The sequence below is a fragment of the Sphingomonas lycopersici genome, assembly GCF_026130605.1.
In the GTDB taxonomy this organism is placed as follows: domain Bacteria; phylum Pseudomonadota; class Alphaproteobacteria; order Sphingomonadales; family Sphingomonadaceae; genus Sphingomonas; species Sphingomonas lycopersici.
On sequence record NZ_JANFAU010000013.1, the window covers coordinates 1 to 115,343 of the forward strand.

Genomic DNA, 115,343 nt, shown 5'->3' on the forward strand with positions numbered 1-115,343 from the left:
CTCGATCCGAGCCCACTCCGCATCGCTCAACCAGGTCAGTTGGCTCGCCATCACCGCCTCCGCTTCAAGCAGAAGCTTTGAATCAGCCAAATCACTCAACCGCAAGCTGATTGAGTACGGACCCTAGGACCTCGCCTTCGCGAGGACACAGAAAGGGGTGCTCCTTCGCCGACGGTAACCGGCGTGGATCGGCACGCTATCTTGCCTTTACGTAGCTCCCTGGCGCGTCCTCGAGCGCGGCGAGTTTGCCCTTGCCCGGCACCCGCGCGCGCTGCGCCGCAACCTCGGTCGAATCGATCGTGCGGAGCCAATCGACCCAGTCGGGCCACCAGCTTCCCTTGATCTCGGTCGCGCCCGCGACGAATTCGTCGAGCGTCTTCGTTTTCGCCGGGTTGGTCCAATATTGATATTTGTTCGCCGCCGGCGAGTTGACCACCCCGGCGATATGCCCCGAGCCGGCGAGGACGAATTTCAGCGGCCCGCTGAAGATGCCGGTCAGCTTCCACACGCTGTCCGCCGGTGCGATATGATCCTCGCGGCCGGCCTGGATATAGCTCGGCGTCCTGACCTTGGTGAGATCGAGCGGGGTGCCGGCGACCGAGATCGCGCCGGGCTGGGCGAGCCGGTTGTCGCGATAGAGATCGGTCAGATAGGAAAGGTGCCATTTCGCCGGCAGGTTGGTCGTGTCGCCGTTCCAGTGGAGCAGGTCGAACGGCGCATAATCGTTGCCGAGCAGATAGTTATTGGTGACGTAATTCCAGATCAGATCGCGCCCGCGCAGCAGGTTGAAGGTCGCCGCCATATAACGCCCGTCAAGGAAGCCCTGCGGCGAAAGCGAGCGGATCAGCGCGAACTGATCGTCGTCGATGAAATTCTGGAGGTCGCCGGCGCGGGTGAAATCGACCTGCGCGGTGAAAAAGGTCGAACTCGCCACCTTCTCCGCCTCGCCGCGCGCGCTGAGCAGCGCCAGCGTGGCGGCGAGGGTGGTGCCCGCCACGCAATAGCCGATCGTGTGGACCGCGGGGACACCGAGCGCGTCGCGCACCGTGTCGATCGCGTCGATCTGCGCGGCGATATAATCGTCCCACGTCACATCGGCCATCGACGCATCGGCCGATTTCCACGAGACCATGAACACGCTGATCCCCTGATCGACGCACCAGCGGATGAAGCTTTTCTCGGGGGTCAGATCGAGGATGTAGAAGCGGTTGATCCACGGCGGGAAGATCACCAGCGGGATCGACAGCACCTGCTTGGTCGTCGGGCTATATTGGATCAGTTCGTAGAGCGGGGTGCGCTTGACCACCTTGCCGGGGGTCGTGGCGAGATTGCGCCCGACCTCGAAGGCGTCGCCGCTGGTGTGGGTGAGTTGCCCGCGCCCGATATCGGTCAGCATATGCTGCAGACCCTTGAGCAGATTCTCGCCCCCGGTCTCGATCGTCTTGTCGATCACCTCGGGATTGGTGAAGGCGAAATTGGTCGGGCTCATCGCATCGATGAAGCCCTTGGTGGCGAAGCGCAATTGCTCGCGCTGCCTGGCATCGATCCCCTCGATCGCGTCGACGCTGCTCAGCAGATGATCGGAAATCATCAAATAGCTTTCGCGGATCCACGCGAACAGCGGATTGTCGCGCCATGCCTCGGCCTTGAAGCGCTTGTCGCGCGGGGCGGCGTCCTGTTGCTCGGTCGCCTCGCCGGGCTGGAGGAAGCGCTGCCACAAGGTGAGGCTGTTCTGCCAGAAGTCGCTCGCGCGTTGCAGCGTCGCGGGGTCGTTGATGCCGGGCACCACCGGCGCGCCGGTCGCGGGCGCCTGCATCGTCGCCAGCCCCTGTTCCATCATCATCTGCTGCGCCCGCCCCAGTACCCAGGTCCAGCGCTGGAGATCGGCCAGGCCGGGGGCTTGGGTATCGGTCATCAACCTCTCCTCGACGCAACCGCCGGCCGCTGACTCGGGGGCGGCTGCCTAGCCTAGGCCGGATCGGCAATCAGCAGAACCCGGTTTTTGCGCTTTCCCCTTCTCGTCATGCCGGGCTCGACCCGGCATCCAGAGCCTCAGGTGCCGTCGCCCGTAACTCTGGATGGGGGCGAAAGCGGCTTCGGCCAACACAATCACATCGCCACCCGGCTCGGGGCCGGGGTGACGGCGGAGCGTGAATCCGACCCGTTTGCCCCTCGCCAAACCCGCAAGCCCGGCTTTTTGCCGCTTGGCCCTGTCGCCCGCGCGCCGGACACGGTATGACGTGCGAACCGAAAGGAGTTCCAATGTCCGACGAATTCTACCGCATGAAGCGCCTGCCCCCTTATGTCATCGCCGAGGTCAATGCGATGCGGGCAGCGGCGCGCGCGGCAGGGGAGGACATTATCGATCTCGGCATGGGCAATCCCGATCTGCCGCCGCCGGCGCATGTCATCGAGAAATTGTGCGAGGTCGCGCAAAAGCCCTCCGCCCACGGCTATTCGCAGTCAAAGGGGATTCCGGGGCTGCGCCGCGCCCAGGCCAATTATTACGCCCGCCGCTTCGGGGTCGATGTCGATCCCGAAACCGAGGTGGTGGTGACGATGGGATCGAAGGAGGGGCTCGCCAGCCTCGCCACCGCGATCACCGCGCCGGGCGATGTCGTGCTCGCGCCGAATCCCTCCTATCCGATCCACACCTTCGGCTTCATCATCGCAGGCGCGACGATCCGCGCGGTGCCGACCACCCCCGACGAACATTATTTCGAAAGCCTCGAACGCGCGATGGCCTATACCGTCCCGCGCCCCTCGGTGCTGGTGGTCAATTATCCGTCGAACCCGACCGCCGAGACGGTCGATCTCGCTTTCTACGAGCGGCTGGTGGCGTGGGCGCGCGAGAACAAGGTGTGGATCCTCTCCGACCTTGCCTATTCGGAGCTCTATTACGACGGCAATCCGACCCCCTCGATCCTCCAGGTCAAGGGCGCCAAGGACGTCGCGATCGAATTCACCTCGCTCAGCAAGACCTATTCGATGGCGGGCTGGCGGATCGGCTTCGCGGTCGGCAACAAGCAGCTGATCGCGGCGATGACGCGGGTGAAATCCTATCTCGATTACGGCGCCTTCACCCCGATCCAGGCGGCGGCCTGCGCCGCGCTCAACGGGCCGCAGGATATCGTCGAGAAGAACCGCCAACTCTATCACAAGCGCCGCGACGTGATGGTCGAAAGCTTCGCGCGCGCCGGGTGGGAGATCCCGAGCCCGCGCGCCTCGATGTTCGCCTGGGCGCCGCTGCCGCCGGCGCTGGCGCACCTAGGTAGCCTTGAGTTCTCCAAACAATTGCTGACTCACGCCCAGGTCGCGGTTGCGCCAGGGGTCGGCTACGGCGAGAACGGCGAGGGTTATGTGCGCATCGCGATGGTCGAGAACGAGCAACGGCTCCGCCAGGCGGCACGCAACGTGAAACGCTATCTGCAATCGATGGGCGTCAACACCCCCGCGCGCACCGCCGGGTGACGGTGGGCGGCGCAGGCGATCATGCGCGCGCGGTCCGCCACGGATAGGCTGACCGCGGGGCATATGTGATCGTCTATAATCCGTTCTATTCGCTTGCCGGCGTGCTGGTCGGCCTGCTCGTCGGGCTGACCGGCGTCGGCGGCGGATCGCTGATGACGCCGTTGCTCGTGCTGGTGTTCGGTTTCCACCCGGTGACCGCGGTGGGGACCGACCTGCTCTATGCCTCCGCGACCAAGACGGTGGGGACGGCGGTCCATGGCTGGCGCGGGACGGTCGACTGGCGGGTGGTGCGCCGGCTCGCGACCGGCAGCGTGCCGACGACGATCGCGACCCTTGTCGCGCTGAGCTACGCCACGCACCGCTCGGCCGACACCGGGCATCTCGTCGCGACGATCCTCGGCAGCGCGCTGCTGCTCACCGCGGTGGCGATCCTGTTCCGCGCGCGGATCGTCGACAAGCTCGCGCCGCGCTTCGGCCGGTTCGACGAAGGGCGGATCGCGTGGCTGACCGTGCTGCTCGGCGCGATCCTTGGCACGCTCGTCTCGCTCACCTCGGTGGGGGCGGGGGCATTGGGGATGACCGCGCTGCTCGTGCTCTATCCGCGGCTCGAGGTGAAACGGCTGGTCGGCTCGGATATCGCGCATGCCGTGCCGCTCACGCTGATCGCGGGGCTGGGGCATCTTTCGCTCGGCGCGGTCGATCTGTCGCTGCTGGTGTCGCTGCTCGCGGGATCGGTGCCGGGGATCGTGATCGGCAGCCTCGTCGCGACCCGCGTCCCCGATCGCGTGCTGGTGCCGATCCTCGCGGTGACGCTCGCGCTGGTCGGCGCGAAATTGGTGTTCGGTTGACGCGCGCGCCGCATCGCCGCATCGATGCGGCATGACACGCCCCGGCTTCGCTTTTTCCACCCGCTTCAAAGTCCGTTACGCCGAGATCGACGGGCAGCGCGTGGTGTTCAACTCGCGCTATCTCGAATATGCCGATGTCGCCGAGACCGAATATTGGCAATGGACCGGGATCGGCGAAGTGCTCGGCAAGGCCTGGCTCGAAACCGAATTCCACGTCCGCCGCGCGTCGGTCGATTATCTGCGGCCGTTGGTGTGGGGCGATACGATCGAGGCGTCGGTGCGGATCGAGCGGATCGGCTCGACCAGCATCACCAAAAGGATCGACCTCGCCAACCAGCGCGGCGAGCTCTGCACCGAGATCGAGATGGTGACGGTCAACGTCCATTTGCCGACCGGGCGGCCGATCCCGATCGAGGGCGAGGTGCGCCAGTTCCTCGAGGCGCTGATCGCCGCGCAGCCCGATCGGGTGGCGTAGCGCTTTTCTCCTCTCCCTTGAACAAGGGAGGGGGCGGGGGTGGTTGGCCCGGGGGGGGGGGGCCACCGGCCCGCGCGCCTCATACCCACCCCCAGCCCCTCCCTTCACGAGGGAGGGGAGTAGAAGGGGCAAGGAGGGGCGCGCCTTAGCGCCTCACCCTTCGCGCAGCCCGATCCCGATTGCCGCGCGGGCGGCGTCGGCTTCGTTGCTCACCACCGGATAGGCGCAATAATCGGCGGCATAATAAGCGCTCGGGCGGTGGTTGCCCGACCAGCCGACGCCGCCGAACGGCGCGCCCGACGACGCGCCGTTGGTCGGCTTGTTCCAGTTGACGATCCCCGCCCGCGCGCGCGCCCAGAAGCGGTCGAACAATTGCGGAGTCTGGCTGATCAGCGAGGCGGACAGGCCGTAGCGCGTATCGTTCGCCTCGATGATCGCATCGTCGAAATCGTGGCAGCGGACGATTTGGAGGATCGGGCCGAACAATTCGATATCGGGCTTGTCGCGCGCCTCGGTCATGTCGATCAGCCCGGGGAGCAGGAAGGGACGGTCGGCCGCCGGGCGTTCGAGGTGACGGATCGGGCGCCCGCCCTTCATCAGCAGCGCAAGGAAGCTCTCGCTCAGCTGATCCGCGGTGTCATTGTCGATCACCGGCCCCATGAACGGCGCGGGGGTGGCGAAGGGCTCGTCGACGATCAGCCGCCCAAGCACTTTCTCGAGCTCGGCGAGCAAGGGCTCGTACAATTTCTCGTCGACGATCAGCCGCCGCGCGGCGGTGCAGCGCTGCCCCGCGGTGGTGAAGGCCGATTGCACGACGAGCACCGCGGCCTGCCACAGATCGGGGGTGTCCCACACCACGATCGGGTTGTTGCCGCCCATTTCGAGCGCGAGGATCTTCTCGGGCTTCTCGGCGAAGGCGCGGTTCAAGGCGAGCCCGGTGCGCGCCGAGCCGGTGAACAACAGCCCGTCGATCCCGTCGTGCGCGGCGAGCGCCTTGCCCTGATCGGGGCCGCCGATCACGATGCGGATGCACGCTTCGGGCACCCCCGCCTCGCGCAGGCAATCGACCAGGAACGCGCCGCTCGCCGGGGTCTTTTCCGACGGCTTGAACACCACCGCATTGCCCGCGATCAGCGCCGGGACGATATGCCCGTTGGGCAGGTGCGCGGGGAAATTATACGGCCCCAATACCGCGAGCACGCCGTGCGGCTTGTGGCGCAACGCCATCCGGCTGCCCATCGGCGAATCGAGCCGGCGCTGCGCGGTGCGCTCGGCATAAGCGCTGACCGAGATGTCGACCTTGGCGATCACCGAATCGACCTCGGTGCGCGCTTCCCACAGCGGCTTGCCGGTTTCGCGCGCGATCAAATCGGCAAAGGCATCGGCGCGCGCGCGCACGACATTGGCGAAGCGCCGCATCGTTTCGATGCGATAGGTCAGCGCGCGCGCCGCCCAGGTCGCCCAGCCGCCGCGCGCCGCGGCCACTTCCGCATCGACATCGCTGATCGCGCCGCGCCACAGTTCCGCGCTCGTCGCAGGCTCGAACGAGACGAGTTCACCGGTCATCGATCAGCCATCCCGTCCCCCGAAATGCGCGGCCGCCCCCGGCCGCAATCATCGTGTAGAGACAATCACCTGTCTTCGACAAGCCGCAGCGCGTCCGCCATTTCGCGGATCTGTGCCACCTTGACGTCAAGCGCCGACCAATCATCGTTTTCCGCGATCCGCGCCCATATCGCCTCCACCTCGTCGATCAGCATCGAACACGGCGCCTCGCCGCGCCAATAGGCATGCGTGCGCGGGGCACGCGGTGCATATCGATCCAGCGCGGCGCGCGCCTCGTCCCACGGCGCGCCGTAACCTTCGGGCAGCGGCTGGGCGAAGGCATCGAAGAAGAACCGGTCGATGCCGACGCCGCTCGCGCGCAACCCGCGCTCGATCGCCTGCACCAGGGCGCGGTCGCTCGCCGGGTCGATCGGCTTGCGCCCCAGCCGCCACAGCAAGGCGTCGGTGATTGCCGGCTGGTAACGCTCGCCGAAGCTTTCGAGCAGCGCGATGAGCGGTTCGGATTCGGCCAGCGGGCGCAATGCGGCGGCAAGCTGCATCACGTCCCAGTGGATCGCCTCCGGCTGGCGGCCGAAGGCATAGAGCCCGTTCTGGTCGAAATAAGCGGCGGTGAAGGCAGGGTCCCAGGTCGGCGCGAACCGCCACGGGCCGTAATCGAAGCTTTCGCCGGTGATGTTGATATTGTCCGAATTGAGCACGCCGTGGACGAACCCGGCCGCCATATAGCGTGCGGCCAGCGTCGCGGTGCGGGTGAGGACGAGATCGAGCAGGCGCAGCGGATCGTCGCTATCCTCGCCATAGAGTGCGCGTAAGGAATAGCCGACCAGCCGACGCAACGCCTCGTCCTCGCGCAAATAGGCGAGCCGCTGGAAACTGCCGATGCGGATATGGCCGTGGCTCAGCCGTACCAGCACCGCCGAGCGCGTCGGCGAGGGTTCGTCGTTGCGGTAGAGCTGCTCGCCGGTCTCGATCAGCGAGAAGCTGCGCGAGGTGGGGACGCCGAGTGCCTCGACCATCTCGCTCGCGAGGATTTCGCGCACCCCGCCCTTCAGCGTCAGCCGGCCGTCGCCGAAGCGGCTCCACGGCGTCTGCCCCGAGCCCTTGGTGCCGAGGTCCATCAGCCGCCCGTCGCGGTTGCGTAGCTGCGCGAAGGTGAAGCCGCGTCCGTCGCCGATCTCGGGGTTGTACACGCGGAACTGATGGCCGTGATACCGCAGCGCGAGCGGCCCGGGCAATGTGCCCGGCAGCGGCGCGAACCGGCCGAAATGCGCGATCCACTCCTCGTCGGTCAGCGCGTCCAGCCCCACTTCGCGCGCGGCGCGGTCGTTGCGGAAACGCAGCCGGGTTTCGCGGAACGGTGCGGCCTCGACCGGATCGTAAAAGGCGTCGCCCAGCGAAAGGATCGTCTGTTCGGGGCGGTAAGCTTGCGGGTCGAGGGGCATCCGGCGATATGGGGGCTGCGATAGCAAAGGTTCAAGCATGGCCGCCTATCAGGATCTGTTTTGGTGGTCGCGGGACGGCCTGAGGCTCCACGCCCGCGATTATCCGGGCGACGCGGGGGTTTTGCCGGTGCTGTGCCTCCCCGGGCTGACCCGCAACGCGCGCGATTATGCCGGGGTGGCGGCGCGGCTCGCGGGGCCGCGGCGGGTGATCGCGGTTGATTTCCGCGGGCGCGGCGAAAGCGCTTATGCCAAGGATCCGATGAGCTATTCGCCGCTCGTCTATGCGCAGGATATCGCGGCCTTGCTCGAGGCCGCGGGGATCACGCGGTTCGTGTCGATCGGCACTTCGCTCGGCGGGATCGTGACGATGCTGCTCGCCGGGATGCTGCCAGGGCGGATCGCGGGGGCACTGCTCAACGATGTCGGGCCGGAGATCGAGCCGGCGGGGCTGGCGCGAATCCGCAGCTATGTCGGCAAGCCGAGTGTCTTCCCGACCTGGATGCACGCCGCGCGCGCGGTCGCGGAAAGCAATGCCGACGTCTATCCCGATTGGGGCGTCGAGCAATGGCTGGCGATGGCCAAGCGGCTCTATCGCCTCAACAGCGCGGGGCGGATCGTGCTCGATTACGATCTCAAGATCGCCGAGCCGTTCCGCGTTCCGGGGGCGGAGGCGGGGCCGGACATGTGGCGCGCGCTCGCCGGGCTGAACGACGTGCCGGTGCTGATCGTGCGGGGCGGGCGCTCCGACATCCTCTCGGCGGCGACGGCGGAACGGATGGCGGCGAGCCTGCCCGATGCCGAGCTCGTCACCCTGCCGGGAATCGGCCACGCCCCGACGCTCGACGAGCCGGGGGTGCAGGGCGCGATCGACCGGCTGCTGGTGCGCGCCGCGCGGGAACCTGCCGCCGCCTGAGGCGATTGTCATATTGCGCTCGACGGGGGGATCACCTCGCCCGAACGGTCGTAGTCGTGCGCATGATGACCTGATCCCGGAGCCGCGATGACCTTTCCGCTCGATCATCTGATCTTCACCCCGCACGACGTCGATCTCGCGCGATCGCCGCTCGCCGGGCGGATCGACGCCGAGACGATCGTGCTCGGGGCGTTCAATCCCGGGATGACCCGGCTGGCGAACGGCAACCTGCTGCTGATGGTCCGCGTGGCGGAGGCGCTCAAGGAGCCGATCGTCGAGGGGCATGTCCGCGCCGTCCGCTGGGATGCGGGAAGCTGCGTGCTCGATCCCTGGCCGCTGGCGCTGGTCGACACCGCCGATCCGCGAAAGTTCATGATGCGCGGCGGCGGGTGGCGGGTGATGGCGCTCACCTCGCTGTCGTGGCTGCTCCCGGTCGAGCTCGATCCCGAGGGGCGGCGGGTCGAGGCGGTCCATTACGACCGCGCGATCGTTCCCGCCGCGAGCTGGCAATGCTATGGGGTGGAGGATGCGCGGATCAGCCGGGTCGGCGATCGCTTCCTGATGACCACCTGTTCGGTCAGCCCGGAGCGGCATTCGACCACGCTCTACACCAGCGACGATGCCGTGGACTGGACGCTGGAGGGGATCGTCCTCGATCACCAGAACAAGGACATGCTGATCTTCGAAGGGCTGATCGACGGCAAATATTGGGCGCAGACGCGGCCGCTGGGCGACCTCTATTTCGCTTACCCGCCCGATAGCGAATGGCGCGCCGGGCCGTCGATCAACCTCGCCAGCTCGCCCGATGCGCTGCATTGGAAGCCGAGCGAACATCCCGGCATCCGCCCGCATTCGGCGACGATCGCCACCGCGCGGATGGGCGGCGGCTCCCCCCCGATCGCGACCGATAAGGGGTGGCTCACCTTGTGGCACGGGGTGGAGCCGCACGGCGTGGTCGGCATCTATCGCACTTATTGGACGATCCTTGCCCGCGATGCGCCGTGGCGGACGGTGGCGTTCGGCGAGACCCCGTTGATCGAACCGGCGCCGGCGCTCACCGAGCCGCTGCGCGACCTGATGTATCTCGACAGCGTGGTGTTCACCACGGGGATCGCCGACGGCGGCGATTACTGGATCGTCGCAAGCGGCGAGGCCGATCTCGCGTGCCGGATTACGCATGTGCCCAAGCGTTTGATCGGGTGACGGAACCGCGCCTGATCGGCTAGGGCGGAAGCATGGCGCAGCCGATCCGCATCCTCCACCTCCATTCGACCTTCGACCTCGGCGGCAAGGAAGCGCGCGCGGTGCGGCTGATGAATGCGTTCGGCGATCGCGCGCGGCATGTCATCGTCTCGTCGATGGAAGGGCATTACGGCGCGCGCGAGCGGATCGAGAAGGGCATCCGCTACGAGATCGCGCAGGATCCGCCGCCGCTCGCCGGGCGGCCGTCGGTGCGCCGCTACGAGGCGATCGCGCGCTATATGCGCGGGTTCGATCTGGTGCTGAGCTATAATTGGGGCGCGATCGACGGCGCCATGGCGCGGCGCGTGTTCGCCAAGGGCGCGCCGCCGCTGGTCCATCACGAAGACGGCTTCAACGAAGACGAAGCGGCCGGGCTGAAGCGCGAGCGCAACGTCTATCGCCGCGTCGCGCTCGGTGCGGCGCATGCGCTGGCGGTGCCCTCGATGACGCTCGAACGGATCGCGCTCGACACCTGGAAGCAGCCGCGCGGCAAGGTGCATCGCATCGCCAACGGCATTGCGACGATGGCCTATGCGCGCGATCCCGAGCCCAAGGTGCTCCCCGGCTTCGTCCGCAAGCCCAAGGAAGTGGTGATCGGCACCGTTGCCGGCCTGCGCGCGGTGAAGGATCTGCCGGCGCTGGTCCGCGCGGTCGGCGGGCTGGCGGGCAAATACCGTCTCGTCATCGTCGGCGAGGGGCCGGAGCGCGCCGCGATCGAGCGCGCCGCGATGGCAATGGGGATCGACGATCGCGTGGTGCTGACCGGGTTCGTCGATCGGCCCTATCGCTATATGCGGCATTTCGACCTGCTCGCGCTGTCGTCTCGGTCAGAGCAATTCCCGATCTCGGTGGTGGAGGCGATGGCCGCCGGCCTGCCGATCGTCGCCCCGCCGGTGGGGGACGTGGCGCAGATGGTGGCGGCGGAGAATCTGCCCTTCATCACCGAGCTTCCTGGCGAGGTGCGGCTGCGCGACGCGATCCAGCCGTTGCTCGCCGATGCCGGGCTGCGCGCCAGCGTCGGCGCCGCCAATCGGGCCAAGGCGCGCGCGGAATATGACGAAGGGGTGATGATCGCGCGTTACGCCGCACTCTACGAGGCGGCGTTGGGGCGGCCGGGCGTACTGGGCGGTTAGCCGATCGCATCGCGCCGCGGGGCGATGATGTGCTATGAGCGGCCGGTGGTGCTAGGCTGCTGGACACGATCAATTTACTCGCATCCCGCGGCCCTTGCGCTATAGCGGGCCAAATTATGTCCGAAGGATGACCAACTACGTGTTCAAGGGTCTGAAGCCGATCGTCTACAACGGCCGCGAGGTGTGGCCGCTCGTCGAGGGTGGGAAGGGCGTGGCGGCGACCAATCATGCGTCCGCCGGTGCCTGGGCCGCCGCGGGGGGGATCGGCACGGTGTCGGCGGTCAATGCGGACAGCTACGACCCGGAAGGCCGCATCGTCCCGCAGGTCTATAAGGCGCTCACCCGGCGCGAGCGCCACGAAGAGCTGATCGCTTATGCGGTCGAGGGTGCGGTGCAGCAGGTCAAGCGCGCGTTCGACATCGCCGGGGGCAAGGGCGCGATCAACATCAACGTGCTGTGGGAAATGGGCGGCGCGCAGCGCGTGCTCAACGGCGTGCTCGAGCGGACCCGCGGGATGGTCGCGGGCGTCACCTGCGGCGCGGGGATGCCGTACAAGCTCTCCGAGATCGCGGCGTCGTACAATGTCCACTACCTCCCGATCGTCTCCTCGGCGCGCGCCTTTCGCGCCTTGTGGAAGCGCGCTTATTCGAAGGTCGCGCATCTGCTCGGCGCGGTGGTCTATGAGGATCCGTGGCTCGCGGGCGGGCACAACGGCCTGTCCAACGCCGAAGACCCGCTGAAGCCCGAGGATCCCTATCCCCGCGTCAAGGCGCTGCGCGAGACGATGCGCGAGGGCGGCATCCCGGATTCGACCCCGATCGTGATGGCCGGCGGCGTATGGTATCTGCGCGACTGGAACGACTGGATCGACAATCCCGAACTGGGGCAGATCGCCTTCCAATATGGCACCCGCCCGCTGCTGACGCAGGAAAGCCCGATTCCGCAGGGGTGGAAGGAACGGCTGATGACGATCGAGGAGGGCGATGTCCTCCTTCACCGTTTTTCGCCGACCGGTTTCTATTCGTCGGCGGTGCGCAACCCGTTCCTGCGCAATCTAGAGGCGCGCTCGGATCGCCAGATCGCTTTCTCGACGCAGGAAGCCGGGGACCATGTGTTCCAGCTCGACGTGGGCGTGAAGGGCAAGAATTTCTGGGTGACGCGCAACGACCTGCTGCGCGCGCGCGCCTGGTATGGCGAGGGCTTCACCGACGCGCTCAAGACCCCCGACAATACGCTGGTGTTCGTCACCCCGGCCGAGAAGATCGAGATCCGCAAGGATCAGGCCGATTGCATGGGCTGCCTCAGCCAGTGCCTGTTCTCGAGCTGGGCGGATACCGAGACCAATTCGACCGGCCGGCTCGCCGATCCGCGCAGCTTCTGCATCCAGAAGACGCTGCAGGAGATCGCGCACGGCGGCGATACCGAGCAGAATCTGATGTTCGCCGGGCATGCCGCGTTCAACTTCAAGCGCGATCCCTTCTATTCGAACGGCTTCGTGCCGACGGTGAAGCAGCTCGTCGACCGCATCCTGACCGGCGACTGAGCGCTTTTCTCCCCTCCCTTGAGCGAGGGAGGGGAGCAAGATATGCGACGGGCGGAGGCATAGATCTCCGCCGCGCAACATTGCTGACACGCGGCTGACACGGTGAGGGGCTATCAAGCCCTCGTACCGGAAAGGAGCCCCGTGCGATGCGTACCGATCGCGATCTGGCCTATCACGCCCGCCGCGCCCATGACGAAGCGATCCAGGCGATCCGCTCGCTGAGCAACAGCGCCTCGGTCCGGCATGAGGAATTGTGCCGGCTGCACTGCCACCGCGTGCTCGAGGGGCTGCGCGACAATGAGGTGCGCGAGGCGGCCTGATAAGCTACCCGTTCGCCCTGAGCTTGTCGAAGGGCTGCACTTCTTCTTCGGAAGAAAAGGACAGGGCTTCGACAAGCTCAGCCCGAACGGGGAGTGGGAATCCTGCCTTAACGAGGCGGTGGTTAAGCCCAGCCCTCCAGCACCTGATCGGGCGGCCGGTGGCCGTCGGACCACATGCGGATATTGGCGATCACCTTCTCGCCGGTGGCGATGCGCCCCTCATAGGTCGCCGATCCCATATGCGGGATCATCACCACATTGGGCAGCGCGAGGAGCCGCGGGTCGATCTCCGGCTCGTGGCGCCATACGTCGAGCCCGGCGCCGGCGAGCCGGCCCTGTTCGAGCGCGGCGACCATCGCATCCTCGTCGACGATCCCGCCGCGGCTCGAATTGATCAGGAAGACATGCGGGCGCAGCAAGGCGATGCGGCGCGCGTCGATCAGGTCGCGGCTGTCGTCGTTGAGCGGGGTGTGGATCGTCAGGATGTCGATCGCGCCGAGCATCTCGTCGAGATTGGGATGCCATTGCGCGCCGAATTCGGCCTCGACCACCTTCGGCAGCCGGTGGCGGTTGTGATAGTGGATCGCGAGCCCGAACGCGCGCGCGCGCCGCGCGACCGCCTGCCCGATCCGCCCCATGCCGATGATGCCCAAAGCCTTGCCGCCGATGCGGTGGCCGAGCATCCCGCCAGGGCTCCACCCGGTCCACTGCCCCGAGCGCACGAGTTTCTCGCCCTCGGCCAGCCGGCGCGGGACGGAGAGGATCAGCGCCATCGTCATGTCGGCGGTATCCTCGGTCAGCACGCCCGGCGTGTTGGTGACGATGATACCGCGCGCGCGCGCCGCCTTCAGATCGATATGGTTCACCCCCGCGCCGAAATTGGCGATCAGTTTCAGCCGTTCGCCCGCGCCGGCGATCAGCTCGGCATCGATCGAGTCGGTCACGGTGGGGACGAGCACATCGCAATTGGCCATCGCCTCGGCGAGCTCGGCGCGGGTCATCGCGCGGTCGGTGCGGTTGTTGCGGGTATCGAACAACGCCTCCAGCCGATCCATCACCTCGTCCGGCAGCTCGCGGGTGACGATCACCCTGGGATTGGCGCAGCGTCGCGTATCAACCATGAAAAGGGCTTGGCGAACGGCTCGGCTGGCGTCAACGGTCGTTTGACGCGCGACACCTTCCGATCGCGCCGGCAATTGAGGGTTGAGATGCGGGCAGCATCGAAATGGATGATGGTAGCGATCGCCGGCGGCGTGATCGCCAGCGACGCGTTCGCCGCCGATCCGCCGCCACGCAAGGATCCGTATTTCGCGTCGATCGCGCCGGCGCGCGCGCGGATGCGCAGCGGGCCGGGGCGCAATTATCCCGCGACCTGGCTTTATGTCCGCGCCGATCTGCCGGTGCGGGTGGTCGATACGTTCAAGGAGTGGCGCAAGGTGGAGGATCCGGCCGGGGTGCAGGGCTGGATGCAGGGCAATATGATCAGCCAGCGCCGCACCGCGATCATCCAGGGCACGATCGCCGAGCTGCGCGAAAAGCCCGCGGCCGACGCCAAGATCGTATGGCGCGCCGAGCCGGGGGTGGTCGGGCGGCTGAGCCAGTGCGGCGGCGGCTGGTGCCGCTTCGACGTCCACGGGCAGGCGGGCTATGTCGAGATGTCGCGCTTGTGGGGCGTCGCCGCCGGGGAGGTATTGCCATGACGTTCGCGCTCGACGGATTCGATCTCGACGGCTTCGTCCGCGCGACGCTGGCCGAGGATCTCGGCGACAAGGGCGATGTCACCTCCGCGGCGGTGATCCCGGCCGAGGCGCGGTTCCGCGCGGTGATGGATACGCGCGACGCGATCACCGTCGCCGGGCTGGAGATTGCCGCCGCTTTCTTCCGCGCGCTCGACGCCGATGTGTCGATCGAATTGCTGGTCGAGGACGGTGCGACCGTCCCGCGCGGCACCGATCTGATGCGGCTGGAGGGGAGCGCGCGCGCGATGCTCACCGCCGAGCGCTCGGCGCTCAACACCGTGCAGCATCTGTCGGGGATCGCGACGCTGACCCGCGCCTATGTCGATCGCATCCGCGGCACCGGCGCGACCCTGCTCGATACGCGCAAGACGATTCCCGGCCTCCGCCGGCTGGAGAAATACGCCACCCGCATGGGCGGGGCGAAGAACCACCGCATGGGCTTGTGGGATGCGGCGATGATCAAGGACAATCACGTCGCGGTCGCCGGCGGAGTGGCGGAGGCCGCGGCGCGCGCCAAGGCGGCGGGGATCGCCGAGATCATCGTCGAGGTCGACCGCATCGACCAGATCGAGCCCGCGCTCGCCGCCGGGGCGACCTGGCTGCTGCTCGACAATTTCGTGCCGGCCAACCTGCGCGGCGCGGTGACATTGATCGGCGGCCGGGTGCCGACCGAGGCGTCGGGCGGGGTGACCTTGGAGACGATCCGCGCGATCGCCGAAACCGGGGTGACCTATGTCAGCGTCGGGCGGATTACCCAATCGGCGCCCGCGGCGGACATCGGGCTGGATTTCGCGCCGGCCTGAGGGCGCGCGTCCATCTTCTTTCTTCTTCCCTCCCTTCACCAGGGAGGGGAGAAGAAAGAAGGGAGCGGAAAGGCACCCCCGACCGCATTTTCCAACCACGCTCCGCGACCGCCTTGCACGGCGGGGTCGCGGCACTAACCTGCCGGCGGGCGACAAGGGGAACGAATCATGCAACGGCCATCGTCGATCGTCAGGTACGAACAATTGTACCTCGGCTCCTTCATCCTCGGGCTCGTCGCCTCGGCGCTGTCGTGGCAGGGGCGCGCGGCGCAGCTCGGCGCCAATCCGGCGCTGGGCAATCTGCAATGGATCATGCCGGCGGCGCTGGTGGTCGGGATCGTGATCAGCGTCACCCTGTGGTATTTCACCGCGCGCAACCCCAGCATCGCCGCGAAATGGGTGGTGACGGTGTTCGCCGCGCTCTCGCTGCTCGGCGTCGCGCGCAACCTCTATGCGCTGGCGAGCGGCACCGTGCCGCTGTTCGCCACATTGCTCGCGGTGCTTGTGTCGCTGCTTTACGTCGCGGCGGCAGTGATGCTGTTCAAACCGGACGCGAAACTATGGTTCGGCGAGGAGCCGACCAACGGAGATATTGCTTGATCGACCGTTTTGTCCTTGCCGCCGCGACGGTCGCGGCGCTGCCCGGCGTCGCCGCGGCGCAGGCCTATCATTGCGCCGTCCCGCGCGATCTCGCCGCGCCGCATCCCGATCTGCCTAACGAGCGCGAGCCGCAGCGGCTGCTGCCGATCGGCGGTTATACGCTGGCGATCAGCTGGTCGCCGCAATATTGCCGCACCCGGATGCACGATCCGGCGGCGCGGATGCAATGCGGCAAGAACCGCTTCGGCTTCGTGCTCCACGGTCTGTGGCCGGACGGCGAGGGGAAGGACTGGCCGCAATATTGCACCGCGACCGATCTCGTGCCCCCCAAGGTGATCGCCGCCAATCTGTGCGCGACCCCCTCGGTGCAATTGCTCCAGCACGAATGGGCCAAGCACGGCACCTGCATGAAGGGCGAGACCCCGGCGACCTTCTTCCGCCGCTCGACCGCGATGTACGGCAAGTTGCGCTATCCCGATATGAACGCGCTGTCGCGCCGCCCGCTCACCGCCGGCCAGTTCGCCGCCGCGCTGGCGCGCGCCAATCCGGGGATGCGCGCCGATATGATGCGGATCACCGCCAATCGCGAAGGCTGGCTCGACGAGGTGTGGCTGTGCACCGACAAGGGCTTCAACTACACGACCTGCCCCGCGCATCAGGGCGGGCTGGCGCCCGACGCGCGGCTGAAGATCTGGCGCGGGCCACGGTAAACCCTCCGTCATTCCCGCGAAGGCGGGAATCCATTCTCGCTGTCGGTGCGCTTCTATCGCATAGCCCAGCGTTAATGGATTCCCGCCGCCGCGGGGATGACGATTAAGGCGGGTTCAGAGTCCCATCCGCAACGTCACCCGGATATCGCGCCCGGCGAGCGGGGCGAAATCCTTGAGCACGCTTGCGGCGCGCCGCGCGTTGACGTCGAAGATATTGTTCGCCGCGATCATGATGCTGGTCTTCTCGTTGCCGGCGAACGGCCGGAACGAGAAGGATGCGTTGACCATCGTATAAGGCGCCGTCTCGGTCTCGAACGCGGCGATGCGCGTCTGGCGGAAGACATGTTCCAGCTCGACCCGCGCGCTGGTGCGGTCGCCCTGCGCCTCGACCCCGCCGAGCACGCGCAGCGGCGGGATGCGCGGCACCGGGCTCAGGTCCACCACCGACGCGCGGACATAATCGGCGAGGATGTCGGCGTTGATCGCATGTCCGCCGATCCGCGCCAGCCGCTTGGAGACATCGATCTCGAAGCCATAATAGCGCGCCTTGGCCTGCTGATATTGGAAGCAGGGGAATTCCACCTCGCGTCCGGACGGCGCGGCGGCGGCGGCGCAGACCGATTGCGCGGTCTGGTTCTCGTAGATGTAATCGTCGAACCAATTGTAATAGGCCGAGGCATCGAGGCTGAAGCCGTCGCTATGCGCGTGGAGCGTCGCCTCCAGCCCCCAGCTTTTCTCGGTGCGGAAATCGGGGTTGCCGAGCTCATAGGCCTGCGTCCCGGCGTGGGCGCCGTTGGCGAACAATTCCTCGGCCGACGGCGCGCGCTCGGTGCGCGAGGCGTTGAGCCCGATGCGCACCCCGTCGGCGATGCCGTAAGACGCGCCGAGCGAGCCCGAGAAGGTGTCGAACCGGCGTTTGCCGTTGAAATAGCGCAGATCGTCCGCCGGGTTGAGCGCGGCGAGATTGGTATGCTCGTAGCGGACCCCGCCCTCGGCCTTGAACGCGCCATTCTCATATTGCTGGAGCGTGAAGAGCCCGACCTGTTCGGTATTGTTGCGCGGCAGGAAGGCTTCCTCGCCGACGACGTTGAACTGGCGGTTGAAATATTGCGCGCCGCTCGCCCCGCTCCAGCCGCCGCGATTGGCCTGGACGAATTCGAGGCGCCCTTCGAGGCCCTTGTTGTAGAAGCGCGTGCCGATCTCGCCGCTCGGTTCGAGCTCGAAATGGCGGTAATTGGCATAAGCCGCGCGCGCGCGGATGCGATCGAGGAAGCCGCCCCCGGTCTGCACCTCGCCGCGCAGATCGAAGCGGTTCTGGACGACCGAGAGCCGCGGCGCCTCCTGCTCCTGCCCGGGCTCGGTGGCATAGCGGATCGGCACGCCATAGAGGCTGTCATAATGGCTGTACGACACGCCGAGCGACCCGGTGTCGGTGATCAGCGCCGCGCCGAGCCCGGCGGTCCAGGTCTTCGCCGCGGTGTTGGGCAGCCGGCCCTTGAGGCGCGCGGAGGCGGCGAAGTCGATCTCATCGTCGGGCGCCGCCCGCGCCGCGGCCAAAGCGGCGGCGCGCGCGCTGCGCGACAGCACATAGCCGCCGATACGGAGGTCGTCGGCCTTGAGATACGAGCCGTCGGCGTGGAGCACGAGGTTCCTGGTTACCGCGACATCCCCCGCTGCGCCGACCGAGCGCTCGGTCGCCGCGCTGCCGAAGCCGGCGGTGGCGTTGAGGCGATAGCCGTTGCTCGGGACGCTGCGCGGGATGCGCGAATCGATCACATTGACCACGCCGCCCGCCGCCGACGAGCCGTAGAGCAATGCCGCCGGGCCGCGCAGCACCTCGACCCGTTCGGCGAGCAGCGGATCGATCACCACCGCATGATCGACCGAGGTGTTCGACACGTCGACCGAACCGACCCCGTCGGTCAGCACGCGGATACGATCGCCCTGGAAGCCGCGCAGGATCGGCCGCGACGCGCTTGGCCCGAACGAGGTGGCGGAGACGCCGGGAAGCCGCGCGAGCGTCTCGCCGATCGTCGGGCGCAATTCGCGGTCGAGCTTTTCGCCCGAGAGAACGGAGGTGCCTTGCAGCACGTCGGTCTCGCTGCGCGCGACGGGCGCCGTAACGATCACATCGCGCGGCACGGTGTCCTGCGCGACCGGATTATCCTCGGCGACGGCGGGGGTGGCGATCAGTGCGGCAACAATGCCGGCGAGCGGAAGCGACCTATGGGCATATGTTCGGTTCATGAGGACCGGCTAAACGCAATGTTACAACATATCAACATCGCTTCATCGTCGCGAGGGCTCGCTTCGGCGCAGCTCAGCTATTGCGTTCGACCGATTCCAGGATGCGCGCGCCGGCCATGAACACCGCGACGGGGCAAGCGGCGAACAGCAGCCAGCCGCCGTAGCCAGGATATTGCTGCAGATAATGCACCCCGCGCTCTATCGCCCCGGTGCCGAGCGAGAAGATCACGAGGAACGCCTCGAACTTGGTCTTGATGACGAACAGACGGGCGATGCGGGACCACATGCCGGATCAGAAGCAAGCGATATGCCAGCCGCGGAAATCCGCCGATTCTCGCGAGCGGAATATGGTTATCTGTAAGTTAATCCGACACCCAGCCTAAGAAGGCGTCACTTTTAGTTGACGCGGCTGCGGCGTCACCTATATGTGACGCGTGTTCGCGGTTATCCCGACCGCCCGATTCGCCGATTGGATCGAGGGCCTCAAGGATCGCCGTGCGGCGGCGCGGATAGCGATCCGCATCGTTCGTATCGAAGCCGGGAATTTCGGCGACGCCAAATCGGTGGGCGGGAAGGTCAGCGAGCTCCGCATGACCATGGTGCCGGCTATCGCGTCTATTTCACGATCAAGGGGGAGGAGATCATCATCCTGCTTTGCGGCGGCAACAAGAAGAGCCAGCGCCGGGATATCGAGCAGGCGTATCGGATGGCCGAGGAAATCCACCGGGGGACGTGATGGAAGGATCCGAGAGTGACGGCTGAGCTTGGGCTCGCATTCGATGCGGCGAAATATCTGGTCGGCGATGACGAAGCGCAGCGTGAATTGCTTGCCGATGCGCTTGCCAGCGGTGATCGGGCCTATGTCGCGCATGCTCTTGGCACGATCGCCCGCGCGCGGGGCGGCCTCACCAAGCTGGCCGAGGAAACGGGGCTCAAACGGCAGGCGCTGCACCGCGCCTTGAGCAAAGACGGCAACCCAACGCTGGACACCTTACTGAAGGTGCTCACCGCTTTGGGTTTGCGCGCGACGGTCGAGAACAGCGAAGATCACCCAAAAGCGGCCTGAATAGCGCGCTTAAGGCAGCAGCAGCGAAGCGTCACCGTAGGAATAGAAGCGATAGCCGTGCTCGATCGCATGGGCATAGGCCGCCTGCATCCGATCGAGCCCCATCAGCGCCGAGACCAGCATGAACAGGGTCGAGCGCGGCAAATGGAAGTTGGTGACGAGCCCGTCGATCCCGCGGAAGCGATAGCCGGGGGTGATGAAGATCGCGGTATCGCCCTCGAACGGGTGGACGATGCCGTCCGCATCCGCCGCGCTCTCGATCAGCCGCAGCGAGGTGGTGCCGACCGAGATCACCCGACCGCCCGCCGCGCGGGTCGCGTTGAGGCGATCGGCGGTGGCGCGGTCGATGCGGCCCCATTCGGCGTGCATCACGTGATCGTCGGTGTCGTCGGCCTTGACCGGCAGGAAGGTGCCCGCGCCGACATGCAGCGTCAGCGTGACATGCCCGATCCCCGCCATCGCCAGCGCGTCGAGCAGGGCCGGGGTGAAATGCAGCGCCGCGGTAGGGGCGGCGACCGCCCCGGCACGCCGCGCGAACATCGTCTGATAATCATCGGCATCGCGCGCGTCGGTCGGGCGTTTGGCGGCGATATAGGGCGGGAGGGGCATGCGGCCGGCGCGCTCGAGCAGCAGCTCGACCGGTTCGTCGCCCGCGAAATCGAGCGCGATGCTGCCGTCCGCGCCGCGATCGCTCGCCACCGCGCTGACCCCGGCGCCGAAATCGATCGTATCGCCGTCGCGGACGCGCTTGGCGTTGCGGACGAAGGCGCGCCAGCGGCGCGGGCCTTCGCGCTTGTGGAGCGTCGCGCCGACACGTGCGGCGCCGCGCATCCCCTCGAGTTGTGCCGGGATCACGCGGGTATCGTTGAAGACGAGCAGGTCGCCGGCGCGCAACTCGCCCGGCAGATCGCTGACGATCCGGTCGGCGAGCGTGTCGCCGCGCACCACCAGCATCCGCGCCGAATCGCGCGGCGCGGCGGGGCGCAGCGCGATCCGCTCGGGCGGCAGCGTGAAATCGAACAGATCGACGTTCATCGGGGTCGGGCTTCGTCTTTAGCGCAACGTGCGCGAAGTAAATCCGTTCGCCCTGCGCTTGTCGAAGCGCGGCCCCACCTCACGAGCGACGGGACGCGCTTCGACAAGCGCAGGGCGAACGGGAATGGCGGATCCGGTTCGTCTTACGGCTTCTTCTTCGGCGCCGGCTTTGCGGCCGGCGTGGGCGCGGGCTTCGCCCCCGGCAGCGAGACCGGGCCGAGCACCGCGGCCGGATTGACGGCGGGCGGCGGCGCGGCCTGATAAGGCGGGGGGTTGTCGCTCGCGATATAGGCGTGGAGGATGCGCGTCGGGTTGGCGGGCGGCTCGCCGCGCTCGATCGCGTCGACATATTGCATCCCGTCGAGCACCCGGCCGAACACGGTATATTTGTGATCGAGCGCCAGCTTGGGCTGGAGCACGATGTAGAATTGGCTGTTGGCGCTGTCGTCGGCCTGCGCGCGCGCCGCGGCGACCGCGCCGCGGACGTGTGGCAGATAATTGAACTCGGCCTTCACGTCGGGAAGCGTCGAGCCGCCGGTGCCGTCGCCCTTGGGGTCGCCGCCCTGCGCCATGAAGCCGTCGATCACCCGATGGAAGGTGAGGCCGTCATAGAAATGCTGGCGGGTCAGCGTCTTGATCCGCTCGACCATCAGCGGCGCGGCGTCGGGGCGCAGCAGGATCGTCACCCGCCCGCCGTCCGACAGATCGAGCAGCCATTGGTTGGTCGTATCGGTGATCGCCGGTGGCGCGGCGCGCGTCGCGGTCTCGGTGGTCAGCACCACCGTGTTCTTCTTTTCCTTCTTGGCGAAGGCCGGCGGTGCAATCAGCACGCCAAGGATCGCCACTACACCCAAGAAACGCATCAATCCGACTTTCCCGCTCGATTCCATCGCGCCAGCGCCCCGGAACGCTGCTCCGCAGCTAAAGCATAGCGACGCTTGCGCCAATCTGAACCTTCAAACCCCGCTGCCGCGCCGGCCGAGCACCTGGACCCGCGCCGTCACTTCCTCGCGCACCGCGGGGGTGACGAACTTGCCGATCTCCCCGCCGAAGATCGCGATCTCCTTCACCAGCCGCGAGGCGATCGGCTGGAGCGCGACATCGGCCATCAGGAAGACCGTCTCGATCCGGTCGTTGAGCTGCTGGTTCATCCCCGCCATCTGATATTCGTATTCGAAGTCGGCAACGGCGCGCAGCCCGCGCACGATCACCCCGGCGCCTTCGCGCTCGGCGAAATCCATCAGCAGCGAATCGAAACTGACCACGCGGATATCGGCCTCGATCGCCGCCACCTCGCGCTCGACGATCGCCATCCGCTCGGGCAGCGAGAACATCGGCGATTTGGAGGGGTTGGTCGTCACCCCCACCACCAGCCGGTCGACCAGCTTCGCGCCACGCCGGATGATGTCCATATGCCCAAGCGTGATCGGGTCGAACGTGCCGGGATAGACGCCGATGCGGATGCTCATGGGTTTATCGATCCCTTTCCAGCACGAAACGCGCGATATCGCGTAGCAGGTCGGCCTCGCGGCCGTAATGGCGCAAATGCGCGATCGCCTGATCGATCAGCAGCCGCGAGCGTTCGCGCGCCGGTTCGATGCCGAGCAGCGAGACGAAGGTTTCCTTCCCCGCGTCGGCATCCTTGCGTAGCTTCTTGCCCGCCGCCGCCTCGTCGCCCTCGACATCGAGCAGGTCGTCGACGATCTGGAAGGCGAGCCCGATGTCGCGCGCATAGCCGCGCAGCCCGGTGCGCCCTTCCGGCGCGACGCGGCCGAGGATCGCGCCCGCCTCGACCGAGGTGGCGATCAGCGCGCCGGTCTTGAGCGCCTGGAGCCGCCCGACCATCGCAAGATCGAAGCCCGCGCGCGCCGCGCCGAGGTCCATCGCCTGCCCGCCGCACATCCCCGCCGGGCCGGCGGCGCGCGCGAGATCGAGCGTCAGCTCGGCGCGGACGAAGGGATCGGGGTGAGTCGCCGGATCGGCGAGAATCTCGAAGGCGAGCGCCTGCAGGCTGTCCCCGGCGAGGATCGCGGTCGCTTCGTCGAACGCCTTGTGGACGGTCGGCTTGCCGCGGCGCATGTCGTCGTCGTCCATCGCGGGCAGATCGTCGTGGATCAGCGAATAGACGTGGATCGCCTCGATCGCGGTGCCGACCCGCGCGATGCAATCGCGATCGCAGCCGAAAATCTGCGCGGTGGCGTGGACGAGCAGCGGGCGCAGCCGTTTGCCGCCGCCGATCGCGGCGTGGCGCATCGCGCGATAGAGATCGGCGCGGGGATCGTCCGGGACGGCGAGGAACTGGTCGAAACGCGCGTCGATCTCGGTGGCAATCTCGGCCAGCGCCGCCTGAAGCGCGGGGGAGGCGCTCATCCGGCGTTGAACGGCGTGGTGGTGGCGCGGCCTTCCGCGTCGAGCCGGATCGCCTCGATCCGTGCCTGTGCCGCATCGAGCCGCTCGGCGCAGCGCGCGCGCAGCGCATTGCCGCGCTCATACAGGTCGATCGCCTCGGCGAGCGGGGTTTCGCCGGATTCGAGCTTGTGGACGATCGCTTCGAGCTCGCGCAGCGCGGCCTCGAACGTCATCGAAGCGATTGCATTATCCTCGGGGTTTGACGCCATGCGGGCGCTATGCGGCAGGGGCCGTCAAAGGGCAAGCAGGCTGCGGTTAGCGCCCGCGGTTCCAGTGCAGCAGCAGCGACAGCCCGACCACGCCGAGGTTGATCGTCGCCTGCGCCGCGGGCTGGCTGGTTGCGATCGGCGATTCGCCGGCCAGATTCACCGAGATCAGCGGACGCCGCTCCGCCGCGACGGCCAGCGCAAGCACGATGGCAAGGAAGAAGGCGGCGCGGCGGCGTTGCATCGCAGTATATTACCCGATTCCGGGCGCGCTGGAAAGAGTCAGGCGGCGATCGGCGCGATGGCGTGGCGCACGCGATCGCGCCCGGCCGCCTTGGCGGCGAACAATGCCTGATCGGCATGGCGATAGAGCGTCTTCCAATCGTCCTCGCTGGCGATTGGGCCGTGGCAGGTGCCGAGAGAGACCGTGACCGAAATGTCGAACGGCATCCGCTCGGTGCGGACCCGCGCCAGCACGTCGGCGGCGAGATCATGGCCGCGATCGGGGATCAGCAGTGCGAATTCCTCCCCGCCGAGCCGTGCGACCAACGCATCCGGCGGCGCGGCGGCACGCAGCGCGCGAGCGACGATCCGCAGGACTTCGTCGCCGCCGTCATGCCCGAGCGTGTCGTTGACCAGCTTGAAGTGATCGATATCGGCGAGGACCAGCAGATGCGCCCGATCACGCCCGATCGCACTGCGCAGGAAACCGCGCCGGTTGAGCAGCCCGGTCAGCGGATCGGCGTCGGCGAGCAGCCGCGCGGCGATCTCCTGCTCGCGCGCCTCGTCGCGCTCGGCGGTGATCAGCCGGAAGCGATAGGCAATCGCGAGGCTGGAGAGCGTCGCCTCGATCGTCATCGACAGGATCGTCGAATTGTCGAGCAGGAAGCTCCAGCCGAGCAGGTGGAAATTGCCCGCGGCGCGCATCCCCGCCAGCACGACCGGGGCCGCCCAGGAAATCGTGTAGATCCACAGATAGTTGCTGCGATCGCGCCACGCGCGCCAGAGGATGAACGGCACCAGCGCGATCAGCGCGACGAAGCTCATCGCATAGATGTGGTCGAGCAGGGTGATGCGCCACGGTGCCAGAACGACGAGCGCGGTCGCGGCGACCAGCAGCAATGCGGCGACGATATCCGACGCGCGCGCCAGCCAGCCCTTGAAGACATGCGCGCCGAAGAAGCTGCGCGCAAAGGCCAAAGCGCAGACCGCCGCGATCGACAGCATCGCATAATTGATCCGCAGCCGATCGTTGTTCTCCAGCCCCGGAAACACCCAGGCCATCGCTCCCGACGACGAGAAGGCATAGAGCATCAGCCCTGCGACCATCGCGCAATAAGCGAGCTGGAACCCGTGGCGCAGCGCCCCCCACAAAGCGAGATTGTAGATCAGCAGCGCCAGGCACAGCCCGCCGAACGCGCTGTAGAGCGCGCCGAGCAGCATGTCGGACCGGACGCTCTCGCGCGCGGTGGCGAGGTGCGGCGCGAGGACGATGCCGCGCAGATTGGCTGCGCCGCGGACATGCCACATCAGCCGCGTCACCGGCGCTTCACGGGCCGGCAGCGCACGTTCGAAGATCGCGCCGAGCCGGATCGCGCGGGTCGCGTCATGGCCGTTCATCCGCTGGCTGAGCACGACGCCGTCGCCATAGACGATGTAGAGCGTCGCTTCGTCCTGCCACAGGCTGCCGCTGCGCACCGCCCAGGCGCGGGTCGAGAGTGGCGCGGATCGCACCCAGAAGTCGCCCGCGCCGAACGAGGTTTGCGCGCGGGTGCAATCGTAGCGCCGATCGGCGCGCAGCATCGCCGCCGCGGTGTCGCCGGGTCGGGCAGGCGCGATGCAGATCGGGACATCGCGCCCGACCAGCCCGCTTTGCGCCGCTGTCGGGACGGCCGCCAGAGTCGCGATGAGCGCGAACAACGCCCGAAAGACGATCCTGAACGCTGAACGAGCGGGCATGGACGACGCTCTAGCGGCGAGCGGCCAACAGATCGTTAATGCCGGCGAAAGTTATTTCTTACAAAGGCGTAACGACTTGGCCCGGCGGCGCAGTTCCGCCGTTCGCCCTGAGCTTGTCGAAGGGCTGTGCTTCCTCCGCGGAAGACAGGGCAGGGCTTCGACAAGCTCAGGGCGAACGGGGAGAGGGGGGCCGCAAAAAAACCGGCGGCGCCTCGTGTTCGGAGGCACCGCCGGCAATCATTCATTCGCTCGATCGGTCGGCGGATCAGGCCTTGACCGGCTCCGCCTTGCCGCCCTTCTTGCGCGGCTTTTTCGGCGCGGCGGGGACGATCTCGAACGACAAAGCGCCGTCCTTCAATTTCACCGTCACCTCGCCGCCGTGGACGAGCTTGCCGAACAGCAGTTCCTCGGCCAGCGGCTGCTTGATCTTCTCCTGGATCAGCCGGCTCATCGGCCGCGCGCCGTAGAGCTTGTCATAGCCCTTGTCGGTCAGCCACTGGCGCGCCTCGTCGGCGAGCTTGATGTGGACATCGCGGTCGGCGAGCTGGAGTTCGAGCTGGAGGATGAACTTGTCCACCACCCGCGCGACCACCTCGGGCGGGAGGTAGCCGAACGGCACCACCGCATCGAGCCGGTTGCGGAATTCCGGCGTGAACATGCGTTGCACCGCCTGCTCGTCCTCGCCTTCGCGGGTGAGGTTGCCGAAGCCCAGCGTCTCGCGCGCCATGTCGCTCGCCCCGGCATTGGTGGTCATGATCAGGATGACGTTCCTGAAATCGACCGTCTTGCCGTGGTGATCGGTGAGCTTGCCGTTGTCCATCACCTGCAACAGGATGTTGTAAAGATCCGGGTGCGCCTTTTCGATTTCGTCGAGCAGCAGCACGGCATGCGGGTTCTGGTCGACCGCGTCGGTGAGCAGGCCGCCCTGATCATAGCCGACATAGCCCGGGGGGGCGCCGATCAGCCGGCTGACCGAATGCCGCTCCATATATTCCGACATGTCGAAGCGCTGGAGCGGGATGCCGAGGATCGAGGCGAGCTGTTTCGCCACCTCGGTCTTGCCCACGCCGGTCGGGCCGGTGAACAGATAGCAGCCGATCGGCTTTTCGGGATCGCGCAGCCCGGCACGGCTGAGCTTGATCGCCGAGGACAGATTCTCGATCGCCTTATTCTGCCCGAACACCACGCGCTTGAGATCGGTCTCCAGCGTTTCCAGCACCTTCTTGTCGTCGGTGCTGACGGTTTTCGGCGGGATGCGCGCCATCGTCGCGATCACCGCCTCGATTTCCTTCGGGGTGATCGTCTTCTTGCGCTTCGACGGCGGCACCAGCATCTGCATCGCGCCGACCTCGTCGATCACGTCGATCGCCTTGTCGGGCAATTTGCGGTCGTTGATGTAGCGCGCCGACAGCTCGACCGCCGACTTGATCGCATCAGGCGTATATTTCACGCTGTGATGATTCTCGAAGGCGGAGCGCAGCCCGGCGAGGATCTTGATCGTATCCTCGATCGTCGGCTCGTTGACGTCGATCTTCTGGAACCGGCGCAGCAGCGCGCGATCCTTTTCGAAATGGTTGCGGAACTCCTTGTAGGTGGTCGAGCCGATGCAGCGGATCGTCCCGCCCGACAGCGCGGGCTTGAGGAGGTTGGACGCGTCCATCGCCCCGCCGGAGGTGGCCCCGGCGCCGATCACGGTGTGGATCTCGTCGATGAACAGGATCGCGTCGGGGAGCTTCTCAAGCTCGTTGACGACCTGCTTCAGCCGCTCCTCGAAATCGCCGCGATAGCGCGTGCCGGCGAGCAATGCGCCCATATCGAGCGAATAGATCACCGCCGGCTTGAGCACGTCGGGCACGTCGCCCTCAACGATCTTGCGCGCCAGCCCCTCGGCGATCGCGGTCTTGCCGACGCCGGGATCGCCGACATAGAGTGGGTTGTTCTTCGAGCGGCGGCACAGGATCTGCACCGTGCGATCGACCTCCGGCCCGCGGCCGATCAGCGGATCGACCTTGCCGTTCTTCGCCTTCTCGTTGAGATCGACGGTGAACTGCTTGAGCGCGCTTTCGCCCTTCTGCTTGGGCTCGATCTTTTCCTTCTTCTCTTCTTCGGCGCCGCGCGGCGGGGTCGCCTCGGCCGCCGCGGCGCCCTTGCCGACGCCGTGGCTGATGAAGCTCACCGCATCGAGCCGGCTCATGTCCTGCTGCTGGAGGAAATAGACCGCATAGCTCTCGCGCTCCGAGAACAGGGCGACGAGCACATTGGCGCCGGTCACCTCGTCGCGGCCCGAGGACTGGACGTGGAGGATCGCGCGCTGGACGACGCGCTGAAAGCCGCTGGTCGGCGAGGGATCGGTCGCGGCCTCGACCTTGAGCGCACCTAGCTCGGTATCGAGATAATGCGCGACGGTGGACTTGAGCTCGCCCAGATCGACGCCGCAGGCCGCCATCACCTGGCTGGCGTGCTCATCGTCGATCAGCGCGAGGAGCAGATGCTCCAGCGTCGCATATTCGTGCCGGCGGGAGGATGCGGCCTCGAGCGCTTTGTGCAGCGTGGTTTCGAGGGCGCTGGCAAAGGATGGCATTACGTTACTCCTGACGGGCCGCGACACAATGCGTGGCCCCTTGCCTGATATGTCGGGAGGGTGGGGCCCCGCATCAAGCGCTGGGGCCTTCCGCACCGGAAGCAACGCGCCGACCCGGTGCGCCAGCGCTCATCGCTTGAATAGAGCTTCTGCGCTTGCGCGGTGGTTAACGGCGCCGCTGATCTTGGCCCGGCAGCGCGCGATTTCGCCCTCCAATGCGGTGACGCGTGCTTCCAGTTCCGCCACCGAAAGGCGATCGAGGTCCTCGCGCAGCAGCGCGGTCAGCGGATCGTCGGGCCGGGGGCCGAGGATATCGTCTAGGTCCACGGTGCAAACGTTGACCCCCGAAGGGGCGAAGTCAATAAGGAACCCGAACAGGGGATTGATACAGATGAACGAAATTCCGGCGACGATGATCGCGATCGATCCCGCTGCGCCCGGCGGGCCGGAGGTGCTGGTGCCGGTCGAGCGCGCGGTGCCGCGTCCCGGCGCGGGCGAGGTGCTGATCCGCGTCGCCGCGGCGGGGGTCAACCGGCCCGATGTGGTGCAACGGCTCGGCGCCTATCCGCCGCCGCCGGGGGCGCCGTCGATTCCCGGGCTGGAATTGTCGGGCACGGTGGTCGCGCTGGGCGCGGGGGCGGACGAGGCGCTGCTCGGGCAACGCGTCTGCGCGCTCGTCGCGGGGGGCGGCTATGCCCAATATGCCGTCGCCGATGCCGGCCTGTGCCTGCCGGTGCCCGAGGTGGTGACGCTGGTCGAGGCGGCGGCGATCCCCGAGACATTGTTCACCGTGTGGACCAATTTGTTCGAGCGCGCCTTTGCGGTGGAGGGTGATACCGTGCTGGTCCACGGCGGGACCAGCGGGATCGGGACGATGGCGATCGCGCTCGCCAATATCTTCGGGCTGGAGATCATCGTCACCGTCGGGTCGGACGAGAAGGTCGCGGCGGCGAAGAAGCTCGGCGCGGATCATGCGATCAACTATCGCCGCGAGGATTTCGTCGAGCGGGTCGGGGAGATCACCGGCGGCAAGGGCGTCGCGGCGGTGCTCGATATGGTCGGGGGCGATTATGTCCCGCGCAACATGAAGTGCCTGGCGGACGACGGCCGCCACGTCTCGATCGCGATCCAGGCCGGGCCGGTCGCGACGATCCCGATCTTCGAGATCATGCGCCGGCGGCTGACGCTGACCGGATCGACGCTGCGCCCGCGCTCCGTCGGATTCAAGGCGCTGGTCGCGGAGGAATTGCGCCGCACCGTCTGGCCTTATGTCGAGGGCGGGCGGCTGCGCCCGGTGATCGACCGCACCTATCCGCTCGCCGACGCGGCCGAGGCGCACCGCCGGATGGAGGCGGGCGATCATGTCGGCAAGATCGTGCTGACGATGGACGCATAAGCGGGACTTTTCACCCGCGCCGCGGCTTTCGTTTGCGCGCGGCGTCGGCGCGCGGCAGGGTCGCGGCATGAGCGGCCTGATCCTTCACGAATATGCCCCGTCGGGCAATTGCTACAAAATCCGCCTCGTTGCGGCGCATCTCGGCATTCCGCTCGAGCGGCGCGGCTATGACATCCTGCGTGGCGAGACGCGGACCCCGGCGTTCCTGTCGGAGGTGAGCGCCAACGGGCGTATCCCGGTGTTGCAGGCGGGGGACGATTATCTGCCCGAAAGTGGCGCGGCGTGCGTCTATCTCGCATATGGTTCGGCGCTGATCCCGCACGATCGCTTCGATCATGCCGACATGCTGCGCTGGATGTTCTGGGAGCAATATAATCACGAGCCCAATATCGCGACCTTGCGCTTCTGGCGCGCCTTCATCGGCGAGGCGAATTTGAGCGAAGCGCAGCGCGCCGCGCTCCCCGCCAAGGAAGCGGCCGGGCATGACGCGCTGGCGCTGATGGAGGCGCATTTGGCGCGCACCGACTGGTTCGCCGCGGGGCGCTTCACGCTCGCCGATATCGCGCTCTATGCCTATACCCATGTCGCGGGCGAAGGCGGGTTCGATCTGTCGCGCTATCCCGCGGTCGAGGCGTGGCTGGCGCGCGTCGCGGCCTTGCCGCGGCATGTGGCGATGGGCGCGTGAAAGCGGACCGCTCCCCTCCCTGGTGAAGCGAGGGGAGAGGCGTGTCCCTGACTTCAAACCGTCATCGCCGCGAGATACGGGCGTAACACGCGGCGGGCATAGGGGGCCTTGAGGGAGGGCCCCTATGCCGACGACCGTGAAAACGATCGCAACTATCGGTGAGCTCGCCGATTTTACCGACTTCACCAACAGCCGTCCGAACCAGCCCGAGCGCGTGGTGACCGAGCGGCGGCGCTATCGCACGATCTGGATCAGCGACATCCATCTCGGCACGCGCGGCTGCAATGCCGATATGCTGATCGACTTCCTCGATCATGTCGACAGCGAGACGATGTATCTCGTCGGCGACATCATCGACGGCTGGCGGCTCAAGAAGAAATTCTACTGGCCCGCGGCGCATAACGACGTTGTGTGGCGGCTGCTCAAGCGCGCGCGGCGCGGGACGCGGATGATCTACATCCCCGGCAATCACGACGAGGTGTTCCGTCAGTTCTCCGGGCTCGACTTCGGCGGCATCGCGATCCGTCGCAAGGCGATCCACGAAACCGCCGACGGGCGCCGGCTGCTCGTGCTCCACGGCGACGAATTCGACGCGATCACGCTGGCGCACCGCTGGCTCGCGCATGTCGGGGACACCGCCTACACCGCGTTGATGGTGCTGAACCGCTGGGTCAACGCCTTCCGCCGGCGTTTCGGCATGCCCTATTGGTCGCTGTCGAAACACGCCAAGGCGCGGGTCAAGAATGCGGTCGCGTTCATCTCGCATTTCGAGGAAGTCGTCGCACATGCCGCCGGCGCGCGCGGGGTGGACGGGGTGGTGTGCGGGCATATCCACACCGCCGAGATCCGCGAGATCGCCGGGGTGAATTATTATAACGACGGCGATTGGGTGGAGGGCTGCACCGCCTTGGTCGAGCATTTCGACGGGCGGATGGAGGTGCTCCACTGGGCCGACGAGATCGCGGCGCGCGCGCCCGATACAATCGTCGCGCTGGCGGCGTGACGATGCGCGTCGCGATCGTCACCGATGCGTGGGCGCCGCAGGTCAACGGCGTGGTCCGCACGCTTGACGCGGTCACGCAGGAATTGCGCGCGATGGGGCATGATGTGGGGGTGATCGCGCCCGACGCGTTCCGCTCGCTGCCGTGCCCGACCTATCCCGAGATCCGCCTCGCGCTCGCCGGGACGCGTGCGGTGGGCGGGCGGATCGCCGAATTCGGCGCGGAGGCGGTGCATATCGCCACCGAAGGCCCGCTCGGCGTCGCGGCGCGGCGCTGGTGCGTCGCGCGGGGGCGGCCGTTCACCACCGCCTATCACACGCAATTCCCCGATTATGTCGCGGCGCGCACCGGGGCCAACCCCGAATGGGTGTGGCGCTATATCCGCTGGTTCCATTCGCCGGCGCAGAGCATCCTCGCCTCGACCGCGACGATCGAGGCGACGCTGGCGGCGCACGGGCTTACGCAGGCGCGGCGCTGGGGGCGCGGGGTCTCGGCCGAATTCCGCGCGCACGGCCGGCTCGATGCCGCGCTCGCCGCGCTGCCGCGGCCGATCATGCTCTATGTCGGGCGGGTCGCGGTGGAGAAGAACGTCGCCGCCTTCCTCGCCGCCGATCATCCCGGCAGCAAGGTAGTGGTCGGCGACGGGCCGGCGCGCGCCGCGCTCGAAGCGCGCTTCCCGCAGGCGCATTTCCTCGGCAGCCGCTTCGGCGAGGAATTGGCGGCGGCCTATCGCACTGCCGACGTGCTCGTCTTCCCCAGCCGCACCGACACCTTCGGGCTGGTGATGATCGAGGCGCTGGCGTGCGGCACCCCGGTCGCGGCCTATCCGGTGACCGGGCCGGTCGACGTGCTGACCGCGGAGAGCGGGGTGATGCATCACGATCTCGCCGCCGCGATCGCTGGCGCGCTGGCGCTCGACCCGCGGCGCTGCGCCGAACTGGGGGCGAAATTCACCTGGCGGGCGAGCGCCGAGCAGTTTCTGGCCGCTCTGGCGCCGGTTCCGGCGGCATTGGCGGCTTGATGACTTGCCCTAAGGCGCGCGTCGCACTAAGTCGGCGGGCGTGAGGTGGCCGCTCCGGTAAGGGGCGGCCCTATTTGTTTCCGACGGAGTTTTCGCCGTGGCCCAGCCGCTCATGCCCCATGCGACCGCTTCCTGGCTGGTCGATAACACTGCGCTCAGCTTCGAGCAGATCGCCGATTTCTGCGGCCTGCACATCCTTGAGGTGCAGGCGATCGCCGACGATACCGCCGGCACCCGGCTTACCGGGCGCGATCCGGTGCGTGCGCACGAACTGACGATGGACGAGATCGAAAAGGGGCAGGCCAACCCCGATTATCGCCTCAAGATGACCAAGGGGCCGGAGCAGGTGCGCCGCACCAAGGGCCCGCGCTACACCCCGGTGTCCAAGCGGCAGGACAAGCCCGACGGCATCGCCTGGATCATCCGCAACCACCCCGAGATTTCGGACGGCACGATCTCGACGCTGATCGGCACGACGCGCAGCACGATCCAGGCGATCCGCGAGCGGACGCATTGGAACATCGCCAATATCGTCCCCAAGGACCCGGTGACCCTGGGTCTCACCACCCAGCGCGAGCTCGATGCGGCGGTGGCCAAGGCGGCCAAGGCCTCGGGCGTCGAGGCGGCGCCGACCGACCACCGGCTCGAGGGTGACCGCGAGGCGCTGATCGAACAGCTCCGCGCCGAGCGCCAGCAGGCGGCGCGCGATGCCGAAGCGGCGGGCGAGGAAGCGAACGATCTCGGGTTCGAGGATCCGTTCAAGCATTGATTCCACCCCGTCACCCCGGCTCAGGGCCGGGGTGACGGGTGCGATAACTTCTAAGCCGCTCGTTTGAGAAAAGCGCGTGACGCGGATGCGTCGCGGTGGCACGGTCGCGCCGATGCCAGTCAATATCCAGCGCACCCTGATCGGCGACGAAGGGCTGACCCCCACCAGCCACGCCGGCCTGACCTTTCCCTTCGGCGAGCGCGGGCCGCTGCCGGGCGAGCTGCTCACCGTGGCGGAGGGTATCCGCTGGTGGCGCGTGCCGATGTCGGGCCCGCTCAAGCACGTCAACGGGCTGATCCTCGACGATGGCGACGGCGCCGCGATGGCGATCGATACCGGCACCGCCTCGCCGCGTTCGACCGAGGCGTGGAACACGATCCTCGACGGCCCGCTCGCGGGGACGCGGATCTCGCGGGTGCTCGGCACCCACCTTCATCCCGATCATATCGGCCTCGCCGGCTGGCTCTCGCGCCGGTTCGACGACGCGCCGCTGGTGATGACGCGCACCGAATGGCTGATGGCGCGGATGCTGTCCGCCGATGCGCGTCCCGATGTGCCGCAGGAACAGCTCGATTTCTGGCGCGGTGCGGGGTGGGACGAGGCGCAGGTGGCGCGCGGCGCCGGGGCGGGCTGGTCCAATTTCGCCAAGATGATCTCGCGGCTGCCGCTGCGCTACCACCGCATCCGCGACGGCGAGACGCTGCGCATCGGCGGCGCCGACTGGCAGGTCGTCACCGGCACCGGGCACAGCCCCGAACATGCCTGCCTCGTCGATTATGAGCGGCATATCCTCATTTCCGGGGATCAGGTGTTGCCGCGGATCAGCTCGAACGTTTCGATCCACGCCAGCCAGATCAACGACGATCCGCTCGGCGACTGGCTCGAATCGATCGCCAAGTTCAAGCAATTGCCCGATGACCTGCTCGTCCTGCCGGGGCATGGCGACCCGTTCTACGGGCTTCATGCGCGGCTCGATGCGCTCGATCGCGAACATCGCGAGCGGCTCGATGCGCTGGTCGATCTGATGGCCGAAGGGCCGCTGCGCGCGGTCGATTGCTTCGCCACATTGTTCCGCCGGCCGATCGGCCCCGAGGTGATCGGCATGGCGACCGGCGAGGCGCTCGCGCATCTGCGCCGGCTGGAGATCGAGGGGCGCGCGATCTGCGAGACGCGCGACGGCGTGTGGTGGTTCGCCCGGGCCTGAGATCACCCGATCGTCACCCCGGCCTCGATCCGGGGGCGATCCAAGTGCTTCCATATCGGCCCTACCTCATTATGATCCGCCCGCCGCCGGGGGGCGAATCGGAGTGTGGTTATGACCGATCCGTCGCTGCGCGATCGCGCCGTCCGGCTGTATGACGCCTATACCCACGAGCATCGCGATCGCCGCACCCTGCTGCGCGAGATGACCGCGCTGGCCGGGTCGGTCGCGGCGGCCGAGGCGTTGATCGCCGGGATCGGGGCCGCGCCTGCCGCCGCGTCGATCACGCCGCCCGACGATGCCCGGCTGATTACCCGCACGGTTCACGCCACCGCGGCGGGCAAGCCCTCGATCGTCTATCTCGCGCGGCCCAAGACCGGCGGCAAACCGCTCGGCACGGTGATGGTGATCCACGAGAATCGCGGGCTCAACGATCATATCCGCGATGTCGCGCGGCGCGTCGCGCTGGCCGGTTTCCGCGTCGTCGCGCCCGATTTCCTCGGCCCGCAGGGCGGGACCCCCGCCAATGAGGATCGTGCGCGCGACATGATCGCCCACGCCGATTACGATCTGGTCATCGCGCAGGGGCTGGAGATCCTTGCCGAAGCCAAGAAAGGCGCGGCGACCAGCGGGAAGGGCGGTATCGTCGGTTTCTGCTGGGGCGGCGCGCTGGTCGACCGGCTGGCGGTGGCGGGCGGCGCGGCGATCGACGCGGCGGTGGCCTATTACGGCCCGGCGCCGGCCCCGGCGGAGGCGGTGAAGGTCGCGGCACCGATGCTGCTCCATTATGCCGGCAAGGACGCGCGCGTCGCGCAGACCGGCGAGCCGTGGGTCGCCGCGCTCAAGGCGGCGGGGAAGACGGTCGAGGCGTTCACCTATTCCGGGGTCGATCACGCCTTCAACAACGACACCTCGGCGGAGCGCTACAACAAGCCCGCCGCCGATCTCGCCTGGGGGCGCACGATCGCCTTCCTGCACAAATATCTTGACGCCTGATGCTGCAAATGTTCCTAATTTGTTCCATGCGAATCGATAGGAGATGATGGCGTGAGCGACTTGATTTTCTACACCAATCCGATGTCGCGCGGGCGTGTCGCCCGCTGGATGCTGGAGGAGGTGGGCGCACCCTATGAAACGGTGGTGCTCGATTACGGCACGACGATGAAGGGGCCGGATTATCTGGCGATCAACCCGATGGGGAAGGTGCCGGCAATCGTCCACAACGGCCGCGCGGTGACCGAGGGCGCGGCGATCGTCGCCTATCTTGCGGAGGCGTTTCCCGAGGCCGGGCTCGCGCCGACCGCGGCGGAGCGTGCCAACTACTACCGCTGGATGTTCTTCGCCGCCGGTCCGCTCGAGGCGGTGACAGCGGACAAGGCGCTGGGGGTCGCGCCGACCGCCGATCAGCAGCGGATGGTGGGCTATGGCTCGCTCGACCATGTCGTCGACGCGCTCGAAGGGGCGGTGAAGGCCAATCCCTATATCGCGGGCGACCGCTTCACCGCGGCCGACGTGTTCGTCGGCAGCCATATCGCCTGGGGCATGCAGTTCGGCACGTTGCCGCAGCGCGATGCGTTCGACGCCTATGTCGCGCGGATCATGGGGCGCGAAGCCGCGGCGCGCGCGCGAGAGATCGATGATGCGCTGATGCCGCAGCCGGTGAGCTGAGAGGCGGCCGGAAAATGGCGCCCCCCTTTTCCCCGTTCGCCTCGTCGCGCCGGCGCGGGCCGGGACGGCGGGGGAGCGTCATTGCCGGCGTAAAAAGTTGTGAGGCAGTTCGTGCTGCGCTGCGTCATTATCATTGCGCGCGCGGGAAACCCGCGTTGCGCGCCCGTCAGGCTGGGCTGGGGGGCGTTTCGGTCGAGGAGATGACGTGAAAGGGCGAGCGCTCCTTAGTCCGTGCGATCAGCGCATCGAGTTCGCGCTCGATGATCGTGCTCAGTTGCGCGCACAACCGCCGGAAATCGCGCCCCTGTTGCGCGGTGACGACGATCCACTGGCACAGCCCGCCGCCCAAGGTGTTGATCAGATCGGCAAGATCGGCGCGCGCCGTGGCATAGCGGTCGCCCGGGGCGCAGGCGGCGAGCGCGGTGAGCAGGGTATTCTGGATCTGGTCGCTCAGCGTCGCCAGCACCGCGGCGATGCGCGGATTGCGCGCGGATTCGGCCATGATCTCGGGCATCAGCCGATAGCCCTCGAAATCGTCGCTATAGCTGACGAAAGTGAGGATCCACGCGCGGATGCCGGCGATGTCGCCGACGCGGATCGCATGATCGAGCGCGGCCTCGTCGAGAAAGCGCGACAGGTCGCGCGCGGCGATCGCGGCGACAATGTCTTCCTTGGACGCGAAGTCGCGGTAGATCTGGCCGACCTTGACCCCGGAGGCGCTGGCGATCTGCGCCACGCCGGTGCCGTGGAATCCGTTTTCGATGAACAAACGGCGCGATATTTCAAGGATATGCGCGCGCCGTTGCGCGGCTCGGCTGGAACGGTCGTCGATGCTGCAGCGCAAAAATTTTCCTCCGTTCATGGATCTTTCGGGCTTGCTCTCAATTATGGGCGGGCGTATCTGGCGCAAATTGTGAGTGATCGATCACTCACGCATTAGCATAAAAATCGGGGACGTTCATGAGGAAATTCGCGCCTGCCCTTGCGGCCGTGCTGCTGCTTTCCGCCTGCGGCCAGGGTGCCGCACCGCAGCAGCAGGGACCGGCCGAGGTGAGCGTCGTCACCGTGCGGACCCAGCCGGTGACGCTGACCACCGAGCTGCCGGGCCGCACCGTGGCCTATGAAAGCTCGGACGTCCGGCCGCAGGTCAACGGGCTGATCCTCGCGCGATTGTTCGAGGAGGGCGATCAGGTGCGCCAGGGGCAGCCGCTCTACCGCATCGATCCGCAGCCCTATCAGGCCTCGGTGGCCAGCGCGCGCGCCGCGCTGGGCCGCGCGCATGCCGCGATCGCCTCGACCGCCGCGCTCGCGCGGCGCTATGGCGAGCTGGTCAAGATCAACGCGATCGCCCGGCAGGATTATGAGAATGCGGTGACGCAGGCGCAGCAGGCGCGCGCCGATGTTGCCGCGCAGGAAGCCGCGCTGCGCACCGCGCAGATCGATCTGGCGCGGACCACGATCCGCGCGCCGATTTCCGGGCGGATCGGGCGGTCCGATTTCACCACCGGTGCCCTGGTCACCGCGGCGCAGGCCAATGCGCTGACGACGATCCAGCGGCTCGATCCGATCTATGTCGACGTCCAGCAATCGAGCGCCGAGGTGCTCAAGCTCCGGCAGCGGATCATGGCCGGCGAGATCGCGCGCGAGGGCGGCGCGGCGCGCGTCCAGCTCAAGCTTGAGGACGGTTCGGTCTATCCGATCGAGGGCGAGCTGAAGTTCACCGACGTGACGGTCGATCCGACTACCGGCAGCCAGGCGATCCGCATCCGCTTCGCCAATCCGAAGGGGTTGCTGCTGCCCGGCATGTACGTCCGCGCGCAATTGGTCGAAGGGACCAAGGCCGAGGGGATATTGGTGCCGCAGCGCGCCGTCGGGCGCGACGATCGCGGCCATGCGACGGTGATGGTCGTCGGGCAGGGCAACAAGGTCGAACAGCGCCAGCTCGAAACGTCGCGGACGGTGGGCGATTCGTGGCTGGTCACCGGCGGGATCAAGCCGGGCGACCGGGTGATCATCGAGGGCGGCATGATGCTCCAGCCGGGGATGCCGGTGAAGCCGGTGCCTTATTCGCCCAAGGCGGCGTCGGCGGGCAAGCCGGCCGCCGCGCCGGCGCAGGCGAAGTAATCCCCGATGGCACGCTTTTTCATCGACAGACCCATTTTCGCATGGGTCATCGCGATCATCATGATGCTGGCGGGCGCGATCGCGATCCGCTCGCTGCCGGTCGCGCAATTCCCCGAGATCGCGCCGCCCGCGGTGTCGATCAGCGCGGTCTATCCCGGCGCCGACGCCGAGACGCTCGAACGCACCACGACGCAGATCATCGAGCAGCAGCTCAAGGGCATCGATCACCTGCGCTATTTCTCGTCATCCTCCTCCTCGGCGGGGACGGTGACGATCACGCTGACCTTCGAACAGGGCACCAACCCCGATATCGCGCAGGTCCAGGTGCAGAACAAATTGCAGGCCGCGACGCCGCTGTTGCCGCGCGAGGTGCAGCAGCAGGGCCTGCAGGTGCAGAAATCGTCGGCGAACTTCCTCGTCATCGTCGGGCTTTATTCGAAGGACGGCTCGCATAGCGCGACCGACCTCGCCGATATGGTGGTGTCGAAGCTGCAGGATCCGATCAGCCGGGTGAACGGCGTGGGCGAGATCCAGACCTTCGGCTCGCAATATGCGATGCGCATCTGGGTCGATCCGCTCAAGCTCAACGCCTATCAGCTGACGATCGCCGACGTCACCAACGCGGTGCAGGCGCAGAATGCGCAGGTTTCGGCGGGGCAGATCGGCGCGCAGCCGGCGCCCAAGGAGCAGATGCTCAACGCCACCGTCTCGGTCCAGTCGCGGCTGCAGACCCCCGAGCAATTCGGCGCGATCCGGCTCAAGAACGGCGCGGACGGCTCGGTGGTGCGTCTGTCGGATGTCGCGCGGGTCGAGCTGGGCGCGGAAAATTACGGGTTCGATTCGCGGTTCAACGGCCTTCCCGCGGCGGCCTTCGGCGTCAAGCTCGCCTCCGGCGCCAATGCGCTGGCCACCGTCGACGCGGTGAAGACGCGGGTGGCCGAGCTGTCGCGCGGGCTGCCGAGCGACGTCGCGGTCGTCTATCCTTATGACACCACGCCGTTCGTGCGGCTGTCGGTCAAGCAGGTGGTCGAGACCTTGTTCGAGGCGGTCGTCCTCGTCTTCCTCGTCATGTTCCTGTTCCTGCAGAATTTGCGCGCGACCCTGGTGCCGACGATCGCGGTGCCGGTGGTGCTGCTCGGCACCTTCGCGATGATGGCGGTCGCGGGGTTCACGATCAACACGCTGACCTTGTTCGGCATGGTGCTGGCGATCGGCCTGTTGGTCGACGACGCGATCGTCGTGGTGGAGAATGTCGAACGGCTGATCACCACCGAGGGGCTCAGCCCGCGCGATGCGGCGCGCAAGTCGATGGACGAAATCAGCAGCGCGCTGGTCGGCATCGGCATGGTGCTCTCCGCGGTATTCCTGCCGATGGCGTTCTTCGGCGGATCGACCGGGGTGATCTATCGCCAGTTCTCGATCACGATCGTCTCGGCGATGGTGCTGTCGGTGCTGGTCGCGCTGATCCTCACCCCGGCCTTGTGCGCGACGATCCTCAAGCCGCACGATCCGACCAAGCACGAAGGCGATGGCCTGCTCGCGCGCTTCTTCCGCTGGTTCAACGACAAGTTCGAACGCGGCCAGGTGCGCTACGAAAAGGGCGTGCGGACCACCGCGCGCAACTGGAAGCGTTCGTTCGTCCTCTATCTGCTGATCGTGGTCGGGATGGGCTTCCTGTTCTACCGGATGCCGAGCGCCTTCCTGCCCGACGAGGATCAGGGCATCGTGCTCGCGCTGGTGCAGGGGCCGTCGGGCGCGACCAGCGCGCGTACCGACAAGGGGCTCGATCTGGTGCGCAACCATTTCAGGAGCGAGCAGGGCGTCGAATCGGTGTTCACGATCAACGGCTTCAGCTTCTCGGGGCAGGGGCAGAACGCCGGTATCGCCTTCGTCAAGCTGAAGCCGTGGGACGAGCGCCCCGGCACGGCGAACAAGGCGCAGACGATCGCCGGGCGCGCGATGGGGGCATTCTCGCAATATAAGGACGGCATGATCTTCGCGCTGGTGCCGCCGGCGGTGACCGAGCTCGGCAACGCCACCGGGTTCGACCTGCAATTGGTCGATACCGGCAACATCGGGCACGAGAAGCTCGTCCAGGCGCGCAACATGATGCTCGGCATGTCGATGCAGGACAAGCGCGTCGCGCAGGTCCGCCCGGTCAGCCTGGAAGATGCGCCGCAGCTCCGGGTCGATATCGATCAGGACAAGGCGCGCGCGCTGGGGCTCGATCTCGCGGCGGTCAATTCGACCATCTCGACCGCCTGGGGCGGCGCCTATGTCAACGATTTCATCGATCGCGGGCGGGTGAAACGCGTCTATATCCAGGCCGACGGGCCCTATCGTCTGCGCCCCGAGGATATCGGCAGCTTCTACGTGCGCGGCGCGAACGGGCAGATGGTGCCGTTCACCGCCTTCTCGACGCTGAGCTGGGCCAATGCGCCGGTGCAGCTCACCCGCTACAACGGCCTGCCCGCGGTCGAGGTGCAGGGCGGCGCCGGCGCCGGGGTCAGCACCGGCACCGCGATGAAGGCGATGGAGGAGATGCAGGCGAAGCTGCCGCCGGGCACCGCGCTCGAATGGACCGGTCTCTCCTATGAGGAACGGCTGTCGGGCGGGCAGGCGCCGGCGCTCTATGCCCTGTCGCTGCTGATCGTGTTCCTGTGCCTCGCCGCGCTGTACGAAAGCTGGTCGGTGCCGATCTCGGTGCTGCTGGTCGTCCCGCTCGGGGTGATCGGCGCGATCATCGCCGCGACGCTGACCGGGCTCAACAACGACATCTATCTGCAGGTCGGGCTGATCACGACGATCGGCGTGTCGGCGAAGAATGCGATCCTGATCGTCGAATTCGCCGAGGAGCGGATCGCCGACGGGATGCGGCCGTTCGACGCCGCGATCGAGGCGGCGAAGCTGCGGCTGCGGCCGATCCTGATGACCAGCTTCGCCTTCGTGTTCGGCGTGCTGCCGCTGGCGATCTCGGCCGGCGCCGGGGCGGGCGGGCAGCATGCGATCGGCCGCTCGGTGGTCGGCGGGATGCTGTCGGCGACCGCGCTGGGGATCTTCTTCGTCCCGATGTTCTTCGTCGCGGTGCTGCGGATGTTCGGTCACGGCAAGGACGACGACCATAATGATGACGGGGCGCCCGATGCCGCGCCGCAAGGAGTGACCGCGTGACCCGCCGTTTCCGTACCCTCACCGCGCTGACCGCCGCGACCGCGCTGGCGGCGTGCAATTTCGCGCCCAAATATGTCCGGCCGGTCGGCGCGGTGCCGGCCGAGCTGCCGCAGGGCGGGCCCTATCCCGCCGCGGCGAGCGACGCGCCCGACGTCACCAGGATCGGCTGGCGCGATTTCTTCACCGACGCGCGACTGCGCCAGGTGATCGAGACCGGGCTCGCCAACAACCGCGATCTGCGCGTCGCCGCCGCCAACGTGCTCCAGGCGCGCGCGCAATATCATGTCCAGCGCGCCGATCTGGTGCCGTCGACCAGCATCAGCGGCGGCGCGACCTATACCAATAATGCCGCCAGCCTCGGCGGCGGCGCGGCAGCGGGGGCGGGCGGCCCGTCGAACAATCTCGAAATCTATTCGGTCAGCGCCGGTTTCTCCTCGTTCGAGCTCGATCTGTTCGGCCGGGTCCGCAATCTCAGCCGCGCGGCGCAGGAGCGCTTCTTCGCGAGCGAGGAGGCGCAGCGCTCGACGCGGATCAGCCTGATCGCGGAGATCGCGACGGCGTGGCTGACGCTGGCTTCGGATCGCGACCAGCTCGCGCTGGCCGAGGAGACGCTCAAGGCATTCGAGCAGACGCTCGAGCTGACCCGCGCGCAATTCCGCATCGGCGTCGCCTCCGAGCTGGCCGCGCGGCAGGCCGAGACGAGCTATCAGAGCGCGCGCAACGATATCGCGACGCTGCGCACCCGGATCGCGCAGGATCAGAATGCGCTCAACCTGCTCGCCGGGACGACCATCCCCGCGGATCAGCTGCCCGCCGGGCTCGATGCCGGGAAGGTGACGCTCGACGCGCTGCCCGCCGATCTGTCGTCGCAGGTGTTGTTGCGCCGCCCCGATGTGTTGCAGGCCGAGCATCAGCTGATCGCGTCGAACGCCGATATCGGCGCGGCGCGCGCGGCGTTCTTCCCCAAGATTTCGCTGACCGCGACGCTCGGCACGATCTCGACCGCGCTCTCGGGGCTGTTCGCCGGAGGGAGCTTCACCTACACCGGCGCGCCGAGCGCGGCGCTGCCGCTGTTCGACGGCGGGCGCAACGCGGCCAACCTCGCTTATGCCAAGGCGTCGCAGCAGGCGGCGGTCGCGACCTATGAAAAGGCGGTGCAGACCGCGTTCAAGGAGGTCGCCGACGCGCTGGCGACGCGCGGGACGATCGGCGAACAGGTCACCGCGCAAAATGCACGGGTCGAGGCGGCCAATGTCGCGGCGAATCTGTCCGACGCGCGCTATCGCGCCGGGGTCGATTCGTTCCTCACCGCGCTCGATGCACAGCGCACCGCTTATGCCGCACGCCAGCAGCTCCAGACGACGCGGCTTGCCCGCGCGAGCAATCTGGTCGAGCTCTATCGCGCGCTGGGGGGCGGGCTGGAGTAAAAAATACTTCGCTGACTTGCCTTTTCGCGTAACAGGCATATCCTCTCTCTACGCAAAGGAGAGAGATGCGATGAACAGGATCGAGCTGGGCGTAGGCGATTCGGGTGACAAGAGCCTGGTGATCTTACAAAGCCTGCTCTGCCTGCTGCGCGAAAAGAACCTGCTAACCCGCGCAGATATCGAGGAATTGCGCGAGAAGGTGGAAGCGCGCGCGAGCGATCATGCGGGCGATCCGTTGCCCTGCTGCATCGAGGGCGCGGCCGCGGCGGCGAGCGAAATGAATCGGTTGGGCGAATATATCGGCCGTCGGTACGGCGGTAAGCACCGTCGAATCTGAGCGGTCCCGGCGGCGCGTCGGCGCGCCGCTGCACGTATGATAATCGGGGCGCTGGTTCGCCGGCGCTGTGGGCGTGCAACTATTCGCTAGGCAAAACCCGCATTCCCCCCCGGTCTTTGAGCCGCAAGGCAATGATATTTGGCGGCTTGCCCCTTCGTCACGCCGGCCTTGTGCCGGCGTCCACTGCGCCTCCCGCCTTGGAGCAAGAGCCGCTTGTCCTGCCGATGCCTCCCGGTGGACCCCGGCACAAGGCCGGGGTAACGGGGTAGCCGGAAAATGGCGCCGATCTCCCTTAACTCAAGAAACTGAAATAGCGGCTGTTCCTGTCGACGCCGCGCTTGCGTGGCGGGCTTTCGCGCGTCACATTGTTACGCAGCGATGACATTTGCGTGCGGGGCGGATATGGGGCCGCCGAGACGATCTATTCGCAAAGAGACAGGCCATTCGCCAGATTGCCGCTTTACCCTATCGCCTTGATGGCGTCGCGCCGGACGGTGAAATCCGCGTCCTGCTGATCACGTCGCGCGACACCGGCCGCTGGGTCGTGCCGAAGGGCAATATCGGACCGGGAACCTCGCTCCATGTCGCCGCCGCGCAAGAGGCGGAGGAGGAGGCGGGTGTGAGCGGTGCCCTGTGCCCGGTGCCGCTCGGCACTTATCGCTATCGCAAGCGGCGCAGCAGCGGCGCGTCGCTGATGATCGACGTCGACGTCTTTCCGCTCGCGGTGACGCGCGAGCTGACGACGTGGAAGGAGCAGGCGCAACGCGAGCGCCGCTGGTTCACCTTGGCCGATGCGGCGCATGCGGTGGACGAGCCCGATCTGCGCGAATTGATCCGTTCTTTTGCGCCGTCTCAATTCGAGGCGGCGGTGCGGCGACGGTCGTCGCTCGTCACCCAACAACCGATTTCGGGAGTCCGTTCGATGTTCGCCTGGTTCCAGCGCCTGCTGCCCAAGACCGGCAATTTTTTCGAGCTGTTCGAGGCGCATGCCGCGACAGTGTTGGCCGGCGCCGAGGCGACCGCGCGGTTGCTGGAGGGCGGCCCCGCCGCGCGCGAGCATATCCGCGAGATCGTCGAGCGCGAGCATGACGCCGATCAGATCACCCGCGACGTGCTCAAGACGGTGCGCTCGACCTTCCTCACCCCGTTCGATCGCGCCTCGATCACCGCGCTGATCGGCGCGCTCGACGATACGATCGACGAGATGCACGCCGCGGCGATGGCGATCGATCTCTATGAGGTCAACGAATTCGCGCCCGAGATGCGCGACATGGCGGGGATCGTGCTCGATGCCGCGCGCGTCGCGGCGGAGGCGATGCCGCTGCTGCGCGACGTGAGCCGCAACGGCGACCGGCTCCACGAGCTGACCGAGCGGCTGGTGCGGATCGAGGGGCATGCCGACGAGATCCACAGCGCCGGGCTCAAGCGCTCGCTCGAAAATTACGGGAAGCAGGATACGCTGCGCTTCGTCGTCGAGCGCGAGTTGTACAAGCATCTCGAGCGGATCGTCGACGCATTCGAGGATGTCGCCGATGAGATCGACGGCATCGTGATCGATCACGCCTGATCGCGCCGACGATGCACGATCTCGCTTTTCCGTTGCTCGTCGGCCTGATCGCGGTCGCGCTGGCGTTCGACTATCTCAACGGGCTGCATGATGCGGCCAATTCGATCGCCACGGTGGTCGCGACGCGCTTGCTGTCGCCGGTCCAGGCGGTGGCGTTCGCGGCCTTCTTCAACTTCGCCGCCTATTTTCTGACGATCGCCTTTCCCAGCCTCCACGCCGTCGCGGAGACGATCGGCAAGGGGTTGATCAACAAGGATATCGTGACGCCCGCGGTGATCTTCGGCGCGCTCGGCGGGGCGATGTCGTGGAATGTCATCACCTGGCTGCGCGGGATTCCCTCGTCGTCGAGCCACGCGCTGATCGGCGGGCTGATCGGCGCCGGGGTGGCGCATGGCGGCATCGGCACGATCCAATGGGCCGGGCTCAACAAGACGCTGCTCGCGATCGTGCTCTCGCCGATGATCGGCATGATGCTGGCGATGCTGGTGATGCTGCTCAGCAGCTGGGCGCTGCGTCGCGCGACGACCTTCCAGGCCGAGCGTTCGTTCCGCGCGCTGCACCTGCTCTCCTCCGCCACCTACTCGCTGAGCCACGGGCTCAACGATGCGCAGAAGACGATGGGGATCATCACCGTCCTGCTCTATTCGACCGGCTATCTCTCCGGGCCGTTCGCGGTGCCGCATTGGGTGGCGGTGAGCTGCTATATCGCAATCGCGCTCGGCACGATGACCGGCGGGTGGAAGATCATCGAGACGATGGGCTCGCGGATCACCAAATTGTCGCAGCATCAGGGGTTCAGCGCATCGGCCGCAGGGTCGATCGTGCTGTTCGGCGCCTCGGCGCTCGGCATTCCGGTGTCGACGACGCACACCATCACCGGCGCGATCGTCGGCGCGGGCACCGCACGGCGCGCTTCGTCGGTGCGCTGGGGGGTGGCGAGCAACGTGGTGGTGGCGTGGATCATCACCATCCCCGCCTCGGCCGCGGTGGGCGCGGCTTTTTACCTTCTGACGCGGCTGTTCTGAGACTGGCGGTGAGCGTCGTTCCTCCCCTCCCTTCACGAGGGAGGGGAGTAAGACGGGGAGGGGAGCACAATCACATAAAATCCGCCGTCTCGATCATCCGCAGGAAATTGCCGAGCGTCGGCGCCGTATCGTCGCGGCGCCAGACGATCCCGGTTTCGAGCAGCGGCGCCTCGTCTTCGAGCGGCAGGTAGCGCACCCCCGATCGCGCGAGATGGCGCAGCGAGGCGGGGACCAGCGCGATCCCCATCCCGGCCGAGACGAGGCTGATGATCGTCTGCATCTGGATCGCATATTGCGCGACGCGCGGGTTGCTGCCGTGCGCGGCATAATAGCCGGTCACGAGATCGTGGAACGAGGGGGCCACCCGCCGGGGAAAGACGATCAGCGGCGAGGCGATCACCGCCGCGACGGGCAGATGCTCGCCCGCCGCTACGATCCGCCCCTGCGCGAGCCAGCTTTCGGGCACCGCCGCGACCAACGGCTCGGACACCAATTGGCGATAGGCGAGCGGATCGGGCAGCGGCGCGGCGCGATCGGGGATGACGATGCCGATCTGCCCCTTGCCCTCCAGCAAAGCGGCGACCTGCACGTCGCTGGTCGCCTCGGTCAGCACGAGATCGACCTCGGGATAGGCGCGCCTGAACCGCTGCACCAGCGCGGGCAGGATGCTGTAATCGGCGGTGCTGACGAACGACAATTCGAGCCGCCCGGCGTCCCCGCTCAGGATGCCGCGCGCGATTTCGCCCAGCGCATTCACCCCCGCGAGCGCGGCGCGGACATGCGGCAGCCATTGCTCGCCGAACGCGGTCAGCGCGACGCTGCGCCGGGTGCGCGCGAACAAAGGCGCGCCGAGATCCTGCTCCAGCGCGCGGATCGATTGGCTGAGCGGCGGCTGCGTCATCCCCAGCCGCGCCGCGGCTTTCCCGAAATGCAGCGTCTCGGCGAGGGCGACGAAATGGCGGAGCTGGCGCACGTCCATTTCTTATATCTACAATGACCTAATCGGCGTTCAATAATATATTTTACTGGCGGATATGCGCGCGATAAAGTTGCGCGGATTCCACCACGCCGGAAAGATCGTTACATGCCGCATTACCGTTCCCGTACCAGCACGCACGGCCGCAACATGGCCGGCGCCCGCAGCCTGTGGCGCGCGACGGGGATGAAGGACGGCGATTTCGGCAAGCCGATCATCGCGATCGCCAACAGCTTCACGCAATTCGTGCCGGGGCATGTCCATTTGAAGGATCTCGGCCAGCTCGTCGCGCGCGAGATCGAATCCGCCGGCGGTGTCGCCAAGGAGTTCAACACGATCGCGGTCGATGACGGGATCGCGATGGGGCATAGCGGGATGCTCTATTCCTTGCCCTCGCGCGAGCTGATCGCCGATGCGGTGGAATATATGGCCAATGCGCATTGCGCCGACGCGCTGGTGTGCATCTCCAATTGCGACAAGATCACCCCCGGCATGCTGATGGCGGCGATGCGGCTCAACATCCCGGCGATCTTCGTCTCGGGCGGGCCGATGGAGGCGGGCAAGGCCGAGGTGAAGGGCAAGCAGCAGTCGTTCGACCTGATCGACGCGATGGTCGTCGCCGCCGACGATCGCTACACCGACGAGGAAGTCGCGACGATCGAACGCTCGGCCTGCCCGACCTGCGGGTCGTGCTCGGGGATGTTCACCGCCAATTCGATGAATTGCCTCACCGAAGCGCTCGGGCTTGCGCTGCCGGGCAACGGCTCGATCGTCGCGACCCATGCCGATCGCGAGCAATTGTTTCGCCAGGCGGGGCGGCTGATCGTCGACCTCGCGCGGCGCTGGTATGAGGAGGAGGATGCGCGCGCGCTGCCGCGCGGCATCGCGACACGCGCCGCGTTCGAGAATGCGATGAGCCTCGATATCGCGATGGGCGGCTCGACCAACACCGTGCTCCATCTGCTCGCGGCGGCGCAGGAGGGCGAGGTCGATTTCACGATGGCCGATATCGACCGGCTGTCGCGCCGCGTGCCGTGCCTGTGCAAGGTCGCGCCGGCGGTCGCCGACGTCCATCTGGAGGACGTGCATCGCGCCGGCGGGATCATGGCGATCATGGGCGAGCTCGATCGCGCCGGGCTGCTCGATACCAGCCTGCCGACGGTCCATTCGCCGTCGCTGGCGCAGGCGCTGCATCATTGGGACATCACCCGCACCGACGACGAGAAGGTGCTGACGCTCTATCGCGCGGCGCCGGGCAATGTGCCGACGCAGGTCGCGTTCAGCCAGTCGGCGCGGTTCGACGAGCTCGATGCCGATCGCGCGACCGGGGCGATCCGCTCGGCCGAACATGCCTTCAGCAAGGATGGCGGGCTCGCGGTGCTGTTCGGCAATCTCGCGCCCGAGGGATGTATCGTGAAGACCGCGGGGGTCGATCCGTCGATGCTGACCTTCGAGGGCACGGCGATCGTGTTCGAAAGCCAGGATGCCGCGGTGGCGGGGATCCTCGGCGGCAAGGTGACCGAGGGCGATGTGGTGATCGTCCGCTACGAAGGGCCGAAAGGCGGGCCGGGGATGCAGGAGATGCTCTATCCGACCAGCTATCTGAAATCGAAGGGGCTGGCCAAGTCCTGCGCGCTGATCACCGACGGGCGTTTCTCGGGGGGCAGCTCGGGGCTGTCGATCGGGCACGTCTCGCCCGAGGCCGCCGAGGGCGGGCTGATCGGGCTGGTGGAAACTGGCGATAGGATTCGCATCGATATCCCGACCCGCGCGATCGATCTCGTCGTCGCGGAGGAGGTGCTCGCGGCGCGGCGCGCGGCGATGGACGCCAAGGGGCGCGACGCGTGGAAGCCGATCGGGCGCGAGCGGGTCGTTTCGCCCGCGTTGCAGGCCTATGCCGCGCTGACCACTAATGCCGCGCGCGGCGCGGTGCGCGACGTGACGCAGCTTAGCCGGCGGTAGGACCTAAACCGGCCGCTCGGCGCGCCAGATCCGGCCGATCGCGCGGAACCATTGGAGCAACGGGCTCGACGGCCGCGCGTGGATCACCACCACGCCGGTCCGGCGCTGCGCCAGCCGATTCGCCGCGTCGGTATCGGTCGGGGTCGTGAGGTGGAGGCGATAGATCGCCTTGAGCGGCTTCAACGCGCCATCGTCGCGCTGGTTGACCGGGATCGGCCCGCCGTTGGTCGAGGCAAGCGCGGGGAATTCCATCTGCTCGGCCGCCGCGGATGCGATCTCGTCGAGTCGCGCCGGGCGTGATGCGCTGGCGGCGTCGTCCGGGACGAAACGCGCGGCCGCGCCGGGCTTCAGCCGCCACAAATCGGCTTCGTCGACATAGGCCTGGACGTCGTACCTGCGTGGCGAGACCAGCCGCGCGATCGGCTCGTCGCCGCTCAGCCAGCGCCCGGCGGTCATCTGCTCGGAAATATCGGTGATCATCCCGTCGGCGGGCGCAACCAATGTCAATTTCTCGCGTCGCGCAACGAGCCCCGCGAGGTTGAGTCGCTGCCCCGCGAGGTCGGAGCGCAGCACGCGGAAGTTGGCGCGATCCTCGGCATCGGCGGTCGCACGACCGGATCGCGCTTCGAGCTCGGCGATCTGCACCCGGGTGCGCGCGATGTCGCGATCGATATCGGGCGAAACGAGCCGCGCGATCGGCGTGCCCGCCTTCACCTGTTGCCCGTTGGCGACAAGCATCTCGACGAGCAATGCGGGCTCGCCGGTCGTCAGCGGCTGGCTCTGCACCGCGCTCAGCATCGCGGGCGCGCGGATCCGCATATCGGTCGGCAAGACGATCAACAGCAAGACCACGCCGCCGCCGATCGCGAGATAGCGGAAACGCGGCGTTTTGCGGATACGATCGCGCATCGCATGCCATGCCGCGACCTCGCTCGCGATCGGCCGCGCGACGAACACGATGATCTCGACGAGAAAGAGCGCCAGCCCGAGCAGCTTGAAGAACAAGTGATAGACCAGCAGCGCGATGCCAATGAACAGCACGAGGCGGTAGAGCCACGTCGCATAGGCATAGACGATCATCCAGCGCATCGTGCGCCGCGGCAATTCCTCGGGCGGCGCGTCGCCGATGCCGAACAGCGCCTCGCGCAGCCACCAACGGCCAAGCGCGAAGGCGCGCGACTGGAGATTGGGGATGGCGGCGGTGACCGTCAGCGTGGTGTCTTCGGGCGTCGTGGCGGTTTCGTCGTCCGCGACCGGAGGCGCGTTGACGACGGTGATCGTGGTCGTCGCGGCTGCCGAGCTGTTGGCGCCATCGCTGACCTGGACGGTGACCTGCCGCGTGCCGGGCTGGCCGATGCCGGTATTCTCGAAGGCGATGAGCAGCAATGCGGCCTGATAATCGGCCTTGCTGAAGCTGCCCGACAGCTTGACCTCGCTGTTGGTGCGGGTCCAGGCGATCCCGCTGGTGAGCGTGCCCGATGCGGCGGCCGAGCCGTTGACGATCAGCCGGTCGTCGGCGAACGACGACGGCTGGAGCGTGATCGTCGCGCTGGCGATGACATTGCCGTCGTCGGTGATGACGACGTCTCGATCGGCGATCGCCACCGCCGCGTCGGTCCGCACATAGCTGACGCTATAATCGCGTCCGCTCGCCCCCGATGAATTATTGCCGTCAAGATCGACCGCTGGCGGCGATACATTGTCGCGATAATCGAGATCGATCGCGCGGGGCGCGGCGTTCGAGCCGTTGGCATTGGTATCGTCGTCGCTGTCGGCAAGGTTGAAATTGCCTGCGGCGGTGACGTTCTCGTCGTTGGCGTCGAAGCCATCGTTAACGTTGGTGCCTTCGAAGATGTCGAGCAGCCCGTCGCCGTCGGTATCGGTCGTCGCGGTGACGCTGGTCGGCTGGCCGTCGCCGCGCTCGGCGATATCTAGGGTGCCGTCGGCGTCGGAATCGCGGTCGAGATAATCGCGGCTGCCGTCGCCATCGGTGTCGACGGGGCCGAGGCCGAGCGCCTTGAGCGAGATATTGTCGGCGGTAACGTCGATACTGCTGGTCGTCGTCGATATGTCCTTGAACTGGATCGTCGTTTGGGTGCTGGTCGCGACGAACGTGAACGAGTGGACGGTTACGCTGCCCCCGGTGGTCTTGGTGTCCGACTGACTGGCCAGAATCGTCGTCCCGTCGAGCGCCTCGATGTCGAGCCCCACCGTCCCGCTGCCGCTGCCGATCCAGGCGATCTCGTAGCTCAGCGTATAGGCCTGCCCCGGGACGGTGGCGATCGCCTGGGTTGCGATGCCGTTGGGGGTCGTATCCCCGCCGTTGAAGGTTAGCTGCCCTTGAAAATAGCCAACGTTGCCGGTCGTCGTCCATCCGGTGGCCGACGCATCGAAGGTTCCGTTGGTCACCAATTCGGTGGAAGACTGATAGATATCGTCGAGGCCGTTTCGGTCCGCGTCGGTGCCGCTCGGCGCGATATAGCCTTTGGTCTTCTGCGCCTCGACATTGTCGGTGATGCCGTCATTGTCCGAATCGAGATCGAGACGGCTTTCGATGCCGTCGCCGTCAGGGTTGGCAACCGTCGCTATCTGGATCGCGCCGGTCAGAGAGGTCGGCGGACTCGCATTGCTTTGCGAGAGGGTGATGACGGCATCGCCCGCGGGGCTCAGCAGCGGGACGGTGTTCAGCGAACCGTTGAGGAGCTTCATCGGCTCGAGCGCGCCGCCGCTCGTCCGCGAGCCGAACAATGTAACCTGCCCCTGGCGGTCGATGCGGATCTGGACCAGCGGATTGGCCGCGGTGCCCGTCAGGGTCCATACCTTGGATAGTGTCGTATTATCCAGGAAGGCGACATCGGCGCCGGCGCCCGCCGCATAATATTGCAGCTCGTCGGATGCGATGTTGACGCCATTGACCTTCAGCTGGAGCGAATTGTCCAGCGTGTAGATGTTGAGGACGACATTGTCGATCTGCCCCGGCGGCACGATTGTCTGCGTGCCTCCGTCCTTGACGCTGAGCGCGGTGGTTGATGAATTGGCAGATCTATCGGCGATATCGATGATGCCGTCATTGTCATCGTCGATGTCGGTGTTGTTGGCGATGCCGTCGCGATCGGTGTCGAGCGGGGTGATCGTGGCGGTGGCGGTGTTCGAGGCTTTCGGGTCGGTCGAGGAGGTGGCGCTGACGGTGATCGTCCGCGCCGCGGTCGATCCCGATGTGGTGGTGAAGCGCACATTGCCCAGCGCGGTCTGGTAGCTCGCGGGGGTGGCGCTGCCGCTGAGCGTGAGCACCCCGGTCGAGGCGTTATAGCTGGAGGTGATGCCGGTGACCGCGGCGTTCAGCGAGAGGCTGTCTGCCGAAGTGGCGCCCGCCAGCGTCACGGTCATCGAGGCGATATTGTTGTTCTCGGGGTCGGTGACCGAAACCTGTTTGCCGATCGCGACCGCGGTCTGGCCGTAAGAGCCGCTGAAATCGGCCCCGGCGGCGGTGGTGTCGAGATCGATGCGCGGGGCATCCTCGACCGAGCTGATCGAGACGGTGACATTGGCGGTTTCGGTCGCGCCCCCGGCGGTGACGGTATAGCTGAAGGTCGCGTTGCCGTTGTAATCCGCCGCGGGGGTGAAACGCAGCTTCTGCCGGCCGGCCTCCTCGATCAACGTGACGCTGCCGTTGGTGACGGCGACGCTGCCGTTGAGCGCGATCGCCTTGCCGTCGACCGCGGTGATCGGGTGCGCGCTATTCTCGAAACTGTCGTTGGCGAGCACATCGATGACGATCGCGGTATCCTCGCTCGTCGTCGTGCTGTCGGCGGTGATGTCGGTGATCGCGTTGACGATCTGCGACACGGTGTCGGTGGTGCTGGAGAAAGCGGTGGTGCCGCCGGTGCCGCTGGTGGCGATGTTGAAGCGCCCGCCGTTGCTGCCCTGGGTGCGATCCCAGGCGCGGATCGTCAGCGCATCGGCGATCGTGCCGTTGTAATCGGCGTTGGGCTGGAAATAAACCCGCGAGTCCGCGACATTGGTGAGCAACAGCGCGTTGCTTTCGGAAACGCTGCCGAGCTGGGTCCAGGTGGTCCCGCTATTGATCGAATACCACCAGGTGCCGTTGGCGGCATTGGCGCCGACGATCGCGATGCCGGTCTGCGCCCCGCTGTCGACATCCGTCGTGCTCCCCCCGAACGAGGTCACGCTGGTCCCGACCGCGCCGCTCGGGGCGGGCCAGGCGGTGCTGGCGTTATTGTCCTCGTTGATCCCGCTCAGATCGCGACCCACGTCGGTCAGCACCGGCGCGTCGTTCACCGGCGTCACCGTCACCGCGATCGTATCGCTCGCGGTGGAGGTCGATGACGAAACCGGCGTGGTCGTGGTCGATGCCTTGGTGCCGGCGGTGCCGGCGGACTGGTCCCACGCCTTGAAGGTCAGCGCCGTCCCGCCGACCGTGCCGTTGAAATCGGCGGTGGTCGCCTGGAAATAGAGCCGCGTCTGGGGGTTGTCCGCCAGCAGCAGCGCGCTCGTGTTCGAGACCGTCCCGACCTGCTGCCAGGTCGCGCCGCTGTCGGTGGTATACCACCATGTCCCCTGCGTCGGGGCGTTGGCGGTGATCGCGATGCCCTTTTGCGCATTGGCATCGGTATCGCTGATGCCGCCGGTATAGGTCGAGACGGGCACCCCGACCGCGCTGCCGTTGGCCGGCGCGGGCGCATCCTCCGCCGCGGTATAGGTCAGCGCGGGGGCTGTATCGAGCGTCGGCGCGGCGAGCAGCCCGTCCCACTCGGGCGCGGCGAGGGTCGCCGCCTCGATCGTCCCCGCGCGCGCCTCCAGATCCCAGTCGCCACCGCGTTGCGCGCTGCCGGTGTCGTCGGTCGAGGCGGCGACATCGGCGCCGGTCGCATCGGCGAGCAGCGCCAGCGCGGCGCCGTCGTCGCCGAAATCGCACCCGTAGATGAGCAGATCCCCGCTCTCGGTGAGCGCCGCGCCCCAGATGGCGAGCTCGTCGGCATATTCGCCCGCGATCGTCGCGCGGTTTAGCACCGCCGTGCCGAGCCGGACATTGCTGTCGTCGCCGTGCGAGATGATGTGGATCGCGGAAACGCCGCGCCGCTCGGCGAGGATATTGGCGATCTGCTCGACGCCATCGCTATCGCGATCGAGCACGACGATCTCATAATCGCCGTCGATGCCGGCGATCAGGTCCTGATAATTCTTCACCGCGCCGTCGACGAAGACGATCGCGCGCGGCGGCGGGGCGGTGTCGGCGAGCGCGGTATCGCGGGTTTCGTCCTGCGTTGGACGCTCCTCGCTCGGCTGATCGGCGGCGGTCCAGCCTGCGTCGGGGGCGGGCGCCGCCGCCGAGGTCGGCACGAGGCCTTCGGCGCCGGCTGCGGCGGTCGCCACCGCCGCGCCGTCGAACATCATCCGCGGCTCGAGCGCGAGAAAATGCCGCCCGGCCTTGCCGCCGAGCGATTGTCCCGTGCGTTTTGCCTTACTCGCCACCGACCTACTCCTGACATTCGCGCTGTCCGCCGGATAAAATTGTTCTATTTCAATCTTATAGTTACCCTGCTGCAGGCCGGGCGATGATTTGACGCCACCGGCGAAGGTTTGGAGGGATGACCGTCCTTCGCGATCGACAAGGCGGCAACCGGCATCGAGCCATGCTAAGTAATTGAATCGACTACGAACGGAACCTCAATAAACTGGGTACATTATATACCGCAGAAACATTACGCGTTCGATAAAGTTGCTGCTTGAACTCGGTAAACATGAGTAAAGCTATATATCGAATATATACCAATGTCCCGAGTGATCGCGCCTTCGACGGTGCTTATTTGGAAATATAGTCCCTCTTAACCGCATGTCGCCCCGGCGAAAGCGGCAAATCATTTTATAATGGGGCAATTCATGCGTTGAATCAGCGTTAAGCAGACGCTGTAACGGTGTTCGGCCTCTTGCGCCGGCATTGCGAGGCCGGGCCGCAAGCGGATTCGGCGCGCGGGATCGGTCGCTTACAGCAGGTAGCTGGAGCGGGGTCGCCCGATCGACAATGCGTGGAGGGAAGGCTGGTGGGTCCGCCGGGATTCGAACCCGGGACCTCTCGATTAAAAGTCGCTTGCTCTACCGACTGAGCTACGGACCCTCACCAGCGTTTCTGCCGGTTAGGGAGCGCGCGCCGCCGGGTCAACCGTGCATGAAGCTGTCGCGCGCTGAGACCGGTCACCGGATCGCGCCAATCGGCGGCCAAAGCGACCAGCGGCGTGAGTACGAAATCGCGCTCGCGCAGCGCGCGGTGGGGCACGGTCAGCCCCGGCGAGCGCCAGATCCCGCCCGACCAGGCGATGATGTCGAGATCGATCACCCGCGCGCCCCAGCGCCGCCCGCGCCGCCGGCCGAAATCATATTCGATCGCCTTGAGCCGCGCGAGCAGGGCAGGGGGATCGGCCTCGTCCTCGATTCTCGCCACCGCATTGGCATAAGCGCGATTCGACGGCCCGAGCGGCGCGGTCGTCATGATCGGCGAGGCGCGCGTCGCGCCGATCGCCGCGAGCGCGGCGCGTATCTCCGCGCGCGGGCCGCCGTGCCGGCCGGGGCGATTCGAGCCGAGCGCGATGAGGTAGCTTTGCGTCATCCCGCGCGAGCCTCTAGCGATTTATGATGATTTTCGCATCCTCACCCCTGCCCGAAAGCGAGCCGCCGCGCGATTGCCCTTTGTGTCCGCGGCTCGTCGCGCTGCGCGCGGATATGCGCCGCGATCACCCCGATTGGTGGAACGCCCCGGTGCCGGCGTTCGGCGACCCCGCGGCGTGGCTGGCGATCATCGGCCTCGCCCCCGGCATCAACGGCGCGAATCGCAGCGGGCGCCCGTTCACCGGCGACGCGGCGGGGGCGCTGCTTTACCAGACGCTTGCCAAATTCGGGCTGAGCGAGGGGACGTTCGACGGGCGACCCGACGACGGACTGGCGCTGAAGGGGGCGGTCGTGGTCAACGCCGTCCGCTGCCTCCCGCCGGGGAACAAGCCGACCCCGGAGGAGGCGCACACCTGCCGCCGCTATCTCGCCGCGCCGGTGGCGGCATTGCCCGCGGCGCGGGTGTTCGTCGCGCTGGGGCAGGTGGCGCATCAGTCGACGGTGAAGGTGCTGGGCGGCAAATTGCCCAAGGCACGCTTCGCGCATCTTGCCGAGCATCGCATGCCCGACGGCCGGATCGTGATCGATAGCTATCATTGCTCGCGCTACAACCAGAATACCGGGCGGTTGACCGCCGAGATGTTCGAGGCGGTGTTCGCGCGCGCCGTGGCGTTGCGCGGGGCGGCTGTGTAGCGCTCTTCGCCCAGCCGCTGAGCTATCCAAAAAAAATTTCGCCCCACCCGTGCGGGTCGGTGCGCGCCGTGTCGTCATGTCAGTGCGGCGGGCAAGGGGGAAGTCCGCCGCAACCCATGCCGCACGGGAGGGCGAGGCGTGTTTCAGGATTTTCTGCGTCACGACGAACTGGGGCTGAAGATCGGCGAGGCGGCGGCGCAGCGCGACTGGTCGGTGCTTTTGCCCTTCTTCAACGAACGCGATTGCATCGGCGATACCGTAGCGAGCCTCGCGCGGCAGGACGAGCGGCCGCTGGTGATCCTGATCGACAATGCCAGCACCGACGACAGCGCCGATGTGGCGGTCGCGGCGTGCCGCGACCACGATCTGCCCTATGTGCTGGTGCATGAGCGCCGGCCGGGGAAGGTCGCCGCGCTCGCCGCCGGGCTGGCCTGCGTCACCACCCCGTTCGTCGCGACCTGCGACGCCGACACCTGGTATCCCGCGCATTATCTCGCCACCGCGCAGACCTTGCTGGAGCGCACCGGGGTGGCGGCGGCGGGCGCGTATTTCGTCGCGCGCGCCGCCGGCACCGCACGGCGCGTGGCGTCGGCGCTCCACGTCAATATCGCCGCGCGCCTGCTGCCGGCACAATGCCACGCCGGCGGCGCCGGACAGGTGTTCCGCACCGCCGCGTTGCGCGGGGCGGGCGGGTTCGATCCGCAGCGCTGGAATCTGGTGCTCGAGGATCACGAGATCATTCACCGCGTGCTCAAACACGGGGCGATGGATTATAGCACCAGCCTGTGGTGCTCGCCCTCGCCGCGCAAGCGCGACCGCGCCTCGGTGCGTTGGACGCTGGCGGAGCGGCTTTGCTATATCGTCACCGCCGCGACGCAGACGGGCGACTGGTTCTTCTACAATCACCTCGCGGCGCGGCTCGCGAAGCGGCAATTGTCGAGCGACCGGCTGCGCGAGCGGCGCTACCAGCGCGCCACGGCGCCCGCGGCGGTCTTTGCACCGGCGGTCGTGGCATGACCAAGGCCCGGCTGATCCTCTGCGCCGACGATTTCGCGCTTTCCCGCCCGATCAGCGAGACGATCGTCGCGCTCGCGCATGAGGGGCGGCTCAATGCGATCAGCTGCATGTCGGTCTGTCCTGGCTGGACCGCCGATGCGCGGCTGCTCGACGATCTGCCCGCGGGAATCGAGATCGGGCTGCATCTCACGCTGACCGGCGAGGCGCCGCTCACCGACATGCCCGAATATGTCCCCGACGGCGGCGTGATGCCGGAGATCGATCCGCTGACCGTCGCGGCGATGAAAGGCAATTTGCCGCTGGAGGAGATCGAGGGCGAGATCGCGGCGCAATTCCGCGCCTTCCGTCGCGCGACCGGCCGCATGCCCGATTTCGTCGACGCGCATCAGCATGCGCATGTGCTGCCCGGCATCCGCCGGCTGTTCCTCGATGCGGTGGCGATGCATGCGCCGGCGGCGTGGATCCGCGATTGCGGTGACCGGATGAGCGCGATCGCCGCGCGCCCCTATCGCGGCAAGGCGATCGGCAGCGCCTATCATGCGCGCGGGCTGCGCCGGGCGGCGGCGCTGCGCGGGCTGGCGTGCAACAGCAGCTTCGCCGGCCATTATGATTTCAACAGCGACTATGAGCGCGTCTTCCCCCGCTTCCTGCGCCGGCCGGGCGCGGTGCATCTGATCATGTGCCACCCCGGCGCCGGCGAACTGCCGGGCGATACGATCGCGGCGGCGCGGCTGCGCGAGGCCTCGGCCTTGCACCGGATGCAGATCGCGGACATTGCTCGCGCTTATGGGCTGGAATTCGGCGGATGATCGTTCGTGCGCGTCGACACCGCGGAAACGCAGGTAATGGCGGCGCCGGGGCTCGTCGCCGCCTATCGCGAGCAGCGCGCGCAGCTGTTGCGGCTGCTGGCGGCGCGGCTCGGCAGCGCGGCGGACGCGGAGGATGCGCTGCAGGACCTGTGGCTGCGCGTCGCGGCCAATCCGCAGCTCGAGCTGGCCAACCCGGCCGCCTATCTGATGCGCATGGCGAACAATCTGGCGACCGACCGGCGGATCGCGGCGCAGCGCCGCGCGGTGCTGGAAACCGATTGGGCGGCGTCGGGCGACGTGGCGACCGACCGGCCTTCGCCGGAACGCGAATTGCTGGCGCGCGACGCGCTGCGCCACGCCGATCGGGTGATCGCCGCGATGCCGGAACGGATGCGCCTCGCCTATCGGCTGTTTCGCATCGATCAGGTGCCGCAACGCGAGATCGCGACGCGGCTCGACATATCGGTCAGTGCGGTGGAGAAATTGCTCCAGCGTGCCTATCGCCGGCTGCATGCGCTGGCGGATGGAGGGGACGATGACTGACATCGCCACGCACATCGACGAGGCGGTCCTCGACGCCGCGATCGCCTGGCACCTGCGGCAGGAGACGATGGACGCGGCCGACTGGGCAGCGTTCACCGCCTGGCTGGAGGCCGATGCGGCGCACGCCCGCGCTTATGACGCGGTGAGCCTGGCGGATGCCACGCGTCATCCGGCGGCGGTGCCGGCAATCGCGGCGAACGACGATGAGGCGCCGGTGCGCTGGTGGCGGCGCGGTCGTGGCGTCGCGCTCGCGGCGGGGGCGCTGGCGGCGGCGATCGCGGGGGCGGTCGGGCTGCGCGAGGCAGGGCTTCGGTCACCCGCGCCGGTGACGATCGCGGCGACCACGCCGCGAGCGGTGACGCTCGGCGACGGAACGCGTATCGCGCTGGCGGCAGGCGCGCGGGTCGAGGCCGGTGCGCGCAGCGCGACGCTCGAAAGCGGCCGTGCGACCTTCCGCGTCACGCATGATGCCGATCATCCCTTCACCGTCCGTGCCGGCGCGTGGGAGATTCAGGACGTCGGCACCGTCTTCGCCGTGACGCATGACTCGCGCGGCGTCGATGTCAGCGTCACCGAGGGCGCGGTGCTGTTCGATCCGCGTGACAGCCGGATCGCGCTGGCCGCGGGCGATGCGTTGAGCGTATTGCCGGGCAATCGCGTGATCCGTTCGCGGGTCGCGCCGGATCAGACGCGGATTCTGACCTTCACCGGCCAGCCGATCCTGATCGCCGCAGAGACGATCGCGCTGGTTGCCGGGCGCGACGTGCGCGTCGACCAGCGGATCGCGATGACTCCTTTCACCGGCGTGATCCGATTGACGGGCGACACGCCGCGGGACATGGCGCATTTGGCAAGGCTGACGGGAATGCGCGTGTCGAATGAGGGGGTTGGTTGGATCATCGCGCCATCGACCGATCCTGCGCGCTAGCATAGCAGCGGCGGCGCTCTTTGCCGCCGTGCCATCTGCCGGTGCACAGACCGGCGGCGAGATCACGTTGCAGGCGGCGTTGCTCCAGCTTGCCACGCGCAGCGGCGAGGAAATCGTCAGCCTCGAACCGGGTCTGCGCGCGATCCGGGTCCGCCTGCCGCCGCCCGGGCTGCCGCTCGAAACGGCGTTGCGCCGGATGTTGCGCGGCACCGGCTATCGCGCCGAGCGCATCGCGCCGCACGGCTATCGCATCGTGCGCGCTGCGACGAGCCGGCCGGCGCCCGTGGCTCCGCCGCCGCCGTCGCCGGAAGACGCCGCCGATGTGATCGTCACCGCGAGCAAGCAGCATGTGCCGTTGCTGCGCTTTCCCGCCTCGATCACCTCGATCGTGCCGCATGCCGATGCCACCACCGGCGCGACGTCGAGCGTTGCCGATGCGGCGCGCTCGACCCCGGTGCTGCAGGCGACCGCGCTGGGGGTGGGGCGCGACAAGATCTTCATCCGCGGCATCGCCGACAGCAGCTTCGACGGCGCGACCCAGTCGACGACGAGCTATTATCTCGACGACATCCAGATGAACTACGCGACCCCGGAGCCGGGGCTGGCGCTGGTCGACATCCGCGGGGTCGAGGTGATGGAGGGGCCGCAGGGCACGCTCTACGGCGCCGGCGCGATCGGCGGGATCGTGCGAATCATCCCCAATCCCGCGCAGCCCGGCGCCTTCCACGCCGGGATCACCGCCAGCGCCAGCGCGACGGCGGACGGCGGGCCGGGCGGGGACGTGTCTGGCTTCGTCAACTTGCCGCTGGCGGACGACACCGCGGCGGTGCGGCTGGTCGGCTATCGCGCACATGAGGGCGGCTATATCGACGACCGGATGCTCCACCGACACGCGATCAACGACCTCGATCGCGTCGGCGGGCGCGGGGCGGTGCGGGTCGAGGCGGGCGACGGATGGCAGATCGACGCCAGCGTGCTGGGGCAGCGCAATTCCGCCAGCGACGCGCAATATATTGATTCGGGCGGCGATCGCCTTGTGCGCTCGGCGCGGATCGCACAGCCTTATTGGAACAGCATCGTGCTCGGGCGGGTGCATATCCGCAAGCGTTGGGCGAGCGGGCTCGAACTCGTCTCGGTGAGCGGGGTGAGCCAATATGATGCCGACGACTGGTTCGATGCGACCCCCGCGGGATCGCGCGGGACGGTGGCGTATAATACCGTGCGGTCGAACCTGTTGTGGACGCAGGAAGTGCGGCTCAGCCGGTCGCGTGCCGACGGCCAATCCTGGGTGTTCGGCGCGGCGATATTGCGCAATCGCGATTCGCTGAACCGGCAACTCGGCCCGGCGAGCGACCCGATCGAGATCATCGGCGTCACCAACGTCTCGCAGAATCTGTCGCTGTTCAGCGAGTTTACCGAGCCGCTCACGCATCGGCTGTCGATGACGATCGGATTGCGCGCGACGCAGGCGCGGGTCGACGGCTATCCCTCGCTCAAGCCCCGCGCGGGCGATCTGGTGCGCGGGCGGATGACGCGACGCGTCGATCCGACGCTGGCCTTGTCGTGGCAGCTCGCGCCGCGGCTATCGGTCTATGCGCGCTACCAATCGGGGTTCCGCACCGGCGGGCTCGCGGTGGCGCGCGGCATCGGGCGCGTCGCCGAGTTCAAATCGGATTCGATCGGAATGGGCGAGGTGGGGGTGCGGCATTTGCGCGACGGCGCCACCGGGGTCGATTTCGGCGCGGCGCTGTCCTATGCGCGGTGGCACGATATCCAGGCCGATCTGATCGACCGTCGCGGCCAGCCCTATACCGCCAATATCGGCAATGCGAATATCCTGACCGCGGAGGTCAGCGCGAACTGGGTGCCGGTGGCGCCGCTGCGGTTCGATCTGTCGGCGCTCTATACCGTCAACAACGTCGATGGGCCGCTCGCCTCGACCTCGCCGACCGACAACCGGCGATTGCCCAATACGCCGCCGTTCAGCGCGCATGCCGGGGCCAATTACGGCTGGAGCGCGTTCGGCGGGGCGATGCGGCTGGCCGGCGCGATCGACTATATCGGCCGCTCGGTGCTCGGCACCGGCCATTATCTCGATATCGAGCAGGGGCGCTATGCGGTCGTCTCGGCGCGGGCCGAATGGACCCGGCGCGACCTGACCCTGTGGCTGGCGGCGGACAATATCACCGACAGCCGCGGCAATCGCTTCGCGTTCGGCAATCCCTTCACGCTGGCCAACCGCGACCAGCGCACCCCGCTGCGCCCCGCGACCGTCACGCTGGGGATCAAGGTGGAGCGGTAGGGGAGGCGCCGCGCGGGGGCGCCCCCGCGCGGGCCGGATATCAGTAAACGCGCTTCTTCGGCTTGATGTAATCGACGTCGTCGGTGAGCGTGTAATCGTGCACCGGGCGGTAATCGATCGTGGTCGCGCCGCCCTTGCCGCCCCAGCCGTCGAAGGTGGCGATGGTGTGCTTCATCCAATTGGCGTCGTCGCGCTCGGGGAAATCCTCGTGCATATGCGCGCCGCGGCTTTCCTTGCGGTTGTCCGCGCCCTTCATCGTCACGACCGCCTGGCCGATCAGATTGTCGAGCTCGAGCGTCTCGACCAGATCGGTGTTCCAGATCAGCGAGCGATCGGTGATGCCGATATCGGCCATCCCCTTGTTGATCGCGTCGATCTTCTGGACGCCCTCCGCCAGCAGCGCCGAATCCCGGAACACCGCGCAATGCCGCTGCATCGTGCGCTGCATCTCGCTGCGGATCTGCGCGGTCGGCGACCCGCCCTTGGCGTTGCGGAAGTGATCGAGCCGCGCCAGCGACTGCTCTTCCGAGCCCTTGGGCAGCGGATTGTGCGGGGTGTTGGGCTTGAGCGTGTCCTTGAGCCGCAGCCCGGTGGCGCGGCCGAACACCACAAGATCGATCAGCGAGTTGGAGCCGAGCCGGTTGGCGCCGTGGACCGAGACGCACGCCGCCTCGCCGACCGCGAACAGCCCGGGGACGACCGCGTCGGGATCGCCGTCGCGCAGCTGGACGACCTCGCCGTGATAATTGGTCGGGATGCCGCCCATATTATAGTGGACGGTCGGGGTGACCGGCAGCGGCTGGCGGGTGAGATCGACGCCGGCGAAGATCTTGCCCGTCTCGGTGATCCCGGGCAGCCGCTCGTGCAGCACCTTGGGATCGATATGGTCGAGGTGCAGGTAGATATATTCCCCGTCCGGCCCGACGCCGCGGCCCTCGCGCATTTCCATCGCCATCGAGCGCGCCACCACGTCGCGGCTGGCGAGATCCTTGGCGCTGGGCGCATAGCGCTCCATGAAGCGCTCGCCCTGGCTGTTGGTGAGATAGCCGCCTTCGCCGCGCGCGCCCTCGGTGATCAGCACCCCCGCGCCATAGATGCCGGTCGGGTGGAACTGGACGAATTCCATATCCTGCAGCGCGAGCCCGGCGCGCAGCGCCATGCCGTTGCCGTCACCGGTGCAGGTGTGCGCCGAGGTCGCCGACTGATAGACGCGCCCGCCGCCGCCGGTGGCCAGCACCACGGCATGCGCGCGGAAACGGTGGATCGCGCCGGTTTCCATGCACAAGGCGACCACGCCGCGGCACGCGCCGTTTTCCATGATCAGATCGAGCGCAAAATATTCGACGTAAAAGTCCGCGTCATACTTCAGGCTCTGCTGATAGAGCGCGTGGAGCATCGCGTGGCCGGTACGGTCGGCGGCGGCGCAGGTACGCTGCACCGGGGGGCCTTCGCCCATATTCTGCATATGGCCGCCGAACGGGCGCTGGTAGATCGTGCCATTGTCGTTGCGGCTGAACGGCACGCCGGCGTGCTCCAGCTCATAGACCGCGGCGGGCGCCTCGCGCACCATATATTCGATCGCGTCCTGGTCGCCGAGCCAGTCGGAGCCCTTGACGGTATCGAACATGTGCCACGACCAATGGTCGGGCGAATTGTTGCCGAGGCTGGCGGCGATCCCGCCCTGCGCCGCGACGGTGTGGCTACGCGTCGGGAACACCTTGGTGATGCACGCCGTCTTGAGCCCGCTCTCGGCGATGCCCATCGTCGCGCGGAGGCCCGAGCCGCCGGCGCCGACGACGACCGCGTCATAGCTGTGATCGATGATCTGATAAGCGGCAGGCATCAGGCGGCAGCTCCGAAAGCGATCTTGAGGATCGAGAAGATCGCGGTCCCCGCGGTGACCGCGACGAACAGGTTGAGAAGGACGATCAGCACGACGCGATTCTCGGCATGGGCATAATCCTCGATCACCACCTGCAGCCCGAGGCGGAAGTGATAGAAGACCGAGGCGACCAGCAGGATCATCGGCACCGCGACCCACGCCGAGGCGAGCCACGCGTGGATGCTGCCGAAATCATGGCTCGGCATGCGCGCGATCGAGATCATCAGCCACGCCATCAGCAGCAGGTTGCTGCCCGCGGTCAGCTTCTGGTGCCACCAGTGCAGCCGGCCGTGATGCGCGCTGCCAAGCCCGCGGACGCGGCCGAGTTCGGTTCCCGTACCCATTAGATGACCCCCGTGAGAACGAGCCAGAAGGCGATCGTCAGCAGCGTCGAGGCGACGAAGGTGAGGATCGCGAGCAGCCGGTTGGTCTTGAGCTCGAACGCCGCGCCGGTATCGAGCACGAGGTGGCGGATGCCGCTCATCATATGCTGGAACAGCGAGAAGGTGAGGCCGACGCCGACCACCCAGCCGATCGCGTTGAGCCGGCCGTCCGTATAAGTGAAGACGTCGACGAACACGGCATAGGCCTGTTTGCCGGCGGCGAGCGCGGCGAGCCACCAGACGAACAGGGCGGCGCCGACGGTCGCCATGCCGTCGCCGGTGACGCGGTGGAGAATCGAGGCCAGCATGGCCGGGCTCCAGCGATAATGAATCTGGAGCGGGCCGCTGAAGAGATGCGGGCTGCGCGGACGCGCGGGTTTCGAGGCCAAGGGCAAGTTCCTGCGATGAGCCGACGGTTCGGCGCGGTCTATGAGACGCGAAGCGCGGCGATGCAAGCGTGCGCAGGTCGATTGCTACGCGTTCGCTCTATCTAACCCTCGTTTAACCAATGGTTGTTAACGCATCGGCCGACGCGAAGGATGGAGCGCCCACTTGCATACCGATTTGCCTGCCCCCGGATCGATCGCCGCCACGATCGATATCGCCAGCCGCCTCAGGGTGTTCGACGTCGACGGCACGCTGATCGCCGCCAGCGCCGAGGTGTGGGAGGTGATCGAGCCCGAGATTCGCGAGGTTTCGGCGGCTTATTGGGATCAGTGGCAGCGCTGCTTCGCCAATGAGACCGCGTGGCGGACGCTCGACAACCGCATCGAGGTCGGCGTCACCTTCCTGCGCAACCGTTTTCTCGATACCAGCGGGTGGGAGTGGATCGAGGCGATCGAACGCTCGGTGGCGAGTGCCTTCGCAGGCGATGTTTCCAAGACCGCCTTGCTGTCGATGATCAGCGCCAGCGATCGCGCGGCGCTCGATGTGCTGATGCGCCGGCTGTCGCGTGACGATCCGCGACTCGCGCGGATGATCGATACGCTGATGCGGCTCTCGGCGATGGAGTGCGAGGTGACCGTCGCCATCTATTCCGCCTATCTCGAACATGCCGCGAAGGTCGCGCGCGACCGACTGGCGAGTGAATTCCACGACGGCATCGCCGCGACGGTGGAAAATGCCACCTCCGAATGGGGATCGCTGCGCCAGCTCGCCTCGGGCGCCTCCTCCTCGACTCGCGGCGTACTCGGCAAGGCGAGCGAAGTCGCCGCCGCCGCCGAGCAATCCGCGGTCGCGATGCGCGAGGCGGCGCTGACCGCCGCCGGGCTGATCCACGCGATCGAGCAGGCGCGCGGCGAGGTCGAGGTCGCCGCCGATGTCGCCAACCGCGCCAGCGCGCAGGCCGGCGAGGCGGTGGGGGTGTCGCAATTGCTGTCCGATCACGCCCAGTCGATCGAATCGATCCTCGGGCTGATTCGCGACATTGCCGGGCAGACCAATTTGCTCGCGCTCAATGCGACGATCGAGGCGGCGCGCGCGGGGGATGCCGGGCGCGGCTTCGCGGTGGTCGCGCAGGAAGTGAAGAGCCTCGCGCGGCAGACCGCGCGCGCCACCGACGATATCGCCGCCAAGATCGCCGCGATCCAGTCCGCGACGCGCAGCACGGTGGAAACCAATGCCAGCATCCGCGCGACAGTGGCCGAGGTCGAGGATTCGGCGACGCGCATCCGCCACGCGATGGAAGCGCAGGCGCAGACCGTCACCGCGATCACCGCCGCGGTCGACGAAACCGCGCTGGCGGCGGATTCGATGTCAGGCACGATCGCCGCGATCCGCGAGGATACCGAGGCGGTGGCGGTGGAGATCGATGCGTTCGGCACCGGCTTCGCCTCGCTTTCCGCGCGGCTGGCGCTGCTCAAGACCAGCGCGGGCGATTTCGCGCGCAAGGTGGCGGTGTGATCGCGGGCATGGCCTGACGCACGCGTCGCCGCTATGGCGCGGCGATGACGAGCACGCCAACCGAGCCGATTCCGGTCCCCGACAGCTGGAAGGTCACCTTGCCCTGCACCCGCGCCGAGGCCGAGGCGATCGACGCCGCGGGCGATCTGGCGATCGATGCGGTGCTGATGACCACCGAAGAGGTGGAAGACGATGTCGAGCGCTGGCGGCTCGACGCCTATCTCGAAAAAGAGCCCGATCAAGCGATGCTCGCCGCGTTGCGCGCCTTGGTGCCGAGCGCCGCGGGGGTCGCGCCGGTGATCGAGGCGCTCAGCGCCGAAGACTGGGTGGCGATGAGCCAGGCCGGGCTCGAGCCGATTCGCGAGGGGCGGTTCGTCGTCCACACCTCGGCGCATCCCGCGACGGTGGGCGAGGGCGAGCGCGCCTTCCTGATCGACGCCGGGCAGGCGTTCGGCACCGGGCATCATCACACCACCGCGGGCTGCCTGGCGATGATCGACGGGCTGGCGGGGCAGCGGTTCGCCAATGTCATCGATCTCGGCACCGGAACGGGGCTGCTCGCCTTTGCCGCGCGGCATCTGTGGCCCGAAGCGCGGGTGATGGCGACCGATATCGATCCGATCGCGATCGAGGTGACCGCGGAGAATATGGCGGCCAATCACGTCGCGGCGATCGAGCTGGTGGTGGCGGACGGCGCGCAGTCGCCCGGGATCGCTGCGCAGGCGCCCTATGATCTGGTGATCGCCAATATCCTCGCCGGGCCGCTCGTCGCGATGGCGCCCGAGGTGGCGGCGATCGCCGCGCCGCATGCGACGATTGTGCTCGCGGGGCTGCTCACCAATCAGGCCGAGACGGTGATCGAGGCGTATCGCGCGCAGGGCTGCACGGTCGCCGCGCGCGATGTGCGGGGGGATTGGACGATCCTGCGCCTCACCGCGCCGGAGACGCCGCGTCCGGCGGCGAGCAACGGCGATCGCGAGGGGTGGGCGACCGACGGGCGGTAACTATCCACCCGTTCGCCCTGAGCGTGTCGAAGGGCTGTCTTTCTTCCTTGGAAGGAAAGGGCAGGGCTTCGACAAGCTCAGCCCGAACGGGTCGGGCTCGCCTCAGCCCGCCTTGGCGAGCGCATATTGCTGCGTGCCGCGCGTGAACACGATATCCTCCGGCAGCAATGTCGCGATCGGAATGTCGTCCTGCTGCTTGAGTTCGGCGTAGAGCGGCGCGAAATCGGTCTCGACCGTCACGCGCAGCAATTCGTCGAAGCTCGGGATGACGAAATAATTCTGCTGGAAATCGTCGATCCGATAGTCGGTGCGCATCACCCGCGCGAGATCGAAGCCGATGCGGTTGGGCGAGGCATCGTCGAGCGCGAAGCGGCTCTCGGCATAGCTCGAGACGATCCCCGCGCCATAGATGCGCATCCCCTCGGGCTCGGCGATCAGCCCGAACTCGACCGTATACCAGTAGAGCCGCCCGAGATATTTGAGCGCGTCGAGCCCCAGCGCGCGCTGCCCGCCCTTGCCGTAAGCCACCAGATAATCGGCGAATACCGGGTCCGCGAGCATCGGCACATGTCCGAACACGTCATGGAACACATCGGGTTCCTGGAGGTAATCGAGCTGATCGGGCCGGCGGATGAAATTGCCCGCGACGAAGCGGCGGTTGGCCATATGGTCGAAGAATACATCGTCGGGCACCAGCCCGGGCACCGCGACCACCTGCCACCCGGTCAGCTTCATCAGCCGATCGGACAGTTCCTCGAAATCGGGGATGCCGGGGCGCGACAGCTTGAGCACGTCGAGCCCGCGCAGATAGGCGTCGGAGGCGCGGCCGGGGAGCATCTTCGCCTGCCGGGCGAACAGCCGGTCCCAGGTCGCATGTTCCTCGGGCGTATAATGCGCCCAATTCTGCGGCACGGTCCAATCGGCAGCGGCGCCCGGCGGCGGGGTCAGAAGGTTCGCATCGGCCATGGCGGGACTATAGCAAGACGGCGGAGATAGTAACAGATGTAATCATCTCCGCCGTATCAGGCGGGCTATTCCGCGAGGCTGTGGGTCAGCGTGATCTCGGCCTTGATCAGCTTCGATACCGGGCAGCCGGCCTTGGCCTCGTTGGCGATCCGCGCGAAATCCTCGCCCGAAATCCCCGGCACATGGGCGCGCAGATCGAGCGCGGAACGGGTGATCGAAAAGCCGTCGCCGTCGCGATCGAGCGTCACCTTCGCCTCGGTTTCCAGCGTGCCCTTGTTATAGCCGGCGCGGGCCAGCGCGAAGCTCAGCGCCATCGTGAAGCAACTGGCGTGCGCGGCGGCGATCAGCTCCTCGGGGTTGGTGCCGGGGGCGTCCTCGAAGCGCGTGGCGAAGCCATAGGGGCTGTCCGCCAGCACCCCTGACTGGGTGGAGACGAACCCCTTGCCGTCCTTGCCAAAGCCTTCGTAACGCGCCGATCCGCTGTGGGTGGGCATCGATCTTTTCCTTTCGAATAGGAGGTGATGACCATCGCACAACGGGCGCGGCCCCGAAAGGAGCCGCGCCCGATGAAATTAGGATTCGGACGTGATCAGCGGCATCGGCGCTTGCCGGAACGCTCGATCTCGCGCCCGGCCAGCGCGCCGACCGCGGCGCCGCCCAGCGTGCCGAGCGTCCGGTCGCCACGGGTGTCGATCGTGCGGCCGAGCAGCGCGCCCGCCGCACCGCCGACGATCAGCCCGGTCGTCCCGTCGGGGCGGCGGCAGTGCATGCGCCCGTCGCGCCCGCGCCATTCGCGATAGTCGTAATGCTTCTTCTTCGCCTCGGCCTGCGGCGTCGTGATGATCAGCGTCGGCACGATCATCGCCGCGGCGCCCAGCGCCAGCATCAGGGTGCGCATGATTCAAACTCCCGGTGGTTCAATGTCATATAATGATAACGTCAGGATCATAAGCGATGGCCGATGAACCCGCGGCAACCGGCTGTTCATGATCCGCGGCTTTCCACGATATCCACGCTATCCACAGGCATCGGGGCGCACTTAATTGTTGGTGCGACTCGCAATTGGTGACAGCATCAAGGGGTAGCCGGAAAGGGCGGATCGGAAGAAATTCCGAAAAGTTTCAGAAGGTTACCCGATAGGTGGCGATGCTGGTGGCTCACGCAAACCGCAACGCGATCGATCGGTCGGGGTAGCCGGCGACAAAGTTATCCACAGCCTCGGCGTGCGAGCGGCGAGGGGGTGGGGCGCAGGTCCGGCGGCAGCCCGAAGGCATCCGGCGCATTCCCCTGACGGGATGTGCCGGATGCCGGCCGCCGAAGCCGCGGCGGCGCAAGATCGGTCACTACCGATCCCGCCGAAGCGAAAGGATGCGGCCGGAAGCCCGGCGATCGCTTCGGCGGACGGCAGGGTTCGGTCATTGCGAGCAGCATTCGAGCCGTTGCGGCAGGATGCGGGGAGTAGGGACCGGAAAGCGGCGCGGCCGACACCGTTAACGGTGCGGGGCGCGACGCGGGAGCGCGAAGGGATCGGATGCGGGCCATCCTGGCCGGCTTCTTTTTCCCACAGCTTCCATCATGCGGCGCACGTTGCCTTCCCAGGCGCGTGCGGCGCGAGCCGCCGAAACCGGCGCAGCGCGTTCCTGCCGGGATGCGCGCAGCGTGCGGCGCGGCGACAGGGGGATCGGCAGCAATGCCGGTCCCCCGAATGCGTTTTGACGAGCGGGCTGGCGCGGTTGGCGGCGGTGGCAGGGATGGGTGGTTTGGAGACAGGCCACTTTTCTAGGCGCGGTAACAAGGAGTGGCAGCAGGATTAGATCGCCTCGCAACCCGTCGTGGTAAGCCGGAAGTTCCATTTCTGTGGTAATCCAGGCGTAACATATCCGATTGGACACTCGACTTCTCGACCACCGGAATAGATTACCTGAATGCGGCCATGCGCATCTCGTCCGATCCAGCGCGTCGTCGAAAGGCGCTTGCCGTCACGTTCTAACGATTGGTCACTGCCGTCGATTTTCAAAACCGCCGACTTGGCTAAATCGTCAGGATCAATGACCGTAAACGTGTCGGGTTTCCCCGCGCAAGATCCCAACACGGCTAAGCATGTGAGCAAGATTCTCCGCACCAATTCATGCCTCTGCTGTTGTTATTAGCCGCGCAAGGCAAGGGTGCAAATCCTGTTTCCGGGCGCTGCCCAGGCGGATCGAGTATGTTTCCTCACCGAGTAATCATAGCCCGAGGATGGCGGCTTTCAAGCGAGCAAAGGGACGATCTGAACGACCACCATTGGGGCGGAAGGAGCCAAACGACACCACCACCACCACCTGCGCGCTATCCTACAGACCCAACAACAGTTCGCTTTCTCCACAAACCGCTCTACCTGTGGCGCATGCCGCCCGCCGCGCTCCTCCCCACCTTTGCGCCTTGGTTCGATCTCGCCGGGCTCGCGGTGTTCGCCGCCTCCGGTGCGCTGGCGGCGGCGCGGCGCGGGCAGACGATGGTGACGCTCGCCTTCTTCGCGCTGATCACCGGGGTCGGCGGCGGCACGATGCGCGATCTCCTGATCGGCGCGCCGGTGTTCTGGGTGCAGGACAGCCGCGCCGCCGGGGTATGTCTGTCGGTCGCCTTCGTCATCTGGGTGACGCCTGAGCGCTGGTGGCGCGGGGAGGCGCTCGACTGGTTCGACGCGGTCGGGCTGGCGGCCTATGCGGTCTACGGCACGGCGAAGGCACTGCGCTTCGGCGTGCCCCCACTGCCCGCCGCGCTGATGGGCGTTGTGTCGGCATGCGTCGGCGGGGTGATCCGCGATGTGCTGGCGGGCGAGCCGTCGATCATCATCCGGCCGGAAATCTATGTCACCGCCGCCGCGCTCGCGTCGGCGCTTTATGTGGCGCTGACCTTGCTCGGGGTGCCGACGGTCGAAGCGGCGACGCTGGCCGCGCTGGCGGGTTTCGCGTTGCGTGCGGCGGCGATCCGCTGGCGGCTCGCGCTCCCCGCCTATCGCCGCCGGCGCTGAGCCTCTCTCAGTCCCGCACCACCCCGATATCGGCGAAGCGCTTGGGCTCGACCGGGGGGACGACGCTGTCGTTCAACTCGCACTGCCAGAAGCCGACGTCGATCCACCGGCCCTGTTTATAGCCGATCTCGCGATAGACCCCGGCGCGGCGGAAGCCGACCGCTTCGTGCAGCGAGATCGATCCGTCGTTGGGCAGCGAGATGACGCCGATCGCCTGGGTGAAACCCTGCGCGCGCAGCGTATCGATCAGCGCTTCGTAGAGCAGCCGCCCGACGCCGTTGCCGCGCACCGCGCCGGCGACATAGATCGAGCTTTCGACGACATAGCGATAGGCCGGGCGATCGCGGAAGCGCCCGGCATAGGCATAGGCCACCACCGGCGCATCCCCGCCTTCGCCGGAGGTCGCGACGAGCCACGGATAGAGCCCGTCGGAGGCGCTCATCCGCGCCCGCATCGCGCGCGCGTCGGGCGCGTCGGTCTCGAACGAGACGGTGCCGGAAAGGACATAGGGCGCGTAGATGGCGGCGATGGCGGCGGCGTCTTCGGGGCGGGCGGGCCGGATGGCGATCAACGGTTGTTTCCCTTGCTGCTTCCGCCCCGAGCTATCGGGCCGGGCGGCAGGGGGCAACCTCTTACAGCGTGACCGCGTAGCTGTGCGCGTCGAAGCTCTGCCCGGTGCGCCCGCGATAATAAGCGCGCCGCTCGCCGACCTTGGCGAAGCCGTGCGCGGTATAAAGCGCGACCGCTTCGTTGCCCGCGCGTACCTCGAGATGGAGTTGGGTCACGTTGCGCGCGCGCGCGTCGGCGATCACACCGCGCAGCAGCGCCGCGCCGATCCCCCGCCGGCGAAACGCGGGGCGGACCGCGATCAACAGCAGTTCGGCTTCGTCGAGGATCGCGCGCGAGAGCGCGAAGGCGGCGACCTCGCCGTCGACCCGCGCCAGCGTCAGCCACACCCCTGGCATCCCCATGATCCCGAGGCACTGGCTGCGGGTCCACGCCTCGCCGAAGCGCGGATCGAACGCCTCGGTCATCACCGTCTCGACCGCGGCGATATCGGCGGCGCTGCCGGCGACGAGATCAATCATGCGCAGCGAGGTGCTCATGCCGGCAGCTTGGCGTCGGGCGCGCGGCCGTAGAGCGGGCGCGCGGGGAGGGTGGCGAGCGCATCGGGCAGCAGGATCGCGGCCTTCGCATCGGGGAGCGCGTCGTGGAGCGCCAGCGTCGCGTCGAGCGCGGCGAGCCAGCGCACTCCGCTGCCTACCGCGGCGCGCGCGCCGAGCGCGGCGAGCGCCTCGGCAGGGGGCAGCGAGACGAGCGGGCCATCGGGGGCGAGGGGGGCGATGAACGGCTGCATGAACAGCTCACCGTGCCCCCCTTCCAGTACCACCGCAAGCGGCGCGGCGATGCCCCCCGCGATTGCGGCGGCGGCGATGAGCGAGGTTGAGCTATAGCCGTCGACCCGCGCGCCCCAGCCGAGCGCCAGCCCGCGCGCAGCGGCGATGCCGACGCGGATGCCGGTGAAGCTCCCTGGCCCGACGTCGACCAGGATATGCGGCGCGCGGCCGCCTTCGACCAGTTCGGCGATCATCGGCACCAACCGCTCGGCGTGCCCGCGTCCGACCACCGCGTGGCGCGAATCGATCACGCGGCCGCCCTCGATCAGCGCGACCGAGCAGGCAGCGGTCGCGGTGTCGATGACGAGCGTGCGGGGGCGATCAGGCGAGACGATTGAACTTCTCGAACGCCGGGCGGGGCGAGCGCGCGAAGATCGTCGCCGGATCGCCGTGGCCGAGCGTCGAGATGAAATTGGCGCGCACGGTCGGCTGGTCGGCGAAGAACGCCGCCTCGACCTGCTTGGCGTCGAACCCCGACATCGGCCCGGTATCGAGCCCGAGCGCACGCGCGGCAAGGATGAAATAGCCGCCCTGCAGCGACGAATTGCGGAATGCGCTTTCGTTGCGCAGCGCCTCATTGCCGACGAACCACGAGCGCGCATCGGCATGCGGGAACAATTCGGGGAGATGCTCGTGGAAATCGGTGTCCATGCCGATCACGACACTGACCGGGGCGGCAAGGATCTTGGGGCGGTTGCCCTCCGACGCGGCGGCGGCGAGCTTGGCCTTGGCCTCGTCGCTGACGCACCACACCAGCCGCGCGGGCATCTGGTTGGCCGAGGTCGGCCCCATCTTCATCAGATCCCAGATCGCACGGAGCTCGGCTTCGCTGACCGGCTGGTCGGTGTAGCCATTATAGGTGCGGGCGGTGCGGAACAGCTGGTCGAGCGCAGCGTCGTCGAGGGGCTTGGTCGTCATGCCGCGGGGCTATAGCGTCGCGTCGATGCGCGCGTCGATAGGCTGTTACGGCGACGCAAGGTTTCCGTTCGTGATAAAGAGGCACATGCACGATCACACGCCCCCGGCGATCGATATCCCGTTCCGCCGCATCCACGCCGATGGCGAACCGCCGGACGCGATCGCGCGCGCGGTCGCGGTCGAGCGGCCGGTGGCGATCGAGTTCAACGGCATCGGCTATGCGGTGATGATGGCCACCCCGGCCGATCTCGACGATTTCGTCACCGGCTTCGCCTTTGCCGAGCGGCTGGTGACGCGCGCCGACCAGGTGATCGAGATCGATCGCCACACGCGTGACGACGGCGATCTGCTGCGCGTGACGCTGGCCGCCGACTGCGCCGAGCGGGTGGTGGAGCGGGCGCGGCATCGCGTGTCGGAATCCTCGTGCGGCCTGTGCGGGATCGAGAATCTGGCGCAGGCGATCCGTCCGTTGCCGCCGGTGACGGCGACGCCGCGCGCGACGGACGGGGCGGTCTTCGCCGCGCTGGCGACATTGCGGGCACATCAGCCGCTCAACCGCGCGACCGGGGCGGTTCACGCCGCCGCGCGGGTCGCCGCCGACGGCAGGTTGGTGGCGGTGCGCGAGGATGTCGGGCGGCACAATGCGTTCGACAAATTGATCGGCGCGATGCTGCGTGCCGGGGCGGACTGGGACGGCGGGTTCGCGCTGCTCAGTTCGCGCTGCTCCTATGAACTGGTCGAGAAGGCGGCGCTGGCGCAATGCCCGCAGCTCGTGACGATCTCCGCGCCGACTAGCCTCGCGATCGCGCGGGCGCGGGATTGCGGGCTCAAGCTCACCGTGCTCGCGCGGCCGGATGCGATGCTCGAGGTGGAGGCGTGAAACTGCTCGGCGTGGTGCTCGCCGGGGGCGAATCGCGCCGATTCGGCAGCGACAAGGCGCGCGCGTTGCTCGGCGGCGTCGCGCTGGCGGATCACGCGCGGGCGACGCTGGCGCCGTTCGTCGCCGAGGTCGCGTTGTCGGGGGCGGAGGGGATCGCCGATTGCCCGGCGCCGGGGCTGGGGCCGCTCGGCGGGATATGCGGGGCGCTGCGCTATGCCGAGGCGCGGGGGTTCGAGGCGGTGCTGACGATCGGGTGCGATACGCCGTTCGTCCCGGCGGAGGTGCTGGCGAGGCTGGCTGCAGCGCCGGGCGCGGCGTTCGTCGCGGATACGCCGATCATCGGGCGCTGGCCGGCGGGGCTTGGCGATGCGCTGGCGGCGCGATTGCGGGCGGACCCGGACCGCTCGATGCGCGCGTGGTGTGCGGCGATCGGGGCGGTGCGGGTCGACGCGCCGGAGATCGCCAATATCAACCGGCCCGAGGATCTGGCGGCCTTGGCGCGCGCCTGACTATCACCGTCATCCCCGCGCAGGCGGGGATCCATTCTGGCTGGCCTATCGGCTTAGAACGCAATCTCAGCGCGAATGGATTCCCGCCTTCGCAGGAATGACGAAGAATAAAGTACGGCGGTCAACCTTCAGGATAGGGCGAAGGGCCGCCTTCGGCGATGAAGCGATCGATTCGCGCTTCGAGCACCGGCAGCGGGACCGAGCCGAGCGACAGCACGGTATCGTGGAAATGCCGGATGTCGAATTTCGGCCCGAGCGCCTTTTCGGCCTTGGCGCGCACCTTCTGGATCGTCAGCTCGCCGAGATAATAGCTCAACGCCTGCCCCGGCCAGCCGATATAGCGATCGACCTCGGAGACGATCTCGCGCTCGGGCAGCGCCGTATTGTCGCGCAGGAATTGCTGCGCCTGTTCGCGCGTCCAGCCCTTGGTGTGGATCCCGGTATCGACCACCAGCCGCGCCGCGCGCCACATCTGGTAGGAGAGCATCCCGAACCGCTCATAAGGCGTGCGATAGAAGCCCATCTCGTCGCCCAGCCGCTCGCAATAGAGCGCCCAGCCTTCGCCGAACGCCGAGATATAGCTGTTGCGGCGAAACGGCTTGAGTGCCTTGTTCTCCGCCGCGAGCGGCATCTGGAACGCATGGCCCGGCGCGCTTTCGTGGAGCGTCAGCGCGGGAAGCTGCGGCAGCGAGCGCGATTGCGGGTCATAGGTGTTGACCAGATAGACCCCCGGCCCGCCGCGCCCCGAGGTGTAATAAGGCGCGATCTGTGGCGGCACCTCGATGATCGCGAAGCGCTGGCGCGGCAGCCGGCCGAACCATTTCGCGGCCATGCCGTCGAAGCGCTTGGCATGCCACGCCGCTTCCTTGAGCAACTGATCCCCGGTGGTCGGGTGGAATTGCGGATCGGTGCGGATGAAAGTGAGGAAGGCAGGGAGATCGCCCTTGAATCCGGCGTCGGCCTTGGCCTTTTCCATCTCGGCGCGAATCTTGGCGACCTCCGCGAGCCCGAGCTGGTGGATCGCATCGGGGGTCAGGTCGGTCGTCGTGTAAACGCGGATGCGGCTTTGGTAATAAGCCGCGCCGTTGGGATATTTGTCCGCGCCGAGTTGCTTGGTCAGCCCCGGAAAATAGCTTTGCTGGAGAAACGCCAGCAGTCGCTGGTGTGCCGGGATCACCTGATCGGCGATCACCTTGCGCGCGGCGGCGCGCAATGCCTCCTGCGTCGCCGCGGGCATCGTGGCGGGCAATTTGGTGAAGGGCTCGTAATAAGAGACTTTGGTCGGATCGGTCGCGCCGGCGATTTCCGCCACGCCTTTCTCGCGCCCCTGCATCACCACCGCGGGCGGGGTGAAGCCGCGCGCAAGCCCGGCCTTCATATTGTCGGTCTCCTGCGCGAAGAAGCCCGGGATATCGCCGAGCCATGACAGATAGTTGCGGTAATCACGCTCGCCATTGGCGAAATTGCCCCGCGCGACGCCCTGGAGATCGGACCAGAAAGCGCTATCGCCGTTGACCGGCTTTTCGAACTCGCGGAACGTCTCGTCGTCGACCTGGCTGGCGATCTGCGCGCGATAGACCTGCCAGTCGGTCAGCGTATCGGGCGAGAGCGTCTTGGGATCGACCGCATCGAGCTTCGTCAGCACGTCGCGCCAATACGCGAGCCGGCGGGCGTGCGCCGCGGCCGAATCATCCGCGATATGCGCCTCGACCGTGCCGGGGGCGTGATCGGCAATCCCCTCCCTCTCGCGCCACGCCCATTCGTCCTGCCAGATCCGGTCGAAGCGCGTGTCGGCGGTCGGGGGGGTGGGCGAGGGCGCTGGGGCCGCGGCGATCAGCAGCATAGCTGCCGGAGCAAGGATGGAACGCATGTCGGCGATCGTGGCCGAAGCGCGGCGTTGCTTCAACCCGGGGCTTCAGCCCGGCGTCATCGCAAGCCGGGTTTCCTCGACGCGGCGGCGATGTTCGCGCCATACGATGTAGAGGCCGGAGGCGATGATCAGCGGCGCGCCGATCCAGGTCGCCGGAGTGGGCAGGCGATCGAACAGCAACCCGCCGAGCAGGGTCGCCCATAGCAAGGCAGTGTAATCCATCGGCACCACCACGCTGACTTGCCCCAGATGGAGCGAGCGCGTCATCGCGATCTGCGCCGCGCCGCCGAGCAGCCCGATCGCGAGCAGCGTCCCCCAGCCGCGCGCATCATGCGCCTGAGCGAAGAACGGATAGATCGCGCCGAGCGGCACCAGCGACAGCGCCGAAAACCAGAAGACCGTCGTCAGCCCGCTTTCGGTCTTGCCGATCGTGCGCAACAGGATCGAGACGATCGCGCTGAGCAAGGCCGCGCCGAGGCCGGTCGCGACGCCGAGCGGCGGGATATGCCCGCTCCCCGGCTGGGTGACGATCATCACCCCGACGAACCCTGCGAACACCGCCGCCCAGCGCCGCCAGCCGGTCGGTTCGTGGAGGATGAACGCGCCGAGGATCGTTGCGAAGATCGGCATCGAAAACCCCAATGTCGTCGCCTCGGCGAGCTGGAGCAGCATCACCGTGGCGAAATTGAGCGTCATCGAGGCGAGGCCGAGCGTGCAGCGCAAAATATGCGCGCCGAGCCGTTGCGTGGCGAGCGAGCCGAACCCGGGCCCGACGCCGACGATCGCCAGCACCAACAGTGTCGCGATGAACTGGCGCCAGAACATGATCTCGGCGAGCGTCGCGCCTTCCGCCTCGGCGAGCTTGATCAGCGCGCTCATGCCCGCGAACAACGCCGCGGAGGTCAGCCGCAGCCCGATCGCGCGCGCGACATGCTGGTGATCCCCGCTCCCCATGCGATCGCCAGTGCCGCACCCGTAGTGAGAACACAACGGACGAGGTTCTAGAAATTCATGCCGTCATGCCGGGCTTGACCCGGCATCCAGAGCCACAAACACCTTCCCGAGACTCTGGATGCCGGGTCGAGCCGGGCATGACGGTTGGGAACCGTCGGTCTGAATCTGTCTGCGGCCGGGGCGAACAAGTCCGCAGGTGACGAACGCAGCAACGCACGGTAAGCGCGCGCGTTATGATCAAGCACGCCCTTTCCGTCACGCGCGACGGCGATTTCGCGCAATGGTATCAGACCGTCGTCGCCGAGGCCGACATGGCCGAGGAATCGGGCGTGCGCGGCTGCATGGTGATCCGCCCGTGGGGCTATGGCATCTGGGAACGCATCCAGCGGCTGCTCGATGATCGGATCAAGGCGACCGGCCACGAAAATTGCTATTTCCCCTTGTTCATCCCGCTTTCCTATTTCGAAAAGGAAGCCGAGCATGTCGACGGCTTCGCCAAGGAGATGGCGGTCGTCACGCATCACCGGCTGGTGGCGGACGGCAAGGGCGGGCTCGTCCCCGATCCCGAGGCCAAGCTGGAGGAGCCGCTCGTCGTCCGCCCGACGAGCGAGACGGTGATCGGCACCGCCTTCGCGCGCTGGGTGCAATCGTGGCGCGACCTGCCGGTGCTGATCAACCAATGGGCCAATGTCGTCCGCTGGGAAATGCGCACCCGCATGTTCCTGCGCACCGCCGAATTCCTGTGGCAGGAAGGGCATACCGCCCACGCCAGCGCCGATGAGGCGCGCGAGGAGACGCAGCGTATGCTGGAGGTCTATCGCAGCTTCGCCGAGGACGATCTCGCCTTGCCGGTGATAGCGGGCGAGAAGCCGGAGAACGAGCGTTTCCCCGGTGCGGTCGCGACCTATTCGATCGAGGCGATGATGCAGGACGGCAAGGCGCTGCAGGCCGGCACCTCGCACTTCCTCGGCACCAATTTCGCGCATGCGCAGGGCATTCGCTTCCAGAATGCCGAGGGCGAGCTCGAATTCGCCAATACGACGAGCTGGGGCGTGTCGACCCGCATGATCGGCGGCATCATCATGGTCCACGGCGACGACGACGGCTTGCGCGTGCCGCCGAAGATCGCGCCGTGGCAGATCGTAATCGTCCCGATGCTGCGCGATCAGCCGGAGGATGAGGCGATCGTCGATTATTGCCGCGGGCTGCAGGGCGAGCTGGCGAAGCTTTCCGCTTTGGGCGAGCCGGTACGCGCGCTGCTCGATCTCAAACAGGCCAAGGCGGCCAACAAGCGCTGGGGCTGGGTGAAGAAGGGCGCGCCGATCGTAATCGAGGTCGGCGGGCGCGATGTCGCCGGCGGCAACGTCTCGATGCTGCGCCGCGACCGGCTGTATCGCGAGGACGGCAAGCTCGACAGCCGCGTCATCGCGCGCGACGATTTCGTCGGCGCGGCGGCGGCGCTGCTGGAGGAGATCCAGTCCGGGCTCCACGCCGAAGCGCGCGCGCGGCTCGAGGCCAATATCACCCGCGTCGACGATTGGGCCGGGGTGGAGGCGATGTTCGTCGAGAGCGCGGCCAAGCCGGGCTGGGCCGATGTCGCCTGGTCGCGGCCGACCGGCGCGGCGCTCGATCAGGTGGTCGAGCGGTTGAAGGCGCTCAAGCTCACGATCCGCAACGCCCCGGTGGATCAGGGCGCGACCGACGGCGCGTGCATCTTCACCGGGACGCCGGCGGTCGAGCGCGTGCTGATCGGGAGGGCTTATTGATGGCGGCGATCTGGACCCAGCCGGTCGATCTCGCGCAGCTCACCGCGCTCGGCACCAACGCGCTGCCGGGGCTGATCGGGATCGAATTCACCGATTATGGCGATGACTGGATGCGCGCGCGGATGCCGGTCGACGCGCGCACCCACCAGCCGTTCGGACGGCTCCACGGCGGCGCTTCGGTGGCGCTGGCGGAGACAGTCGCCTCGGTCGCCGGCTTCATGGCGGTGCCCGAGGGCAAGGTGACGGTGGGGCTGGAGATCAACGCCAACCATATGCGCCCGGCGATGTCGGGGCATGTCCACGCCACCGCCAAAGCCGAGATGCTCGGTCGCACGACGCAGGTGTGGACGATCCGCATCGAGGACGATGCCGGCAAGCTCGTCTGCCTTTCCCGCATGACCGCGGCGGTGATCGACCGCCAGTAAAGGACCCGATTCATGACCACGACGATCCGCGCCGCCGACCTGATCGACAGCGTCGCCGATGCGCTGCAGTTCATCAGTTACTATCACCCGATGGATTATATCCGCGCCTTGGGCGTGGCGTATGAGGCGGAGCAATCCCCGGCGGCGAAGGACGCGATCGCGCAGATCCTGACCAATTCGCGGATGTGCGCGGAGGGGCATCGCCCGATCTGTCAGGACACCGGAATCGTCAACGTCTTCGTCAAATGGGGCATGGACTGCCGGCTCGACGACACGACGCGCAGCATGCAGGACGTGGTCGACGAGGGCGTGCGCCGCGCCTATCTCCACCCGGAGAACAAGCTGCGCGCCTCGGTGCTCGCCGACCCCGCCTTCACCCGCCGCAACACCCGCGACAACACGCCCTGCGTGCTCCATGTCGAGCTGGTGCCGGGCGACAAGGTCCATGTCGATGTCGCGGCCAAGGGCGGCGGGAGCGAGAACAAGTCCAAGTTCAAGATGATGAACCCCAGCGACTCGATCGTCGACTGGGTGCTGGAGATGCTGCCGCAGATGGGCGCCGGCTGGTGCCCGCCGGGGATGCTCGGGATCGGCATCGGCGGCACCGCGGAACATTGCGTGCTGCTCGCCAAGAAGTCGCTGATGGAACAGATCGACATGGCGACGCTGAAAGAGCGCGGCCCGAAGAACGATATCGAGGCGTTGCGCATCGAGATTTTCGACAAGGTCAATGCGCTCGGCATCGGCGCGCAGGGGCTCGGCGGGCTGGCGACGATCCTCGACGTCAAGATCATGGACGCGCCGTGCCACGCCGCGGGCAAGCCGGTGGCGATGATCCCCAATTGCGCCGCCACCCGCCACGCGCATTTCACGCTCGACGGCAGCGGCCCGGCCTATCTCGAGGCGCCCAAGCTCGAGGAGTGGCCCGATGTGAACTGGACGCCCGACAAGGCGGCGAAGCGCGTCGATCTCGACACGCTGACCCCCGAGGTGGTGCAGAGCTGGAAGCAGGGCGACCGGCTGCTCTTGAACGGCAAGATGCTCACCGGGCGCGATGCGGCGCATAAGCGGATCAAGGACATGCTCGACAAAGGCGAGCCGCTGCCGGTCGAGTTCAAGGGCCGGGTGATCTATTATGTCGGCCCGGTCGATCCGGTCGGCGAGGAAGTGGTCGGCCCCGCCGGCCCGACCACCGCGACGCGGATGGACAAATTCACCCGCATGATGCTCGAACAGGGGCTGCTCGCGATGGTCGGCAAGGCCGAGCGCGGCCCGGCGGCGACCGAGGCGATCCGCGATCACAAATCCGCCTATCTGATGGCGGTGGGCGGCGCGGCCTATCTCGTTGCGCGTGCGATCAAGGGGAGCAAGGTCGTCGGGTTCGAAGATCTCGGGATGGAAGCGATCTACGAATTCGAGGTGCAGGACTTCCCCGTCACCGTCGCGGTCGATGCGGAGGGTAATAACGTCCACCAGCTCGCCCCGCTGGTGTGGAAGGACAAGATCGCCAAGGAGCATCTGCTCGTCGGGGCGTAACGTTTTTTTCCTTCTTCTCCCCCCCTTGAACAAGGGATGGGTCGGGGGCGGGTTGGCCTCGCGGATACCGGTCACCCAGCCCCATACCCACCCATCCCCAGCCCCTCCCTTCACGAGGGAAGGGGGAAGGGAACCACTTGCACGCTCTGCCATAAATAATGTTATGCTCCCCGCGGCCACGATCGCGAGGAGAGGCAGGTTGGACTACGAACAGATCCGCTATGCGGTGAGCGACGGGATCGCGACGATCACGCTCGACCGTCCCGACAAGCTCAACGCCTTCACCGCGCGAATGATGCACGAACTGATCGACGCGTTCGACCGGATCGATGCCGACGACGATGTCCGCGCGGTGATCGTCACCGGCGCGGGGCGTGCCTTTTGCGCCGGGGCCGATCTGTCGGGGGGCGCCAAGACCTTCGACTATGAAAACCGCGGCGACGAATCCCCGGTCGGGCCGAACGGCGAGCTGCGTTATTCGAACGAAAGCGCGCGTGACGGCGGCGGCCGGCTGACCTTGCGGATCTTCGAATGTTTGAAGCCGGTGATCGCGGCGATCAACGGCCCGGCGGTCGGGGTTGGCTCGACGATGACCTTGCCGATGGACATCCGCCTCGCCAGCGACAGCGCGCGGATGGGGTTCGTCTTCGCGCGGCGCGGAATCGTGCCGGAGGCGGCGTCGAGCTATTTCCTGCCGCGCGTCGTCGGGATCAGCCAGGCGCTCGAATGGTGCTATTCGGGGCGGGTGTTCGACGCGGCCGAGGCGCTGAAGGGCGGGCTGGTCAAGGAAGTCCTTCCCGGCGATCGGCTGATCGCCCGCGCGACCGAATTGGCGCGCGAGATCGCCGATAATACAGCCCCGGTCTCCGTGGCGCTCACGCGGCAGATGCTGTGGCGCGGGCTGGGTTATTCGCACCCGATGGACGCGCACAAGGTCGACAGCCGCGCGATCCTGTCGCGTGGGCGCTCGGGCGACGCCAAGGAGGGGGTGACGTCGTTCCTCGAGAAGCGCGCGCCGGTCTATCCCGATCGGGTGTCGCGCGACATGCCCGATTTCGTCCCGTGGTGGGAGGAGCAGCGGTACAGCTGAGCATGCTGCGTCGAAGCGCGATTCCCTCTCCCCGTTCGGGCTGAGCTTGTCGAAGCCCTGCACTTTTCTTCCAAGCAAGAAGGACAACCTTCGACAAGCTCAGGGCGAACGGATCATATTGCCTGCTCGATGCTTAAGGGTGGCAATGGCGAAGGATGACGACAAGCGACTCGCCGCCGAGGCGGCGGTGGCGGAGGTGGCCGACGGGATGCTCGTCGGGCTCGGCACCGGCAGCACCGCGGCGTTCGCAATCGCCGCGCTGGGGCGCCGCATCGCGGAGGGGCTGAGGGTGGAGGCGGTCGCGACCAGCGAAGCGACCGCTGCCGCCGCGCGCGCCGTCGGCGTCGTCGTCCGCGATTTCAGCACGATCGCCACGCTCGACCTGACGATCGACGGCGCCGACGAGATCGATTCGCGGCTGTTCGCGATCAAGGGCGCGGGCGGGGCGATGCTGCGCGAGAAAGCGGTCGCTGCCGCCTCGCGCCGGATGGTTGTCATCGCCGATGGATCGAAGCGAGTCGCGGCGATCGGCGCGGCGAAAGTCCCGGTCGAGGTGCTGCCCTTCGCGAGCGCCTCGGTGGTCGCGGCGCTCGAACGGCTCGGCGCGGCGGTGGCGGTGCGCGCGGGTTATGTCACCGACAATGGCAATATCATCGCCGATTGCCACTTTCCCGCGATGCCCGATCCGCGCGCGCTGGCCGCGCGGATCGCCGCGATTCCGGGCGCATTGGGCCACGGCCTGTTTCTCGATGAGGTCGATGCGGCATATATTGCCGCCGACGGTAATGTTACGAGGCTGGAACGCGACGGATCGAGTGGCTAGGGTCCAAACTCACATAGGACAGCGTCGTGACGGAGCGGATTTTGGCGCCGGGCCAGGAGCAAGGAGAGAGCGATGCTTCTGCATCGTGATCGACGCGCGACGCCGCATGGCGCCAAAAGACGCCCGCCGCGGAGCGGTCGCCCGGAGAAGTCCGCTGGACGGCGTCGCTTGCTTGTGCGTAGCGACTGCTAAGCGTCTGCGCTGCGCTCCATGGGGCACCCCACAAAGTCCTACTTTGTGGGAACCCCTTTGCCCGCGGACTTCTCCGGGCGATCACGGCGTTGTCCTATGTGAGTTTGGACCCTAAGGGGGCGGGGAATCGGCAACCGCGCGCCCGACCGGTGCGTTCGCCCCTATGACCCCGAACGAGGCTCTTTGATGACCGACACCGCTACCGCCCCCGCCGGCGTTCACGAAGACGGCAGCCCCGAACGGCTGGCGATCGACACGATCCGCACGCTTTCGATGGACGCGGTGCAGCGCGCCAATTCGGGCCACCCGGGCACGCCGATGGCGCTCGCGCCGGTCGGCTGGACCTTGTGGACCAAATTCCTCCGCTACGATCCCGACACCCCCGACTGGCCGAATCGCGACCGGTTCGTGCTGTCGGTCGGTCACGCCTCGATGCTGCTCTATTCGCTGCTCCACCTCGCCGGGGTGAAGGAACTCGACCGCACCGGCAAGCCGACCGGGCGTCCGGCGGTGAGCCTTGAAGATATCGAGGCGTTCCGCCAGCTTGGCTCGAAGACCCCGGGCCATCCCGAATATCGCCACACCACCGGGGTCGAGACGACCACTGGCCCGCTCGGGCAGGGTTGCGGCAATTCGGTCGGCATGGCGATCGCCGAGCGCTGGCTCGCCGCGCGCTACAACAAGCCGGGCTTCACCCTGTTCGATCACGACGTCTATTCGCTGTGCGGCGACGGCGACATGATGGAAGGCGTCGCGTCCGAGGCGGCGAGCCTTGCCGGGCATCTCAAGCTTTCCAACCTGTGCTGGATCTACGATTCGAACCATATCTCGATCGAGGGCGGCACCGATCTCGCGTTCGACGAGGATGTCGGCAAGCGCTTCCTCGGCTATGGCTGGAACGTCATCCATGTCGACGACGCCAATGACGTCGCCGCGCTGACCGCCGCCTTCGACGCGTTCCGCAAGACCGACGACCGGCCGACGCTGATCATCGTCCATTCGGTGATCGGCTGGGGCAGCCCGCGCGCCGGCAGCGAAAAGGCGCATGGCGAGCCGCTCGGCGTCGAGAATATCGCCAAGACCAAGGAAGCCTATGGCTGGCCGGCCAAGGATTTCTACGTGCCGGAGGGCGTGCAGGCGGCGTTCGAGCAGGCGGTCGCCGGGCGTGGCCGCCCGTTGCGTGAGGAATGGCAGGCGACGCTCGCCAAATATGAGGAAGTCGAGCCGGCGCTGGCCGCGGAGCTCGATCTGATCCTCGCCGGCAAGCTGCCCGAGGACTGGGATGCCGATATCCCGGTGTTCGAGGCCGACGAAAAGGGCCTCGCGAGCCGCGATGCGGGGGGCAAGGTGCTCAACGCGATCGCCAAGCGTGTGCCGTGGCTGATCGGCGGGTCGGCCGACCTCGCGCCCTCGACCAAGACCGACATCAAGGGCGCGGCATCGTTCGAGGCGAACAATTACGGCGGCGCGAACTTCCACTTCGGCGTGCGCGAACATGCGATGGGCGCGGTCGTCAACGGCATGACGCTGTCGGGGCTGCGCGCTTATGGCAGCACCTTCTTCGTGTTCCTCGATTATATGCGCCCGCCGGTGCGCCTCTCGGCGCTGATGGAGTTGGGCTGCACCTGGGTCTACACGCACGATTCGATCGGCGTGGGCGAAGACGGGCCGACCCACCAGCCGATCGAGCATCTCGCGATGATGCGTGCGACCCCGGGAATCGACACGATCCGCCCGGCCGATGCGAACGAGGTGGCCGAGGCGTGGCGCGCGATCGTCAGCGACGGCCAGCATCCGACCGCGCTGATCCTGTCGCGTCAGGCGCTGCCGACGCTCGATCGCAGCAAGTACGCCAGCGCCGCAGGCGTGGCGAAGGGCGCCTATGTCCTCGCCGACAGCCCCGATCCGCAGGTGATCCTGATCGCGACCGGCTCCGAAGTGTCGCTGGCGCTCGGCGCTTACGAGCAGCTCAAGAGCGAGGGGATCGCGGCGCGCGTCGTGTCGATGCCGTCGTGGTTCCGCTTCGAGCGGCAGGATGCGGCGTATCGCGAAAGCGTGCTCCCGGCCAAGATCACCGCGCGCGTCGCGGTCGAGATGGCGGGCGGGTTCGGCTGGGATCGCTATGTCGGCGCCAAGGGCCGCACCGTCACCATGTCGGGCTATGGCGCCTCGGCACCGGCGGGCAAGCTGATGGAAGCGTTCGGCTTCACCGTCGGCAACGTCGCGCAGGTCGCCAAGGAAGCGCTGCAGGGCTGATTCGGGGTTGCAGCGGCGGGCCGGCCGCCAAATATCGGAATTCTACCGTTCGAATATGGAGTTGAATGCAATGGGACACCTCAACGACCTTGAAAGCCACGGTCAGGCGGTGTGGCTCGACTTCGTCGACCGGAAGTTTCTGAACGAGGGCGGGCTGGTTAAACTGGTCAAGGAGGACGGCGTCACCGGCGTCACCTCCAACCCGTCGATCTTCGAAAAGGCGATGGGCCACGGCACGGCTTATGACGAAAGTCTCGCGGCGTTCGACAAGGCCAATCCCGATGCGTCGGCGATGGCGCGCTACGAGCATCTCGCGATCGAGGACATCCAGAACGCCGCGGATACGCTGCGCCCGATCTACGACCGGCTCAACGGCAAGGACGGCTATGTCAGCCTCGAAGTCTCGCCCAAGCTGGCCGAGGATACCGACGGCACGATCGCTGAGGCGGCACGGCTGTGGGCGGCGGTCGATCGCCCCAATCTGATGATCAAGATCCCGGGGACGCCGGAGGGCGTGCCCGCGATTGCCGCGTCGATCGCCGCGGGGATCAACGTCAACGTGACTTTGCTGTTCTCGATCGAGGCATATAAGGCCGTCGCGCTGGCGTTCGTCGAGGGACTCGAGGCGCGTGTCGCCAAGGGGCAGCCGATCGATCGCCTCGCCAGCGTCGCGAGCTTCTTCGTCAGCCGCATCGACAGCAAGATCGACGACAAGATCGACGCCGGGGTCGGCGGGGACGAGGCCAAGGCGCTGAAGGGCAAGGTCGCGATCGCCAACGCCAAGGCGGCCTATGCCTGGTATCAGGATTTCATCGCCTCGGATCGCTGGCAGAAGCTCGCCGCGAAGGGCGCGATGCCGCAGCGGCTGCTCTGGGCCTCGACCGGGACCAAGAACCCCGATTATCCCGACACGCTCTATATCGACACGCTGATCGGCGCGGATACGGTCAACACCGTGCCGCCCAAGACGCTCGACGCCTTCCGCGATCACGGCACCGTCGCCGAGACGCTGACCCAGGATATCGAGGGCGCGCGCAAGGTGCTCGCCGACGCCGAGCGGCTCGGACTCGATCTCGACGGGGTGACGACCTTGCTCGTCGCCGAGGGGGTGCATTCGTTCATCCACTCGTTCGACGATCTGCTGGGGGCGATCGCGGCCAAGCATCCTGCCGCTGCCTGACGATTCCCTTGCGGAACGATATCCGCGCCCGGCGATTGAACGGGGCGGTAGTGGCGGAGGGACCAGCATGAAGATCGGCATCGTCGGCCTTGGCCGGATGGGCGGGAATATCGCACGGCGGCTGATGCGCGGGGGGCATCAATGCGTCGTGTGGGATCGTAACGCCGATGCGGTGAAGGAACTGGCCGGCGAGGGCGCGATCCCCGCCGATTCGCTCGACGCAATGCGCGGGCTGCTCGCCGATCCGGCGATCTGGTGGGTGATGCTCCCCGCGGGCGACCCGACCGAACAGACCGTCGCCGCGATCGGCGAGAAGGCCGCGCCCGGCACGATCGTGATCGACGGCGGCAACACCTTCTGGAAAGACGATATCCGCCGCGCGAAGGCGCTCGCCGCGAAGGGCGTGGATTATGTCGATGTCGGCACTTCCGGCGGGGTGTGGGGGCTAGAACGCGGCTTCTGCATGATGATCGGCGGACCCAAGGCCGCGGTCGACCTGCTCGATCCGATCTTCGACACGCTCGCCCCGGGAACGGGGAGCGTGCCGCGCACCCCCAATCGCGATCCCGCGGACAATGAGGATCCGCGCGCCGAGAAAGGCTATATCCACGCCGGCCCGGTCGGCGCGGGACATTTCGTCAAGATGGTCCACAACGGCATCGAATATGGGCTGATGCAGGCCTATGCCGAGGGCTTCGACGTGCTCGCCGGGCGCAATGCGGCGCAGCTGCCCGAGGGCGAGAGATTCGATTTCAACCTCGCCGATATCGCCGAGGTGTGGCGGCGCGGATCGGTGATCTCGTCTTGGCTGCTCGATCTCACCGCCACCGCTTTGGCCGGCGATCACGATCTGTCGCATTATTCCGGCAATGTCGCGGATTCGGGCGAGGGGCGCTGGACGATCGACGCGGCAATGGAGCAGGCGACCCCGGTGTCGGTGCTCACCACCGCCTTGTTCGCGCGCTATCGCAGCCGGGTCGATCATCTGTTCGGCGACAAATTGCTCTCCGCGATGCGCTACGGCTTCGGCGGGCATATCGAGCGTCCCGAATGACGTTGGTGGTCTGCGACGTCGACGGCACATTGGTCGACAAGCAGAAGCGGCTGAGCGAGGCGACCGTCGCGGCGGTCACTCGGTTGCGCGCGCACGGCTTCGGCTTCACCTTGATCAGCGCGCGGCCGATGTCGGGGATGATGGCGCTCGCCGAGCGGCTCGGGCTCGATGTGCCGATGGGAGCGTTCAACGGCGGGATCGTGTTCCGCCGCGACGGCTCGATCGCCGAGCATCACACGATCCCGCCCGAGGTGGCGCGCGGCGTGTTCGAGGCGGTGGACGATGCGGCGGTCGATCGCTGGGTGTTCGCTGACGACCGTTGGTATGCCTCGACCGATCAGGGCGTGCATGTCGATCACGAGCGGATCGCCTCGGCGCAGGAGCCGGTCGTGCGTGCCGGGTTCGACGATCTGCTCGACCGGGCTGACAAAATCACCTTCGTCAGCGACGACCGCGAACTGCTCGTCGCGCTGGCCGAGCGGGTGAAGCCCTTCGCCGACCGCGCCACGATCGTCCAGTCGCAGGTCTATTATCTCGACGTCACCGCGCGCACCGCCAACAAGGGCGACGGCATCGCGGCGCTGGCGCATGCGATCGGGGTGCCGCTCACCAAGACGATCGCGATCGGCGATCAGGCCAATGACCTCGCGATGTTCGCGCGCGCCGGGCGATCGATCGCGATGGGCAATGCCACCGATGCGGTGAAGGCCGAGGCGGACGACGTGACGACCGCCAACGATGCCGACGGCGTGGCGCATGCGATCGATAATCTGATCCTTGGGAGAATGATGTGAAGCGTTTGGTGGCGTTCGATCTCGATGGCACGCTGGCGGAGAGCAAGCAGGCGATCCAGCCCGACATGGCCGAGGCGCTGGCCGATCTGCTCACCGTCGCCGATGTTGCGGTGATCTCGGGCGGGGACTGGCCGCAGTTCGACAAACAGGTCGCCTCGCGGCTCCCCGCGCGCGCCGATGTCGCGAAATTGTGGCTGATGCCGACCACCGGGACCAAGCTCTACACCTTCCGCAACGGCGCGTGGGGTGCGGTCTATGCCGAATTGTTCTCCGACGCGGAGAAGCAGCGGATCATCGAAGCGTTCAACGCCAGCCTCGACGCGACCGGCTTCGTTCCCGGGCAGACCTGGGGCGAGCGGATCGAGGATCGCGGCAGCCAGATCACCTTCTCCGCACTCGGGCAGCAAGCGCCGCTCGAAGCCAAGGAGAAATGGGACCCCGATTTCGCCAAGCGCCGGTTGATCCAGGCCGATCTGCGCCAGCGGCTGCCGGGGCTGGCGATCAACATGGGCGGATCGACCTCGATCGACATCACCCGCGAGGGGGTCGACAAGGCCTATGGGTTGAAGCGGTTGCGCGACGAGAGCGGGATCCCGCTCGAGGCGATGATGTTCGTCGGCGACGCGATCTTCCCCGGCGGGAACGACTATCCGGCGAAGGAACTCGGGCTCGATACGGTGCGGGTGCGCGATCCGCAGGATACGCTGGGGGTGATCGCCACGGTGGTGGCCTGCCAGAAGTAGATTTGGGCTCCCGCCTTCGCGGGGACACCAGGGGGAGGAGGCCGGGTTACCGCCCCTCCGCCACGATCGCTTCGGCGCGGTCGTGCAGCCGCTCCACCGCCGCGGCGTGAATCCCCTGCGTCGAAACGATCACCCCGAAGGCGCGCGGATCGGGTTTGTTGAAGGTCAGTTGCGCGCCGAAGGCGTCGCTCGTCGCCGCGCCGGCCTCGGCCGCGATCAGCGCGGCGGCGGCGATGTCCCACTCATTGCCCCAGCGCAAGGTCGCGACCAGATCGGCGCGATCGTCGGCGACCATCGCCATCCTCAGCGCGATCGAATTGGGCTTTTCCACCGCGACCAGATCGCGGTCGACCTTGGGCAGGGCGTCGGTCGGCACGCGCGATCCGGGGAAGATCGCGCGATCGCCCGCGCGGATCGCAACGCCGTTGAGCGTCGCGCCCGTCCCCGCGCCGGCACGCCATGCCTCGCCGCGCGCCGGGGCGTCGAGCACCGCGAGCAGCGGCTGGCCGTGTTCGACCAATGCGATCGACACCGCCCAGCCGGGGCGTCCGCGGATATAGTCGCGCGTACCGTCGATCGGGTCGACCACCCAGACGCGGTCGCGGGTCAGCCGTTCGGCGCTGTCGGCGGTTTCCTCGGACAGCCAGCCGGCATCGGGGAGCAACGCGGTAAGCCGCGCGCGGAGCATCGCGTCGATATCGAGATCGACCTCGCACACCGGACTTCCCGGCATCTTTTCCCAGCGCGCGAAATCGGTCTGCCAGCGCGCCATCGCGAGCGCCCCGGCTTCGCGGGCGACCCCCGCGACCGCTTCGCTGAGCCGCGCGTCAGCCACCCGCGACCGTCATTCCGTCGATACGCAAGGTGGGGACATTGGTGCCGTAGCGGAATTCGAGATCGTTCGCCGGGGTCAGCGCAAGGAACATATCCTTGAGATTGCCCGCGATCGTGAATTCGGCGACCGGGCTGGTGATCTCGCCATTCTCGATTCTGAAGCCCGCCGCGCCGCGGCTGTAGTCGCCGGTGACGCCGTTGACACCGTGACCGATCATTTCGGTGACATAGACCCCGCTGACGATATCCGCGATCAGCGTCTCGACCGGGACATGCCCCGCGTCGAGATAGAGGTTGCTGGTCGACACCCCCGGCGCGCCGCCGACCCCGCGCGCGGCATGCCCGGTCGGCTCCAGCCCAAGCTGACGCGCGGAGGCCGAATCGAGCAGCCAGGTTTCGAGCACCCCGTCCTCGACCAGCGCGGTGGGCGATACCGGCAGCCCCTCGCCGTCGAACGGGCGCGAGCGCAGCCCGTGCGGGCGGTGCGGATCGTCGCAGATGCGAATCCCCGCGGCGAACACCCGGGTGCCGAGCGCATCGAGCAGGAAACTCGTCTTGCGCGCGATCGACGGGCCGGAGATCGCCCCGGTCAGATGCCCGAGCAATCCGGCGCCGACGCGCGGATCGAGCACCACCGGCATCGCGCCGCTCTCCATCCGGCCGGGATCGAGCCGCGCCACCGCGCGCTGCCCCGCCTCGCGCCCGATCGTCTCTGGCGCATTGAGCCGGTGGCGATGGCGCGCGGAATGGAAGGCGTAATCGCGCTGCATCCCGCCGCCCTCGCCGGCGATCACGCTGGCGGAGAGGCCGAAGCCGGTGGTGGCATAGCCGCCCGCGAAGCCGTGGCTGGTGGCGAGCGCGATCACGCTTCGCGACGCGCTGGCGCCGCCGCCCTCGCTGTTGGTGACGCCGGGGACGGCGCGCGCGGCATCCTCGGTCGCGGCGGCGATCTCGCGCAATTCGGCGGGGGACAGTTCCGCGCGATCCTCAAGGTCGAGCGCCGGCGGCGCGCCGCGGAGCAAGCGCTCCTCCGGGGCGAGCCCGGCCCAAAGATCCTCGGGCGCCTCGCGTGCCATCGCCACCGCGCGTTCGACCAGCGCGTCCATCGCCTGCGACGACAGGTCGGAGGTCGACACGCTCGCCGAACGGTGCCCGACGAAGACGCGCAACCCGAGATCTTCGCTTTCCGACCGCCCGACATCCTCGAGCTTGCCGAGCCGGACCGATACTTCGCTCGAGGCATCGGCGGCGAAGATCGCATCGGCGGCATCGGCGCCGGCGCGGACCGCGCGCGCCACGATATCCTGAGCGCGATCGCGCGCCTGATCGGAAGTAAGCATGGCGGGGGACTTAGGGGCGCTGGGCTTAAAGTCCAGACCGGAACGGGCAGACGCGGCGCTATCGCTTAATCCGTGTCCCCGCGAAAGCGGGGACCCAGATGCCAGGGCGCCGGCGTTCGAGCGTCGTGAGCAACCTTGATCCACCCCGGCGAAGGCCGGGGTCCAGCATCAGGCCGCTCGTGACTGGAACCCGGCCCTCGCCGGGGTGGACCGGTAAATTGAAGCCGATTTAACGCGCGGTGCTCTGGCGACCGCGTAGCCGGATCACGGACATCACCACGCCCCATGCCCTTGGCGCGCCGCGAGATGCTCGGCGATGCGGCGCCGGGTGGCGGGGGAGGTGCCTTCGGGGAGTGTATCAGGGGCGAACCAGCCGGCCTCGGCAATCTCGCGCGCGTCGGCGGCGTGGAGCGCGGCGGGATCGGCCACGCGCGCGACGAACACCACGACATGATCGTCCTTCGCCTGGCTGCGGTTGTGATAGACCCCGAGCAGCCCGGCGATCTCGACATCCGCCAGCCCGACCTCTTCGGCGAGTTCGCGGCGGATCGCCTCCTCGGCGCTCTCGTTTTTGTCGACGCCGCCGCCGGGCAGATACCAGCCGGCGATATAATGATGACGAACCAGCGCGATGCGCCCCGCGGGATCGGTCAGCAACGCACGCACCCCGAATGTCCGCGGGCGCGCCATTCGCCACCACAGCCGCATCGCGCGACCGGCTATCCGGTAGCGCAACGCGACCAAGGGCCTCAGGCCTCGATCGAAACGCTCAGGAAGCTCGGCACCGGCCCGTTCCACCCGTCGTCCGGGGTGTCGTCGCGCCGCTCGCGCTGGCGGCGCGGTTCGGGTGCGCGCTCGGCCTTCTGGGCAGGTGCGGTCTTCGCGGCGGGGGCGGACTTGCGCGCGCTGCGCGGTGCGTCCGGTGCCGGCGCGGCTTCATCGGCGCGGGGGCGGCGGCCGCGGCGCGGCTTTTCCTCGCGTGCCGGGCGATCCTCTGCCGCTTCGACCGCCGGGGCGGCAAGACGGGCGATCTTCTGCCCGGTAAGCTTTTCGATATTATCGATATTCTCTTCGTCGTCCTTGCCGATCAGCGTGTAAGCGACGCCGGTCGCGCCCGCGCGGCCGGTGCGGCCGATGCGGTGGACATAATCGTCGGGATGCCACGGCGCGTCGAAGTTGAAGACGTGGCTGACGCCCTTGATATCGAGCCCGCGCGCCGCGACGTCGGAGGCGACGAGGATGTTGATATCGCCCTGCTTGAACCGGTCGAGCTCGGCCAGCCGCGCCGGCTGCTCCATGTCGCCGTGGATTTCGCCCGAGGCGAAGCCGTGCTTCTTGAGGCTCTTGTTGAGCTCGCGCACCGTCGTCTTGCGGTTGCAGAAGATGATCGCGGTGCGCACCTCTTCACCGCGCAGCAGCGCGCGCAGCGTGTCGCGCTTGTCGAACGCCGAGCCCTTCACCGGCACCAGCCATTGCGTGATGTTGGTGTTGGTCGTCGCCGGGCGCGCGACTTCGATCGTCTTGGGGTTGCTGAGGAAGCGATCCGCCAGTTTCTTGATCGGCGGGGGCATCGTCGCGGAGAACAGCAGGGTCTGGCGAGTGGCGGGCAGCTTGGTGCAGATCGTCTCGATATCGGGAATGAATCCCATGTCGAGCATCCGGTCTGCCTCGTCGATCACGAGCAGGTTGCACCCGGTGAGCAGGATCTTGCCGCGCTCGAACAGGTCCATCAGCCGGCCGGGGGTGGCGATCAGCACATCGACGCCCTTTTCCAGCGCCTTGACCTGATCGCCCATCTGCACGCCGCCGATCAGCAGCGCCATGGAGAGTTTGTGATATTTGCCGTATTTCTCGAAATTCTCCGCTACCTGCGCGGCGAGTTCGCGGGTCGGTTCGAGGATCAGGCTGCGCGGCATCCGCGCGCGGCTGCGGCCGTGGGCGAGGATGTCGATCATCGGCAGCACGAACGAGGCGGTCTTGCCGGTGCCGGTCTGTGCGATGCCGATGATGTCGCGCATCATCAGCACCGAGGGGATGGCCGAGGCCTGGATCGGGGTCGGCTCGTTATAGCCCGTATCGGCTACGGCGCGAAGCAGTTCATCTGACAGGCCGAGATCGGCGAAGCTCATGGCGGTTCCGAGAAAGAGCGGCAAGGCGCGCGCCCTCTCCGCCGGAACGCGATTGCGCGCGAAAAGTCAAGTTTTTGTGGTGTCGGGGCGCTATCGCTGCGCGACCAGGGCGCGGAAACGGACGATATCGCAGCGTGCGCCCGAACGCGAACGCAGCGCGTCGCGGCCGGCGCAGATCATCCCGTCCGAGGTGCGCTTGAGGTAGAAACCGGTGTAGAATTTGAGCGTCGGGCAATCGTCGCCCAGTTTGGCGCGCACCCGTGCGCCGTCCACCATTTCCAGATCGACGTCGCCGCCGTCCATCGCCGCCGCGACGATCGAATCCGACGAAACGCATTTCGGCGCGCGATTCTCGCGCCACCCGGTTGCGGTGGGCGGCGCGCGGTAGAGCGGGCGCGCATTGTCGTTCGAATCGGTGCGCGGGATGCGGATCACCATCCGCTCGTGGATGATCACCTGCGCCCATTGCGTCCCCGCCATCGCGAAGGCGTCGGGCTCCCTCGCCGACGCCAGCAAGGGCGTGAGCGCGGTGAGCGTCAGGATGGGCAGGGCGCGATCGAACATAGGCAAACGGGACGAAGCGTGGCGGATGGGATTTGAACCGTGGATGAATTGCGTGCGAAGGTGAAGATGATGACCCCCGACCAGATCCGCCTTGTCGATGCGCTCGCCGGCCATTTGCCGGCGCGCGTGATTGTCACCGATCCCGCCGAGATCGCGCCGTGGGAAACCGATTGGCGCGGCCGCTGGCATGGCCATGCCGCCTTGTTGCTCGCGCCGACATCGACCGCCGAGGTAGCCGCGATCGTCGCGGCGGCGGCGGCGCACCGCGTGCCGCTGGTGCCGCAGGGGGGCAATACCTCGATGGTCGGCGGCGCGACCCCGCCGGCGGACGGCGGCGCGGCGATCCTTTCGCTCCGGCGGATGAACGCGATCCGGTCGCTCGACGCCGAGGCCGGACTCGCGGTGGTCGAAGCGGGGGTGATCCTCGCCGAGCTTCACGCCGTCGCCGCGACGGTCGGGATGCGTTTCCCCTTGTCGCTCGGCGCGAAAGGGTCGGCGACGATCGGCGGGCTCGTCTCGACCAATGCCGGGGGGACGCAGGTGCTGCGCTTCGGGACGATGCGCGGGCTGGTCGCGGGGCTGGAGGCGGTGCTGCCCGACGGCCAGATCCACGACGGCCTCGCCGCGCTGAAGAAGGACAATCGCGGCTATGACCTCACGCAATTGCTGATCGGCGGGGAGGGGACCTTGGGGGTGGTTACCGCGGCGACGGTGCGGCTGGTGCCGGCGGTGGCGGCGCGCACGGTGGCGTGGGTCGGACTGGCCGACCCCGCAGCGGCGCTGACGCTGCTTCGTCGCTTCCAGCGCGCGAGCGAGGGCGTCGAGAGTTTCGAGCTGCTCCCCGCGGAATCGCTCGATGCGGTGCTGCGGCATATCCCCGGCACGCGTGCGCCGCTGTCGGGCGCGCATCCATGGCATGCCCTGATCGAGGTGACCGCCGCGCACGATGCGCGCGAGGCGCCCGCCGCGATCGTCGAACATATGCTCGGCGCCGCGCTGGCCGACGGGCTGGTGGCCGACGCGACGATCGCCGCGAGCGAGGCGCAGGCCGATGCCTTCTGGCGCATCCGCGAATCGATTTCTGAAGCGGAGCGCGCGACCGGCCCTGCGGCGCAGCACGATATCTCAGTGCCGATCGAGGCGATGCCGCGCTTCATGATCGAGGCGGCGGCGGCGTGCGAGGCGCGCTTCCCCGGCACCCGCGCCTCGGGCTTCGGGCATCTCGGCGACGGCAACGTCCATTTCCACGTCCGCGCGCCCGCCGGGGCGGATCGCACGCGCTGGCTGGCGCAGGAAGCGCCGGTCGTCACGCAGTTCGTCGACGATCTAGTGGTCGCCGCCGGGGGGTCGATCTCGGCCGAGCACGGGATCGGCCAGATGAAGCTCGGCGAGCTGGAGCGGCTGTCCTCGCCGGCCCGGATGAGCGCGTTGCGCGCGATCAAGGCGGCGCTCGATCCCCACAATATCATGAACCCCGGCAAGCTCGTGGCGCTTGCGCCGCGCGGGCCGGCCGAATAGGGCCTGCGAAGGGGGCGTGAGAGTCTGTTTGGAAAGGGCGGTTTCACCGCATGTGCGGCGCCGTCCGAAAGACCCGAAGGGCTTTTCCAACAGACTCTGATGGCCGCAATCGCATCTGTTGAGACTGGAGAGACTAATGGCCAGCGCGCCGCAGCAGCTTCCGCTTTTCTACAACGGCCTGGAGCCGCTTTCGAGCGAGCTGCACGCCAATTATCGTATTCGCCCGGCCAATGTCGCGCCGTTCCTGCGCGGGCAGCACGCCATCCCGCTGACGGTCGAGGAATTTCCGCTGGCGCAGCGGTTCATGCCGATCGTGTTCAGCGCGGGCGAGGACCCCGTGCCGCTGGCGCTGATGGGGCTCAACGAAGGCGTCAACGTGTTCATCGACGCCGAGGGCAAGCTGACCGAAGAGAATTTCTACGTCCCGGCCTATGTCCGCCGCTATCCGTTCATGCTCGCGCGGCTGCGCCCGGATGCCGACGAATTGTCGCTGTGCTTCGATCCGACCAGCGATACGGTCGGCGCGTTCGACGAGGGCGATGCGCTGTTCGACGGCAGCGAGCCGACCGAGCTGACCCGCAACATCCTGTCGTTCAACGAATCGTTCGAACAGGCCGGGCAGCGCACCGCCGCCTTCGCGCAGGAGCTGCGCGAGCTCGAGCTGCTGATGGAAGGCGAGGTTTCGATCCAGCACGAAGGCTATGAGCAGCCGTTCGTCTATCGCGGCTTCCAGATGGTCAACGAGGAGAAACTGGTCGATCTGCGCGGTGATCAGCTGCGCAAGATGGCCAAGTCCGGGATGCTGCCGCTGATCCACGCGCATCTCTTTTCGCTTGCGCTGATGCGCGATATCTTCGCGCGGCAGGTGCGCCTCGGCCTGGTGCCGCAGCCGACCCTGACGGTGTAAACAACGGGGAGGGGGACGCGATGAACAGGCCGATGGTCGACGCGCGCTATTCCGGCGTCGCGGTCACGCTTCACTGGCTCATCGCGTTACTCGTCCTGTTCAACCTGCTCGTCGGCATCGGGCATGACGCGATCCCCGCGTTGCGCGCGCTGATGCCGGCGCACAAGGCGGCGGGGATCACCGTGCTGGTGCTGACCGCGGCGCGGCTCGGCTGGCGGCTGGGGCATCGCGCCCCGCCGCTGCCCCCCGAGATTCCGGCGTGGGAGCGCAGCGCGGCGCGGACGGTCCACGGCCTGTTCTATGTGTTGCTCGTCGCGCTGCCGCTATCCGGCTGGCTGATGGTATCGGGGCCCGATCATCGCCGTCCGCTGCAATGGTTCGGCGCGTTCGACATCCCTTATCTGCCGGCGTCGGGCGCCACCGCCGATCTGGGCGGTGCCGCGCACGGCCCGCTCGGCTGGCTGATGCTGGTGCTGGTCGCGGTGCATATCGCCGCGGCGCTGCGCCACCAGTTCATCCTGCGCGACAAGGTGCTCGCGCGGATGATCCCGCCGCTGGCGGGCTGAAACCTCGCCAAGGCCGGCTTCCATCTCTCGCCCCGCATGAACAAGGCGGGGAAGCGGTGGGGCGCGTAAATTTTCCCCAATTCGGATCAAATTCTCCCCCGTAGCGATAAAAAGAGCCGGTTGCGCGGGCAAGGGTCTTGCAACCCGTCGCCTGAGACTTATGTTGGTCGCGTACGGTGTCGTGTCCCCCCTTTCGCGGCGCCGTATGGCACGCCTCTGGCGTGTCTCCTCCCTGAACCTTGGCCACCTCGCGCCACCGAGCGCGAGGTGGTTTTTTTTATTGGTTCGTCACTCCGCGGCGAGCGAGTGGGGATTATCGAGCGCCTCGTCGGCCAGCGCGTCGATCGCCGCGCGGACCAGCGCCACCATCGACGCGAAGCCTGGCCCCGGCTGATCGAGCAGCGGGTCGAGGTAAAGCGACCGATCGATCTCGAGCTGGATCGCGTGGATATGGCCCGCGGGCTTGCCGTGCCGATCGAGGATATGCGCGCCGGCATAAGGCGCGTTGCGCGCGTGGCGCAGCCCGGCGGCGGCGATCGCCGCCTCCACCCGCCGCACGAAGCGCACCGCGCTCGCCCGGCCGAACCGGTCGCCGGTGATGACCCGGGCGCTGCCGTCGATGATCGGTGGCATCGAATGGAGATCGAGCAGCACCGCGCAGCCGAACCGTTTGCGCGCATGCGCCAGCGCCTCGCTCAGCGCGACGTGATAGGGGCGGTGATCGGCGGCGATGCGCGCGGCGATATCCTCGGCTGAAAAGCGCTGGCGCCACAATTCCCCCGCGCGCGCGGTGCGGCGCGGCACCAGCCCAAGCCCGCCGCGCACCTTGGCGGTCGGCTGGCTCTCCCCGGCGCCTTCGTCGATGCGCGGATCGCGCTCGTGCTCGGCGCGGTTGAGATCGATCCACGCCCGGCCGATGCGCTGGATGAACATCGTCTCGCGTCCGCGCGCCGCGCGCGCCACCGCGTCGATATGGCGATCCTCCAGCGTCGTCAGCACCTCCACCGGCACGCGCAGATTGGCGCGCAGCGCCAGCGGGTAATCCCGCCCGCCATGCGGGACGGAGATCACCACCGGGCTTTCGGGCTGGTCCGGGCCGAGGATGTCGAACGAGTTTGGCATCGATGTGCGAGCCTATGGCAGGTGGCGGCTCGTCGCAACGGGCGGGTTGCGGGTGGAAAATGTTAATTGGTTGCCGCATATTGTCGCCCGGCGTTTCGCGAGGCCAGAAGGCAAGGATTAAGCGACCCTACGATGATCAGGATTCTACTGGCCGAAGACGATCAGGTGATGCGCGAATATCTTACGCGCGCGCTGGAGCGATCCGGCTATGCCGTGACGCCGGTCGACCGCGGCACCGCCGCATTGCCGCTGATCGAGACCGAGCGATTCGACCTGCTGCTGACCGATATCGTGATGCCCGAGATGGACGGGATCGAACTGGCGCAGAAAGCGGCGGAGATCGCGCCGGACCTGCGCGTGATGTTCATCACCGGTTTCGCCGCGGTCACGCTGAAGGCCGGCAAAACGATGCCGCAGGCCCGCGTGCTGTCCAAGCCGTTCCACCTGCGCGACCTGGTGATGGAGGTCGACCGCATGTTCGAGACCGATCACGTGAGCGGGCTCAATTAATCGAATCCGGTGCTTGCGCACCGCATAACTGCCCGCTAAAGGCCCCACTCCCCGTGGGCGTGTAGCTCAGTGGTAGAGCACTGTGTTGACATCGCAGGGGTCGCAAGTTCAATCCTTGCCACGCCCACCATCGAAAGCCCCGCTAATCCAATGGGTTAGCGGGGTTTTTGTTGAAAAAGCCGGGCGTGGAAATGAGCCCGAAACGGCCAAATTTGACCCGATTTTACCCGTTTTGACCAACTTTTTTGGGCAAATTCTGGGCACGGGTTGGAGGACGTGTCGGGCGCCGTGTAAAATTGGGCCGGTAGCGACAGTTAGAACTGGGATCCGGCCCATTTTGTCGGCGTCAGTGGCGTGGGCGCCCCGGTACGGCGCCCTGTTGTTCCCGAGACGGCGGTAACGCTGTCCCCCGAGCTGCTACGTCCCTTGCTTGAGTATGAGCGCTCTCTCACGGGCTGCCGGGTTCAATGTACAGGGTGGTGAAACCCAGCCGGCCCAGCCCTTCGCGCACGGTATTGGCGAGGCGATTTCCACGACGTCTGGTGTCGCAAAAATCCGGGATCGCACACGAGGCACTCGAGCGTATCGGGTAGCTCTATGAGATCGAGCGCGAGATCACCGGCAATTGGTCAGGAAATGATGTTCCGGCCCCGGCACCCGCGCCTCCTACTCGCCGGGGGACATGCCCGCCGCCGCGACACTCGCCATCGCCAATTCCCCTTTCGTCATAACGCCGTGGAAAGGCCGATCTTGAACTGGCGGCCCAAGGCGCTCGCGGTGAACGGATCGTAATTGTAATTGAGCCGCGCGAACGGGGGATTGCGGTTCGTCAGGTTGATCACCGACAGGCTCAACATAGTCTCCGGCATGATTTCATATTGCAGCGTGAAATCGGCGGTTTTGAATGAGTCGATATAGGTGCCCTGCGGCAATGCCGGGCTGCCCGGAATATTCGCATTCGGCCCGAAGATGCCGGTCGCGCTATCCGCGCGCTGATCATACATCTTACCGACGTAATTGAAGGTGATGCGCCCGTTCAGCGGGCCGTATCTGGCCTCGACATAGGCCTGGCCCTTCCAGCGCGGCACCGGATAAGCGGTGGTCTGGAAGTTGAACTTACCGGCCGCGTCGAAGCCAGGCTGAACGACGACGCCGGCGACCGATTCCTCCCCAGTGCGATATTCGATATTATAGGTGGCGGATCCGCCGATGCCGATCCGCACCGGCCCGACCTCCGCGCTATAATCGAGCAGAATATCGAGGCCCGAATTGGTTACTTTGGCGCCGTTCTGATAATTGGTGATCACGCGCGAGATATTGCCGACGTTGCATATTCCCGCGCCGGCCACCCCGCCGCCGCCGTTGAAATAGAAGCGCTGACGCAGCGTGGCAAAGGCGGGATCGTCGCAATTGCCGCCCGCCGTCAGCGTCGAGACCATCCCGGCGAGCGGATCCGAGACGATCGTGTCGCGGATATTGTAACGGAAATAGTCGATGCTCGCCTTGAGGCCGCCGATCGCCAACAGCACGCCGCCCGAGATATTAGTCGAGGATTCGGGCTTGAGTGCGGGCGTGCCGAACACCTCGACCGGGCGGAATGCCGAGCCGATCAGCTGCAGCCCGGTGAACGAATTGGTGGTGAGATATTGCACCGGCGGGCCGCGGAAGGTGGTGCCCAGCCCGCCGCGCACCGCCAGCCACTCGGTCATCTGGAAACGCAGCCGCCCCTGCGGGTTGAAGGTCGAGCCGACCAGCCCGCCATAATCCTCGTACCGCGCAGACAATTGGCCATTGAGCGAATCGAGGATCGGCAATTGCAGCTCGGCAAAGGTTGCCCAGACGTTGCCGCTCGCCTGGGTCGCGGTGGTGGTGCCGAGGAAGCCGAACGCGCCGCCTGCCTGCGCCGATGGGCCACCGACCGTGCTCGGCGCGCACGGCCCGAGATTGCCGTTGATCGGGGTCTCACGGCACGGCGTCGTCGCCAGATCGGCCGACTGGCTTGGCGTGAAGCGATAGGTCGATCGGCGGAACTGCCCGCCGAACGCAAATTTCACTTCGCCGCCTGGCAGTTGAAGCCCGGTATCGCCCGAAATCGCCGCGTCCGCGACGAGCAGCGAGGTATCGATGCGCTGGATGTGCGGCACGTACAGCCACCGCGCCAGCTCGATTGAATTCGCCACCGATGCGACATAATTGGGGTTGGTCTGCCCCGACACCGGATTGCCGCTGACCGCATTGCCGAACGGGTTGAGCCACAGGCAGCCGTTTTGCCCGGGCGTGCTCGCCGCAATGTCGCAATTCGCGCCGCCCAGCCCGCGCAATGCCAGCTGCAGTCGGTCGCCGTAAATGTCGGCACCGCGGATGATCCGGCTATATTGATGATAGGTGCCGGAAATGTCGAAATCGATCCCCTCGGTCAGCGGCCCGCGCAACGCGAGCGTGAACCGCGCGCTATTCGAGCTGCGGCTGCCGATCGACGAGCCGGGATTGTCCGGATCGTCAAGCGTCAGCGGGTTTCCGCCGAGTTGGAACGGACGGTAGAATAAGGTCGGAAACACCACACCCGCGGTGGCGGCCGGCAGCGCATTCTGCGCGCGATAGGCCTGCAGCCCCGGATTATCGCCCGGCACGTAGAAACCCGACACGCTGCTGCGATCCACCCCGCCCAAAGAGACGAGCGAGGGCGGGAGCGACGGCAAAAAAGAAGGCGAGCCGAGATAGCGCGGAATATCCGACCATCCGTACAGCGCGGTCGCCTGCAACTCCATCGCACGCGGCAGATCGACAGTGATGTCGATAAACACCTGGCCGCGCCGCTCGGTCTCGGTCAGCGCGTCGAATTGCGGATTGTTGGCGATGCAGCGGTTGCGCGTCGTGACATAACCGCCGAGCGGCACGCAACTCGCATCGCTCTGGATCGGGCCGAGCGCGGCGCCGGATGCGCTGATCGGCACGAAGCTGCCCGGATGGCCCGCCTGGGTCCAGCCGCCCTGCGGGTTTTCGGGATAGGGGCGCAACGAAAAGGCACGATCGAGAGTGAGCAATTGTCCGCGCGTCTGATAGCCGGCAGCAACCAGGAAGCGCAGCCCGTCGCCGCGATGGCCGTAGCTCAACGAGCCGTCGAAATCGCCATTGCTGCCCGGCACGTGCTTGTAGCTGCCGGCGACGCGGAAACCCTGCTGATCGGTGCGGGTGATGAAATTGACCACGCCGGCGATCGCATCCGAGCCGTAAGTTGCGGCGGCGCCGTCCTTGAGCACCTCCACCCGGCCGATCGCGGCGAGCGGAATCAGGTTGATGTCGACGGTCGGCGCACCCGCGCCGGTCGCCACCAGCCGCTTGCTGTTGAGCAGCACCAGGGTCCGCTCCGGCGTCAGCCCGCGCAAATTGACCGTCGCGATCCCCTCGGTGCCTTGCGAGCGCGCGTCGAACTGATTGGCGTCGCCCAGCACGCCGGTCGACGTCGGCAGAGACTTTATCAACTCGACGACGGTGGGGCTGCCCTGCCGCTGCAATTCCTGCGCGCCGATCACGTCGACCGGCGCGCGCGCATCCTCGCGCGAGCCGCGGATCAGCGTCCCGGTCACGATGATATCGGCTGGCACGCTTGCCGCTCCTTCGCCGCTGGCGATCTGTGCCGATGCCGGCGCGATATGCAGCATGGTAACCGCTGACAAAGCGGTCGCCCCCCAAAATATTCTGCGCATCATCCCCTCCCGCTCCGATGCATCTGAATCAGGCTAACGTGGGACGGACGCCTTGCGCTTGGTCAAAGAATACTTCGGGGTTATTCCCTGCGACTATAGCGACCGGCGTTTGGAGAATTCGGCAATCTTGCGCACCAGCGGCACGCTCCACAGTCCGCGCGTGGTGAGCATCCAGCATTCGAACGGCCAATGCCCGGTGGTGCGCAGTTCCACCAGCGCGCCCGACACAAGATCTCGTTCGAACACGAAGCGCGGTCCTCGCGCGATCCGATCGGTCCCGAACGGATAGACGCGGATCAGTTCCGGTTCGTCCGTCAAAAGCGCGCGCAGATGCGCATCCTGCGCGTTCGTCATCGAGCCGATCCAGGAGAGAAGCGACCGATCGATCTGCAGATGCGCCATCGGATAATCGAGCACCGCCGCCGGGCCGACCGGCGCCCGCTCGAGCAGGGGATGGCCGGGCCGCACGGCCATGATGATGTCAGTCTCGAACAGCTTGACCCGGATCAGATCAGGAAATCCTTCCGCATTCTCCTTTCGTGTGAACGAAATGTCGTAAAGCCCCTCCTGCACGCCGCGCGCCAGTTGCGAGCGGCGCACCCGTTTGACGGCCAGTTGCAAATTGGGAAATTCGACCGCCGAATGCCGCATCACCATCGGTAGCGGCTTCAGATGCGTCACCGCGCCGACCGCGATCGTCAACTGGCCGACCTCGCCGCGACTGCGCTGCCCGATCTCGCGCCGCAGCTTGGCCACCTCGTGCAAGAGCGGCTCGGCGCGGCGTGCGAGGAATTCGCCGTGCGACGTCGGGCGCGTCCCCTCGGCGGAACGCTCGAACAGTTGGATGCCAAGCTCTGCCTCCAGCCGGGCAATGCTCTTGCTGAGCGTTGGTTGCGATACGCCAAGCGTGCGCGCCGCGCCGTTGAACCCCTTCGCCTCGACCACGGCCACAATCTGTTCGAGGTGACGCAACTCCATCGCGCCAGCCTATATCAATTCATGCCAGCATCATAATCAGCGCAGCGGCACCTTCGCCGGATAGCTTTTGAACGTGTCGAGATGCGCGCGGATCGCATGCGTCAGCACCGGGATCTGCGGCTGTTTGAGTGGAGCGAGCGCATGTTCCTCCTTGGGATCGATGTAGAGGTTGAACATCTTCCCGCCATAGATCAGCTCGCTGACCGATGCTGAAAACGGGCTGGATCTCGGCCAGCTATCGTCGCTTTCGGTTTTCTGGTCGCGCACAAGGAATTTGAATTCGCCGACTCGCGCGCCCATGAACACATTGGTCGCCCAATAATATTCCACGCGCCGCGCGCTCTCGCCATTGTCGGCGAGCAGGAAGCCGCTCTGGTCGATGCCGTCGATATAGCGGTCGCCCGGCACCAGATCGGGCCGCCCGGCCAGCGACAGGCTGGTCGCGAACACGTCCATCAGATCGAACAGCCCGTCGGACACGCGCCCCGGCGCGATCACGCCGGGCCAGGAGGCGATGAACGGCGTGCGTATCCCGCCCTCGTAGATCGAGCCCTTCGCCGAACGGAACGGCGTGGTTCCCATATCGGGGAAGGTTTCCGCCATCGGGCCGTTGTCCGACGCGATCATGATGATCGTATTGTCGAGCTGTCCGGCCTGACGCAGCGCCGCTACCACCTGCCCGACGCGATGGTCCAGCTCGACGATCACGTCCTTGAACGGATAGCGCCCCGGCGATTTGCCGGCGAATGCGGGGTGGGGATAATTGTCGAAATGCGCGCCGCGCGTGCCGAAATAGAGAAAGAACGGATTCGCCTGATCCTTGCGTGAGGCGATGAAATCGGTGGCGCGCTGAGTGAATTTCTCGTCGACGAAGCGGATCGTGTCGAGATCGATCGGATAGACCGGCTTCGCCTCCTCGCCGGTCCGCCCCGAAACGATCGCCATCGTCTCACCCGCCGCCGCCCAGGCTTTGCGGTCGGGGTCATTGACCAGATCGGGATTGCGCCATGGCTCGCGCCACGCGGTATAATCGTCGGACGAGGTGAGGATGCCGTAATAATCGTCGAAGCCGACATTCTGCGGCTGCGTCTCCTTCGCCCCGCCGAGATGCCATTTGCCGATCGCCTGGGTGGTATAGCCCGCTTGTTTGAGCAAGGCGGCAAGCGTGACCTCGCCGTTCAGCCCGGTCGCCGCGCTGTTCTCGCCCGGCAGATAGGGTTTGAGCAGCCCGGTACGCACCGGCAGCCGGCCGGTCAGCAGCGACGAGCGTGTCGGCGTGCACGAGGGTTGCGAATAGGCCGAGGTCAGCCGCAATCCGCTTGCGGCGAGGCGATCGAGATTGGGCGTGGGACTGCCGACCGCAATGCCCCCGCCGAACGCGCCCAGATCGCTCCAGCCGACGTCGTCCATCAGGATCATCACGATATTCGGGGGACGGCCGAATTTCGCCCGCGCCGCGGCCAGCGCCGCCTGCGCCGCGCCCGACTGGCGCGGGTGTTGGATGACCGGCTCGCGGTTGGGCGCGGGGCGCATCGTTTTCGCGAGAAAGGCGTCGACCGGTTTGACCGGCGCCGGTTGCGCGGCCGAAACCGCGGGCATCGTCATGGCCGCCAGCGCGATTGCCGATGCGCGGATTGCGAGCCTCGTCATGGCCATGATGCGCTCCCCTGGTCCTTGTCGTTGCCGGCACGCTAACCGGTGCGTGGCGCAATGGCGATGACATAGCCGCTATGTATTTCGGCTATTGGCTTAGCGCTGTCGCCGCCCGATCGCCGCCCCTAGGATCACGGCATGCGCGATCCGAAGCGGTCGCCGGGGCAAATATGAAGGGGAGTGGGCGATGGATTTGTCGCGTCGCGGCATGCTGGCGCTGGGGCCGATCGCCGCCGGAAGTTCGATGGTTCCGCTGCTCGCAGCGCCGGCAGGGGCGCAAGCGCCCGCCGACGCGATCGCGGATCCCTATCGGGTTGGGCTGTTGCCGTCGCAGCGCCATGATGCCGCGCCGCTGGGGAATGACGTATCCCCACAGACCCGCGCCTGGCGCGCGCGCGGCAAATTGGCCTCGGTGTTCGGCAACGAAATCTATTACCAGCGCGACGGCCGTGGGCCGACATTGGTGTTCATCCACGGCTTTCCGACATCGAGCTACGACTGGAAGTCGGTGCAGGAAGACCTCAGGCGGTCATTCGACTGCGTCATCTTCGATCTGGTCGGCTTCGGCCTCTCGAGCAAACCCGAGGCATGGAGCTATTCGCTGTTCCAGCAGGCCGATACGATCGAAGGACTGATGCGCGCGCTTGGCATTCGGAGCGCGCATATCGTCAGCCACGATATGGGCACTTCGGTCCATACCGAGCTGCTCGCGCGCAAGCAGGCGGGAACGCTGACCTTCGACCTGTCCGGCTCGACCTTCCTCAACGGCAGCGTGATCAAGGGCATGGCGACGCTCAACGACTTTCAAAAGACGCTGCAGGACGCATCCTCGCTGCAAGCGGGGATGAAGATGGTCGCGGAACTGATGCCGAGCTATGTCGACCGGCTCAAGCAACTGATGGCGCGCCCCGAAGTGGTGACCGCAGAAGAAAGACGCGTGATGGAGGATTTGCTGGCGCACGAGCAGGGCAATATCCGCCTCCCCAACGTCTACAGCTATGTGCGCGAACGCTATATCCATGAGGAGCGCTGGGTCGGCGCACTGCGCAAGGAGAATGGCCCGGTCCAGATCATCTGGGGCGCGGCCGATCCGATCGCCAATATCGGTATGGGCCGCAAGCTGCACGAACTGGTGCCGCAGGCGCACTATACCGAACTGCGGAATGTCGGGCATTTCATCCCGTTCGAGGCGCCGGCCGAGGTCTCCGCCGGGATACGCGGCTTTATCGGAAAAATCGCCGAGCGGTCGTAATGCTGCTCATGCGGCTCTGGCTTCAGCGCGACGCAGCACGTCGAGGTTGCGTTGGTGGCTCGCTTCGTCGTCGCCTGAACGCGGCGAGCGAAAGCATAGCGGCGATATAGATGGCGATGATATAGACCAGGCCGAGTTCGTCCAGGGACCGTTGAGAGATGGTCCCCGGCCGGACATTTTCCGACAGCCCGACAATGCTCAGGATCGCGTCGACCGAGAATACGCCGAAGCCCGCGATCGATTTCTTGACGATATCGTCGGCCGAAACGAGCACCCCCTCCGAGGGCCGGCCGGTCTTCACCCAAGCCTCGTTCGACCCTTCTATCTGCCAGATGCTCTTGCACTATAGAGGTCGGCACTTGGCGAGTGTCGAAGTTTCACGCGTGCTACGCTGCTCAGAGCGCAAATCCCATCCCTGGAAAATCAAGCTGATTTCTCAGCTGCGCGCCGACGATCCTCACCTGAATAGCGGTGGTTCAAGGGTAAGCCGCTCCCCGTCGGTCGAATAGAGTGCCGCAGAGGCCGCACTACCGGCAGCCGCCGACCAGCCCCGCCAGCCCGATCGGCCGGTGGGGCTTTTTTGTTCGCGGCTCGGCCGGGGCGTGCGCCTCAGAAGAAATGGCGCAACTGGACGCCATATTGCCGGGGCTCGCCGTAGAGGGTCTTGATCACCGTCTGGTTGGTCACCCCTGTCGCGCCCACGCCGGCTGTCTTGTATGTGGGATAGCGCTCATTGGTGAGGTTGCGCCCGTAGAGCGCGATTTCCCATCGCTCGTCGATCGGCCGCCACGCCGCCCACGCATTGAGCAGGGTTAACGTCTCGCTTTCGAAGGCAGGATTGTTGTTGGCCTTGAAATAGACCCGGTCCCGCCACGAGAAATCCGCGCGCAGCGTGAGGCTCCCGACCTCGCCGAGCGGCGCCTTATATTCGCCGCCATAAGAACCGGCTATAAAAATCGGATTTTCGATAGTCTCGACCTATCCCTGTCTGGCTCGCGTCGGGTATTGCGAGATCGACTGTTGCGGCGCGCCTGCAACTGATGGAGGGACGGTGTGATGTCGACGATAGGCAAATTGACCGCCGGCGCGGCGGTGACCGCTTTGTCCGCATTATCGGGGCTTGCGCTGTTCACCGCGTGGAACGGCCGTCGCGCCGAGCGGCTGGTGCCGGCCGACGGGCATTTCGTCCAGGTCGACGGCGCGACCTTGCATTATGCCGATATCGGCCACGGGCGGCCGATCGTGATGATTCACGGGCTCGGCGGGCAGCTGCGCAATTTCACTTATGCGCTGAGCGAGACGCTCGCGCGCGATCATCGGCTGATCATCGTCGATCGGCCCGGATCGGGTTATTCGACCTTCAGCGCCGGCACCAAGGATCGCGGGCTGTTCGTCCAGGCGCGGATGATCGTTGACCTCATCACCGCACTGGGGATCGAGCGGCCGTTGCTGGTCGGGCATTCGCTCGGCGGCGCGATCGCGCTGGCCGCGGCGGTGCAGTTTCCGCAGCGGATCGGCGGACTGGCGCTGCTCGCGCCGCTCACCCAGCCGATCGAGACGGTGCCGGAGGTGTTCAAGGCGCTGTCGCTGCAATCACCGGTGGCGCGCGCCGCGATCGCCTGGACGCTGGCCGCGCCGCTGAGCCGCGCCCGCCCCGAGGTCGCGCAGGCGCAATTGTTCGGCCCCGAGGAGGCGCCCGCCGATTTCGAGACGCGCGGCGGCGCCGCGCTGACCTTGCGCCCGGCGGCGTTCCAGGCGGCGGCGGCGGATGTCGAGGCGTGCGGGGTCGATATGCCGATTTTGGCGCGCCGCTACGGCGAATTGTCGCTGCCGGTGGGGATCCTGTTCGCGAAGGAGGATCGTATCCTCAACTTCGCGGATCATGGCCCGCCGACCGCGCAAGCGATCGCCGGCGCCGAGCTGACCGCGATCTCCGGCGGGCACATGTTCCCGCTGACCCAGCCTGCGGTTACCGGGGAGTGGATACGCGCGAGGGCTGCGGCGATCGGGGGTTAGGATTTCCGTCGCCCGGCCCTAGCCGGAGATGCGCTTCAACGCGACGCTCGCAGTGCATCCGATCTCGAAAAGTAAATTGATGAATAGCGACCGCTGGAGCGACGAAAATTTCGTTTCTTTAGCGTCGTCGTGTGCGAGAACATTAGGGGGACGAATCGGGAATTCTTGGTGATGATCGATCTCTTCTGCAATCGCGAAAATTTGCCGATGTGCAATCTGACATTCGATATTGTCGACCGAAAATATGACGATAGCGCAAAGTGCTGGAATTTATCCTTCCGCGCCGACGGCGGGTTGTACGGTATCGTTGGATTCGGCGCGACGATTCCCGCGTCCGGCTGGCGCGCTCAATCCGATACGGCCGAAGGTGTGACGTTCCATACTTATTGGAACCGCCTAATCCTGCATTCGAGCGGGCACGAAAGCGATATGCTGCTGGAAGTCCTTGTCGAATGCTACGGATATTTCGCCTGCCGTGGCGATGAATCGAGTATATTCTACAAAATCTGTCAAGAGATCGGGCAGTGGTTCTTCGTCGACGCGATCGATTGCGTGTGTGTCGGGATTCAGTCCGACCCTGCAAGGATCGCGGAGGAGCCTCAGCACCTCAAGATTTTCTTCACCGACGGGACGGAGGATGATCGCTATGCGGAAATATTTCTCGACATCGATCTGCCGAACGGCACGGCCGGGTTGAACGAGAAGGACACGACTTACCGGCCAAAACTGGTCCATTGGCTCGCCACGCGGGCAAGGCGGCTTCATTCGATGTACTAGGGTGGATCGAGTTTCACGCGTTCGAGCCTTCGCAACCCGGTCACCCCGGCCTTGAGCCGGGGGGCCGTCTGGGGGGCGGGTGCGGAGCAAGAGCTTCCAGCCGCTGTACGCGCGGCAGGATGGAGCCCGGTTCGGGGCTGTCCTGAATACCTACCTTGGCAGGCAGTCGAACGCGTCGAGGCGACGGGATTTGTGCGCCGGGGTCGCCGCGGCCGTCGCGTTAAATGAAACGGCCTATCCTCCGTTCGCCCCTAAGCTTCTCGAAGAGCTGCATTTCTTTCCGCGGACGAAAAGTGCAGCCCTTCGAAAAACTTAGCCCGAACGGTTCGGAGCCCGCGCGCGCGGCCTATTCCGCCATTTCCGGCTCGGGGGCCGGCGCGCGTTCGAGCAGCGGCGCGAGATAATGGCCGGTGAAGCTGCCCTTGGTCCTGGCGACCTTCTCCGGTGTCCCTTCGGCGACGATCTCGCCGCCCTTCACCCCGCCTTCGGGGCCGAGGTCGATGATCCAGTCGGCGGTCTTGATGACGTCGAGGTTATGCTCGATCACCACGACCGTATTGCCCTGTTCGACCAATGCGTGGAGCACTTCGAGCAATTTGCGGACGTCCTCGAAATGCAGCCCGGTGGTGGGTTCGTCGAGGATGTAGAGCGTGTTGCCGGTGGCGCGGCGGCTCAGTTCCTTGGCGAGCTTGACGCGCTGCGCCTCGCCGCCGGAGAGCGTCGTCGCCTGCTGCCCGACCTTGACATAGCCGAGCCCGACCTCGGCCAGCATCGCCATCTTGTCGCGGATCGGGGGCACTGCCTTGAAGAATTCGGCGGCATCCTCGACCGTCATGTCGAGCACGTCGGCGATCGAAAGGCCCTTGAACTTCACCTCCAGCGTCTCGCGATTGTAGCGCGCACCGTGACACACGTCGCAGGTAACATAGACGTCGGGGAGGAAGTGCATCTCGATCTTGAGCACCCCGTCGCCCTGGCACGCCTCGCACCGCCCGCCCTTGACGTTGAAGCTGAACCGCCCCGGCTTGTAGCCACGCGCCTGCGATTCGGGCAGCCCGGCGAACCAGTCGCGGATCTGGGTGAAGGCGCCGGTATAGGTCGCCGGGTTCGATCGCGGGGTGCGCCCGATCGGCGACTGATCGATGTCGATCACCTTGTCGAGATGCTGGAGCCCGGTGATCTTCTCATGCCGCCCGGCGAGGATGCGCGCGCCGTTCAATTGCCGCGCCGCCGCGGCATAGAGCGTGTCGATCGTGAAGCTCGACTTGCCCGACCCCGACACCCCGGTGATGCAGGTGAAGGTGCCGAGCGGGATGCTCGCGGTGACGTTGCGCAGATTGTTCGCCGTCGCGTTGTGGACGGTGAGCTTCTTGCCCGATCCCTTGCGCCGCTTCGCCGGCACCGGCACCGCGCGGGTGCCGTTGAGATAATCGGCGGTGATCGACCCGTCCGACGCGAGCAGCTCGTCGAGCGTGCCGTGCGCGACGATCTCGCCGCCGTGGACGCCCGCGCCGGGGCCCATGTCGATGACATAATCGGCGGTACGGATCGCATCCTCGTCATGCTCGACGACCAGCACGGTATTGCCGAGATCGCGCAGCCGGCGCAGCGTCGCGAGCAGCATGTCATTGTCGCGCTGGTGGAGCCCGATCGACGGCTCGTCGAGCACATAGAGCACGCCGGAGAGCCCGCTGCCGATCTGGCTGGCGAGGCGGATGCGCTGGCTCTCGCCGCCCGATAAGGTGCCCGATGTCCGGTCGAGGTTGAGATAATCGAGCCCGACATTGTTGAGGAAGCCCAGTCGCTCGACGATCTCTTTCAGGATGCGTTCGGCGATCGCGCGCTGCTGGTCGTTGAGCTGTTCCGGAAGCGCATTGAACCACGCCAGCGCGTCGACCACCGACATGCGCGTCGCATGGCTGATATCCTCGCGCGCGACCTTCACCGCGAGCGCCTCGGGCTTGAGCCGCGCGCCGTGGCACACTTCGCATGGCTGCGAGCTTTGATATTTGCCCAGTTCCTCGCGCATCCACGCGCTCTCGGTCTGAAGCATGCGGCGGTTGAGGTTGCCGATCACCCCCTCGAACGGCTTCTTGACGTCATAGGACTTCTTGCCGTCGACGAAGGTCAGCGTGACGGGCTTGCCGCCGGTGCCGTGGAGGATGATCAGCCGCACTTCGCCGGGCAGATCCTTCCACGGCGTTTCGAGGCTGAAGCCGAATTCGCGCGCGAGGCTGCCGAGCACCTGCATATAATAAGGTGAGGGCGGGTTGGATTTCGCCCAGGGCACGATCGCGCCCTTCTTGAGCGTCAGATCATGGTTGGGGACGACGAGATCCTCGTCGAAGATCAATTTCTCGCCCAGCCCGTCGCACGCCGGGCAGGCGCCCTGCGGCGCGTTGAACGAGAACAGCCGCGGCTCGATCTCGGGGATCGTGAAGCCGCTGACGGGGCAGGCGAATTTTTCGGAGAAGACGATGCGGTTGGCGGGGATGCCGGCATTCTTCATCTGCCCGCCGGCCGCCGCCTCATCCTCGCGCCCCGGCACCACGCCGTCGGCGAGATCGACATAGGCCAGCCCCTCGGCCAGCTTGAGCGCGGTTTCGAAACTGTCGGCGAGCCGCGTCGCGATATCGTCTCGCACGACGAGGCGATCGACCACCACCTCGATATCGTGCTTGTATTTCTTGTCGAGCGCCGGCGCCTCGTCGATCTCATGCATCTCGCCGTCGATGCGGACGCGGGTGAACCCCGCTTTCTGCCACTCGGCGAGTTCCTTGCGATATTCGCCCTTGCGCCCGCGTACGACGGGGGCGAGCAGATAGAGCCGAGTCCCCTCGGGCAGCGCCATCACGCGATCGACCATCTGGCTCACCGTCTGCGCCGCGATCGGCAGCCCGGTGACGGGCGAATAGGGCACGCCGACCCGCGCCCACAGCAAGCGCATGTAATCGTAGATTTCGGTGACGGTGGCGACGGTCGAGCGCGGGTTGCGGCTGGTCGTCTTCTGCTCGATCGAGATCGCCGGCGAGAGTCCCTCGATATGATCGACATCGGGCTTTTGCATCAGCTCGAGGAACTGGCGCGCATAGGCCGAGAGCGACTCGACATAGCGCCGCTGCCCCTCGGCGTAGATCGTATCGAATGCGAGGCTCGATTTGCCCGAGCCGGAGAGCCCGGTGATCACCGTCAGCGTGTCGCGCGGGATATCCACCGCGACGTCCTTGAGATTGTGCTCGCGCGCGCCGCGGACGGAAATGTGAGTCAGCATGGATGGGGGTTCTACTTCTGTTCCGCAAAGCTTTCCAGTCCCTTCGAGATGGGATTGTGCATCGATTGCGGCAAGATGGCTGGAACTGGCGGCGAAGTGTATTATATTGATGGCACACTGGAGGCAGGCGATGGCGAAGAAAGACGGCAAGAAGGCAAAGCGGATCCCGAAGCGGATCGGCGGGCTGAAAATCCCGAAGGAGTTGCGGCACGCGGGCGAGGCATTGCTCGACAAGGCCAATTCGCCCGCGGGGCGCGAGATCATCGCCACCGGGCTGACGATGGCCGCCGCCGCGGCGTCGGCCGCCGCGCGCAAACAGCGGACCGAGGCGCATCGCGCGACCCGGCCGGGCGAGCCCGGCACGGTCGATCCGCAACGCGTCGCCGAGGCGGTGGGCGATATGGCGGATATCGTGCTCGATCGCATCTTCCGCCCCCGCAAGGCGTGACGATTACCGTCTTTTCATCACGCGGACGCGGTGGCGTCAGGCAGGGAAGGGCAGAAGCGCGTTACCGATCAGGAGTAACCGGAATGAAACAAGCCAAATTCGTGTTCGCTGCTGCCGCCGCTGCGATGGCGCTCGGCGGGTCTCCGGCGCTGGCCAAGGGCTGTATCCGCGGCGCGGTCGCAGGCGGCGTCGCGGGGCATTATGCCGGGCATCATGCGATCGCCGGCGCAATGGCCGGCTGCGCGGCGGGGCATTATTACTATAAGCACAAGGCGGCGGTCGCTGCGCAGAAGCAGCAACAGGCCGCGCATCCCGGCACCGGCCAGCCGGCGAAGTAATATCTGAAAATGATAGCGCGGGTCGTGCCGAATCCGCGCTACCGCCCCGGCGTAGGCCGGGGCCCAGTTATGGCCGACCCGATGCTGGACCCCGGCCTGCGCCGGGGTGGTGGGAGTCAGAAGATCCTCGTGTCCCCGCGAAGGCGGGGATCCAGAGGCCAAGGCAATCAGCGTTTCGTTATTTGGCCCTGGGTCCCCGCCTTGGCGGGGACACGAGGAATGTGGCGCTACTTCCCCCGCCGCTTGCGGTGGCTCTCGAGGTCGAGCACCGCCGAATCCTCGCCGTCGGGCAGCAGCCCGAGCCGCCGCGCGACTTCCTGATAGGCCTCCGCCTCGCCGCCGAGATCGCGACGGAAGCGATCCTTGTCGAGCTTCTCGCCCGAAGCCATGTCCCACAAGCGGCAGCAATCCGGGCTGATCTCGTCGGCCAGGATGATCCGGCCGTAATCATTGTCCCAGATTCGCCCGAATTCGAGCTTGAAGTCGACCAGCCGGATCCCGACCCCGGCGAACAGCCCGCTGAGGAAATCGTTGATGCGAATCGCGAGATCCTGGATGTCGTGCATCTCCTCCTGGCTGGCCCAGCCGAAGGCGGCGATATGCTCGTCGCTGATCATCGGATCGCCGAGCTCGTCCGACTTGTAAGCATATTCGATGATCGTGCGCGGCAGGCGGGTGCCTTCCTCGATCCCGAGCCGCTTGGCGAGCGTGCCCGCGGCGACGTTGCGCACCATCACCTCGATCGGGACGATCTCGACCTGCCGGATCAATTGCTCGCGCATGTTGAGCCGCCGGATGAAGTGCGTCGGCACGCCGATATGGTCGAGCAGCGTGAAGATATGCTCGGAGATCCGGTTGTTGAGCACGCCCTTGCCGTTGATCGTGCCCTTTTTCTGGGCGTTGAAGGCGGTCGCGTCGTCCTTGAAATATTGGATCAAGGTGCCCAGCTCGGGACCTTCGTAAAGGATCTTCGCCTTGCCTTCGTAGATCTGTCGCCGCCGCGCCATCGCTCGGTCCCCTGAAAAAAACGACCCCGGCGACGCGAATGCCGCGCGGCCGGGGCAGGAATCTGGGGGAGGATATAAGGTAAGGGATAGACGGGCGCAATCAGTCGGCTGCCGACGGTCTGGTGCCGCGCCACCACGCGCGCAGCGGGTCCTGCCAGCGTCGCCACGCCAATGCGCCGAGCAGCAACACGATCGCCGGCGGCCCGAGCAGCGCGATCGCGCCGAGCAGAATCGCCAGCGTCCATTGCAGCGAATTGCCTGCCGTATCAGCCGCCTCGGCCAGCGCGGTGCGCGCGCCGAAGCCACGGACCACGGTGCCGGAATGATATTGGAAGGTCAGCGGGGTACTGGCGAGCGAGGCGCGCTGTTCGTCGGTCTTCTGCTGCGCATCACGGCGTTGCGCGTCGAGTTCACCGCGTTGGCGGACGAGTTCGGCGCGCGTCGCCGATGAGATATCCTTGCGTGCGAGTTCGCGGTCGATCTTGTCGCGCGCGGCGGCGAGCGTTGCGTCGGCCTTGCCGAGCTCGGCGATCCGCGCACCAGCGTCGGCGCCGGTAATCTCGGCATCGATCAGCATACCCTCGGCCGCCTCGATCGCCGCGATCCCCTGTCGCCCGAAGGCGCGGGCGAGCGCCGGATCGAGCTTGAAGGCGAGCATCGCCTCGACCCCGTCGCCGTGCGTCAGCGTGTAGCGCATCCCGGTGATGCGACAGCGGCTGATCCCGAGTTTTTCGCAGGCCTGGGCATGCGCCTCCTGCGCGCCGGCGATTTTTGCAGGGGGCAGGCGGAAGGCGTAACGATAATCGAAGGCCACGCCGGGTGCGGCGGTGACGTCGACTCCGGGCGCCGATCCCTGGCTGTCGCTTTCCGCCTCCGGCGGCGCGGACCTGCTGCATGCCGCCAGCACGAGACAGACACAGACGATCGAAATACGTCGCATGATCGCTCTCCCGATAATGTCCTTAATCCATCGGATTAATCGAATATCACGGTCAAGCGTTATTTTTTGTCGATGAGTTGAGTGTCGAGCGCCGCAAGCACGAGCTGCCTGGCGGTCGCCCAGGCAGGGGTTTCGGGTGCGATCAGTTCGACATGGCCGGTGGCGGGGACGGTGTGGAGCGTCACGCTGTCGCCCGCGGCGGTGGCGCGCGCGAGATAATCGGTGGCGAAGCGATAGGGGATGATGCGGTCCTCGCGCCCGTTGACCAGATCGTGCGGTATGCCGATCGGAAGCAGGCGCGGGATCGACGTGTCGACATAGGGATCGGCGCGACCGGTGCCGACGAGCCGGGGGATCACCGCGGTGCCGCAGCCA

104 protein-coding genes and 2 tRNA genes (1 of these 106 running past the window's edge) are annotated in these 115,343 nt (G+C 66.9%); 60 read left to right on the forward strand and 46 right to left on the reverse strand.

Going from position 1 to position 115,343, the window contains the following annotated elements:
• Window positions 1-196: 196 nt before the first annotated feature.
• On the reverse strand, window positions 197-1,915 hold the full coding sequence (locus NED98_RS19140; RefSeq protein WP_265314083.1) for a PHA/PHB synthase family protein: 1,719 nt from the start codon (window positions 1,913-1,915) through the stop codon (window positions 197-199).
• A gap of 347 nt (window positions 1,916-2,262) precedes the next feature.
• Between NED98_RS19140 and NED98_RS19145 the strand changes: the two genes are divergently transcribed.
• The 3 genes from NED98_RS19145 (at window position 2,263) to NED98_RS19155 (ending at window position 4,794) form a co-directional block, all read left to right on the forward strand.
• Window positions 2,263-3,471: an LL-diaminopimelate aminotransferase gene (locus NED98_RS19145; RefSeq protein ID WP_179512377.1), complete on the forward strand. Its 1,209-nt coding sequence runs from the start codon at window positions 2,263-2,265 to the stop codon at window positions 3,469-3,471.
• Between the two features lie 68 nt (window positions 3,472-3,539).
• Window positions 3,540-4,319, forward strand: a complete 780-nt coding sequence (locus NED98_RS19150) for a sulfite exporter TauE/SafE family protein (RefSeq protein WP_179513722.1) — start codon at window positions 3,540-3,542, stop codon at window positions 4,317-4,319.
• A gap of 31 nt (window positions 4,320-4,350) precedes the next feature.
• Window positions 4,351-4,794, forward strand: a complete 444-nt coding sequence (locus tag NED98_RS19155; RefSeq protein ID WP_179512376.1) for an acyl-CoA thioesterase — start codon at window positions 4,351-4,353, stop codon at window positions 4,792-4,794.
• A 153-nt stretch (window positions 4,795-4,947) separates the two neighbouring features.
• Here NED98_RS19155 and astD read toward each other — a convergent pair whose 3' ends face one another.
• Entirely contained in the window at window positions 4,948-6,360 is a 1,413-nt protein-coding gene (astD, locus tag NED98_RS19160; RefSeq protein ID WP_265314084.1) for a succinylglutamate-semialdehyde dehydrogenase, read from the reverse strand.
• A gap of 65 nt (window positions 6,361-6,425) precedes the next feature.
• Window positions 6,426-7,802 (reverse strand): protein adenylyltransferase SelO family protein, encoded by a 1,377-nt coding sequence (locus NED98_RS19165; RefSeq protein ID WP_179513721.1) that lies wholly within the window; start codon window positions 7,800-7,802, stop codon window positions 6,426-6,428.
• A gap of 37 nt (window positions 7,803-7,839) precedes the next feature.
• Between NED98_RS19165 and NED98_RS19170 the strand changes: the two genes are divergently transcribed.
• From NED98_RS19170 to NED98_RS19190, 5 genes are all read left to right on the forward strand, one after another.
• Entirely contained in the window at window positions 7,840-8,715 is an 876-nt protein-coding gene (locus NED98_RS19170) for an alpha/beta fold hydrolase (protein ID WP_179512374.1), read from the forward strand.
• An 87-nt stretch (window positions 8,716-8,802) separates the two neighbouring features.
• Window positions 8,803-9,918 carry a glycoside hydrolase family 130 protein gene (locus NED98_RS19175; protein WP_265314085.1) on the forward strand — a complete coding sequence of 372 codons (1,116 nt, stop codon included), beginning with the start codon at window positions 8,803-8,805 and terminating at the stop codon, window positions 9,916-9,918.
• A gap of 32 nt (window positions 9,919-9,950) precedes the next feature.
• The gene (locus NED98_RS19180; protein WP_265314086.1) at window positions 9,951-11,090 is read left to right on the forward strand and encodes a glycosyltransferase; all 1,140 of its coding nucleotides are present in this window, start codon (window positions 9,951-9,953) and stop codon (window positions 11,088-11,090) included.
• A gap of 139 nt (window positions 11,091-11,229) precedes the next feature.
• On the forward strand, window positions 11,230-12,633 hold the full coding sequence (locus NED98_RS19185; RefSeq protein WP_179513720.1) for an NAD(P)H-dependent flavin oxidoreductase: 1,404 nt from the start codon (window positions 11,230-11,232) through the stop codon (window positions 12,631-12,633).
• 146 nt (window positions 12,634-12,779) lie between these two features.
• Window positions 12,780-12,953: a hypothetical protein gene (locus NED98_RS19190; protein WP_179512371.1), complete on the forward strand. Its 174-nt coding sequence runs from the start codon at window positions 12,780-12,782 to the stop codon at window positions 12,951-12,953.
• Between the two features lie 122 nt (window positions 12,954-13,075).
• On the opposite strand, the gene NED98_RS19195 is transcribed toward NED98_RS19190, so the two are convergent.
• A complete protein-coding gene (locus NED98_RS19195) occupies window positions 13,076-14,074 on the reverse strand; it encodes a 2-hydroxyacid dehydrogenase (RefSeq protein ID WP_265314087.1) in 999 nt (332 codons plus the stop codon).
• 87 nt (window positions 14,075-14,161) lie between these two features.
• Here NED98_RS19195 and NED98_RS19200 point away from each other — a divergent pair, with 87 nt between their 5' ends.
• From NED98_RS19200 to NED98_RS19215, 4 genes are all read left to right on the forward strand, one after another.
• Window positions 14,162-14,653 (forward strand): SH3 domain-containing protein, encoded by a 492-nt coding sequence (locus NED98_RS19200; protein WP_265269564.1) that lies wholly within the window; start codon window positions 14,162-14,164, stop codon window positions 14,651-14,653.
• Complete coding sequence (nadC, locus tag NED98_RS19205; protein WP_179512369.1) at window positions 14,650-15,495, forward strand: carboxylating nicotinate-nucleotide diphosphorylase; 846 nt, start codon at window positions 14,650-14,652, stop codon at window positions 15,493-15,495. Before NED98_RS19200 ends, nadC begins: the two co-directional genes overlap by 4 nt.
• Window positions 15,496-15,663: 168 nt before the next feature.
• On the forward strand, window positions 15,664-16,095 hold the full coding sequence (locus NED98_RS19210) for a hypothetical protein (protein WP_179512368.1): 432 nt from the start codon (window positions 15,664-15,666) through the stop codon (window positions 16,093-16,095).
• Window positions 16,092-16,805, forward strand: coding sequence for a ribonuclease T2 family protein (locus NED98_RS19215; protein ID WP_265269563.1), 714 nt, complete (start codon window positions 16,092-16,094; stop codon window positions 16,803-16,805). The genes NED98_RS19210 and NED98_RS19215 overlap by 4 nt, the downstream gene beginning before the upstream one ends.
• A 114-nt stretch (window positions 16,806-16,919) precedes the next feature.
• Here the strand turns inward: NED98_RS19215 and NED98_RS19220 are convergent, their stop codons facing one another.
• Together NED98_RS19220 and NED98_RS19225 are read right to left on the reverse strand one after the other, a co-directional pair.
• Window positions 16,920-19,052: a TonB-dependent receptor gene (locus NED98_RS19220; protein WP_265314088.1), complete on the reverse strand. Its 2,133-nt coding sequence runs from the start codon at window positions 19,050-19,052 to the stop codon at window positions 16,920-16,922.
• A gap of 73 nt (window positions 19,053-19,125) precedes the next feature.
• The gene (locus NED98_RS19225) at window positions 19,126-19,338 is read right to left on the reverse strand and encodes a hypothetical protein (protein WP_179512365.1); all 213 of its coding nucleotides are present in this window, start codon (window positions 19,336-19,338) and stop codon (window positions 19,126-19,128) included.
• A 114-nt stretch (window positions 19,339-19,452) separates the two neighbouring features.
• On the opposite strand from NED98_RS19225, the gene NED98_RS19230 reads away from it, so the two are divergent.
• Entirely contained in the window at window positions 19,453-19,788 is a 336-nt protein-coding gene (locus NED98_RS19230) for a hypothetical protein (protein WP_349293277.1), read from the forward strand.
• Window positions 19,789-19,803: 15 nt separating this feature from the next.
• Window positions 19,804-20,118, forward strand: coding sequence for an addiction module antidote protein (locus tag NED98_RS19235; protein ID WP_265314089.1), 315 nt, complete (start codon window positions 19,804-19,806; stop codon window positions 20,116-20,118).
• Between the two features lie 9 nt (window positions 20,119-20,127).
• On the opposite strand, the gene queA is transcribed toward NED98_RS19235, so the two are convergent.
• The 9 genes from queA to NED98_RS19280 all read right to left on the reverse strand — a co-directional run bounded on the left by queA (window position 20,128) and on the right by NED98_RS19280 (window position 28,635).
• Window positions 20,128-21,153, reverse strand: coding sequence for a tRNA preQ1(34) S-adenosylmethionine ribosyltransferase-isomerase QueA (queA, locus tag NED98_RS19240; protein ID WP_265314091.1), 1,026 nt, complete (start codon window positions 21,151-21,153; stop codon window positions 20,128-20,130).
• 143 nt (window positions 21,154-21,296) lie between these two features.
• Entirely contained in the window at window positions 21,297-22,016 is a 720-nt protein-coding gene (locus NED98_RS19245) for a peptidylprolyl isomerase (protein WP_265314092.1), read from the reverse strand.
• 93 nt (window positions 22,017-22,109) lie between these two features.
• Window positions 22,110-22,622 carry a pantetheine-phosphate adenylyltransferase gene (gene coaD, locus NED98_RS19250; RefSeq protein WP_179512360.1) on the reverse strand — a complete coding sequence of 171 codons (513 nt, stop codon included), beginning with the start codon at window positions 22,620-22,622 and terminating at the stop codon, window positions 22,110-22,112.
• Window positions 22,623-22,626: 4 nt separating this feature from the next.
• Window positions 22,627-23,523, reverse strand: a complete 897-nt coding sequence (locus NED98_RS19255) for a polyprenyl synthetase family protein (protein WP_265314093.1) — start codon at window positions 23,521-23,523, stop codon at window positions 22,627-22,629.
• Window positions 23,520-23,771, reverse strand: coding sequence for an exodeoxyribonuclease VII small subunit (locus tag NED98_RS19260; RefSeq protein WP_179512358.1), 252 nt, complete (start codon window positions 23,769-23,771; stop codon window positions 23,520-23,522). Before NED98_RS19260 ends, NED98_RS19255 begins: the two co-directional genes overlap by 4 nt.
• Before the next feature lie 46 nt (window positions 23,772-23,817).
• Entirely contained in the window at window positions 23,818-24,012 is a 195-nt protein-coding gene (locus tag NED98_RS19265; protein WP_179512357.1) for a hypothetical protein, read from the reverse strand.
• Between the two features lie 38 nt (window positions 24,013-24,050).
• Window positions 24,051-25,727 (reverse strand): GGDEF domain-containing protein, encoded by a 1,677-nt coding sequence (locus tag NED98_RS19270; RefSeq protein WP_265314095.1) that lies wholly within the window; start codon window positions 25,725-25,727, stop codon window positions 24,051-24,053.
• A 265-nt stretch (window positions 25,728-25,992) separates the two neighbouring features.
• Window positions 25,993-28,308 (reverse strand): ATP-dependent Clp protease ATP-binding subunit ClpA, encoded by a 2,316-nt coding sequence (gene clpA, locus NED98_RS19275; RefSeq protein ID WP_179512355.1) that lies wholly within the window; start codon window positions 28,306-28,308, stop codon window positions 25,993-25,995.
• A gap of 129 nt (window positions 28,309-28,437) precedes the next feature.
• Window positions 28,438-28,635 (reverse strand): DUF1192 domain-containing protein, encoded by a 198-nt coding sequence (locus NED98_RS19280; protein ID WP_179512354.1) that lies wholly within the window; start codon window positions 28,633-28,635, stop codon window positions 28,438-28,440.
• 64 nt (window positions 28,636-28,699) lie between these two features.
• Here NED98_RS19280 and NED98_RS19285 point away from each other — a divergent pair, with 64 nt between their 5' ends.
• The 8 genes from NED98_RS19285 (at window position 28,700) to NED98_RS19320 (ending at window position 36,049) form a co-directional block, all read left to right on the forward strand.
• Window positions 28,700-29,704, forward strand: coding sequence for an NAD(P)H-quinone oxidoreductase (locus NED98_RS19285; RefSeq protein WP_265269562.1), 1,005 nt, complete (start codon window positions 28,700-28,702; stop codon window positions 29,702-29,704).
• Between the two features lie 67 nt (window positions 29,705-29,771).
• Window positions 29,772-30,389, forward strand: coding sequence for a glutathione S-transferase family protein (locus tag NED98_RS19290; protein ID WP_265314096.1), 618 nt, complete (start codon window positions 29,772-29,774; stop codon window positions 30,387-30,389).
• Window positions 30,390-30,513: 124 nt separating this feature from the next.
• Entirely contained in the window at window positions 30,514-31,392 is an 879-nt protein-coding gene (locus tag NED98_RS19295) for a UDP-2,3-diacylglucosamine diphosphatase (RefSeq protein ID WP_265269560.1), read from the forward strand.
• A gap of 2 nt (window positions 31,393-31,394) precedes the next feature.
• Window positions 31,395-32,411 (forward strand): glycosyltransferase family 4 protein, encoded by a 1,017-nt coding sequence (locus NED98_RS19300; protein ID WP_265314145.1) that lies wholly within the window; start codon window positions 31,395-31,397, stop codon window positions 32,409-32,411.
• A 97-nt stretch (window positions 32,412-32,508) separates the two neighbouring features.
• Window positions 32,509-33,180: a cell cycle transcriptional regulator TrcR gene (locus NED98_RS19305; protein ID WP_179512348.1), complete on the forward strand. Its 672-nt coding sequence runs from the start codon at window positions 32,509-32,511 to the stop codon at window positions 33,178-33,180.
• Between the two features lie 85 nt (window positions 33,181-33,265).
• Entirely contained in the window at window positions 33,266-34,384 is a 1,119-nt protein-coding gene (locus NED98_RS19310; RefSeq protein WP_265314146.1) for an MBL fold metallo-hydrolase, read from the forward strand.
• 111 nt (window positions 34,385-34,495) lie between these two features.
• Window positions 34,496-35,377, forward strand: a complete 882-nt coding sequence (locus NED98_RS19315; RefSeq protein ID WP_265269559.1) for a dienelactone hydrolase family protein — start codon at window positions 34,496-34,498, stop codon at window positions 35,375-35,377.
• 51 nt (window positions 35,378-35,428) lie between these two features.
• Window positions 35,429-36,049: a glutathione S-transferase family protein gene (locus tag NED98_RS19320; RefSeq protein ID WP_265269558.1), complete on the forward strand. Its 621-nt coding sequence runs from the start codon at window positions 35,429-35,431 to the stop codon at window positions 36,047-36,049.
• A gap of 166 nt (window positions 36,050-36,215) precedes the next feature.
• On the opposite strand, the gene NED98_RS19325 is transcribed toward NED98_RS19320, so the two are convergent.
• Complete coding sequence (locus tag NED98_RS19325; RefSeq protein ID WP_265269557.1) at window positions 36,216-36,911, reverse strand: TetR/AcrR family transcriptional regulator; 696 nt, start codon at window positions 36,909-36,911, stop codon at window positions 36,216-36,218.
• 98 nt (window positions 36,912-37,009) lie between these two features.
• On the opposite strand from NED98_RS19325, the gene NED98_RS19330 reads away from it, so the two are divergent.
• From NED98_RS19330 to NED98_RS19355, 6 genes are all read left to right on the forward strand, one after another.
• Window positions 37,010-38,173 carry an efflux RND transporter periplasmic adaptor subunit gene (locus NED98_RS19330; protein ID WP_265269556.1) on the forward strand — a complete coding sequence of 388 codons (1,164 nt, stop codon included), beginning with the start codon at window positions 37,010-37,012 and terminating at the stop codon, window positions 38,171-38,173.
• Between the two features lie 6 nt (window positions 38,174-38,179).
• Window positions 38,180-41,344 (forward strand): efflux RND transporter permease subunit, encoded by a 3,165-nt coding sequence (locus NED98_RS19335; RefSeq protein WP_265269555.1) that lies wholly within the window; start codon window positions 38,180-38,182, stop codon window positions 41,342-41,344.
• Entirely contained in the window at window positions 41,341-42,771 is a 1,431-nt protein-coding gene (locus NED98_RS19340; protein ID WP_265314097.1) for an efflux transporter outer membrane subunit, read from the forward strand. The genes NED98_RS19335 and NED98_RS19340 overlap by 4 nt, the downstream gene beginning before the upstream one ends.
• 70 nt (window positions 42,772-42,841) lie before the next feature.
• Window positions 42,842-43,108 carry a hypothetical protein gene (locus NED98_RS19345; RefSeq protein ID WP_179512341.1) on the forward strand — a complete coding sequence of 89 codons (267 nt, stop codon included), beginning with the start codon at window positions 42,842-42,844 and terminating at the stop codon, window positions 43,106-43,108.
• 442 nt (window positions 43,109-43,550) lie between these two features.
• A complete protein-coding gene (locus NED98_RS19350) occupies window positions 43,551-44,675 on the forward strand; it encodes a DUF47 family protein (protein ID WP_179513716.1) in 1,125 nt (374 codons plus the stop codon).
• Window positions 44,676-44,686: 11 nt separating this feature from the next.
• Window positions 44,687-45,700 (forward strand): inorganic phosphate transporter, encoded by a 1,014-nt coding sequence (locus tag NED98_RS19355; RefSeq protein WP_179512340.1) that lies wholly within the window; start codon window positions 44,687-44,689, stop codon window positions 45,698-45,700.
• Between the two features lie 70 nt (window positions 45,701-45,770).
• Here NED98_RS19355 and NED98_RS19360 read toward each other — a convergent pair whose 3' ends face one another.
• On the reverse strand, window positions 45,771-46,679 hold the full coding sequence (locus tag NED98_RS19360) for a LysR family transcriptional regulator (protein ID WP_265314098.1): 909 nt from the start codon (window positions 46,677-46,679) through the stop codon (window positions 45,771-45,773).
• 105 nt (window positions 46,680-46,784) lie between these two features.
• Between NED98_RS19360 and ilvD the strand changes: the two genes are divergently transcribed.
• Window positions 46,785-48,638, forward strand: a complete 1,854-nt coding sequence (gene ilvD, locus NED98_RS19365; RefSeq protein WP_265314099.1) for a dihydroxy-acid dehydratase — start codon at window positions 46,785-46,787, stop codon at window positions 48,636-48,638.
• A 3-nt stretch (window positions 48,639-48,641) separates the two neighbouring features.
• Here ilvD and NED98_RS19370 read toward each other — a convergent pair whose 3' ends face one another.
• The 3 genes from NED98_RS19370 to folK all read right to left on the reverse strand — a co-directional run bounded on the left by NED98_RS19370 (window position 48,642) and on the right by folK (window position 55,263).
• Window positions 48,642-54,131 carry a DUF4347 domain-containing protein gene (locus NED98_RS19370; protein ID WP_265314100.1) on the reverse strand — a complete coding sequence of 1,830 codons (5,490 nt, stop codon included), beginning with the start codon at window positions 54,129-54,131 and terminating at the stop codon, window positions 48,642-48,644.
• A gap of 567 nt (window positions 54,132-54,698) precedes the next feature.
• Window positions 54,699-54,774, reverse strand: a tRNA-Lys gene (locus NED98_RS19375).
• Entirely contained in the window at window positions 54,775-55,263 is a 489-nt protein-coding gene (gene folK, locus NED98_RS19380) for a 2-amino-4-hydroxy-6-hydroxymethyldihydropteridine diphosphokinase (protein ID WP_265314102.1), read from the reverse strand.
• 26 nt (window positions 55,264-55,289) lie between these two features.
• Between folK and NED98_RS19385 the strand changes: the two genes are divergently transcribed.
• The 6 genes from NED98_RS19385 to NED98_RS19410 all read left to right on the forward strand — a co-directional run bounded on the left by NED98_RS19385 (window position 55,290) and on the right by NED98_RS19410 (window position 61,554).
• Window positions 55,290-55,955, forward strand: a complete 666-nt coding sequence (locus tag NED98_RS19385; protein WP_265314103.1) for a uracil-DNA glycosylase — start codon at window positions 55,290-55,292, stop codon at window positions 55,953-55,955.
• A 138-nt stretch (window positions 55,956-56,093) separates the two neighbouring features.
• Window positions 56,094-56,972: a glycosyltransferase family 2 protein gene (locus NED98_RS19390; RefSeq protein WP_265314104.1), complete on the forward strand. Its 879-nt coding sequence runs from the start codon at window positions 56,094-56,096 to the stop codon at window positions 56,970-56,972.
• Window positions 56,969-57,781, forward strand: coding sequence for a ChbG/HpnK family deacetylase (locus NED98_RS19395; protein ID WP_265314105.1), 813 nt, complete (start codon window positions 56,969-56,971; stop codon window positions 57,779-57,781). The genes NED98_RS19390 and NED98_RS19395 overlap by 4 nt, the downstream gene beginning before the upstream one ends.
• A gap of 6 nt (window positions 57,782-57,787) precedes the next feature.
• Window positions 57,788-58,324 carry an RNA polymerase sigma factor gene (locus NED98_RS19400; protein WP_265314106.1) on the forward strand — a complete coding sequence of 179 codons (537 nt, stop codon included), beginning with the start codon at window positions 57,788-57,790 and terminating at the stop codon, window positions 58,322-58,324.
• The gene (locus tag NED98_RS19405) at window positions 58,317-59,252 is read left to right on the forward strand and encodes a FecR family protein (RefSeq protein WP_265314108.1); all 936 of its coding nucleotides are present in this window, start codon (window positions 58,317-58,319) and stop codon (window positions 59,250-59,252) included. The genes NED98_RS19400 and NED98_RS19405 overlap by 8 nt, the downstream gene beginning before the upstream one ends.
• Before the next feature lie 28 nt (window positions 59,253-59,280).
• Complete coding sequence (locus NED98_RS19410) at window positions 59,281-61,554, forward strand: TonB-dependent receptor (RefSeq protein ID WP_265314109.1); 2,274 nt, start codon at window positions 59,281-59,283, stop codon at window positions 61,552-61,554.
• A 40-nt stretch (window positions 61,555-61,594) separates the two neighbouring features.
• On the opposite strand, the gene sdhA is transcribed toward NED98_RS19410, so the two are convergent.
• The 3 genes from sdhA to sdhC are packed head-to-tail and all read right to left on the reverse strand — an operon-like array spanning window position 61,595 to window position 64,208.
• Window positions 61,595-63,397: a succinate dehydrogenase flavoprotein subunit gene (gene sdhA / locus NED98_RS19415; protein ID WP_265314110.1), complete on the reverse strand. Its 1,803-nt coding sequence runs from the start codon at window positions 63,395-63,397 to the stop codon at window positions 61,595-61,597.
• Complete coding sequence (sdhD, locus tag NED98_RS19420) at window positions 63,397-63,780, reverse strand: succinate dehydrogenase, hydrophobic membrane anchor protein (RefSeq protein WP_265314111.1); 384 nt, start codon at window positions 63,778-63,780, stop codon at window positions 63,397-63,399. The genes sdhA and sdhD overlap by 1 nt, the downstream gene beginning before the upstream one ends.
• Window positions 63,780-64,208 (reverse strand): succinate dehydrogenase, cytochrome b556 subunit, encoded by a 429-nt coding sequence (gene sdhC, locus NED98_RS19425; protein ID WP_265314112.1) that lies wholly within the window; start codon window positions 64,206-64,208, stop codon window positions 63,780-63,782. Before sdhC ends, sdhD begins: the two co-directional genes overlap by 1 nt.
• Window positions 64,209-64,371: 163 nt before the next feature.
• Here sdhC and NED98_RS19430 point away from each other — a divergent pair, with 163 nt between their 5' ends.
• Both NED98_RS19430 and NED98_RS19435 read left to right on the forward strand, forming a co-directional pair.
• Entirely contained in the window at window positions 64,372-65,721 is a 1,350-nt protein-coding gene (locus NED98_RS19430) for a methyl-accepting chemotaxis protein (RefSeq protein WP_265269539.1), read from the forward strand.
• A gap of 44 nt (window positions 65,722-65,765) precedes the next feature.
• Entirely contained in the window at window positions 65,766-66,725 is a 960-nt protein-coding gene (locus tag NED98_RS19435; RefSeq protein WP_265314114.1) for a 50S ribosomal protein L11 methyltransferase, read from the forward strand.
• 102 nt (window positions 66,726-66,827) lie between these two features.
• Here the strand turns inward: NED98_RS19435 and phhA are convergent, their stop codons facing one another.
• The 3 genes from phhA to NED98_RS19450 form a co-directional block, all read right to left on the reverse strand.
• Complete coding sequence (gene phhA, locus NED98_RS19440) at window positions 66,828-67,691, reverse strand: phenylalanine 4-monooxygenase (protein WP_179512324.1); 864 nt, start codon at window positions 67,689-67,691, stop codon at window positions 66,828-66,830.
• Between the two features lie 65 nt (window positions 67,692-67,756).
• On the reverse strand, window positions 67,757-68,185 hold the full coding sequence (locus NED98_RS19445) for an OsmC family protein (protein ID WP_179512323.1): 429 nt from the start codon (window positions 68,183-68,185) through the stop codon (window positions 67,757-67,759).
• A gap of 95 nt (window positions 68,186-68,280) precedes the next feature.
• Window positions 68,281-68,553: a glycine zipper 2TM domain-containing protein gene (locus NED98_RS19450; protein WP_432423351.1), complete on the reverse strand. Its 273-nt coding sequence runs from the start codon at window positions 68,551-68,553 to the stop codon at window positions 68,281-68,283.
• A gap of 1,524 nt (window positions 68,554-70,077) precedes the next feature.
• On the opposite strand from NED98_RS19450, the gene NED98_RS19455 reads away from it, so the two are divergent.
• The gene (locus NED98_RS19455) at window positions 70,078-70,704 is read left to right on the forward strand and encodes a trimeric intracellular cation channel family protein (protein WP_179512310.1); all 627 of its coding nucleotides are present in this window, start codon (window positions 70,078-70,080) and stop codon (window positions 70,702-70,704) included.
• Window positions 70,705-70,711: 7 nt separating this feature from the next.
• Here the strand turns inward: NED98_RS19455 and NED98_RS19460 are convergent, their stop codons facing one another.
• From NED98_RS19460 to NED98_RS19475, 4 genes are all read right to left on the reverse strand, one after another.
• The gene (locus NED98_RS19460) at window positions 70,712-71,275 is read right to left on the reverse strand and encodes a GNAT family N-acetyltransferase (protein WP_179512309.1); all 564 of its coding nucleotides are present in this window, start codon (window positions 71,273-71,275) and stop codon (window positions 70,712-70,714) included.
• Window positions 71,276-71,336: 61 nt separating this feature from the next.
• Window positions 71,337-71,810, reverse strand: coding sequence for a ribosomal protein S18-alanine N-acetyltransferase (rimI, locus tag NED98_RS19465; protein WP_179512308.1), 474 nt, complete (start codon window positions 71,808-71,810; stop codon window positions 71,337-71,339).
• A complete protein-coding gene (tsaB, locus tag NED98_RS19470) occupies window positions 71,807-72,436 on the reverse strand; it encodes a tRNA (adenosine(37)-N6)-threonylcarbamoyltransferase complex dimerization subunit type 1 TsaB (RefSeq protein ID WP_265314148.1) in 630 nt (209 codons plus the stop codon). Before tsaB ends, rimI begins: the two co-directional genes overlap by 4 nt.
• Window positions 72,423-73,019: a malonic semialdehyde reductase gene (locus tag NED98_RS19475; protein WP_179512307.1), complete on the reverse strand. Its 597-nt coding sequence runs from the start codon at window positions 73,017-73,019 to the stop codon at window positions 72,423-72,425. Before NED98_RS19475 ends, tsaB begins: the two co-directional genes overlap by 14 nt.
• A gap of 85 nt (window positions 73,020-73,104) precedes the next feature.
• Between NED98_RS19475 and fdhD the strand changes: the two genes are divergently transcribed.
• Both fdhD and mobA read left to right on the forward strand, forming a co-directional pair.
• Complete coding sequence (gene fdhD / locus NED98_RS19480; RefSeq protein WP_265314115.1) at window positions 73,105-73,899, forward strand: formate dehydrogenase accessory sulfurtransferase FdhD; 795 nt, start codon at window positions 73,105-73,107, stop codon at window positions 73,897-73,899.
• The gene (mobA, locus tag NED98_RS19485; protein ID WP_265314116.1) at window positions 73,896-74,408 is read left to right on the forward strand and encodes a molybdenum cofactor guanylyltransferase; all 513 of its coding nucleotides are present in this window, start codon (window positions 73,896-73,898) and stop codon (window positions 74,406-74,408) included. The genes fdhD and mobA overlap by 4 nt, the downstream gene beginning before the upstream one ends.
• 121 nt (window positions 74,409-74,529) lie before the next feature.
• On the opposite strand, the gene NED98_RS19490 is transcribed toward mobA, so the two are convergent.
• Together NED98_RS19490 and NED98_RS19495 are read right to left on the reverse strand one after the other, a co-directional pair.
• A complete protein-coding gene (locus NED98_RS19490; protein WP_265314117.1) occupies window positions 74,530-76,278 on the reverse strand; it encodes a DUF885 domain-containing protein in 1,749 nt (582 codons plus the stop codon).
• A gap of 45 nt (window positions 76,279-76,323) precedes the next feature.
• Window positions 76,324-77,232: a DMT family transporter gene (locus tag NED98_RS19495; protein WP_265314119.1), complete on the reverse strand. Its 909-nt coding sequence runs from the start codon at window positions 77,230-77,232 to the stop codon at window positions 76,324-76,326.
• A gap of 233 nt (window positions 77,233-77,465) precedes the next feature.
• Between NED98_RS19495 and proS the strand changes: the two genes are divergently transcribed.
• The 10 genes from proS to NED98_RS19545 all read left to right on the forward strand — a co-directional run bounded on the left by proS (window position 77,466) and on the right by NED98_RS19545 (window position 89,091).
• On the forward strand, window positions 77,466-78,998 hold the full coding sequence (proS, locus tag NED98_RS19500) for a proline--tRNA ligase (RefSeq protein ID WP_265314120.1): 1,533 nt from the start codon (window positions 77,466-77,468) through the stop codon (window positions 78,996-78,998).
• On the forward strand, window positions 78,998-79,423 hold the full coding sequence (locus NED98_RS19505; RefSeq protein WP_179512301.1) for a hotdog fold thioesterase: 426 nt from the start codon (window positions 78,998-79,000) through the stop codon (window positions 79,421-79,423). Before proS ends, NED98_RS19505 begins: the two co-directional genes overlap by 1 nt.
• Window positions 79,424-79,435: 12 nt before the next feature.
• The gene (locus NED98_RS19510; protein WP_179512300.1) at window positions 79,436-80,959 is read left to right on the forward strand and encodes a fumarate hydratase; all 1,524 of its coding nucleotides are present in this window, start codon (window positions 79,436-79,438) and stop codon (window positions 80,957-80,959) included.
• A 199-nt stretch (window positions 80,960-81,158) separates the two neighbouring features.
• Window positions 81,159-82,049 carry a crotonase/enoyl-CoA hydratase family protein gene (locus tag NED98_RS19515; RefSeq protein WP_265314122.1) on the forward strand — a complete coding sequence of 297 codons (891 nt, stop codon included), beginning with the start codon at window positions 81,159-81,161 and terminating at the stop codon, window positions 82,047-82,049.
• 145 nt (window positions 82,050-82,194) lie between these two features.
• On the forward strand, window positions 82,195-82,872 hold the full coding sequence (gene rpiA, locus NED98_RS19520) for a ribose-5-phosphate isomerase RpiA (protein WP_179512298.1): 678 nt from the start codon (window positions 82,195-82,197) through the stop codon (window positions 82,870-82,872).
• 378 nt (window positions 82,873-83,250) lie between these two features.
• Window positions 83,251-85,320 (forward strand): transketolase, encoded by a 2,070-nt coding sequence (gene tkt / locus NED98_RS19525; RefSeq protein ID WP_265314123.1) that lies wholly within the window; start codon window positions 83,251-83,253, stop codon window positions 85,318-85,320.
• Between the two features lie 70 nt (window positions 85,321-85,390).
• Window positions 85,391-86,500: a transaldolase gene (gene tal / locus NED98_RS19530; protein WP_179512296.1), complete on the forward strand. Its 1,110-nt coding sequence runs from the start codon at window positions 85,391-85,393 to the stop codon at window positions 86,498-86,500.
• 67 nt (window positions 86,501-86,567) lie between these two features.
• Complete coding sequence (gene gnd / locus NED98_RS19535; protein ID WP_265269531.1) at window positions 86,568-87,554, forward strand: phosphogluconate dehydrogenase (NAD(+)-dependent, decarboxylating); 987 nt, start codon at window positions 86,568-86,570, stop codon at window positions 87,552-87,554.
• Window positions 87,551-88,348: a Cof-type HAD-IIB family hydrolase gene (locus NED98_RS19540; RefSeq protein WP_265314124.1), complete on the forward strand. Its 798-nt coding sequence runs from the start codon at window positions 87,551-87,553 to the stop codon at window positions 88,346-88,348. The genes gnd and NED98_RS19540 overlap by 4 nt, the downstream gene beginning before the upstream one ends.
• Window positions 88,345-89,091, forward strand: coding sequence for an HAD-IIB family hydrolase (locus tag NED98_RS19545; RefSeq protein WP_179512293.1), 747 nt, complete (start codon window positions 88,345-88,347; stop codon window positions 89,089-89,091). The genes NED98_RS19540 and NED98_RS19545 overlap by 4 nt, the downstream gene beginning before the upstream one ends.
• 46 nt (window positions 89,092-89,137) lie before the next feature.
• On the opposite strand, the gene NED98_RS19550 is transcribed toward NED98_RS19545, so the two are convergent.
• From NED98_RS19550 to NED98_RS19570, 5 genes are all read right to left on the reverse strand, one after another.
• Window positions 89,138-89,926 carry a 3'(2'),5'-bisphosphate nucleotidase CysQ gene (locus tag NED98_RS19550; RefSeq protein ID WP_265314125.1) on the reverse strand — a complete coding sequence of 263 codons (789 nt, stop codon included), beginning with the start codon at window positions 89,924-89,926 and terminating at the stop codon, window positions 89,138-89,140.
• On the reverse strand, window positions 89,919-91,265 hold the full coding sequence (locus tag NED98_RS19555) for a TldD/PmbA family protein (protein ID WP_265314126.1): 1,347 nt from the start codon (window positions 91,263-91,265) through the stop codon (window positions 89,919-89,921). Before NED98_RS19555 ends, NED98_RS19550 begins: the two co-directional genes overlap by 8 nt.
• 273 nt (window positions 91,266-91,538) lie before the next feature.
• On the reverse strand, window positions 91,539-92,000 hold the full coding sequence (locus NED98_RS19560) for an NUDIX domain-containing protein (protein ID WP_209547672.1): 462 nt from the start codon (window positions 91,998-92,000) through the stop codon (window positions 91,539-91,541).
• A 14-nt stretch (window positions 92,001-92,014) separates the two neighbouring features.
• Complete coding sequence (locus NED98_RS19565; protein ID WP_179512290.1) at window positions 92,015-93,394, reverse strand: DEAD/DEAH box helicase; 1,380 nt, start codon at window positions 93,392-93,394, stop codon at window positions 92,015-92,017.
• 90 nt (window positions 93,395-93,484) lie between these two features.
• Window positions 93,485-93,958, reverse strand: coding sequence for a hypothetical protein (locus NED98_RS19570; protein WP_179512289.1), 474 nt, complete (start codon window positions 93,956-93,958; stop codon window positions 93,485-93,487).
• Between the two features lie 69 nt (window positions 93,959-94,027).
• On the opposite strand from NED98_RS19570, the gene NED98_RS19575 reads away from it, so the two are divergent.
• From NED98_RS19575 to NED98_RS19585, 3 genes are all read left to right on the forward strand, one after another.
• Entirely contained in the window at window positions 94,028-95,476 is a 1,449-nt protein-coding gene (locus tag NED98_RS19575; protein ID WP_265269575.1) for an FAD-binding oxidoreductase, read from the forward strand.
• A 136-nt stretch (window positions 95,477-95,612) separates the two neighbouring features.
• Window positions 95,613-96,383: a SapC family protein gene (locus NED98_RS19580; RefSeq protein WP_179512288.1), complete on the forward strand. Its 771-nt coding sequence runs from the start codon at window positions 95,613-95,615 to the stop codon at window positions 96,381-96,383.
• Between the two features lie 20 nt (window positions 96,384-96,403).
• On the forward strand, window positions 96,404-96,949 hold the full coding sequence (locus tag NED98_RS19585; RefSeq protein WP_265269526.1) for a cytochrome b: 546 nt from the start codon (window positions 96,404-96,406) through the stop codon (window positions 96,947-96,949).
• 288 nt (window positions 96,950-97,237) lie between these two features.
• On the opposite strand, the gene NED98_RS19590 is transcribed toward NED98_RS19585, so the two are convergent.
• Complete coding sequence (locus tag NED98_RS19590; RefSeq protein ID WP_265269525.1) at window positions 97,238-98,071, reverse strand: N-formylglutamate amidohydrolase; 834 nt, start codon at window positions 98,069-98,071, stop codon at window positions 97,238-97,240.
• 132 nt (window positions 98,072-98,203) lie between these two features.
• On the opposite strand from NED98_RS19590, the gene cpdR reads away from it, so the two are divergent.
• Entirely contained in the window at window positions 98,204-98,581 is a 378-nt protein-coding gene (cpdR, locus tag NED98_RS19595) for a cell cycle two-component system response regulator CpdR (protein ID WP_265269524.1), read from the forward strand.
• Between the two features lie 55 nt (window positions 98,582-98,636).
• Window positions 98,637-98,711, forward strand: a tRNA-Val gene (locus NED98_RS19600).
• Window positions 98,712-99,306: 595 nt separating this feature from the next.
• On the opposite strand, the gene NED98_RS19605 is transcribed toward NED98_RS19600, so the two are convergent.
• From NED98_RS19605 to NED98_RS19615, 3 genes are all read right to left on the reverse strand, one after another.
• Window positions 99,307-102,186 (reverse strand): TonB-dependent receptor domain-containing protein, encoded by a 2,880-nt coding sequence (locus NED98_RS19605; protein ID WP_265314127.1) that lies wholly within the window; start codon window positions 102,184-102,186, stop codon window positions 99,307-99,309.
• Between the two features lie 195 nt (window positions 102,187-102,381).
• The gene (locus NED98_RS19610) at window positions 102,382-103,266 is read right to left on the reverse strand and encodes a LysR family transcriptional regulator (protein ID WP_265314129.1); all 885 of its coding nucleotides are present in this window, start codon (window positions 103,264-103,266) and stop codon (window positions 102,382-102,384) included.
• Window positions 103,267-103,302: 36 nt separating this feature from the next.
• Complete coding sequence (locus NED98_RS19615; protein WP_265314130.1) at window positions 103,303-104,922, reverse strand: arylsulfatase; 1,620 nt, start codon at window positions 104,920-104,922, stop codon at window positions 103,303-103,305.
• 184 nt (window positions 104,923-105,106) lie between these two features.
• Between NED98_RS19615 and NED98_RS19620 the strand changes: the two genes are divergently transcribed.
• Window positions 105,107-106,171, forward strand: a complete 1,065-nt coding sequence (locus NED98_RS19620; protein ID WP_265314131.1) for an alpha/beta fold hydrolase — start codon at window positions 105,107-105,109, stop codon at window positions 106,169-106,171.
• A gap of 22 nt (window positions 106,172-106,193) precedes the next feature.
• On the opposite strand, the gene NED98_RS19625 is transcribed toward NED98_RS19620, so the two are convergent.
• On the reverse strand, window positions 106,194-106,472 hold the full coding sequence (locus NED98_RS19625) for an MFS transporter (protein ID WP_265314132.1): 279 nt from the start codon (window positions 106,470-106,472) through the stop codon (window positions 106,194-106,196).
• A 755-nt stretch (window positions 106,473-107,227) separates the two neighbouring features.
• Here NED98_RS19625 and NED98_RS19635 point away from each other — a divergent pair.
• Window positions 107,228-108,187: an alpha/beta fold hydrolase gene (locus tag NED98_RS19635; RefSeq protein ID WP_265314150.1), complete on the forward strand. Its 960-nt coding sequence runs from the start codon at window positions 107,228-107,230 to the stop codon at window positions 108,185-108,187.
• 171 nt (window positions 108,188-108,358) lie between these two features.
• A complete protein-coding gene (locus NED98_RS19640) occupies window positions 108,359-108,964 on the forward strand; it encodes a hypothetical protein (protein ID WP_265314133.1) in 606 nt (201 codons plus the stop codon).
• 346 nt (window positions 108,965-109,310) lie between these two features.
• On the opposite strand, the gene uvrA is transcribed toward NED98_RS19640, so the two are convergent.
• Window positions 109,311-112,235 (reverse strand): excinuclease ABC subunit UvrA, encoded by a 2,925-nt coding sequence (uvrA, locus tag NED98_RS19645; protein WP_265314134.1) that lies wholly within the window; start codon window positions 112,233-112,235, stop codon window positions 109,311-109,313.
• Window positions 112,236-112,365: 130 nt separating this feature from the next.
• Between uvrA and NED98_RS19650 the strand changes: the two genes are divergently transcribed.
• Both NED98_RS19650 and NED98_RS19655 read left to right on the forward strand, forming a co-directional pair.
• On the forward strand, window positions 112,366-112,683 hold the full coding sequence (locus tag NED98_RS19650) for a hypothetical protein (protein ID WP_265314135.1): 318 nt from the start codon (window positions 112,366-112,368) through the stop codon (window positions 112,681-112,683).
• Window positions 112,684-112,766: 83 nt separating this feature from the next.
• Window positions 112,767-113,021: a hypothetical protein gene (locus NED98_RS19655; RefSeq protein WP_179512250.1), complete on the forward strand. Its 255-nt coding sequence runs from the start codon at window positions 112,767-112,769 to the stop codon at window positions 113,019-113,021.
• Between the two features lie 227 nt (window positions 113,022-113,248).
• Here NED98_RS19655 and purC read toward each other — a convergent pair whose 3' ends face one another.
• From purC to NED98_RS19670, 3 genes are all read right to left on the reverse strand, one after another.
• Window positions 113,249-114,028 carry a phosphoribosylaminoimidazolesuccinocarboxamide synthase gene (purC, locus tag NED98_RS19660; RefSeq protein ID WP_265314136.1) on the reverse strand — a complete coding sequence of 260 codons (780 nt, stop codon included), beginning with the start codon at window positions 114,026-114,028 and terminating at the stop codon, window positions 113,249-113,251.
• Between the two features lie 100 nt (window positions 114,029-114,128).
• The gene (locus tag NED98_RS19665) at window positions 114,129-114,968 is read right to left on the reverse strand and encodes a hypothetical protein (RefSeq protein ID WP_265314137.1); all 840 of its coding nucleotides are present in this window, start codon (window positions 114,966-114,968) and stop codon (window positions 114,129-114,131) included.
• 59 nt (window positions 114,969-115,027) lie between these two features.
• Window positions 115,028-115,343: the final stretch of an alpha/beta hydrolase gene (locus NED98_RS19670; RefSeq protein WP_265314138.1), read on the reverse strand. 533 nt of this gene lie beyond the right edge of the window; 316 of the gene's 849 nt are visible here — the last part of the coding sequence; its start codon lies beyond the right edge, outside the window — the gene reads right to left on this strand; it ends in the stop codon at window positions 115,028-115,030.

Coding starts and splice junctions, on each gene's coding strand:
- NED98_RS19140 (WP_265314083.1), bottom strand. CDS start 1,915: ATGACCGATACCCAAGCCCCCGGCCTGGCCGATCTCCAGCGCTGGACC.
- NED98_RS19145 (WP_179512377.1), top strand. CDS start 2,263: ATGTCCGACGAATTCTACCGCATGAAGCGCCTGCCCCCTTATGTCATC.
- NED98_RS19155 (WP_179512376.1), top strand. CDS start 4,351: ATGACACGCCCCGGCTTCGCTTTTTCCACCCGCTTCAAAGTCCGTTAC.
- astD (WP_265314084.1), bottom strand. CDS start 6,360: ATGACCGGTGAACTCGTCTCGTTCGAGCCTGCGACGAGCGCGGAACTG.
- NED98_RS19165 (WP_179513721.1), bottom strand. CDS start 7,802: ATGCCCCTCGACCCGCAAGCTTACCGCCCCGAACAGACGATCCTTTCG.
- NED98_RS19170 (WP_179512374.1), top strand. CDS start 7,840: ATGGCCGCCTATCAGGATCTGTTTTGGTGGTCGCGGGACGGCCTGAGG.
- NED98_RS19175 (WP_265314085.1), top strand. CDS start 8,803: ATGACCTTTCCGCTCGATCATCTGATCTTCACCCCGCACGACGTCGAT.
- NED98_RS19180 (WP_265314086.1), top strand. CDS start 9,951: ATGGCGCAGCCGATCCGCATCCTCCACCTCCATTCGACCTTCGACCTC.
- NED98_RS19190 (WP_179512371.1), top strand. CDS start 12,780: ATGCGTACCGATCGCGATCTGGCCTATCACGCCCGCCGCGCCCATGAC.
- NED98_RS19195 (WP_265314087.1), bottom strand. CDS start 14,074: ATGGTTGATACGCGACGCTGCGCCAATCCCAGGGTGATCGTCACCCGC.
- NED98_RS19200 (WP_265269564.1), top strand. CDS start 14,162: ATGCGGGCAGCATCGAAATGGATGATGGTAGCGATCGCCGGCGGCGTG.
- nadC (WP_179512369.1), top strand. CDS start 14,650: ATGACGTTCGCGCTCGACGGATTCGATCTCGACGGCTTCGTCCGCGCG.
- NED98_RS19210 (WP_179512368.1), top strand. CDS start 15,664: ATGCAACGGCCATCGTCGATCGTCAGGTACGAACAATTGTACCTCGGC.
- NED98_RS19220 (WP_265314088.1), bottom strand. CDS start 19,052: ATGAACCGAACATATGCCCATAGGTCGCTTCCGCTCGCCGGCATTGTT.
- NED98_RS19225 (WP_179512365.1), bottom strand. CDS start 19,338: ATGTGGTCCCGCATCGCCCGTCTGTTCGTCATCAAGACCAAGTTCGAG.
- queA (WP_265314091.1), bottom strand. CDS start 21,153: ATGAACGTCGATCTGTTCGATTTCACGCTGCCGCCCGAGCGGATCGCG.
- NED98_RS19245 (WP_265314092.1), bottom strand. CDS start 22,016: ATGCGTTTCTTGGGTGTAGTGGCGATCCTTGGCGTGCTGATTGCACCG.
- coaD (WP_179512360.1), bottom strand. CDS start 22,622: ATGAGCATCCGCATCGGCGTCTATCCCGGCACGTTCGACCCGATCACG.
- NED98_RS19255 (WP_265314093.1), bottom strand. CDS start 23,523: ATGAGCGCCTCCCCCGCGCTTCAGGCGGCGCTGGCCGAGATTGCCACC.
- NED98_RS19260 (WP_179512358.1), bottom strand. CDS start 23,771: ATGGCGTCAAACCCCGAGGATAATGCAATCGCTTCGATGACGTTCGAG.
- NED98_RS19265 (WP_179512357.1), bottom strand. CDS start 24,012: ATGCAACGCCGCCGCGCCGCCTTCTTCCTTGCCATCGTGCTTGCGCTG.
- NED98_RS19270 (WP_265314095.1), bottom strand. CDS start 25,727: ATGCCCGCTCGTTCAGCGTTCAGGATCGTCTTTCGGGCGTTGTTCGCG.
- clpA (WP_179512355.1), bottom strand. CDS start 28,308: ATGCCATCCTTTGCCAGCGCCCTCGAAACCACGCTGCACAAAGCGCTC.
- NED98_RS19285 (WP_265269562.1), top strand. CDS start 28,700: ATGAACGAAATTCCGGCGACGATGATCGCGATCGATCCCGCTGCGCCC.
- NED98_RS19290 (WP_265314096.1), top strand. CDS start 29,772: ATGAGCGGCCTGATCCTTCACGAATATGCCCCGTCGGGCAATTGCTAC.
- NED98_RS19295 (WP_265269560.1), top strand. CDS start 30,514: ATGCCGACGACCGTGAAAACGATCGCAACTATCGGTGAGCTCGCCGAT.
- NED98_RS19300 (WP_265314145.1), top strand. CDS start 31,395: ATGCGCGTCGCGATCGTCACCGATGCGTGGGCGCCGCAGGTCAACGGC.
- NED98_RS19310 (WP_265314146.1), top strand. CDS start 33,266: ATGCGTCGCGGTGGCACGGTCGCGCCGATGCCAGTCAATATCCAGCGC.
- NED98_RS19315 (WP_265269559.1), top strand. CDS start 34,496: ATGACCGATCCGTCGCTGCGCGATCGCGCCGTCCGGCTGTATGACGCC.
- NED98_RS19325 (WP_265269557.1), bottom strand. CDS start 36,911: ATGAACGGAGGAAAATTTTTGCGCTGCAGCATCGACGACCGTTCCAGC.
- NED98_RS19330 (WP_265269556.1), top strand. CDS start 37,010: ATGAGGAAATTCGCGCCTGCCCTTGCGGCCGTGCTGCTGCTTTCCGCC.
- NED98_RS19335 (WP_265269555.1), top strand. CDS start 38,180: ATGGCACGCTTTTTCATCGACAGACCCATTTTCGCATGGGTCATCGCG.
- NED98_RS19345 (WP_179512341.1), top strand. CDS start 42,842: ATGAACAGGATCGAGCTGGGCGTAGGCGATTCGGGTGACAAGAGCCTG.
- NED98_RS19355 (WP_179512340.1), top strand. CDS start 44,687: ATGCACGATCTCGCTTTTCCGTTGCTCGTCGGCCTGATCGCGGTCGCG.
- NED98_RS19360 (WP_265314098.1), bottom strand. CDS start 46,679: ATGGACGTGCGCCAGCTCCGCCATTTCGTCGCCCTCGCCGAGACGCTG.
- ilvD (WP_265314099.1), top strand. CDS start 46,785: ATGCCGCATTACCGTTCCCGTACCAGCACGCACGGCCGCAACATGGCC.
- folK (WP_265314102.1), bottom strand. CDS start 55,263: ATGACGCAAAGCTACCTCATCGCGCTCGGCTCGAATCGCCCCGGCCGG.
- NED98_RS19385 (WP_265314103.1), top strand. CDS start 55,290: ATGATTTTCGCATCCTCACCCCTGCCCGAAAGCGAGCCGCCGCGCGAT.
- NED98_RS19395 (WP_265314105.1), top strand. CDS start 56,969: ATGACCAAGGCCCGGCTGATCCTCTGCGCCGACGATTTCGCGCTTTCC.
- NED98_RS19405 (WP_265314108.1), top strand. CDS start 58,317: ATGACTGACATCGCCACGCACATCGACGAGGCGGTCCTCGACGCCGCG.
- sdhA (WP_265314110.1), bottom strand. CDS start 63,397: ATGCCTGCCGCTTATCAGATCATCGATCACAGCTATGACGCGGTCGTC.
- sdhD (WP_265314111.1), bottom strand. CDS start 63,780: ATGGGTACGGGAACCGAACTCGGCCGCGTCCGCGGGCTTGGCAGCGCG.
- NED98_RS19435 (WP_265314114.1), top strand. CDS start 65,766: ATGACGAGCACGCCAACCGAGCCGATTCCGGTCCCCGACAGCTGGAAG.
- phhA (WP_179512324.1), bottom strand. CDS start 67,691: ATGGCCGATGCGAACCTTCTGACCCCGCCGCCGGGCGCCGCTGCCGAT.
- NED98_RS19445 (WP_179512323.1), bottom strand. CDS start 68,185: ATGCCCACCCACAGCGGATCGGCGCGTTACGAAGGCTTTGGCAAGGAC.
- NED98_RS19450 (WP_432423351.1), bottom strand. CDS start 68,553: ATGATCGTGCCGACGCTGATCATCACGACGCCGCAGGCCGAGGCGAAG.
- NED98_RS19455 (WP_179512310.1), top strand. CDS start 70,078: ATGCCGCCCGCCGCGCTCCTCCCCACCTTTGCGCCTTGGTTCGATCTC.
- rimI (WP_179512308.1), bottom strand. CDS start 71,810: ATGAGCACCTCGCTGCGCATGATTGATCTCGTCGCCGGCAGCGCCGCC.
- NED98_RS19475 (WP_179512307.1), bottom strand. CDS start 73,019: ATGACGACCAAGCCCCTCGACGACGCTGCGCTCGACCAGCTGTTCCGC.
- fdhD (WP_265314115.1), top strand. CDS start 73,105: ATGCACGATCACACGCCCCCGGCGATCGATATCCCGTTCCGCCGCATC.
- NED98_RS19490 (WP_265314117.1), bottom strand. CDS start 76,278: ATGCGTTCCATCCTTGCTCCGGCAGCTATGCTGCTGATCGCCGCGGCC.
- NED98_RS19495 (WP_265314119.1), bottom strand. CDS start 77,232: ATGGGGAGCGGGGATCACCAGCATGTCGCGCGCGCGATCGGGCTGCGG.
- proS (WP_265314120.1), top strand. CDS start 77,466: ATGATCAAGCACGCCCTTTCCGTCACGCGCGACGGCGATTTCGCGCAA.
- NED98_RS19505 (WP_179512301.1), top strand. CDS start 78,998: ATGGCGGCGATCTGGACCCAGCCGGTCGATCTCGCGCAGCTCACCGCG.
- NED98_RS19510 (WP_179512300.1), top strand. CDS start 79,436: ATGACCACGACGATCCGCGCCGCCGACCTGATCGACAGCGTCGCCGAT.
- rpiA (WP_179512298.1), top strand. CDS start 82,195: ATGGCGAAGGATGACGACAAGCGACTCGCCGCCGAGGCGGCGGTGGCG.
- tkt (WP_265314123.1), top strand. CDS start 83,251: ATGACCGACACCGCTACCGCCCCCGCCGGCGTTCACGAAGACGGCAGC.
- tal (WP_179512296.1), top strand. CDS start 85,391: ATGGGACACCTCAACGACCTTGAAAGCCACGGTCAGGCGGTGTGGCTC.
- gnd (WP_265269531.1), top strand. CDS start 86,568: ATGAAGATCGGCATCGTCGGCCTTGGCCGGATGGGCGGGAATATCGCA.
- NED98_RS19540 (WP_265314124.1), top strand. CDS start 87,551: ATGACGTTGGTGGTCTGCGACGTCGACGGCACATTGGTCGACAAGCAG.
- NED98_RS19555 (WP_265314126.1), bottom strand. CDS start 91,265: ATGCTTACTTCCGATCAGGCGCGCGATCGCGCTCAGGATATCGTGGCG.
- NED98_RS19565 (WP_179512290.1), bottom strand. CDS start 93,394: ATGAGCTTCGCCGATCTCGGCCTGTCAGATGAACTGCTTCGCGCCGTA.
- NED98_RS19570 (WP_179512289.1), bottom strand. CDS start 93,958: ATGTTCGATCGCGCCCTGCCCATCCTGACGCTCACCGCGCTCACGCCC.
- NED98_RS19575 (WP_265269575.1), top strand. CDS start 94,028: ATGACCCCCGACCAGATCCGCCTTGTCGATGCGCTCGCCGGCCATTTG.
- NED98_RS19580 (WP_179512288.1), top strand. CDS start 95,613: ATGGCCAGCGCGCCGCAGCAGCTTCCGCTTTTCTACAACGGCCTGGAG.
- NED98_RS19585 (WP_265269526.1), top strand. CDS start 96,404: ATGAACAGGCCGATGGTCGACGCGCGCTATTCCGGCGTCGCGGTCACG.
- NED98_RS19590 (WP_265269525.1), bottom strand. CDS start 98,071: ATGCCAAACTCGTTCGACATCCTCGGCCCGGACCAGCCCGAAAGCCCG.
- cpdR (WP_265269524.1), top strand. CDS start 98,204: ATGATCAGGATTCTACTGGCCGAAGACGATCAGGTGATGCGCGAATAT.
- NED98_RS19610 (WP_265314129.1), bottom strand. CDS start 103,266: ATGGAGTTGCGTCACCTCGAACAGATTGTGGCCGTGGTCGAGGCGAAG.
- NED98_RS19615 (WP_265314130.1), bottom strand. CDS start 104,922: ATGGCCATGACGAGGCTCGCAATCCGCGCATCGGCAATCGCGCTGGCG.
- NED98_RS19620 (WP_265314131.1), top strand. CDS start 105,107: ATGGATTTGTCGCGTCGCGGCATGCTGGCGCTGGGGCCGATCGCCGCC.
- NED98_RS19635 (WP_265314150.1), top strand. CDS start 107,228: ATGTCGACGATAGGCAAATTGACCGCCGGCGCGGCGGTGACCGCTTTG.
- NED98_RS19640 (WP_265314133.1), top strand. CDS start 108,359: ATGATCGATCTCTTCTGCAATCGCGAAAATTTGCCGATGTGCAATCTG.
- uvrA (WP_265314134.1), bottom strand. CDS start 112,235: ATGCTGACTCACATTTCCGTCCGCGGCGCGCGCGAGCACAATCTCAAG.
- NED98_RS19650 (WP_265314135.1), top strand. CDS start 112,366: ATGGCGAAGAAAGACGGCAAGAAGGCAAAGCGGATCCCGAAGCGGATC.
- NED98_RS19655 (WP_179512250.1), top strand. CDS start 112,767: ATGAAACAAGCCAAATTCGTGTTCGCTGCTGCCGCCGCTGCGATGGCG.
- purC (WP_265314136.1), bottom strand. CDS start 114,028: ATGGCGCGGCGGCGACAGATCTACGAAGGCAAGGCGAAGATCCTTTAC.
- NED98_RS19665 (WP_265314137.1), bottom strand. CDS start 114,968: ATGCGACGTATTTCGATCGTCTGTGTCTGTCTCGTGCTGGCGGCATGC.